Source organism: Sphingobium yanoikuyae (assembly GCF_034424525.1).
Classification (GTDB): domain Bacteria; phylum Pseudomonadota; class Alphaproteobacteria; order Sphingomonadales; family Sphingomonadaceae; genus Sphingobium; species Sphingobium yanoikuyae.
Map to the genome: position 1 here is coordinate 1985301 of NZ_CP139979.1, position 115343 is coordinate 2100643.

The 115343-nt window shown below is 62.4% G+C and carries 92 protein-coding genes, 1 tRNA gene and 5 pseudogenes (2 of these 98 cut by a window edge); 43 read left to right on the top strand and 55 right to left on the bottom strand.

The genetic code is table 11. The features are described 5' to 3' along the window. A protein-coding gene (locus tag U0025_RS09190) for a glycerol-3-phosphate dehydrogenase (protein ID WP_037490106.1) crosses the window boundary here: on the bottom strand, positions 1–164 show its 5' portion. It extends 1366 nt beyond the left edge of the window; the window shows 164 of its 1530 coding nt (coding positions 1–164); it begins with the start codon at positions 162–164; its stop codon lies beyond the left edge, outside the window. A gap of 181 nt (positions 165–345) precedes the next feature. On the opposite strand from U0025_RS09190, the gene U0025_RS09195 reads away from it, so the two are divergent. The 3 genes from U0025_RS09195 (at position 346) to U0025_RS09205 (ending at position 4164) form a co-directional block, all read left to right on the top strand. Then, positions 346–1221, top strand: a complete 876-nt coding sequence (locus tag U0025_RS09195) for an MIP/aquaporin family protein (RefSeq protein ID WP_228221667.1) — start codon at positions 346–348, stop codon at positions 1219–1221. A gap of 31 nt (positions 1222–1252) precedes the next feature. Next, complete coding sequence (gene glpK, locus U0025_RS09200) at positions 1253–2743, top strand: glycerol kinase GlpK (protein WP_004207049.1); 1491 nt, start codon at positions 1253–1255, stop codon at positions 2741–2743. 243 nt (positions 2744–2986) lie between these two features. Further along, positions 2987–4164, top strand: a protein-coding gene (locus U0025_RS09205) for an IS3 family transposase (protein WP_086012816.1) whose coding sequence is annotated in 2 segments (ribosomal slippage) — positions 2987–3251 and positions 3251–4164 — 1179 coding nt in all. Because the reading frame shifts where the segments join, the coding sequence is not laid out codon by codon here. Positions 4165–4195: 31 nt separating this feature from the next. Here U0025_RS09205 and U0025_RS09210 read toward each other — a convergent pair. The 11 genes from U0025_RS09210 to U0025_RS09260 all read right to left on the bottom strand — a co-directional run bounded on the left by U0025_RS09210 (position 4196) and on the right by U0025_RS09260 (position 18331). Next, positions 4196–4537, bottom strand: coding sequence for a PAS domain-containing protein (locus U0025_RS09210; protein WP_004207052.1), 342 nt, complete (start codon positions 4535–4537; stop codon positions 4196–4198). A 281-nt stretch (positions 4538–4818) separates the two neighbouring features. Continuing rightward, the gene (locus U0025_RS09215; protein ID WP_004207053.1) at positions 4819–6225 is read right to left on the bottom strand and encodes an efflux transporter outer membrane subunit; all 1407 of its coding nucleotides are present in this window, start codon (positions 6223–6225) and stop codon (positions 4819–4821) included. A 33-nt stretch (positions 6226–6258) separates the two neighbouring features. Then, positions 6259–7386, bottom strand: coding sequence for an ABC transporter permease (locus U0025_RS09220; RefSeq protein ID WP_004207054.1), 1128 nt, complete (start codon positions 7384–7386; stop codon positions 6259–6261). After that, the gene (gene rbbA, locus U0025_RS09225; RefSeq protein WP_004207055.1) at positions 7383–10172 is read right to left on the bottom strand and encodes a ribosome-associated ATPase/putative transporter RbbA; all 2790 of its coding nucleotides are present in this window, start codon (positions 10170–10172) and stop codon (positions 7383–7385) included. The genes U0025_RS09220 and rbbA overlap by 4 nt, the downstream gene beginning before the upstream one ends. Further along, entirely contained in the window at positions 10169–11146 is a 978-nt protein-coding gene (locus tag U0025_RS09230) for an HlyD family secretion protein (protein WP_004207057.1), read from the bottom strand. The genes rbbA and U0025_RS09230 overlap by 4 nt, the downstream gene beginning before the upstream one ends. 19 nt (positions 11147–11165) lie before the next feature. After that, positions 11166–12401, bottom strand: a complete 1236-nt coding sequence (locus U0025_RS09235) for a phospholipase A (protein ID WP_004207058.1) — start codon at positions 12399–12401, stop codon at positions 11166–11168. Beyond that, positions 12398–13171 carry an enoyl-ACP reductase FabI gene (gene fabI, locus U0025_RS09240; protein WP_004207059.1) on the bottom strand — a complete coding sequence of 258 codons (774 nt, stop codon included), beginning with the start codon at positions 13169–13171 and terminating at the stop codon, positions 12398–12400. Before fabI ends, U0025_RS09235 begins: the two co-directional genes overlap by 4 nt. Continuing rightward, positions 13168–14361, bottom strand: coding sequence for an acetate/propionate family kinase (locus U0025_RS09245; protein ID WP_004207060.1), 1194 nt, complete (start codon positions 14359–14361; stop codon positions 13168–13170). The genes fabI and U0025_RS09245 overlap by 4 nt, the downstream gene beginning before the upstream one ends. Next, positions 14358–15782 carry a bifunctional enoyl-CoA hydratase/phosphate acetyltransferase gene (locus U0025_RS09250; RefSeq protein WP_004207061.1) on the bottom strand — a complete coding sequence of 475 codons (1425 nt, stop codon included), beginning with the start codon at positions 15780–15782 and terminating at the stop codon, positions 14358–14360. Before U0025_RS09250 ends, U0025_RS09245 begins: the two co-directional genes overlap by 4 nt. 3 nt (positions 15783–15785) lie before the next feature. After that, complete coding sequence (locus U0025_RS09255; RefSeq protein ID WP_004207062.1) at positions 15786–17537, bottom strand: PHA/PHB synthase family protein; 1752 nt, start codon at positions 17535–17537, stop codon at positions 15786–15788. A gap of 119 nt (positions 17538–17656) precedes the next feature. Further along, positions 17657–18331: a TetR/AcrR family transcriptional regulator gene (locus U0025_RS09260; RefSeq protein ID WP_004207063.1), complete on the bottom strand. Its 675-nt coding sequence runs from the start codon at positions 18329–18331 to the stop codon at positions 17657–17659. A gap of 531 nt (positions 18332–18862) precedes the next feature. Between U0025_RS09260 and U0025_RS09265 the strand changes: the two genes are divergently transcribed. The 4 genes from U0025_RS09265 to U0025_RS09280 all read left to right on the top strand — a co-directional run bounded on the left by U0025_RS09265 (position 18863) and on the right by U0025_RS09280 (position 22730). Continuing rightward, a complete protein-coding gene (locus U0025_RS09265) occupies positions 18863–19429 on the top strand; it encodes a TetR/AcrR family transcriptional regulator (protein WP_004207065.1) in 567 nt (188 codons plus the stop codon). A 49-nt stretch (positions 19430–19478) separates the two neighbouring features. After that, positions 19479–20447 (top strand): quinone oxidoreductase family protein, encoded by a 969-nt coding sequence (locus U0025_RS09270; protein WP_004207066.1) that lies wholly within the window; start codon positions 19479–19481, stop codon positions 20445–20447. Further along, positions 20444–21166 carry an SDR family oxidoreductase gene (locus U0025_RS09275; RefSeq protein WP_234893157.1) on the top strand — a complete coding sequence of 241 codons (723 nt, stop codon included), beginning with the start codon at positions 20444–20446 and terminating at the stop codon, positions 21164–21166. The genes U0025_RS09270 and U0025_RS09275 overlap by 4 nt, the downstream gene beginning before the upstream one ends. 151 nt (positions 21167–21317) lie before the next feature. Further along, a complete protein-coding gene (locus U0025_RS09280; protein WP_004207069.1) occupies positions 21318–22730 on the top strand; it encodes a diguanylate cyclase in 1413 nt (470 codons plus the stop codon). Between the two features lie 51 nt (positions 22731–22781). Here the strand turns inward: U0025_RS09280 and U0025_RS26180 are convergent, their stop codons facing one another. Further along, positions 22782–22940, bottom strand: coding sequence for a ribosome modulation factor (locus U0025_RS26180; protein WP_419555358.1), 159 nt, complete (start codon positions 22938–22940; stop codon positions 22782–22784). A 426-nt stretch (positions 22941–23366) separates the two neighbouring features. Between U0025_RS26180 and U0025_RS09285 the strand changes: the two genes are divergently transcribed. From U0025_RS09285 to U0025_RS09300, 5 genes and pseudogenes are all read left to right on the top strand, one after another. Further along, positions 23367–24563 (top strand): IS256 family transposase, encoded by a 1197-nt coding sequence (locus tag U0025_RS09285; RefSeq protein WP_004207070.1) that lies wholly within the window; start codon positions 23367–23369, stop codon positions 24561–24563. A 177-nt stretch (positions 24564–24740) separates the two neighbouring features. After that, positions 24741–26111 (top strand): IS1380 family transposase, encoded by a 1371-nt coding sequence (locus U0025_RS09290; protein ID WP_004207071.1) that lies wholly within the window; start codon positions 24741–24743, stop codon positions 26109–26111. A 799-nt stretch (positions 26112–26910) separates the two neighbouring features. After that, positions 26911–27177, top strand: coding sequence for an Arm DNA-binding domain-containing protein (locus U0025_RS09295; protein WP_004207073.1), 267 nt, complete (start codon positions 26911–26913; stop codon positions 27175–27177). After that, positions 27134–27391 (top strand): annotated as a pseudogene (locus U0025_RS26115) (phage integrase central domain-containing protein); the annotation flags it as partial. The gene U0025_RS09295 and the pseudogene U0025_RS26115, both read left to right, overlap by 44 nt. Before the next feature lie 279 nt (positions 27392–27670). After that, positions 27671–28504: pseudogene (locus tag U0025_RS09300) on the top strand (IS3 family transposase); the annotation flags it as partial. A gap of 60 nt (positions 28505–28564) precedes the next feature. Here the strand turns inward: U0025_RS09300 and U0025_RS09305 are convergent. Next, positions 28565–29629 carry a LacI family DNA-binding transcriptional regulator gene (locus U0025_RS09305; protein ID WP_004207075.1) on the bottom strand — a complete coding sequence of 355 codons (1065 nt, stop codon included), beginning with the start codon at positions 29627–29629 and terminating at the stop codon, positions 28565–28567. Positions 29630–29822: 193 nt separating this feature from the next. Between U0025_RS09305 and U0025_RS09310 the strand changes: the two genes are divergently transcribed. Together U0025_RS09310 and U0025_RS09315 are read left to right on the top strand one after the other, a co-directional pair. Beyond that, positions 29823–32921 carry a TonB-dependent receptor domain-containing protein gene (locus U0025_RS09310; RefSeq protein ID WP_004207076.1) on the top strand — a complete coding sequence of 1033 codons (3099 nt, stop codon included), beginning with the start codon at positions 29823–29825 and terminating at the stop codon, positions 32919–32921. A gap of 65 nt (positions 32922–32986) precedes the next feature. After that, complete coding sequence (locus tag U0025_RS09315) at positions 32987–34576, top strand: rhamnogalacturonidase (RefSeq protein WP_004207078.1); 1590 nt, start codon at positions 32987–32989, stop codon at positions 34574–34576. On the opposite strand, the gene U0025_RS09320 is transcribed toward U0025_RS09315, so the two are convergent. Genes U0025_RS09320 through U0025_RS09330 form a run of 3 tightly spaced genes read right to left on the bottom strand, consistent with a single transcriptional unit; the run spans position 34573 to position 38900 of the window. Beyond that, complete coding sequence (locus U0025_RS09320; protein ID WP_004207079.1) at positions 34573–35694, bottom strand: endo-1,4-beta-xylanase; 1122 nt, start codon at positions 35692–35694, stop codon at positions 34573–34575. The two genes, U0025_RS09315 and U0025_RS09320, sit on opposite strands and share 4 nt — an antisense overlap. Beyond that, on the bottom strand, positions 35691–37259 hold the full coding sequence (locus tag U0025_RS09325) for an MGH1-like glycoside hydrolase domain-containing protein (RefSeq protein WP_004207080.1): 1569 nt from the start codon (positions 37257–37259) through the stop codon (positions 35691–35693). Before U0025_RS09325 ends, U0025_RS09320 begins: the two co-directional genes overlap by 4 nt. A gap of 21 nt (positions 37260–37280) precedes the next feature. Continuing rightward, complete coding sequence (locus U0025_RS09330; RefSeq protein WP_004207081.1) at positions 37281–38900, bottom strand: glycoside hydrolase family 43 protein; 1620 nt, start codon at positions 38898–38900, stop codon at positions 37281–37283. 549 nt (positions 38901–39449) lie between these two features. Here U0025_RS09330 and U0025_RS09335 point away from each other — a divergent pair. Both U0025_RS09335 and U0025_RS09340 read left to right on the top strand, forming a co-directional pair. Then, on the top strand, positions 39450–42311 hold the full coding sequence (locus U0025_RS09335; RefSeq protein ID WP_051156867.1) for a TonB-dependent receptor plug domain-containing protein: 2862 nt from the start codon (positions 39450–39452) through the stop codon (positions 42309–42311). A gap of 172 nt (positions 42312–42483) precedes the next feature. Further along, complete coding sequence (locus U0025_RS09340) at positions 42484–44754, top strand: arylsulfatase (protein ID WP_037490109.1); 2271 nt, start codon at positions 42484–42486, stop codon at positions 44752–44754. A gap of 60 nt (positions 44755–44814) precedes the next feature. Here U0025_RS09340 and U0025_RS09345 read toward each other — a convergent pair whose 3' ends face one another. Further along, a complete protein-coding gene (locus U0025_RS09345; RefSeq protein ID WP_004207084.1) occupies positions 44815–45516 on the bottom strand; it encodes a TetR/AcrR family transcriptional regulator in 702 nt (233 codons plus the stop codon). 108 nt (positions 45517–45624) lie between these two features. On the opposite strand from U0025_RS09345, the pseudogene U0025_RS09350 reads away from it, so the two are divergent. Further along, a pseudogene (locus U0025_RS09350) lies at positions 45625–46704 on the top strand (IS30 family transposase). A 245-nt stretch (positions 46705–46949) separates the two neighbouring features. Here the strand turns inward: U0025_RS09350 and U0025_RS09355 are convergent. Beyond that, entirely contained in the window at positions 46950–47906 is a 957-nt protein-coding gene (locus U0025_RS09355) for a LysR family transcriptional regulator (RefSeq protein ID WP_254792294.1), read from the bottom strand. A 135-nt stretch (positions 47907–48041) separates the two neighbouring features. Here U0025_RS09355 and kdgD point away from each other — a divergent pair, with 135 nt between their 5' ends. From kdgD to U0025_RS09385, 6 genes are all read left to right on the top strand, one after another. Continuing rightward, positions 48042–48986, top strand: coding sequence for a 5-dehydro-4-deoxyglucarate dehydratase (kdgD, locus tag U0025_RS09360; RefSeq protein ID WP_004207087.1), 945 nt, complete (start codon positions 48042–48044; stop codon positions 48984–48986). Between the two features lie 22 nt (positions 48987–49008). Then, positions 49009–50571: an aldehyde dehydrogenase (NADP(+)) gene (locus U0025_RS09365; RefSeq protein WP_037491592.1), complete on the top strand. Its 1563-nt coding sequence runs from the start codon at positions 49009–49011 to the stop codon at positions 50569–50571. 46 nt (positions 50572–50617) lie between these two features. Then, positions 50618–51994, top strand: a complete 1377-nt coding sequence (locus tag U0025_RS09370; RefSeq protein ID WP_004207090.1) for an MFS transporter — start codon at positions 50618–50620, stop codon at positions 51992–51994. A 9-nt stretch (positions 51995–52003) separates the two neighbouring features. Then, entirely contained in the window at positions 52004–53362 is a 1359-nt protein-coding gene (gudD, locus tag U0025_RS09375) for a glucarate dehydratase (RefSeq protein WP_004207092.1), read from the top strand. A 108-nt stretch (positions 53363–53470) separates the two neighbouring features. After that, positions 53471–54838 carry a carbohydrate porin gene (locus U0025_RS09380; RefSeq protein ID WP_004207093.1) on the top strand — a complete coding sequence of 456 codons (1368 nt, stop codon included), beginning with the start codon at positions 53471–53473 and terminating at the stop codon, positions 54836–54838. Positions 54839–54854: 16 nt separating this feature from the next. Next, positions 54855–55754, top strand: a complete 900-nt coding sequence (locus tag U0025_RS09385) for a 2-hydroxyacid dehydrogenase (RefSeq protein ID WP_004207094.1) — start codon at positions 54855–54857, stop codon at positions 55752–55754. A 240-nt stretch (positions 55755–55994) separates the two neighbouring features. On the opposite strand, the gene U0025_RS09390 is transcribed toward U0025_RS09385, so the two are convergent. Together U0025_RS09390 and U0025_RS09395 are read right to left on the bottom strand one after the other, a co-directional pair. Continuing rightward, the gene (locus tag U0025_RS09390) at positions 55995–57176 is read right to left on the bottom strand and encodes an L-talarate/galactarate dehydratase (protein WP_004207095.1); all 1182 of its coding nucleotides are present in this window, start codon (positions 57174–57176) and stop codon (positions 55995–55997) included. Between the two features lie 110 nt (positions 57177–57286). Continuing rightward, positions 57287–58156, bottom strand: a complete 870-nt coding sequence (locus U0025_RS09395) for a LysR family transcriptional regulator (protein WP_004207096.1) — start codon at positions 58154–58156, stop codon at positions 57287–57289. Between the two features lie 257 nt (positions 58157–58413). Between U0025_RS09395 and U0025_RS09400 the strand changes: the two genes are divergently transcribed. Continuing rightward, the gene (locus tag U0025_RS09400) at positions 58414–59610 is read left to right on the top strand and encodes an IS256 family transposase (protein WP_004207098.1); all 1197 of its coding nucleotides are present in this window, start codon (positions 58414–58416) and stop codon (positions 59608–59610) included. A 210-nt stretch (positions 59611–59820) separates the two neighbouring features. On the opposite strand, the gene U0025_RS09405 is transcribed toward U0025_RS09400, so the two are convergent. The 7 genes from U0025_RS09405 to U0025_RS09435 all read right to left on the bottom strand — a co-directional run bounded on the left by U0025_RS09405 (position 59821) and on the right by U0025_RS09435 (position 67796). Then, positions 59821–60789 (bottom strand): fumarylacetoacetate hydrolase family protein, encoded by a 969-nt coding sequence (locus U0025_RS09405; RefSeq protein ID WP_004207099.1) that lies wholly within the window; start codon positions 60787–60789, stop codon positions 59821–59823. 2 nt (positions 60790–60791) lie between these two features. Further along, complete coding sequence (locus tag U0025_RS09410) at positions 60792–61583, bottom strand: cyclase family protein (protein WP_004207102.1); 792 nt, start codon at positions 61581–61583, stop codon at positions 60792–60794. Beyond that, entirely contained in the window at positions 61580–62737 is a 1158-nt protein-coding gene (locus U0025_RS09415; RefSeq protein ID WP_004207104.1) for an alpha/beta hydrolase family protein, read from the bottom strand. Before U0025_RS09415 ends, U0025_RS09410 begins: the two co-directional genes overlap by 4 nt. Positions 62738–62754: 17 nt before the next feature. After that, a complete protein-coding gene (locus U0025_RS09420; RefSeq protein WP_004207105.1) occupies positions 62755–63657 on the bottom strand; it encodes a VOC family protein in 903 nt (300 codons plus the stop codon). Next, entirely contained in the window at positions 63654–66038 is a 2385-nt protein-coding gene (locus U0025_RS09425; RefSeq protein WP_004207106.1) for a glycoside hydrolase family 3 protein, read from the bottom strand. Before U0025_RS09425 ends, U0025_RS09420 begins: the two co-directional genes overlap by 4 nt. Then, positions 66026–66622, bottom strand: coding sequence for an NADPH-dependent FMN reductase (locus U0025_RS09430; RefSeq protein ID WP_004207107.1), 597 nt, complete (start codon positions 66620–66622; stop codon positions 66026–66028). Before U0025_RS09430 ends, U0025_RS09425 begins: the two co-directional genes overlap by 13 nt. A 61-nt stretch (positions 66623–66683) precedes the next feature. Then, on the bottom strand, positions 66684–67796 hold the full coding sequence (locus U0025_RS09435; protein WP_004207108.1) for an LLM class flavin-dependent oxidoreductase: 1113 nt from the start codon (positions 67794–67796) through the stop codon (positions 66684–66686). Between the two features lie 184 nt (positions 67797–67980). On the opposite strand from U0025_RS09435, the gene U0025_RS09440 reads away from it, so the two are divergent. Then, complete coding sequence (locus U0025_RS09440) at positions 67981–68598, top strand: TetR/AcrR family transcriptional regulator (RefSeq protein ID WP_004207109.1); 618 nt, start codon at positions 67981–67983, stop codon at positions 68596–68598. A 12-nt stretch (positions 68599–68610) separates the two neighbouring features. On the opposite strand, the gene U0025_RS09445 is transcribed toward U0025_RS09440, so the two are convergent. From U0025_RS09445 to U0025_RS09465, 5 genes are all read right to left on the bottom strand, one after another. Beyond that, positions 68611–69123 carry a hypothetical protein gene (locus U0025_RS09445; RefSeq protein WP_004207110.1) on the bottom strand — a complete coding sequence of 171 codons (513 nt, stop codon included), beginning with the start codon at positions 69121–69123 and terminating at the stop codon, positions 68611–68613. Positions 69124–69192: 69 nt separating this feature from the next. After that, the gene (locus tag U0025_RS09450) at positions 69193–69585 is read right to left on the bottom strand and encodes a C-glycoside deglycosidase beta subunit domain-containing protein (protein ID WP_004207111.1); all 393 of its coding nucleotides are present in this window, start codon (positions 69583–69585) and stop codon (positions 69193–69195) included. A 12-nt stretch (positions 69586–69597) separates the two neighbouring features. After that, a complete protein-coding gene (locus U0025_RS09455) occupies positions 69598–70608 on the bottom strand; it encodes a sugar phosphate isomerase/epimerase family protein (RefSeq protein ID WP_004207112.1) in 1011 nt (336 codons plus the stop codon). A 3-nt stretch (positions 70609–70611) separates the two neighbouring features. Next, positions 70612–71838: an MFS transporter gene (locus tag U0025_RS09460; protein WP_004207113.1), complete on the bottom strand. Its 1227-nt coding sequence runs from the start codon at positions 71836–71838 to the stop codon at positions 70612–70614. A gap of 160 nt (positions 71839–71998) precedes the next feature. Continuing rightward, positions 71999–72946 carry a ThuA domain-containing protein gene (locus tag U0025_RS09465; RefSeq protein ID WP_004207114.1) on the bottom strand — a complete coding sequence of 316 codons (948 nt, stop codon included), beginning with the start codon at positions 72944–72946 and terminating at the stop codon, positions 71999–72001. Positions 72947–73248: 302 nt separating this feature from the next. On the opposite strand from U0025_RS09465, the gene U0025_RS09470 reads away from it, so the two are divergent. The 4 genes from U0025_RS09470 (at position 73249) to U0025_RS09485 (ending at position 78010) form a co-directional block, all read left to right on the top strand. Continuing rightward, positions 73249–74748 (top strand): MFS transporter, encoded by a 1500-nt coding sequence (locus U0025_RS09470; protein WP_004207115.1) that lies wholly within the window; start codon positions 73249–73251, stop codon positions 74746–74748. Between the two features lie 105 nt (positions 74749–74853). Continuing rightward, a complete protein-coding gene (locus tag U0025_RS09475; protein ID WP_004207116.1) occupies positions 74854–75504 on the top strand; it encodes a gluconate 2-dehydrogenase subunit 3 family protein in 651 nt (216 codons plus the stop codon). Continuing rightward, entirely contained in the window at positions 75501–77183 is a 1683-nt protein-coding gene (locus U0025_RS09480; protein ID WP_004207117.1) for a GMC oxidoreductase, read from the top strand. Before U0025_RS09475 ends, U0025_RS09480 begins: the two co-directional genes overlap by 4 nt. Continuing rightward, a complete protein-coding gene (locus tag U0025_RS09485) occupies positions 77180–78010 on the top strand; it encodes a nuclear transport factor 2 family protein (protein WP_004207118.1) in 831 nt (276 codons plus the stop codon). The genes U0025_RS09480 and U0025_RS09485 overlap by 4 nt, the downstream gene beginning before the upstream one ends. 62 nt (positions 78011–78072) lie before the next feature. Here the strand turns inward: U0025_RS09485 and U0025_RS09490 are convergent, their stop codons facing one another. The 15 genes and pseudogenes from U0025_RS09490 to U0025_RS09560 form a co-directional block, all read right to left on the bottom strand. Next, positions 78073–79458 carry an MFS transporter gene (locus U0025_RS09490; RefSeq protein ID WP_004207119.1) on the bottom strand — a complete coding sequence of 462 codons (1386 nt, stop codon included), beginning with the start codon at positions 79456–79458 and terminating at the stop codon, positions 78073–78075. Positions 79459–79522: 64 nt separating this feature from the next. Next, a complete protein-coding gene (locus U0025_RS09495) occupies positions 79523–80290 on the bottom strand; it encodes a hydroxypyruvate isomerase family protein (protein ID WP_004207120.1) in 768 nt (255 codons plus the stop codon). A 118-nt stretch (positions 80291–80408) separates the two neighbouring features. Next, positions 80409–82706: a TonB-dependent receptor gene (locus tag U0025_RS09500; RefSeq protein WP_004207121.1), complete on the bottom strand. Its 2298-nt coding sequence runs from the start codon at positions 82704–82706 to the stop codon at positions 80409–80411. A 271-nt stretch (positions 82707–82977) separates the two neighbouring features. Continuing rightward, a pseudogene (locus tag U0025_RS09505) lies at positions 82978–83631 on the bottom strand (IS3 family transposase); the annotation flags it as partial. A 1-nt stretch (position 83632) separates the two neighbouring features. Continuing rightward, positions 83633–84052: pseudogene (locus U0025_RS09510) on the bottom strand (ISNCY family transposase); the annotation flags it as partial. Positions 84053–84217: 165 nt separating this feature from the next. Then, positions 84218–85522 (bottom strand): MFS transporter, encoded by a 1305-nt coding sequence (locus tag U0025_RS09515; protein ID WP_004207124.1) that lies wholly within the window; start codon positions 85520–85522, stop codon positions 84218–84220. Next, positions 85519–86178 (bottom strand): retropepsin-like aspartic protease family protein, encoded by a 660-nt coding sequence (locus U0025_RS09520; protein WP_004207125.1) that lies wholly within the window; start codon positions 86176–86178, stop codon positions 85519–85521. Before U0025_RS09520 ends, U0025_RS09515 begins: the two co-directional genes overlap by 4 nt. Next, complete coding sequence (locus tag U0025_RS09525) at positions 86178–86966, bottom strand: MBL fold metallo-hydrolase (RefSeq protein ID WP_004207126.1); 789 nt, start codon at positions 86964–86966, stop codon at positions 86178–86180. The genes U0025_RS09520 and U0025_RS09525 overlap by 1 nt, the downstream gene beginning before the upstream one ends. Beyond that, a complete protein-coding gene (locus tag U0025_RS09530) occupies positions 86963–87751 on the bottom strand; it encodes a TatD family hydrolase (protein WP_004207127.1) in 789 nt (262 codons plus the stop codon). The genes U0025_RS09525 and U0025_RS09530 overlap by 4 nt, the downstream gene beginning before the upstream one ends. A gap of 3 nt (positions 87752–87754) precedes the next feature. Next, positions 87755–89323: a methionine--tRNA ligase gene (metG, locus tag U0025_RS09535; RefSeq protein ID WP_004207129.1), complete on the bottom strand. Its 1569-nt coding sequence runs from the start codon at positions 89321–89323 to the stop codon at positions 87755–87757. 43 nt (positions 89324–89366) lie between these two features. Next, complete coding sequence (locus tag U0025_RS09540; RefSeq protein ID WP_004207130.1) at positions 89367–90338, bottom strand: AAA family ATPase; 972 nt, start codon at positions 90336–90338, stop codon at positions 89367–89369. Next, positions 90335–90961 (bottom strand): dTMP kinase, encoded by a 627-nt coding sequence (tmk, locus tag U0025_RS09545; protein ID WP_004207131.1) that lies wholly within the window; start codon positions 90959–90961, stop codon positions 90335–90337. Before tmk ends, U0025_RS09540 begins: the two co-directional genes overlap by 4 nt. After that, a complete protein-coding gene (locus U0025_RS09550; RefSeq protein ID WP_004207133.1) occupies positions 90958–92121 on the bottom strand; it encodes a D-alanyl-D-alanine carboxypeptidase family protein in 1164 nt (387 codons plus the stop codon). Before U0025_RS09550 ends, tmk begins: the two co-directional genes overlap by 4 nt. A 47-nt stretch (positions 92122–92168) precedes the next feature. Then, positions 92169–93140, bottom strand: a complete 972-nt coding sequence (locus tag U0025_RS09555; protein WP_004207134.1) for a septal ring lytic transglycosylase RlpA family protein — start codon at positions 93138–93140, stop codon at positions 92169–92171. Next, complete coding sequence (locus U0025_RS09560; RefSeq protein WP_004207135.1) at positions 93124–94176, bottom strand: lytic murein transglycosylase; 1053 nt, start codon at positions 94174–94176, stop codon at positions 93124–93126. Before U0025_RS09560 ends, U0025_RS09555 begins: the two co-directional genes overlap by 17 nt. 135 nt (positions 94177–94311) lie before the next feature. Here U0025_RS09560 and U0025_RS09565 point away from each other — a divergent pair. Continuing rightward, positions 94312–94401: transfer RNA gene (locus tag U0025_RS09565), tRNA-Ser, on the top strand. Between the two features lie 326 nt (positions 94402–94727). Here the strand turns inward: U0025_RS09565 and U0025_RS09570 are convergent. Beyond that, entirely contained in the window at positions 94728–96113 is a 1386-nt protein-coding gene (locus tag U0025_RS09570) for a sugar transferase (RefSeq protein WP_004207136.1), read from the bottom strand. 316 nt (positions 96114–96429) lie between these two features. Here U0025_RS09570 and U0025_RS09575 point away from each other — a divergent pair, with 316 nt between their 5' ends. Then, on the top strand, positions 96430–96651 hold the full coding sequence (locus U0025_RS09575; protein ID WP_139278778.1) for a hypothetical protein: 222 nt from the start codon (positions 96430–96432) through the stop codon (positions 96649–96651). Between the two features lie 3 nt (positions 96652–96654). On the opposite strand, the gene U0025_RS09580 is transcribed toward U0025_RS09575, so the two are convergent. Together U0025_RS09580 and U0025_RS09585 are read right to left on the bottom strand one after the other, a co-directional pair. Further along, the gene (locus U0025_RS09580; protein WP_072894451.1) at positions 96655–97272 is read right to left on the bottom strand and encodes a response regulator transcription factor; all 618 of its coding nucleotides are present in this window, start codon (positions 97270–97272) and stop codon (positions 96655–96657) included. Then, complete coding sequence (locus tag U0025_RS09585) at positions 97202–98752, bottom strand: PAS domain-containing sensor histidine kinase (protein ID WP_306452554.1); 1551 nt, start codon at positions 98750–98752, stop codon at positions 97202–97204. The genes U0025_RS09580 and U0025_RS09585 overlap by 71 nt, the downstream gene beginning before the upstream one ends. Between U0025_RS09585 and U0025_RS09590 the strand changes: the two genes are divergently transcribed. Further along, positions 98714–99313: a hypothetical protein gene (locus U0025_RS09590; protein WP_257011067.1), complete on the top strand. Its 600-nt coding sequence runs from the start codon at positions 98714–98716 to the stop codon at positions 99311–99313. The two genes, U0025_RS09585 and U0025_RS09590, sit on opposite strands and share 39 nt — an antisense overlap. A 171-nt stretch (positions 99314–99484) precedes the next feature. Here the strand turns inward: U0025_RS09590 and U0025_RS09595 are convergent, their stop codons facing one another. Further along, positions 99485–100954 carry a lipopolysaccharide biosynthesis protein gene (locus tag U0025_RS09595; RefSeq protein WP_004207139.1) on the bottom strand — a complete coding sequence of 490 codons (1470 nt, stop codon included), beginning with the start codon at positions 100952–100954 and terminating at the stop codon, positions 99485–99487. A 12-nt stretch (positions 100955–100966) separates the two neighbouring features. Continuing rightward, positions 100967–101533, bottom strand: coding sequence for an acyltransferase (locus tag U0025_RS09600; RefSeq protein WP_004207140.1), 567 nt, complete (start codon positions 101531–101533; stop codon positions 100967–100969). A gap of 270 nt (positions 101534–101803) precedes the next feature. On the opposite strand from U0025_RS09600, the gene U0025_RS09605 reads away from it, so the two are divergent. After that, complete coding sequence (locus tag U0025_RS09605; RefSeq protein ID WP_037490129.1) at positions 101804–102970, top strand: NAD-dependent epimerase/dehydratase family protein; 1167 nt, start codon at positions 101804–101806, stop codon at positions 102968–102970. 26 nt (positions 102971–102996) lie between these two features. On the opposite strand, the gene U0025_RS09610 is transcribed toward U0025_RS09605, so the two are convergent. Further along, positions 102997–103572 (bottom strand): hypothetical protein, encoded by a 576-nt coding sequence (locus U0025_RS09610; RefSeq protein WP_037490130.1) that lies wholly within the window; start codon positions 103570–103572, stop codon positions 102997–102999. 155 nt (positions 103573–103727) lie between these two features. Between U0025_RS09610 and U0025_RS09615 the strand changes: the two genes are divergently transcribed. From U0025_RS09615 to U0025_RS09655, 9 genes are read left to right on the top strand one after another with little or no spacing between them, the layout of a single operon-like run. Beyond that, the gene (locus U0025_RS09615) at positions 103728–104666 is read left to right on the top strand and encodes a glycoside hydrolase family 5 protein (protein WP_139278777.1); all 939 of its coding nucleotides are present in this window, start codon (positions 103728–103730) and stop codon (positions 104664–104666) included. Then, on the top strand, positions 104663–105862 hold the full coding sequence (locus tag U0025_RS09620; RefSeq protein WP_004207144.1) for an outer membrane beta-barrel protein: 1200 nt from the start codon (positions 104663–104665) through the stop codon (positions 105860–105862). The genes U0025_RS09615 and U0025_RS09620 overlap by 4 nt, the downstream gene beginning before the upstream one ends. Positions 105863–105873: 11 nt before the next feature. Further along, complete coding sequence (locus tag U0025_RS09625) at positions 105874–106668, top strand: polysaccharide biosynthesis/export family protein (RefSeq protein ID WP_004207145.1); 795 nt, start codon at positions 105874–105876, stop codon at positions 106666–106668. A gap of 33 nt (positions 106669–106701) precedes the next feature. Next, positions 106702–108006: an AAA family ATPase gene (locus U0025_RS09630; protein ID WP_004207146.1), complete on the top strand. Its 1305-nt coding sequence runs from the start codon at positions 106702–106704 to the stop codon at positions 108004–108006. Positions 108007–108024: 18 nt separating this feature from the next. Then, positions 108025–109386, top strand: a complete 1362-nt coding sequence (locus tag U0025_RS09635; protein WP_004207147.1) for a hypothetical protein — start codon at positions 108025–108027, stop codon at positions 109384–109386. After that, positions 109383–110093: a P-loop NTPase family protein gene (locus tag U0025_RS09640; RefSeq protein WP_004207148.1), complete on the top strand. Its 711-nt coding sequence runs from the start codon at positions 109383–109385 to the stop codon at positions 110091–110093. The genes U0025_RS09635 and U0025_RS09640 overlap by 4 nt, the downstream gene beginning before the upstream one ends. A 35-nt stretch (positions 110094–110128) precedes the next feature. Next, positions 110129–112024: a WecB/TagA/CpsF family glycosyltransferase gene (locus tag U0025_RS09645; RefSeq protein WP_004207149.1), complete on the top strand. Its 1896-nt coding sequence runs from the start codon at positions 110129–110131 to the stop codon at positions 112022–112024. Beyond that, on the top strand, positions 112014–113069 hold the full coding sequence (locus tag U0025_RS09650) for a glycosyltransferase family A protein (RefSeq protein WP_004207150.1): 1056 nt from the start codon (positions 112014–112016) through the stop codon (positions 113067–113069). Before U0025_RS09645 ends, U0025_RS09650 begins: the two co-directional genes overlap by 11 nt. Then, positions 113066–114082, top strand: coding sequence for a polysaccharide pyruvyl transferase family protein (locus U0025_RS09655; protein WP_004207151.1), 1017 nt, complete (start codon positions 113066–113068; stop codon positions 114080–114082). The genes U0025_RS09650 and U0025_RS09655 overlap by 4 nt, the downstream gene beginning before the upstream one ends. Here the strand turns inward: U0025_RS09655 and U0025_RS09660 are convergent. Then, on the bottom strand, positions 114040–115068 hold the full coding sequence (locus tag U0025_RS09660) for a glycosyltransferase family 2 protein (RefSeq protein ID WP_004207152.1): 1029 nt from the start codon (positions 115066–115068) through the stop codon (positions 114040–114042). The two genes, U0025_RS09655 and U0025_RS09660, sit on opposite strands and share 43 nt — an antisense overlap. 83 nt (positions 115069–115151) lie before the next feature. On the opposite strand from U0025_RS09660, the gene U0025_RS09665 reads away from it, so the two are divergent. Beyond that, positions 115152–115343, top strand: partial view of a glycosyltransferase gene (locus tag U0025_RS09665; RefSeq protein ID WP_004207153.1) — the beginning only. Its footprint extends 960 nt past the window's final position; the window shows 192 of its 1152 coding nt (coding positions 1–192); it begins with the start codon at positions 115152–115154; its stop codon lies beyond the right edge, outside the window.

Sequence of the window (115343 nt, forward strand, 5' to 3'; positions counted from 1 at the left end):
AGCCCGCCGTGGATTAGTTTTGTCGATGATGAGGAGGTATAACTGGCCAGATCGTCCTGCTCTACCAGCAGGACCGAAAGTCCGCGGCCGGCGGCGTCGCGTGCTATCCCGGCGCCATTCACGCCTCCCCCCACGATCAACAAATCATAGGTTTCGACGTGCATACCGGTAGCAGGAGAGGGGGGCGGGCATGCGGTCATTCGATCTTCTCTCGATAGGAAGGCGGCGGAAGTGTCCTGGTTCGATCCGAAGGGCATCTTTCCCAGGCTTCTTTCGATAGAAAATAATATGCCAAAACCGAAAATGCAAACGAAAGAGTTGACGTTAATATGAAAGCGTGTGCAGATGGGGCAGTTTCAGATGAAAATTGTTCCAACGTGGGGAGACTTGAAGGTGGAATATCGCCGCGCCCTGATCGGCGAACTCATCTCCGAGGCCTTGGCGGTCGCGATCATAATCCTGATCGGTGATGGTGCGGCAGCCATGATCACCCTTTATGACCCGAGTCCCTATGCTCAGGCCTATTGGGGCGTTTGCATCGCCTGGGGGCTGGGCGTGACAATCGCGATCTATGTCACGGGTGCCGTTTCCGGAACACACGCCAATCCGGCGGTCACGCTGGCGCTCGCTTTTTTCCGTGGTTTCCCCAAACGCAAGATTTTGCCTTATTGGATAGCGCAGGTGATAGGTGGGTTCATCGGTGCCAGCCTGGTGCTGCAACTTTATCATCCGGTGATTGACGCTTATAATGCAGCCCATGGCTTGACGCGTGCGACAGGTGGCGCCGCAGGGGTATTCTTCACTCATCCCGGCGAACATATCACCCCGATCCACGCATTCTGGGATGAAGTGATCCTGACCGGCCTCCTGTTGCTGGGAATCTTCGCCATCACGGACGAGTTCAACGATGTTGCGCCACGGGCGAATTCGAGCGCTCTCATGATCGGTCTGCTGGTCGCGACCATTGGCGCGTCCGCAGGATATCTGGAAGCCTGGGCACTCAATCCCGCTCGCGATTTTGGGCCACGGCTTCTGGCTTGGCTCGCCGGATACGATCAGGCCGCTTTTCCAAGTCCCGAGAATTACTGGTGGGTCCCGATTGCCGCGCCGTTACTTGGTGGAACGCTCGGCGCTGGTCTCTATCAAATTGCCGTCAAGCCATATTTACCTTCGCGAAGCAAGTCAGGTGCGCCGGGCGATACGGACATGCCTGTCAAGTAAACCTTTGAAGAAAAGCCCGGAGAGCCGCCTAATGCCTCAGCCTGTGCACATTCTGGCCATCGATCAAGGCACGACATCGACGCGCGCCATCGTGTTCGACAGGCACGCGCGTCCCGTTGCAAGCGCGCAATGTGAGTTCGAACAACATTATCCCGACCTGGGGTGGGTGGAGCATGACCCGGAGGACATTTGGCGCGACACCCTCCGTCTTGCCAAAGAAGCTATCGAGAAGAGCGGGGTGGGTACCGGCGGCATTGCCGGCATCGGCATCACCAACCAGCGCGAGACAGTGGTCGTTTGGGAGCGCGGTACTGGGAAGGTGATCCATCGCGCCATCGTGTGGCAGGATCGCCGTACCGCCAGGCTATGCGCCGAACTCAAGGGAGAGGAAGGATTTGAGGCGGAAGTGCGCTCGCGTACCGGCCTTCTCGTCGATCCCTATTTTTCGGGCACCAAGCTCGCCTGGATTCTTGATAATGTCGGCGGCGCCAGAGAGCGCGCTGAAAGGGGTGAGCTTGCGTTTGGCACCATCGATAGTTTCCTGATCTGGCGCCTGACGGGTGGGAAGGTTCATGCCACGGACGTGACCAATGCTGGTCGGACGATGCTCTACAACATCCGCGAGCAACGTTGGGATGAGGAAATGTGTCGTCTGCTGCGTGTGCCGATGCAGGTGCTTCCCGAGGTGCATGATAATGCGCATCATTTCGGCACGACTGACGCTGCGCTTCTGGGCGCAGCAATCCCCATTGCCGGTGTTGCCGGGGATCAGCAGGCCGCGCTGTTCGGTCAGGCTTGCTTTGGCGTGGGAATGGCGAAGTCGACCTATGGCACCGGTTGCTTCATGCTCCTCAACACGGGTACCGAGGCATTGGAATCAAATAACCGCCTCCTCACGACACCAGCCTATCGCCTGAACGGGCAGATGACCTATGCTCTTGAGGGTTCGATTTTCGTTGCTGGCGCGGCGGTGAAATGGTTGCGGGACGGGATCGGCGTCATCACGCATGCTCGTGAAACGAACGATATGGCTACGCGGGTTCCCTCCAGTCATGGTGTCTATATGGTTCCGGCTTTTGTGGGACTTGGCGCGCCTCACTGGGATCCTGATGCGCGTGGTGCGATTTTTGGCCTGACGCTTGACGCGACCCAGGCCCATCTCGCTCGCGCCGCGCTTGAGGCGGTCGCCTACCAGACTATGGATCTTGCAGAAGCGATGGTCTCAGATGGCGGCGCAGCCCCTGCCAAACTGCGCGTCGATGGCGGTATGGCCGCAAATGACTGGCTTTGCCAATTCCTTGCCGACATGCTCGAAACGAAGGTTGAGCGGCCCGTTCATCTTGAGACGACAGCGCTTGGCGCTGCCTTTCATGCGGGCCTTGCGACAGGGCTCTGGGCGGATCTCAACGCTCTGGCCGAAACCTGGACGCAGGGACAGATTTTTGAACCGAAAATGGCGAATTTTGAACGCAAAACGCTCGTCGCCGGATGGCAAGATGCAGTTCGCCGTACGTTGCGTTAGCAACACGATCGGAACCAGCAATGCTTCAAGGGTGGCATACTAATCTGATATCGGACGCGTCGTCGCACTTCGTCGCCATGATTGCGCAGCACCTCCATCAACACGCTGGTCTCGGCCTGCAAACAATGCTGGTTTTGAGCGAGCCCCCTTGAACCCGAAGCAGCGGCAAGGTCAGTGATATGATCTGCCCCCCGCTGAGTGGCCCAGAGACTATGATAGTCTGGACCACGAAAGGGACGATGAATGCCGAGCAAGAAGCACAGGCCGGAAGAGATTATCGGCAAGCTGCGTGAAGCTGAGATTGTGCTGGCGCAGGGAGCCTCGACAGCAGAGGCGTGCCGCCGGATCGCAGTCAGCGAGCAGACATACTATCGCTGGCGCAAGGAATATGGCGGCCTGAAGACCGACCAAGCGCGGCGGATGAAGGATCTGGAGAAAGAGAACCAGCGGCTACGCCGGGCGATTTCGGATCTGACGTTGGACAAGCTGATCTTGCAGGAAGCTGCCAAGGGAAACTTCTAAGCCCCGCGCGGCGGCGGCGCTGCATCGATCAGTTGCGACAAGATTTGCCGATCCGAGTGTCCGAGCGACGGATATGCCGGGTGCTAGGGCAGCATCGATCGACACAGCGCAAGGTGCCGCGTGGGGCGGATGACGAACAGGCGCTCACGGAGGACATCGTCGCGTTGGCGAAGCAATATGGTCGCTATGGCTACCGCCGGGTGACGGCGTTGCTGTGCCATGCGGGGTGGACGGTGAACCACAAACGGGTCGAGCGGATATGGCGACGCGAAGGACTGAAGGTCCCGCTGCGCCAGCCCAAACGGGGACGCCTGTGGCTCAACGACGGATCATGTATCCGCCTACGGCCTGAGTATCCCGGGCATGTGTGGGCCTACGACTTCGTCGAAGGGCGCACGCACGATGGCCGCAAGTTCCGGATCCTGACCATCATCGATGAGGCCAGCAGGGAGTGCCTGGCACTCATCGTTGCCCGGCAGCTCAAACACGAGGATGTGCTGGCGGCGCTGGCCGACCTGTTCATTTCTCGCGGTCCTCCGGTACATATACGGTCCGACAACGGAAGCGAATTTATCGCGACCGCCGTCCAGAAATGGCTGGGGCAGATCGGCGTGACGACGCTCTACATCACGCCGGGATCACCATGGGAGAATGGCTATAACGAAAGCTTCAATGGATCGCTTCGCGACGAACTGCTCAACGGCGAGATCTTCTACAGCCTCGCTGAGGCCAAGGTGCTGATCGAGGCATGGCGGCGGCATTACAACACCGTTCGCCCTCACAGCAGCTTGGGCTACCGACCGCCGGCACCGGAAACGGCGACACCGCCATATCCGGCCTCCGGTTCCGCTTCGCTCCACCTCCGTCCGAATATGGCGGCGATGGGCTTAATCCACTAACAAACCAATCGGTCCACTCGGTGGGGGCAGATCAGGCTGTGCGGATCGTTTTGTCCGCACATAATATCTCGATCTCGCAAGCATCGATTTCCGATATGCCCTCGGCGCGCGCGAGCCATAGATCATTCCAAAGTCGGCGGGTTTCTTTCCTATGATGTTCACGCGGATAGGCACCGTCGATCCAGTCGTCGACAGTTGGGAATGCCCCTTCCGGATAACCGAAGGTTTTCGTGAATGCCCGGTTGAGAAATCTGATCTCTCCCTCGGGCAAGGTAGCCCAGGAAAGGGGGATCGGTAGAGCATCGAGAATGATATGCAAGTCACGAAACGACAATGCACCTGCCTTCGCCGCACGTTCGAGAAACTCCTTCATGGCTCACCTATTCTGTTCGGCGCATGCGCGCTCTCATAGCTCTAAAGCAGGAATAGCACAGTTGACCTTTAGATTTTATTCCACTGTGCCTGGCACCTAATTGATGACTGGAAAATTGATACGAGGCCGCATTTTTCCCAGTCACATCATGAGGTTGATCCTGCAGCGTCACTCAGCGACCTGCATTTTGTCGTGATCGGTCAGCTGAGTTCGTCGATCTGCGTGGCCCTCAAAAGGCGGAAAAGCAGACCTCGACGCTGGCCGAGCGGCCCGGCGCAACCTTACCAGCCGCCCCCCAGCGCACGATAGAGCTGAACGGTTGCCGTTCCTTGTGCGATGCGGGTCTGTTCCATCTTGTCCTCGTCCGAGAGCGCATCCAATCGGGCCTGCAACACATCGCCCAACTGCGTGCGTCCGGCATCGTACAATATCGCCAGCTGGTCGGCGCGTCGGCGGGCCATGTCGGATGTACGGATAAGCCCGGCCAGGCGTTCGTCCAGCCCCGCCCGAAAACCATAAGCGGATTCAACTTCCTCGAGCGCCGACAGCATGGCCTGGTCATAATTGGCGAGAGCAGCCTCAAGTTCGGCATCGCCCGCCTTGACACTGGCCTGCAACCTTCCGGCATTGAAAAGCGGCATCGATGCGGAAAGGCCGACCAGACCTCCGGTTCCGCCATAGCCCGGCAGGCCGCCCAGTTCGATATGCCCGTTCTGCCCCAGAAAATGGATGGCGAAGCGCGGAAGCAGATCGGCCTTCAGGCTCTTGAGGCGCGCCGCACGCGCGTTCACCAGCCATGATCGCGCCGCGACATCAGGCCGGCGATCAAGAATGTCGGAAGGAAGTTGCCCGGTGGGCGCATCTGGCGTCTCAAAAGTGGCGGAGGCGACCATATCCGGCGCCTGTTCGGGGACGTCGCCCGCCAGCACGGCCAGTCGCCGCTTGCGCGCATCGACGAGGGATGTGAGGGCCGGGCGGGAGGCGCGCAGCGCCTCCAGTCCATTGCGGGCGCGGGTGACATCGGCCGCTGTCGCGGCGCCCGTCCGCTGCCGGGCGGCCGCATAATCGACAAGGCGACTGGCCGTAGCCTCGCTGCGATCGAGGACATCGAGGCGCCGCCTCAGCCCCTGCAGCTGCTGATAATTTTCGACGACATCGGCGGCGACCATGAGCCTGACGCCATCGGCCGTTCGTGCGGTGCTTTCGGAAAGCGCGCGCGCCATTTCGGCGTCGGCATGGCGTCCACCGAACAGGTCAGCCTCCCAGGTGGCTCCAAGACCCACCAGATATCCACTGCCGCTGTTTCCGGACAGCGACGGCAGCATGGCCTGCCACTTGTCATCGATCCCGGCATCGCTCTGACTGGCCCACGCTGTGCCATTTGCGGCAACGGTAGGATAAAGCGCCGATTCCGCGACAGTGACTAGCGCACGCGCGGCGGCGACATGGGCCTTTGCAGCGCGGATATCGGCGTTTGCTTCGAGCGATTTCTCGACCAGCGCATCAAGAGCGGGATCGCCCCACGCCGTCCACCAGCGGTCTGTCCCGGTTATTGCCGCGTCGTTCGCCGCCGCCGCATCCAGGCGATTGGGCGGAGTGATGCGTGGCGCGTGCGCGGGCGTGTTCGGGACGCTGGCGCAAGCGGTGAGCAGCAGCGCGAGCGATGGAGGAAGCAATTGGCTATGCATTCTGATTTTCCTGGGTGATGTCATCTATGACCTTTAGCCCTGCCTTGAGAGCATCGAACGGAAGCGGCTGACGGCCATCGCCACGAAGAACACGCCCGAGCCGCAGATGATCGCGAGTTCCGGCAGGATCGTTCGCACGCCCGCGCCGCGATAGAGGATCGCCTGGGAGAGGCTGACGAACTGGGTGGTCGGCAGACATAGCGCAATCGTCCGGATCGCCGAGGGCATGCTCTCGAGCGGCGTTGCCGCTCCCGAGAGCAGATAAGCGATGGCGTAGACGGGCACTGCGAAGAGCCCGAACTGCGGCATGGATGGCGCGAGCGTTGCCATCCACATGCCGAGCGAGGTGACCGAGAAGAGGTAGAGAAACATCGCGGCAGTGAAGAGCAGGAGAGATCCGGTCAGCGGCACGCCCAGAACGCCATGAACGACGAACCAGAGGGACGCGATCGAGGCCAGCAGGATGACGAGGCCGTTGGCAAGGATCTTGGCGAAGGCGATCTCGCTGGCGCGCACGGGCATCACCAGCAGATGCTCGATCGTGCCATGCTCACGCTCACGGATCACCGCCGCGCCGACGAGGATGATCGAGAGCACCGTCACGTTGGTGACGATCTGCATGACCGAGGTATACCAGGCCGACTGGGCGTTGGGATTGAAATGCATCCGGCTTTCGACCTGGACCGGCAGCGCCTCCAGGAGGCCCCGGGCATGGAGGAAGTCGAGCGTTTCCTGCGCGAATATCTGCTGGAAATAGGCAGCGCCCAGACCCGCCTGCGTCATGGCGGTCGCGTCGACGAGAATCTGGACGGAAGGCGACCGGCCCGCGAGCGTATCGGCTTCGAAGCGGGGCGGGATTTCGATGACGAAGATATATTTTCCGCTGTTCATCGCAGGGTCGATCGCGGATCGCTCGATGTCCTCGGGTGGTTTGAAATAGGGCTGCTGGATGGCATCGCGCAGCCGGCGCGACAGTTCGGAATGATCCTCGTCCATGATCGCGACCGAAGCGTTCATGACCTCTGCGCGTACCCCGTTCGCAACAAGCTGGATCGCCACGGTGAAAGCGAAGAGGATAAGCGCCATCAGCGTCACATCCTTCATGACACTGCGCAGTTCCTTGCCGCTCAGAAGCGCAACGTTGAGAATCCAGCGCGTCATTTCTCCTGCTTTCCCAGCATCAGGCGTGCGCCGCCCACGAAGAGGAATGCGAGCGCCATCAGGGCCAGATAGGCCTGGCCGAAACTGGCCATGCCCAGACCCTTGGTGAATGTGCCGAGACTGACGATCTGGAACCAGGAGGAGGGGAAGGTCAGCCCGATGATATGGCTCGGGCCTGTCAGGGTGGAAACGGGGTAAAGGAGCCCGGAGAAGTTCACCGACGGAATAAGACAGATGAGGGATGTCGCGAAGATGGCGGCGACCTGCGAGCGCACAAAGGCCGAGATCATCAGCCCCAGCCCGGTGACAGACAGAATGAAGAGGAACCCGCCGATCAGAAGGGCCGGCAAGGACCCCTTGAGCGGTACTCCCAAAATGAAGACAGTCACCAGGATCAGCGTCACGAAACTGATCATCGCAAGAAGGGCATAGGGCATCTGCTTGCCGACCAGGAATGCGCCCAGGCTCGCCGGCGAAGCGTAGAGATTGGTGATCGAGCCGATTTCCTTTTCGCGCACGACCCCAAGGGCCGTCAGCATCGCGGGAATGAGGATCATGCAGAGCATCAGGACGCCCGGCGCCATGGCGTAGATGCTGCGAAACTCCTGATTGTAGATGAAGCGCGGTTCGATTGTGGACGAGAGATCAGGCACAGCGAAGGGCTGCGCGGACCGCAACTGGTCCATTGCGTAGCGAAGGAGAACAGCCTCGGCATAAGCGCGGGCATTCGACGCGGGGAAAGGACTCGCGCCGTCGATCCGCACGTCGACCGCGGGCCGCCGCCCTGCGGTCAGATCGCGTCCGAAGCCGGGGGGTATGTCCAGCACCATCTTGGTCGATGCCTCGCGCAGCGCCTGATCGGCGGCCGCGTCGCTCGCAAGTTCGGGCTCAACCCGGAAATAGCGTGACCCTTCAAAATAAAGTTGCAGGTCACGGCTGGCGGCACTGCGGTCATGATCGAGAACGGCAAGGCGGATATTCTGGACGTCGAAGGAAATGCTGTAGGCTGCAATGCACAGCAGGATGATCGGGCCGATCAGCGCGAAGGCGAGCCGGATGCGATCGCGCATGAGTTCGGTCGCTTCGCGCCGGGCAAAGGCCCAGGCGAAGCCCGGCCAGCTGCCGGCAGCGGTTGGTAATCGCGGCCGGCCGGGAGCCGTCGATCGCGCACCGGCGGCAGGAGTGGACGAAGCGACCGAAGCATCGACCGGCAGATGGGCGGAAGCAGTCGGCGCTTCGTCATTATCCTTCTCGAGGACAGCGATAAAAGCATCCTCGAGCCGCTGCGCATCATATCGCTGTGTGAGTTCCGTCGGCGCGCCGACCGTCAGAACCCGCCCGCGATGCATCAGCGATATGCGGTCGCACCGTTCCGCCTCGTTCATGAAGTGGGTGGAGACGAAGATCGTTACCCCTTCATCGCGCGAGAGGCGGATCAGATGGCGCCAGAACATGTCGCGCGCCGCCGGATCGACGCCGGACGTGGGCTCGTCCAGGATCAGGATCTCGGGTCGATGGAGGCAGGCGGCGGCGAGTTGCAGGCGTTGCCGTATGCCGAGCGGCAGAGCGGCGGGAACGGCATCGGCATGGGCTTCGAGCTCGAACTGGGCAAGCGCGGCCGAAACCAGTTCGCCTGCCTGCTGGCGTGGCACGCGATAGAGCCGCGCATGAAGGACCAGGTTCTGGCGAACCGAAAGCTCTTCATAGAGCGAGAAGGCCTGCGACATATAGCCCACGCGCATGCGCGTCTCCATGTCTCCGGGGGCGATCGGCCGCCCGAAAAGGCTGGCCGTTCCGTCCGTCGCATCGAGCAGGCCGGTCAGCATCTTCATGGTCGTGGTCTTGCCGCAGCCGTTCGAGCCCAGAAAACCGAATATCTCGCCGCGTCCGATGCGAAAGCTCACATGATCGACCGCTACGAAATCACCAAAGCGCCGCGTCAGATCATGCGCCTCGATTGCCGGCGCTTCGCCCTTGTCCTGCCAGGCCGGCACGACCAGCGCGTCGCCCGATGGCCGCTTGTCTTGCGGAAGCAGGCGAACATAGGCGGCTTCGAGCGTATCCGCGCCCGCGTCACGCATGATCTCGCGCGTATCCCCTTGCGCGATCACCTTGCCATCGTCCATCGCCACGAGGTGGCCAAAGCGCTCTGCCTCTTCCATGTAAGCCGTGGAGACCAGCACGGTCATGTCCGGCCGCTCCGCGCACATCGCATCCACCAGTTCCCAGAACTGCCGTCGTGAAAGAGGGTCTACCCCCGTGGTGGGTTCGTCGAGGATGAGCAGATCCGGATCGTGCACCAGCGAGCAACACAGGCCCAGCTTCTGCTTCATGCCGCCCGAAAGTTTGCCGGCGGGCCGGTCCGGAAAGGGTGCAAGCCCCGTCGCGTCCAGCAAGCGCCGCATATGCGCTTCCCGCTCGACTGCAGACAGTCCGAAGAGGCGACCAAAGAAGTCGATATTCTCGCGGACGGAAAGCGTCGGGTAGAGATTGCGACCAAGCCCCTGGGGCATATAGGCGACGCGGGAAAGGAACTCCTCCCGCTTGCGACGCTCGGTGAGATCGAAGCCGAGAACCGAAAGACGTCCCGTTTGCAGCTTTTTCACGCCGGATATGAGGCCGAGCAGCGTCGACTTGCCTACGCCATCGGGCCCGACCAGCGCGGTGGTCTTCCCCTTGGGCAGGGAGAGCGAAACCTCGTTCAGGGCGATGATACCGCCATATCGATGCGAAAGGCTTTCGATCCGTATCGCCTCTTCGGGGAGGATCTGAGCGGGCGGGATCATTTGTCGATCTTGGTGAGGTCGGGCCAGGGCTGGCGCGTATCGGTGCGCACGAACCCGTCCGCCGTCATGCCGGCTTTCAGCCTTCCGTCCAGGCCACGGGCGAGATCAGGCGCGATCTGCAGCTTCACCCGGTAGGACAGGTTCTCGCGTTCGCTGGCCGTCTCGACGAATTTTGGCGTGAACTGCGCATCGGGCGCCACGAAGCTGACGCGCGCGGGAATGGCGTCGCCAAAACCCTGCGGAAGAATGCGTGCCTCGTCGCCGATCCTGATCTTGCCGGCGACCGAAGCGGGCAGGAAGATGGTGAGCCAGGCATCCTCGGCATTGACCAGCGACACGATCTTGCCGCCCGGTGGCAACATGGTTCCAGGCTCGACGATCCGATATTCGACGCGCCCGGGCGTCGGTGCGATGATCCGCAGGTCGGCAAGGCCGGCTCTGGTTTGCGCGATCAGGGCGTCGGCCTGGGCAATGGCCGAGCGTGCCTCGCCGACACCGCCGCCCGCCGCCTGGGCGCCACCTTGCGCAGCACCCAAGGCCAGGCGACGCTGCTCCAGCTCGACGTTCGAGACCATGTCACGCTCCCGCAGCTTGCCGGTCTCGACCCAGTCGATGCGGGCGAGCTGAGCCTGACTGTCCCGCGCGGCGAGCTCCCCTTGCGCGCGCATGAGGGCGGATACTGCCTGTTCGCGCTTGGCAAGCGCTCCGGCGAGTTGGGTTTTGAGGTCTACATCATCCTGCCGGGCGATGACCTGCCCCGCCCCGACGAGATCACCTTCATGGACGTCAAGCGACATCAGGCGGCCAGGATATTTGGCGGCAATATCGGTGCGCGTCATCTCGAGACGGCCGTTGCCGCGCACGATGGTATCGGGGAGCTTGTCGGTGCGTCCAAACATCCACCACAGCCCGAAAGCCAGGGCGATGAGGACGACGGCCAGAATGGGAATGACGATAGGGCCCCGCAGCTTCACGCTATACCTCCTTGAGCGTTCATCGCACGAGCGCCACGCCGATCCGCAGGCGCGTCACGTGCTTGTTATAGTCGAGCAGATTTTCGCCATAGCCGGTGAAGCCCTGGCCGAAGAGATAGAAGTCCGGGCCTCCGCCCAGGATACGCCGGAACGGGTAGGAGAGCTCGGCGGTCAGAGCTCCCTTGCCGCTACCCAGGTTGAGACGGGTAGAAGCCGAGACGCGCAGCCCATCATCCTCGCTGGCCTCAATGAAAAGCCCGCTATTGCCGCGATATCGGCGAATGTCAGGATTGTCCGAAAGGTTTCCGAGATAGAGCCACAGCCGCGGCGCGATCGTCAGCCTTCGGTCCTCGCCGAGCGAGAAGCCGGCCATCGGGGCCAGATAGAGCATGTTGAGGCTGCGCGAGGCTGCGCCATCGCGTCCATTGGACTCATGGCGAAGGCCGATCTGGCCGCTGATCGTTGCCTTATCTGACACGGGCAGGGCAGGCGAGAGATAGAAGAGCTCGGGTTGATAATCGATATTGCGGAAGGGCGAGGATTTCGCCGCCACGTCCCAGAACATGCGCTGGGTATAGGCGAAATAGAGGCCGTCGATCAGCGAGGGAGAGCGGTCCATCCGCGCTCGATTTCCGAACAGCTGATATTTGAAACTGATCTGGATGCGTGCGTCGGTGTTGGTGCCGGGGCCATAGACCGCATAGATCGGTTCGTAGACCGAGAGATTGGGGATGAAAGCATTGCCCCGGGTTCGGTCTGTCGGCGATGGTGTGACGGAGTCTGGCGATATCTGCGGAGAGGTCGGAGGCGTGAGCGAGGGCGCGGCAGTCAGGGCGACCGGGGCAGAGCGGTCGGCCTCAGGATCGACGCCGATCGTCAGGAGGATTTGCTGCGTTGACCAGGAGGGAATGGACAAGGCCGCGCCGTCCATGACGTCCTGAAAGTCGATCCGGTAGCGCGCCGCCGCAAAGCCATTGGCCCGGATCGTCAGAACCGCAGCCTGTTTTTCGCCTCGTTGCAGCCAGACCTTTCGATACGTGCCGTTGCTGACCAGATCGGCCGCAACCTCGTCGGGAAGGCGAACCTCCTGCGCGGCCGCCCCGGCATTGAGAACGCGCACATCGACAAGGATATGTCCGCTCTGATCGCGGTTGCCTGCGCGCTGGACGACATACTCCAGAGCAGCTTGCGCGTGCGCCTGCGACGCCAGTACGGCGCTGGCTGCGAGGGCAAGAGGGGCAGCCCGAACGATCACGCGAAAAGATGCTGCCCGTTATCGACCGGAATGATCGTGCCGGTGATCCGCTTCGCGGCATCGCTGACGAGGAAGGCGGCCAGCGCGCCGACGTCGCTTACGTCAACCAATTTTCCTGCGGGAACCTGCGCGGCAGCCCGATCGAGCAACTCGTCGAACCGGTCGATTCCGCTTGCGGCGCGGGTGGCAATCGGCCCTGGTGAAATAGCGTGTGCCCGAATGGCTTTGGCGCCCAGTTCCGCGGCGACATAGCGCGTTGCGCTTTCCAGGGCCGCCTTGACGGGACCCATCAGGTTATAGTGTTCGACCACCCGCTCCGAACCATAGAAGGTCACGCAAAGCAGGCATCCGCCCGTTGCCATCAGCGGTTCGGCGAGCTTCGCCATGCGAAGGAAACTGTGGCAGGACACGTCCATCGCCGTCGAGAAGCCTTGCGCACTGCTGTCGACCACCCGACCGTGGAGATCCTCCTTCGGCGCGAAGGCGATCGAGTGCAGCAGGAAATCGAGGCCACCCCAGCGTTCTTGCACCTGGCCGAAAAGCGCCTCGAGTTCGCCGGGGATGCGTACATCGCACGGCGCAGTCCATTCGACGCCGAGCTGGTCGACGACAGGCTGGACCCAGTCCTTTGCCTTTTCGTTGAGATAGGTGGCGGCAAGCCGGGCGCCGCACCGGGCAAATGCCTCCGCGCATCCTGCCGCGATGCTATGTTCGTTTGCGATCCCGATGACGAGGCCGCGCTTGCCGGTCAGATCTACAAGCGGTGTCATTGGGCGGTCTCCTGCAGCAGGCTGAGCGTGTGAATTGCGATCATGCGTTCCTCGTCGGTGGGGATGACGAGGGCCTTGATCCGGCTCTCGGGGGCGCTGATCAGCGTCTCACCTGCAGCATTGGCGCGATCATCGATCTCAAGGCCCAGCCATTGGAGCCGGCGACCAATAAGACTGCGCATGCCCGCGTCATTTTCGCCGATGCCAGCAGTAAAGATGATCCCGTCCACACCCTCCAGCGAAGCGGCAAGGGCGCCGGTGTCACGGGCTACCCGCCAGGCGAAGAGATCAATCGCTTCTTTCGCTTCGGGTGCGTCGCTCGCGGCAAGCGTGCGCATGTCGCTGGAAATGCCCGACACGCCCAGAAGGCCCGATTGCCTGTAAAGCATATCCTCTATCGTCTTGGCGCCCATGCCCATCTGCGTCATGAGATGCAGCACGACACCGGGGTCGAGACTGCCCGAGCGGGAGCCCATCATCAAACCGTCGAGCGCGGTGAACCCCATGGTCGTGTCGACGCTTTGCCCCGCCGCCATGGCGCAAAGGCTCGCGCCATTGCCCAGATGTGCGGCGATGACCTTGCCCGAGGCCAGCGCCGGGTCGATCGCGGCGAGGCGCCGGGCGATATATTCATAGGAAAGGCCGTGAAAACCGTAGCGACGGATGCCCTGGTCGTGAAGCGCACGGGGGATTGCGAAACGAGAGGCGAGGGCTGGCTTGTCATGATGGAAAGCGGTGTCGAAGCAGGCGACCTGAGGCAGGTCGGGATCAAGCTTGGTGATCGCCCGGACGGCAGCCAGGTTATGGGGCTGATGCAGGGGCGCCAGCGGACAAAGTGCTTCCAGCTTGTCGATCAATTCAGAATCGATGCGCCGCGGGACGGAAAATTCTGTGCCGCCATGGACGATGCGGTGTCCGATGGCGGCGATCTCATAGCCTTCAAGTGGATGCTGCATCGCCCAGGAAAAAAGATCGGCCAGCAAGTCGGCGTGGGTAAGGCCTGCGCCATCCGGCCAGGTGCGATCGAGCAGGATCGTACCGTCCGTCCTTCGGGCCTTCAGCGCTGGCACTATCCCGATTTTCTCGATCTTTCCGCCGGCCGCGAGTTGGAGGCTGCCTCCCGGCTCCATGGCGAAGAGAGAGAATTTGATGCTCGACGAGCCGGAATTGAGGCTGACGACCGCCTTCATGCACTCTTGCCCCCGGGCAATCCAGGGGCTGCCGGCGTCACGGCGCGCGCCATCAGCACCGCCACTGCGCAGGACGCGAGACGCGTGCGCAGGCTGTCGGCACGGCTCGTCAGGATGATCGGCACGCGCGCGCCAAGCACGATACCGGCCGCGTCGGCGCCGCCCAGGAATGTGAGCTGCTTGGCCAGCATGTTCCCGGCTTCGAGGTTGGGCACGACCAGAATTTCCGCATGGCCCGCAACTTCGGAAACGATACCCTTTTCCCTGGCCGCGGCCTCGCTGACCGCATTGTCGAAGGCGAGGGGTCCATCGAGAATGCCGCCGCTGATCTGCCCGCGATCCGCCATCTTGCAGAGCGCCGCCGCATCCAGCGTCGAAGGCATTGCCGGGTTGACGGTTTCGACCGCAGCGAGGATCGCGACTTTGGGCGCCTCCATGCCGATCACATGCGCGAGATCGATGGCGTTGCGGATGATGTCGGCCTTTTCCTCGAGGGAGGGGGCGATGTTGATAGCGGCATCGGTAATGATGAGCGGTGTCGGCCGGCCAGGCACGTCCATGACATAGGCATGGCTGATCCGTCGTTCGGTGCGAAGGCCTGTAGCGGAAGAGACTACCGCGCCCATCAGTTCATCCGTGTGCAGTGATCCCTTCATGACGAGCTGCGCTTCGCCCGTGCGCACCAGTTCCACCGCCTTGGCCGCTGCGGCATGACTGTGCGCCACCGGCACGATCCGGAAACCGTCGATCGCGCGCGAGGCCGCAGTGGCTGCGGCCTTGATCTTCGCATCGGGCCCGATGAGGATCGGGGCGATCAATCCGGCTTGCGCCGCATCGAGCGCCGCAGTGATGGCGGCTTCGCTGCAAGGATGCACGATCGCCGTCGGGACCGGATCGCTACCACCGGCAAGCTCCATCAGCCGGCGATATTTGTCATGATCGTTGAGGCGAACGTCCGGCAGCTCCGCGCGCGGGCGCAGCACCTTTTCGCCGGGCGCGATCACCTGGGCCTGGCCAGTGATGACATCCTCGCCATGCTGGTTGGCGCAGCGGCAGTCGAGGATCAGGATTTTCTTCTCCGCACGCTTCTCGACGACGGTGACCGAGGCGGTGATCGTGTCGCCCGGTGCGACGGGGCGGCGGAAGCGCAACGACTGGTCCAGATAGATGGTGCCAGGACCGGGTAGTTGCGTTCCGAGGACGGCGGAGATGAGGCCGCCGCCCCACATGCCGTGGGCAATGACGTGGCGGAACATGTCGGTCGCGGCATATTGCGCGTCGAGGTGAGCCGGATTGACGTCGCCAGACACCAGGGCGAAAAGCTGAATGTCTTCCGGCTCGAGCGTTCGTGTGACCGATGCGGTGTCGCCAACTTCGATTTCATCGAAGGTGCGGTTTTCGATCATCGCTGGACCGGCCATCGCTCAACGCTCCTTCACATAGTGGCCAGGTGCCGGATAGAGCGCGGGATATCCCTTGTCGGGCGATCCCATCGGGGGAGGCGGGACGGGCTCGCTCGAATGGTCGACCAGCCATTCGCCCCAGGCGGTCCACCAGCTTCCCTCATGCGGCTCGGCGCGCGTAAGCCATTCCTCCGCGTCGAGCACGGGGCCGTCTTCCACACGATCGAGCACGCTGTAGCGACGCCCCCTGTGGCCCGGCTCCGATACAATGCCGGCATTGTGACCGCCGCTTGTCAGCACGAAGCGGATGGAGGCCGGGGAGAGCATGTGGATCTTGTGGACCGACTTCCACGGCGCGACATGGTCGCGTTCGGTTCCTACGATGAACATCGGTTTGCGCAGCGCCGACAGGGAAATAGCCCGGCCGTCGACCTTGTATTTGCCTTCGGCCAGATCATCATCGAGAAACAGACGGCGCAGATACTGGCTGTGCATGGCATAAGGCATGCGCGTGCCGTCGGCGTTCCACGCCATGAGATCGTTCATGGGCGCACGCTCGCCCATCAGATATTCGGTGAGGATCCGCGACCAGACGAGATCGTTCGAACGCAGAATCTCGAACGCACCGCCCATCTGGCTGCTGTCGAGATAGCCCCGGCTCCACATCATGTTCTCGAGCAGATTGAGCTGGGACTCATCGATGAAAAGGCCAAGTTCTCCGGGTTCGCTGAACTCGGTCTGGGCCGCGAGCAGGGTGACGCTCGCCAGCCTGTCGTCGCCATCGCGCGCCATTGCGGCTGCGGCGATGGACAGCAATGTGCCCCCGAGACAATAACCCAGCGCGTGGATATGCGCGTCGCCGCAGATCGCGTGGATGGCATCGATCGCTGCCATCGCGCCCAGCCGTCGATAGGCGTCCATGTCGAGGTTGCGGTCGGCGCTGCCCGGATTGTGCCAGGAGATGGCGAAGACCGTGTAACCCTGGCCCACCAGCCAGCGGACCAGCGAATTGTCCGGCGAAAGATCGAGAATATAATATTTCATGATCCAGGCGGGCACGATCAGCACCGGCTCCGGATGGACCATCCCGCTCGTCGGTTCATACTGGATCAGTTCGATCAGTTCGTTGCGATAGACGACCTTTCCTGGCGTCGCGGCAACAGTCTCGCCAACCGGGAACGCCTCAACTCCCGCCGGTGATTCCCCTCGTGCAAGGCGGCTCATGTCCTCGAAAAGATGCTCGATGCCGTCGATGAGGCAGCGCCCGCCTGTTTCGACGATCCGCTTCTGGAGCACGGGATTCGCCGCGATAATGTTCGTCGGCGCGACGATGTCGAGGATTTGGCGGGCCGCGAACGCAACCATGTCTTCATGATGACGGTCCACGCCCTTTATGCCCGTCGTGGCGGCGTGCCACCATTGCTGGGTCAGCAGAAATGCCTGCACGAGAAGATCATAGGGCTGTTCCCGCCAGGCAGGGTCGTCGAAGCGGCGGTCCTGGGGCAGCGGCTCGATTGCGGGAAGGGTGTCGGGATCGCCGGCGCGCCGGGCTGCATAATCAGCCAGTCGCATATATTTGCGACCCAGCTTGGTAGCCAGTTGCAACTGCCTGCCCGGAGAGATGGCGAGATGGAGCGCCCAGTCCGACCATGCCTGAACAAGCGTTGCGGGAGACAGGCCATGCGTTGCCTGAGCCACCATCGCAGCCGCTGCGTGATCGAGCGTCTCGGCGAGGCCGTCGAGGGGGTCGGTTTGGTGTTCATCGATCGACATGCTCAATCTCCTGCGGCGGCAGAGCGGCAACGCCTGCGAGCAGGCGAGTCCCTCTGCTGTGTTTCTTTGCGCAGGCGCTCGGCAGCCTGCAGAAAGGTTAAGTACCTCCCCTTTGAGGTTCACCGCGGCGGAGCGCATGGCTCGCCGTGGAGCAAAGTCTCGACGATGGTCTCTGCGATGAGAATTCGGGCGGCGTCCTCAGGGATCTCGGGAGCAAGCGATCGCAGGACAGTAGGAAAGCTGGCGGGTTGATTGGCAGCGGCGCTCAGCAACGCGAAAAAGAGCGCAGGGTGACTGGCCCTGATTATGCCCTGAGCGATTCCGGCCTCGTAAAGCGTCCGACAACTTTCATAGGCAGGATGGATCAGTTGTTCCGTAACCAATGTCGACCGCTCAGACCTATCCGCTGCGTGCCGAACGACAAAATCCCTCACATAGGGATGGTCCGAATAAAAATAGATTATGCGCGTAATCGCGTCGCAAAGTCGGTCATGAACCGAACGGCTATCGTCTGAGGAAATCTTGGAAATTTCCGCGATTATTCCGGTCGTGCTCTGTGTTATCGCTTCCAGGCAGGCTTTCCAGAGTTGAGCTTTGCTTCCGAAATGCACGCGGATGAGGTTTTGACTGACGCCAGCGGCCGATGCGATTCCTCTCAGATCTGCGCGCTCGAACCCGTCATGCGAAAATGCGCAGATGGCAGCCGCCAGCAATTCCTGTCTGCCACCAACCATATCCTTCTGCCTGCGGCCTCGGGGCGACGGGAGAGGATGAATGGCGACCTCTGTCGGCATGTAGACTCCATGATATGTTCAATTGAACATATATTATGGGTTGCACTTGCACAATGCCTGTTCGGCCGAAAAATCGAACGATCAGCAGAGGATGGGCGAAGCGCCTCTGAAAATACGGCAGTCCCGCTGGTGAGTGATCGCGACGCCTGGCGTCGATCAGACACCTTTACCACGCAGTGCTCGCTCCCATCACAACCGGGCCGCCGGGGCGACGAGTTCATAACCGAACTGCAGCGCCTCGCGGCTCCGCATTGAGCGCGATCTCAAGAATATGGAACAGAGTGGAGAGGCTGCGGAAGCTGAAGCCCGCACGCCCCGAGCTTCGCCTCGCTCGAAGAGGTAACGCAGCGGCCGAGGTCATCGGGCTATCCCTTCATCCTCGCGGCGACCGGGCGAACCCAAGCCCAGCGAAACTAGCCGACTCTCGTCCGTCTCGGGAGGCGCCACGGTCGCTGCTTCCCGCTGAGGATGTCGCACGGAAACCGAGTATCCATACTTGAACGATCGTTCCCGAATCGCTATACATGACCTATGGCAAGACCTCGGGAATTCGACACGGATGCTGCCCTGGACGGTGCGATCACCGTGTTCAGCGAGCATGGATATGAGGGCAGTTCGGCGCAGATGCTCGTGGACGCCATGGGCATTGGGCGGCAGAGCCTCTACGCGGCCTTCGGCGACAAGTGGCAGCTCTATTGCGCGGCGGTGCGGCGCTACGGCATGGGCGAATGCGCGGCGCATTTCGAGGCGCTTCGCAGCGGCGCGCGCGCCATTGACGGGATCGGGGCCATGCTGCGGCGCGTCGTGGAGACAGCAGCCACGCCCTGTCTCGGCGTCGGCTCGACCTGCGAGTTCGGCGCATCGCGGCCGGACCTTGTCGATATCCATGCAGCACTGGGCAGGACATTGCACATGGCCATCGCCTCGCGCATGCGCGACGCGCAGCGTGAGGGCGATGTTGCAGCCAGCCTCGATCCCGAGGCTCTCGCGCAATTCCTGATCGCCAATATCGCCGGGATCCGCGTCGCCGGGCGTGGCGGCGCCGACCGATCAACCCTGGCTGCCCTGCAGGAGATGGTCATGCGCGCGCTGCGCTGACCCCTTTTTTGACCAATTACTGAACGATCATTCAAGATAGGAGAAAGACATGCGAGCAGTGGTGATGACCGCGACCGGTGGCCGCGAGGTGCTGGAGCAGATCGAGCGACCGGAGCCTGTCGCCGGGCCGGGCGAGGCGCTGGTCGAGATCGCGGTTGCCGGGGTCAACTTCATGGATATCGGCGTGCGTCAGGGGATTGCCTGGACTGACATGCCCAATCCCAAGATCCTGGGCGTCGAAGGCGTCGGTCGAGTTCTGGCAGTCGGCGAAGGCGTCGAGGCTGTTCAGCCCGGCCAGCGTGTCGCCTGGGTCTATGCGCCCGGCAGTTATGCTGAGCGGGTCGCGATCCCGGCAACGTCGCTGGTGCCGGTTCCCGATGCGGTCGACGATCGAACGGCGGCCTCGATCATGATGCAGGGGCTGACCGCCAGCCATTTCGCGACCGACTTCTATCCGGTCCTGCCCGGTGATATCGCCTTCGTTCACGCTGCGGCAGGAGGTCTTGGCCTGCTCCTGACCCAGATCATCAAGTTGCGCGGCGGCCAGGTGATCGGTCGGGTCTCATCTGAAGAAAAGGTCGCCACCGCCCGGGAGGCGGGCGCCGACCACGTCATTGTCGATACGGAAGGGCGATTTGCCGAAGAGGCCCTGCGCCTGACCGATGGAGAGGGCGTCCATGTCGTCTATGATGGATCGGGACCGACAACGTTTCAGGGTTCACTCGACGTCCTGCGCCGGTCGGGCACCTTCTGCTGGTATGGCCCGGTGCTGGGTGGGCCAGGGCCACTCGATATCATGAGCCTGCCCAGGAGCATCAAGATCGGCTACGCCGTCTTCTTCGACCATATCCATACCCCGGAACTGCTTCGCAAGCATGCCGCGCAGCTCTTCCAGTGGGTCGCGGACGGCAGGCTCAAGGTCCGGATCGGCGGCGAATATGCCCTTGCGGATGCGGCGAAGGCCCACGCGGATATGGAGAGCCGCAGGACCACCGGAAAGTTGGTGCTGATCCCGTGAGCGCTCGGGTCGCCATGGTGTTCGGGGGATCGCGTGGCATTGGCGCCGCCATCGCAAACCGGCTCGCCGGAGATGGTTTCGATCTGGCGCTGACCTATGTCTCGCAACCTGATCGCGCCGCTGAGGTTGTCCAAGCGATCAACGGCCTGGGACGCAGCGCCATCGCGATTCAGGCTGATAGCGCCGATGCCGATGCTATCACCGCATCAGTGGCGCATGCGGTCGATCGGTTGGGCATGCTCGACGTCGTGGTTGTCAATGCCGGCGTCCTTCGCCGCGCGACAATCGAGGCGTTCACGCTCGAGGATCTCGACCTGATGCTCGACGTCAACGTGCGCGGCGTCTTCCTCGCCATCCAGGCTTCGACCGCGCGGATGCGCGATGGCGGGCGCGTGATCACGATCGGCAGCAACACCGCTATTCGAACTGGCTCGCAGGAAAGCAGCGTCTACGCCATGACCAAGGCCGCCGTCGCGACCATGGTCAAGGGCGTCGCTCTCGACCTCGCGCCCCGGCGTATCACGGTCAACAACATCCAGCCGGGACCGATCGAAACCGATCTGACGGCTGCGATGGTTCCGCGCCTGCGCGACCTCATTCCACTTGGGCGGGTCGGCAAAGCGGAGGAGGTCGCGTCGCTCGTTTCCTATCTGATTAGCCCGGCGGCTGGTTACATGACGGGTGCCAGTCTGACGATCGATGGCGGGTATGTGCTCTAGCGATCGCCACGAAATACTGCAGTTCGGTCGATGACGACGAGAATTGCCGGGCGCCCTTCTCATGATTGACGTTCTGCGCATTCTCTCAATTCTATTGGACGTCGACTGGGTAAGGCATCGCCTTTAAAGGGGCGCGGAAGGGATCACATTGATGTTTACGGACGAAGAGCGGATCAAAGGGTCGGCGAAGCTGCCCGCCCATAGCCGGCACTCCCATGCGCCGCTCAAACTTCTCGCGGAGATGGCTGCCGAACATGGCCGTGAACTCGTCGCTTTGTTCTACGATACGCTGCTTCGTGACCAGGAGGCTGCCCAGTTCCTGAACCACGCTGTGGTGCAGGAGAGGCTCAGCTCTTCCCTCATTGAGTGGCTCACGCAGTTGTTTTCCGGACAGGACATTCGCGACTCCCCCGAAAAGCAGGCCCGCCAGAAGATCATTGGCGAAGTCCACGCTCGCATCAAGATTCCGGTCCATCTCGTAATGACAGGCGCGCTGGTGATCAAGACACGGCTCGCTGAATTGCTGCAGGGTCAGGCAGTCGATCCGTTGGTAGGCATTCGCGCGCTTCAACTTGCTGATGCGCGAATGGACACGGCCGTCATGCTCATCAGCCAGTCCTATGTAAAGGACACCACGGCAAGAGCGAGACTAGATGAAGCCTATCGGCTCTTCTCTCTGGATCAGGACGCTGCAGTCGACAAAGAGACGCAGCGCGCCAGCCTGATGGAGTGGAGCCAGAACACACTGTTCGCGCTTCTGCAAGCTGGCCCTGGTGGCGGGTTGCTCCGCTTGGGCGACTCCGCCTTCGGACTTTGGCTTCGGCATCGGGCACAGTTCATGTTTGAGCAATCGGCGCAGTTCAGCACTGTGGTCCGACTTGTCGAGCGCATCGATGAGATGCTCCTGCCAGAGCTGGTCGCTCCCCGTAAGCGTCAGGATGGCTCATCCGCCTTGGCGGATTTGCGCGCCGCAGTTGACGAAATTTCCTTCCTGGTCGCTGATCTCTTCCAGACATTAAGCACCATGGAAGGAGGACGCGATCCGCTGACCCGTGCCCTTAACCGCCGTTTCCTGCCTGCCATACTTGGCCGCGAGGTCACATTCGCGAAGGAGAACGGGACAGCGCTCAGCGTCATGCTGGTCGATATCGACCACTTCAAGGCGATCAATGATCGGCACGGCCATCAGGTCGGTGATGAAGTCCTCCGGCAGGTGGCACAAGTGATCGTCGGGAATGTCCGGGCGACGGACTTCGTTTTCCGGTACGGGGGCGAGGAGTTCCTGATCGTCCTAGTCGAGACAGGCATCGAGGCTGCGGCCAACATAGCGGAGCGCATTCGGGCAGATATGGAGGGCCATATTTTCGAAACGGGAAGCTCGGGCGGCCTCAGTGTCACCGCGTCGATCGGCATTGCCCTGCATTCCGGCCATCCCGATCAGAAATTCCTGATCAAGGCCGCGGATGAGGCACTCTATCGGGCCAAGGCCGCAGGTCGCAACACGGTGGAACTCGCCCCGATTTATGGAGAAGGCGGGAAGGGGATTTGGCCGCTTGCCACATGACGTTCTTTACACCCAGATGTTTACGGGCATCAGGCTCCAAGTTTCCTGGATTTATCGGTGGCGGTATCGCTCGAGACCGCCACTTGCGTGGCTTGCATAACCAATCTCCCATGCTGCCCGAACATGGGAGGCACGGTAGGGATTGGCGTGACGCGGCAAGCCGGCCTGTGCGGCCTTCAGACCCCATCGATATGCATGGTCGAATTGCACTGATGGGCTCCTTCCCGATCAACCGATTGCCCGGCGACGGCGGCGGAGCATAATCGCGCCGACTGCCAGAACGAACAGGCCAAGCGCTCCTTTGCATTCCAGTTCCGTGTTTTCGCTGAAATCAGGAGACGACATTGCGACGCAAGCTCGTCAATGCGAGTGTGGCGAGCCTCTTTTCGCCTACGCCATTGCCGGAAAACTTGCTCATGGCCAAATCTATGGTGCGGACAAGCGCGTCGTCAGTGCGATCTGCCGCTGTCGATTTGCGCGCGTAGTGCTGCCTTACTCGCCCCAAAACAAGCGAAAGGAGACGGGCATCTTTGGTCGTGTCCCACGGGGTGGTGTAGGAAGGTTTCCCTGAGAGGGTGGCCACCGTCGATCTTCTGGTAGGGTTCGGATGCGAACTCGAACCTGGAGAAGAAGACGATGACCGACGACAGAATGGCCCTTGTTGAGCTGATTGAGCAAGGGGCTGACAGCGATTTGTTGCGCGAGATGCTGGCTTTTGCCGCTGAGCGCATGATGGATATGGAGATCGAGGCGAAGACCGGGGTTCCTGCCGGTGCTCGTAGTGCAGCCCGGCTCAACCACCGTAACGGCTATCGCGAGCGTGGTTGGGACACCCGCGCTGGCCGGATTGATCTGGCAATCCCGAAGCTGCGCAAGGGCAGTTACTTCCCGAGTTTCCTGGAGCCGCGCCGGACCGCCGAGAAGGCTTTGGCAGCGGTAATTCAGGAGGCCTATGTGCACGGGATCTCGACTCGTTCGGTCGATGATCTGGTCAAGGCGATGGGCGCCAGCGGCGTATCGAAGAGCCAGGTCAGTCGTCTGGTTGCCGAGATCGACGAGCGGGTGAATGCCTTTCTGGCGCGGCCGATTGAGGGCGAGTGGCCCTACCTGTGGATCGACGCCACCTACCTCAAAGTCCGGGAAGGCGGGCGGATCGTCTCGACGGCGGCGATAATCGCCGTGGGCGTCAATACCGATGGCCGCCGCGAAGTGCTCGGCGTCGCCACCGGTCCCTCGGAGGCGGAGCCCTTCTGGAAAGCCTTCCTGCGTTCGCTGGCAGATCGGGGCCTTCGCGGGGTGAAGCTGGTCATAGCCGACGATCACAAGGGACTGCGCGCCGCCGCCAGCAAGGTGTTCGCCGCGAGCCAGCAACGCTGCCGGGTGCACTGGATGCGCAACGCGCTGGCCCATGCCGCGCCCAAGCAGCGGCCGGCCGTCATCGCCATGATCAAGACGATCTTCGCGCAGGAAACGGCCGAGGCGGCGCACCAGCAGTGGGAGCAGGTTGCCGATGCCCTGCGCGAGAAGTTTCCAAAGCTGGCCGACATGATGGACGCATCACGCGAGGACGTGCTCGCCTACATGGCCTTCCCCAAAGATCATTGGGCGCAGATCGCGTCCACCAACCCGCTGGAAAGGGTCAACAAGGAGATCAAGCGAAGGTCCGACGTGATCGGTATCTTCCCCAATGATGCCGCTGTGGTTCGTCTCGTCGGAGCGCTTATGCTGGAGCAAAATGATGAGTGGGCCGTATCGCGCCGATACATGACGCTGGAAACGCTCGGCTCGGTGAGCCATAATCCTATTGTCAGCTTGCCAGCACTGGCCGCCTGACCTGAACCCGATCCTGCCGTAGATCGACGGTTCCTACACCACCCCGTGGGACACGACCGGCATCTTTAGCCCGGCTTATTCATCGGGCTCAGTCAGCAGGGTTGGCGGGAGTGGTGTAAGCGATTGCTTGGATGTAGGAAAATGGGTGTCTAGACCAGTCCTGCAGCGAGGCAATTTATGCCACGGGCCACACCCGCCGGGAGCGATGATAGCGCGCCGGGATTTTCGTTTCCAGCGATCGGGCGCCAGAACATCACAGCCGCGTTCGACGGAGGTCGGCTCACCTCGGATGGCGGTGTTCTGCTGCTGGCACAGGCCGAGCGCGCGATGGGGCTTTGCCGGCGGCTTGCGGCTTGCATTGCCGATCCGCGGGACCCTGTGCGGGTGATCCATCGCCTTGATGACATCCTGCGTGCCCGGGTGTTCGCGATCGCCTGCGGCTATGAAGACGCCGATGATCTCGACGCTCTGCGCGACGATCCGGGCTTCCGTCTGGCGCTGGGCAAGCTGCCGGGATCGGGCGCGGGGCTGGCCAGCCAACCGACGATGAGCCGGTGGGAAAATGCGCCGACCACACGCGAACTGGCCAGGATGATGGCCGCGATGATCGACATCTACTGCACCAGCTACCCCGCCGCGCCGGCGGCGGTGACGCTGGATATCGATGACACCTGTGACGTTGTTCATGGCTATCAGCAGCTCTCCTTCTGGAACGGGCATCATGGCGAGCGCTGCTTCCTGCCGATCCATGTCTACGACACTGCCACCGGCCGACCGGTGGCGATGCTGCTGCGCACCGGCAAGACACCGTCGGGCGCCGAAGCTGCCGGCCACATCCGGCGCCTGGTGCGCCATCTGCGCCGGCACTGGCCCGAAACGCACATCACAATCCGCGGCGACGGGCACTATGGCCGGCCCGAGGTCATGGCCTTCTGCGAGGCGGCCGGCGTCGACTACGTGTTCGGCCTGCCGACCAACGCCGCGCTGCGTGCTGATCCCGAAATCGTCGCTGCCGCCGATGCCTGCGCGGTTAAGCGGGCTCAGCGCCAATATCCGGTCCTGCGCAACTATGCCGAGACCCGCTACGGCGCGAAGAGCTGGAAGTGCCAGCGCCGCGTCGTCGCCCGGATCGAGGCCAGCACGCTGGGCATGGACATCCGCTATGTCGTCACCTCGCTGGCCGAAGGTTCGGCTGAGCATATCTACGACACCCTCTACTGCGCGCGCGGCAACGCCGAGAACCTGATCAAGCGCCACAAGACCCAGCTTGCCAGCGATCGTACCTCGTGCCGCTCAGCCAATGCCAACCAGATGCGCCTCATCCTGCACACCGCCGCCTACTGGCTCGTGTGGCGCATCCAGCAGGAAATCCCGAAGGCTGCCGCGCTCGCCACCGCCGAGTTCGCAACGCTGCGCCTGCGGTTGCTCAAGGTCGCCGCCCGCGTCATCGAAACCGCTACGCGCATCCGCGTCGCCTTCGCGTCAGCCTGTCCCGATGCCAGCCTGTTCAGAACCATTGCCACCGGCCTCCGGCCGGCACCCACATAACCAGCGCGGCAGTGCCGCCCAAAGCCCGAGCCCTCGTCCTTCAACCTCGAAAAGCCCATCGATCCTGACGCGGTGAAAAAAACCGCCGGAGGAGCTTGCTCTGATCACCCGACGACCGACAAACCATGCTCGCACGAACCCGGAGCGGAGGCCTCATGAATAGTGCGGGCTAGCAGGGAGGCTGGTAGGCATTACGTAAAGCGAAATTTGGCTAGTAGATGTGGGCTATATCGTCAAGTCCCATTGAGTATTGACAGAAAAACTCAATGAGTGTCGAAAACTCATTGAGTGTCGCCTTAGCCATTATTATTATTCCATAAAATAGCAAAAACTCATTGAGTGGCGGCGTGAGTGTCGCTGAGTGTTACATTTTAATTTTATCTAACACATTGTAATAGAACAATAATCCTGCAACACCGTTGCGTAGGGTTTGCTAGATTAAGGTTTGCTAGATTAAGGTTTGCTAGATTAAGGTTTGCTAGATTAAGGTTTGCTAGATTAAGGTTTGCAGCAAATGTCGGTATCGGTGGTTGCGAGCCCCCGCAACCACCGATACCGACAAACCAGATTTTTCTGGCGTTTGTCGGTCACGGTTGGATCGCCCTCCCGCAACCACATACCGATATCACAAACCGTTTCGGATCATTCCGCGGCGGTTTTTTTATGCCTTTTTTGGCGGATTTGCGCCGTTTCTTGGGGACACAGCGTCTCCCATCGGATCGCGCCTGATGCCAGGACGTCGATTTGCTTTTGGGGGTGTTTTGGAGGGTAATGCCTGTGCCCAGCAGGAGATCCCCCAATGCCGCTCAAGGAACTCGAGGTTCGCTACGCCAGTCGGCGATCAAAGGATTACAAGCTGGGCGATGGCGGTGGTCTCTATCTGCTCGTCCGTCCCACCGGCTCGCGCCTCTGGCGCATGAAATATCGGTTCGACGGCAAGGAGAAGCTGCTCTCGTTCGGGCGCTACCCGGAGGTTACCCTGGCTGAGGCGCGGCTGCGCCGCGCTGAGGCCAAGCTTGCCCTTGCGCGGGGCGAGGATCCTGGTCCCAGGGCCGCCGTGCTTTGAGGCAGCAGCGCGGGCCTGGCATGGCAATCGGGCGAGCGGGCTGGAGCCGGGGCATGCGGCACGCATATTGTCGCGTCTGGAGCGCGACGTGTTCCCGTCGCTCGGGCAGCGCGATCTCAAGGACATCACTGCGGGCGACGTGCTGACGATGTTGCGGGCGGTCGAGGCGCGCGGTGCCCTCGATGTCAGCCGCCGGCTACGTCAGCATGTGAGCCAGGTCTATCTCTTTGCCATCCCGCAGGGCTGGGCCACCCATGATCCGGCTGCCGGGCTTGCGACCCTGCTGCGGCCAAAGCCTCGGGTGCGGCATATGGCCCGGGTTGGGGCAGGGGAGTTGTCGGCGCTTGTACGGGCGATCGACGCCTATGATGGCGATGAGAATCCACGGCGGCGTGCGGTTACGCGCGATGCGCTCTTGTTCACGCTGCTGACCTGGGCGCGGACCAATGAAATCCGCTATGCGACATGGGACGAGTTTGAGGGGCTGGATGGCCCATCCACCTACCATGAGCGTGTCGCGCAGCGGCGGGATTTGGGGCGGCTGTCAGATCGTGCCCGGCGCGATCAGGATCTGAAGCCAGAAGTCATGCGCGTCTTTGCCGAGAATTTCGGCGTTTACGGTGTGCGGAAGGTCTGGCGGCAGATGAACCGCGAGGGCTTTGCTGTGGCCCGATGCACCATCGAGCGGCTGATGCGCGATCTGGGTTTGCAGGGGGTAATCCGTGGCAAGCCTGTACGAACCACGATCAGCAACAAGGCTGCGCCTTGCCCGCTCGATCACGTCAACCGACAGTTCCATGCTCCGGCGCCCAACATGCTCTGGGTGTCGGACTTCACCTATGTCGCAACGTGGGCGGGCTTTGTCTATGTTGCCTTCGTGATCGACGTCTACGCCCGCTATATCGTGGGCTGGCGTGTTAGCAGGACTGCCCATGCCAGCTTCGTGCTGGATGCACTGGAGCAGGCTATCCACGAACGACGCCCTGCCCATCGGGGTGGTCTCATCCATCACAGCGACCGCGGATCGCAATATGTGTCGATCCGATACTCGGAGCGGCTTGCCGAAGCCGGGATCGAGCCATCGGTTGGCAGCGTCGGCGACAGCTATGACAATGCTTTGGCTGAGACGATCAACGGCCTTTATAAGGCCGAGGTGATACATCGGCGAGGGCCATGGCGGTCCTTTGAAGCCGTGGAATATGCCACGCTGGAATGGGTGGACTGGTTTAACAAACGGCGTCTGCTCGAACCCATCGGCAATATCCCGCCGGCTGAAGCTGAGGAACTGTACTACGCCATGCTGGACGACGTCCCCATGGCTGCGTAACTTAAACCAAATAGCCTCCGGCAAACCCGGGGCGGTTCAACCTTTGTGGACGCTCTGCTTCTAATTTGTCATTCCGAACTGCTGACGGTCTCCTATTAGAGCGGCAGTAGTTGACTGAGCGATCACTAATCGGAGTGGGGGCGGTGCTACCTGCGGCAAAGGTAGACCTTCGACAAGATCGATCAGTTGGTGGGTTGCGATCTCGGCCATTTCGCCAAATGGTCGCGCTACGGTGGTCAGGGCGGGGGTTAGCAATTCGGCAACCAGACTGCCGTCAAACCCGACGACGGAAAGCGGGCTTGGTACGGCGATGCGACGTTCCGATGCGACCTTCAGCACGCCCGCTGCCATGATGTCATTGGCGGCGAAAATGGCAGTCGGGAGCGGCGAAAGGGACAGAAGCTGCTCGGCGGCTGCCACGCCGGAGACGAGGCTGTAATCCCCCTCGATTTCATGAAGCAAGGCAACTCTGTTCCGGTCGAGCGCTTCGATGAAACCACGACGTCGTTCGATGGCGGATATCATCGACTGGGGGCCAGTGACCATCGCGATTCGCTGGTGGCCGAGTGCAACCAGATAATCCGCGACCGCACCGGCCGCATCGGCTTCGCGGGACAATATGACGCTGCCATAGCCATCGATCGGTACGGCTGAGAGCGCCACGGCGGCAACCTGTTCGGCTTGCAAGGCCTGGGGTAAGCCAATGATGCCGGATACGGGCGGCAGCACGATCAGGCCATCGATGCGAGACCTGCGGGCAAAGGCAAGCACGTCCTCGATCGCGCCTTCTTCTTCCAGCGGCGTGGAATGGCAGATGACCTCATAGCCGCGCCGTGTTGCTTCTCGTCCGACGCCGCGTTGCACGGTGTCCAGGACCAGAGCGTTGCGATCATTATGGACGATGCCGATCAGGAAGGACCGGCCCTTCGCCAACGCCCGTGCGCGCAGGCTTGGCCTGAAGTTCAGCGCCGCAATAGCCTGTTCAATGCGTTCGCGGGTGTCGTCACTGACTCGTGGCGAATTGTTGAGGACGCGCGAAACCGTGCGGATCGAAACGCCGGCGCGATCCGCCACGTCAGAAATGGTCGGCTCATGGCCATTGTTGAACGAAGCATTGCTATTCATGGTCGGAGGCTATGCTGCCAGATCGCTTCTGTCACGCGCTACCATCATGCCTATCTATTTGACTTGACGCGCGGGTTGGAGAGGCATAATCCACAGCCATCAATGATAGCGCTAACTAAGGCGTGTCGAGCAATTTACGGCGGAGCAGGTCAAGGCTCCAACTGGCCATTGCAAGAAAGAAGGGGAGGATCGAATGAAGCAGATACAATCGTTGCGCGTGCGTTTCCTGACGGGAGCCGCGCTTATTTTTTGCCCGCCCGTGCCAGCGCTGGCACAGGCGCAAAATTCAGCCGAAGCGACGGCTGTCACTGCTGCCGAGCGGCCGCAGGGCGGCTCGGATAGCGCAACCGCAGACATCGTAGTCACCGGATCGCGCATCGCGCGCAATGGCTTCGATGCCTCGACCCCGGTCAGCGTGGTCGGCTCCGAAGACATCAAGCTCTCGGGCAATGTGAACGTCGAAAAGACTCTGGCGCAGTTGCCACAGGTGGTCGGCTCGCAATTGGGTAGCGCGACCTCGAATACCGTTCCCGGCGGCTTTGCCGACGTCAACCTGCGCGGCTTTGGTTCGACCCGCAACCTGGTGCTGGTCAATGGGCGGCGCTATGCCATTTACGGCCCTGAGCAGGTCACCGATCTCAACACGATCCCGTCGAGCCTAATTGCGCGCACGGAAATCGTGACGGGTGGTTCGTCGGCCGTCTACGGCTCCGATGCCATCACCGGCGTCGTCAACTTCATCATGCGCGACGATTTCGAAGGCGTGGAAGCGCGCGCCCAGCTCAACATGGATCGTCCCACCGGGACGCCCGTCTATACCGTCGACCTGACGATGGGCGGCAATTTTGCCGACGGTCGCGGCAATCTGGTCGTGTCGGGCAATTATCTCAAGCGCAACTCGATCACGCGCGGGCAGCGCGGCAGCTTTGCCTATGACTCGCTCAACGACGGATGCATCGTGCCGGGCAGCGGCGGCCATGACCGGGCCGGCACGCCCTTCACGCCGGCCTCTGGCCTGGGCTGCGTCGCGGGTGGCGGTGAGCTTGGCTTCGTTGCCGGTGGCAGCGGTGACATTCCCAATGGACGCTTTTCCGGTATTCCGGCGGCGGGGGGCTCCAATGCGGCGCTCAATGCCGCCTATGCCAATGCCGGCCTGTCGGCGATGACGTCGCGCGGCTTCACCTTCAACGATGAAGGTACGGTTGCCCGGCCACAGATCACGCCGCAGGATGATTTCAATCTAGGGCCCGACAATTATCTGATCCAGCCGCAGAAGCGCTGGATGATCAACAGCTTTGGCCATTATGATTTCACCGATGATATCACCGGCTATATGGAACTTCACTATAGCAGCAATGTGGTGAATGCCCGGCTGGCGCCGACCAATGTCGGGTCGCCCACCTTGTTCGACGTCAATAATCCCTATCTGACGCCGCAGTTGCAGGAAGTGCTCCGCCAGCTCGACCTGGCCGAAACCGGGACGACCACCGTCACCAGCGGTACCGCGACGCGGACGACGACCGCGGGGGACGGCCTCGCGGTTCTGACCGCCGGTCGCCGCTATCGGGAAGTGGGGCCACGATTGGCCAGCGAACGGCGTAATGTCTTCCGTGGCGCCTGGGGCTTCAAGGGCAATCTGGGGAGCGTGTCGGACAATGTCCTGACCGATCTCAAGTTTGACGCCTATTACACCTATGCCCGCAGCGAAGACACGCTGCTGCTGCAGAATGCGATTTCGCGCAGCCGGTTGCAGGCTGCTCTGTTGTCGGTCAATGGCGCTGATCCGGTCTGCAACATCTTTGGTCAGAATATTTCCGAAGCCTGCGCCAGCGCGATCCGTATCAACGCCACCAACTCGACCATCGCCACCCAGCAGGTCGCACAGGCGAGCGTCACCGGTACCCTGTTCCAGCTTCCCGCCGGCCCGGTCGGCTTCTCCAGCGGCTATGAATGGCGCAAGACCAGTGCAACCTTCACGCCGGACTCCTTCCTGGCCTCGGGCGACGTCGCCGGTTTCAATCCCGGACTGCCGACGAAGGGCAGCGTGTCGGTGAACGAGATTTTCGGCGAATTGCGCGTGCCGTTGATCCACGACACGCCGTTCATGGAGAGCCTAGTTGCCAATGGCGGATTCCGCTATTCCGACTATAGCCTGTCCGGCATTGGCGGCCAGTGGACCTATCTGGGCGGGCTCGACTGGCGGGTGAACCGCGATCTGGCCTTCCGCGGCCAGTATCAGCGGGCGATCCGCGCACCCAATGTGAACGAGCTTTACGGTGGCGTGACCCGCGTGGTCGGTGTTGCGACCGATCCTTGTTCCTCGCGCGCTTCGGCGGCGCAGCGGACCGATTCCGTCCGCGCGGTCTGCATCGCGACGGGCGTTCCAGCCGGCGCGGTCTTCACCGACGCGGTCCAGCCCAACAACATCATGCCGGCAGACTTTGGCGGCAACGTCAATCTGGGCGCGGAAAAGTCCGACACGTTCACTGTCGGTGCCGTGTTCACGCCCAGCTTCGCACCGAAACTCTATTTCAGCGTCGATTATTTCAACATCTCGCTGGACGGCGCGATCTCGTCGCTGGGCGGTGGCCTGCAGAACACGCTCAACCTCTGCTATACCGTCATTCAGGACGCCAATAGCGAGTTCTGCCGGGCGATCGTGCGCAATCCCAATACGGGTGAGATCAACGATCCCTATGTGGCGCAAATCCGCAACGCCAATACCGGCAAGCTCAAGACGTCGGGCATCGACTTTGCGATGCGCTATTCCTTCGACGTCGGTTTCGGCTTTCCGGGTCTGGGCAGTAGCAGTTCGTTCGATATCAGCAGCAACCTGACCTATCTGGACGAATTCACGTCCACGCCGGTCGCGGCCCTGCCCGACATCAAGAATGAATGTGCCGGTGCCTATGGACCGACCTGCGGCCAGCCGTTGCCGCGCTGGCGGGCGACGTCGCGCATCACCTGGAATGTCGAGGATCTGAGCCTTAGCCTGCGGCATCGCTATATCGGCAAGGTCACGACCGACCGCTATGTCGTGCCACATCGTCAGGGAGCGGCGAACGCACCCAGCCTCGACAGCTTTGCCTATCCGGTGCTGAACGATCAGAATTATTTCGACCTGTCGTTCAACTACAAGCTGCGCGAGGGGATGGAGATTTTCGGCGGTGCGAACAACATGTTCAACAACAAGCCGCCGGTCACCACCCAGGGACCGAACGCCAATACCTTCTCGGCGACCTATGACGTGTTGGGGACCGAGTTTTTCATCGGCGCATCGCTGAAATTCTGAGACTGAGACAGTAAGGCGGGGGTGGCAAGGTCGCTCCCGCCTTCACGATGACAAGGGGATGGATGATGGGTTTTGACCGGCGAAGCTTCCTGCAAGGCGGCGCATTGGCAGGCATGGCCGGGATCGCGCAACCGGCTTTTGCCGCGTCCGGTGCGGGCCTGGGATCGGCTGCCGGGTCGGTTGGCGGGATCGTCGATGTCCGCCAGTTCGGCGCCAAGGGCGACGGCACGGCGATCGATAGCGGCGCGATCAACAAGGCGATCGATCATGTCGCCGGACTGGGCGGCGGCACCGTCTATTTCCCGGCCGGTTCCTATGCCAGCTATACGATCCGGATGAAAAGCCGGGTCACGCTGTTCCTGGCGGATGGCGCTGTCCTGCTGGCCGCCGCGCCGACCGACACGCAAGGCTATGATCATGCCGAGCCGATCGGGGAATGGGGCGCCTATCAGGATTTCGGGCATAGCCATTGGCGCAACAGCCTGATCTGGGGCGAGGGGCTGAACGACATCGCCATCCTCGGTCCGGGGCTGATTTGGGGCAAGGGACTGGGCCGGGGTGACGGCAAGGATAATTGGCTCAAGGATCCGACCGGTCCCGGTACCGGCAACAAGGCGATCGCGCTCAAAAATTGTCGCAACGTCCTGTTGCGCGACATCAAGATATTGGAAGGCGGCTGGTTCGCACTGCTCGCCACCGGGGTCGATAATCTCACCATCGACAATGTGCTGGTGGACACCAACCGCGACGGCTTCGACATTGACTGCTGCCGCAATGTGCGGATCAGCAATTGCACCGTCAATTCGCCCTGGGACGACGGCATCTGCCCCAAGAGCAGCTATGCGCTGGGCCATCCTCGCATCACCGAAAATCTCACCATTTCCGACTGTTTCGTCACTGGCAATTATGAAGTCGGGTCGGTGCTGGATGGTAGCTGGCGCAAGATGCCGCCATCCTTCGCGCCCAAGATTCACGGCCGGATCAAGTTCGGCACCGAATCCAATGGGGGTTTCCGCAACATCACGATCAGCAACTGCATCTTCGAGGATAGCCGGGGATTGGCGTTCGAGACGGTCGATGGTGCGGTGGTCGAGGATGTGACGGTCAGCAACATCACCATGCGGGGCATCATAGACGCGCCGCTGTTCCTGCGGTTGGGCAAGCGGATGCGCGGGCCTGCGGGCGTGCCGATCGGCACGATGAAGCGCATCCTGATCCAGAATGTGGTGAGTTCGGGCGCCAATATGCTGCCATCGGTGATTGCGGGACTGATCGATCACCCGATCGAGGATGTCTCGATTGCCGACTGCCATTTCCAGCATGTCGGTGGTGCGCCGGCGGCGATGGCCAAGGTGCGTCCGCCCGAGGCCGAACTGGCCTATCCCGAAGCGACGATGTTTGGCGATCTGCCCGCCACCGGTTTCTTCGTTCGCCACGCGCGCAATATCCGTTTCAGCAATGTCGAGGTGGCGGTGGCCGCGCCCGATCCGCGCGCGGCCTTCCGGCTGGAGGATGTGCAGGATGCGGATTTTGTCGGTTTGCGGGCGCCGCGTGGCACGACCTGGTCGCTTGACCGGGTCACCGGCTTCCGCAGTAGCGGTGCGCGCTGGATTGCGGACCGCCGGAGCGACAGCCCGCTATCCGGCGACTTTTAACTTCTGCGGTCTGGTGCGGCGGCGAAAGCCGCCGCGATCGCATCGCGGAAGGGCTTGGGACGGAAGTCGGCATCGAAGGGGCAGGGCCGCTTGGCCATGCCATCGGGCCGCAGCCGCATGCCGCTGAGCCAGCTATAGCGGTCGGACAGGCCCCAGCACATCACTGTCTTCGTCTGGGGATAGGATAGCATCAGGTCGAGATAGGCCTTGGCATGGGCGGCGACCTGCGCGTCGCGCGGACCGATGGCGCCGGGCAGCGGATTATCATGCACGTCCATTTCCGTGACCAGCAGGTCAAGGCCCATGCCGGTGACCTGATCCAGGAAGCGACGGAAGGCGGGCTCATCCAACGATCCCAGGCCCGTCGGCGTGTCGCTGAACTTGCTGCCGAGATGGCTCTGTATGCCGAGGGCATCGACGGGCGTGCCACGCTTGCGCATCTGTTCCAGCAGGCGCAGCACCGCATCCCGGTGCAGCCCCTCGTCGGCGCGCCAGCCCATATAGTCATTATAGACCAGTTGGGCCTTGGGTGCTGCCGCGCGCGCGGTGCGAAAGGCGATATCGATGGTCTCGAACGCGCCGATATGCCGGGACAAAGCGGTGTCGCGCAGCGCCCCGGTTTCGGAATCGATCGCTTCGTTGACGACATCAAAACTGTCGATCCGGTCGGCATAGCGGCCGGCGACCGTGGCGACATGGTCGGTCAGCAGCCGTTCCGCTTCTGCTCTGGGATTGGGCCCATAATCATGCTCCGCCACCCATTGCGGCATCCATCGCTCGCTGTGCCACAACAATGTGTGGCCGCGCACGCCAAGGCCGTTGGCACCCGCCCACTCGACGATCCGGTCGGCGGCGCGAAAGTCGAAATGCTGCGCATCGGGACGCGTGATCGACCATTTCATTTCATTTTCCGGTACGACCAGCGCGCATTGCGCGGCATTGAGCGCGCGATAGCCGGGGTCGGCGAAATTATCCTTCCCGACCGTGCTGCCGAAGCGGATGCCCTTGGCGGCGCCCAGCGTAGCGAGGGAGGTTGCCGATCGTGCTGATGCAGGAAGCGGCAGGGCCAGGGCGGCGGCGCCCGCGATCAGGCTGCGGCGATCAATCACCCGGTTCACAGCGTCACCCGTTCATTGGCGTGCAGGGTCAGTTGGCGGACGGGCTGTCCCGTCAGGCGCAGGCGAACCGTCTGGGCCTGCGGCTCGATGCCGATCAGATGGCGTGGTTTGCCCTGCTTGTCGGTGACGAGGCGCGCGTCCCCGCCCTCGATCCGGCCGATGGGTGCCCCTGCAAGGCTGAGGTCTGCGCCCCCGGCGCGATAGACCATGGTGGCGCTGCGGCCCGCATCGGTCGGCATCGACAGATGGGTGGCCTGCGCGGCCTCATGGCCGGGACGGACATTCCAGTGCAGATCGTCGGCTTCCTCGCAGACGCCGACAAGCCGCCAGCTATAATCGATCATCACCAGCGCGGCGGGGGAGTAGCCGGCGGCCTCGGCATGGGTGAAGGCGCCGGTGCGCGGGTCCATCTGCTGACGGAAGGTCATGTCGCGGATCAGCGCTGCGCACCAGGGATTCATCATCTGGCTGAACTCGGCGGTGCGGCCATAATGGTCGAACCAGCGACCAGCGCGCAATGCCGTCAGCGCCTGGGTGGCGCCGCCCCAGCTATTGGCGGGGATCGATCCGACAAAGGCAGGGTCGTCCATTGCCACCGACGTCAGCGGATAGGGTGCCCAGAAGGCGGCCGGATTATGCAGTTGCCGGGTCCAGAGCGTGTCGAACAGCGCCTGGTCGGGCACATGTTCGCCACAGACGCGCGAGAGAATGTCGGAGCGCACGCGCACGAAATCGCCCTTGGCATCCAGATCGTAGAAGGCCGCATCTTCCGGCACATAGAGTTTGGAGAGGATCAGGCCGCGAATATGCTCGGCCTGCGCGGCCCAGCGGTCGGACTCGTCCGTCTTGCCGAGCGCCTTTGCCATTTCGGCCAAGGCCCTGCGCCCGCCATAGACGGTTGCGGACAGGTCCGGGCACAGACGGGGCAGGGTGGCGATCGGGTGATGGGTGCGGGCGTCCTTGTTCGGGCACTGGTTGGGCATGCCGGCCCAGCGCGGGCTATTGTCATGGCCGGTGTCATAGGTGCAAAATCCTTCGACCAGTCCGGTGCCGCGCGTATTGCGATAGCGCATCAGCCAGCCATCCCAGGCCGAACAGGCGCGGTAGCTGGCCTCCAGCAGCGCGCTGTCGCCAGTCGCCCGCGCCAGTTCCCAGGCGGTGGCAGCGATCGGCACGACCATCTGGATCTGGCCAAAACCGGTTTCGACGATCTTGTTGTTGGCGGGCAACTGGCCGTCCGCCCGTTGCAACTCGAAGAAGGTCATATGGCTGTTACGGGCCACGTCCGGCCGGAACTTGCGATAGACCAGTGCCTCATGCGGTCCGCATTCCTGCCAGATGCCCTGATAGACGGCGCCTTCGATCAGCACCGGCTTGCTGACATAGGGCATGACCTGGACGTTGGCGGCCAATACCGCCAGCGCCTTGTCATAGGCCGCCTGCCAAAGCCGGTTGGCGGTGTTGAAGCGCGGCGCATCGGCAGCCGCTTCGGCATATGCCATTCGACTTGCGCCAGCGCTGGCAAGGCCGCTCGCGGCGGTGAGCAGGAAGGAACGTCGATCCATTTATATCTCCTGAGAGCTGCTTTAAGGCGCGACCGGCGCGGGATGATCGACCCGGACCCAGTCCACGTCGATCGATCCACCCGCGCCGTCGCGGGTGAAGGTGAACAGGCCCGGTCGTGAGCCTTTCCACCAGGAGAAACGGGCAAGGCCAATAGCATCGCCGAACGGCAGGAAGGCGCGGCCGTCGAGACTATAACTGTAGCGGACCGTCTGGTCTGCGCCGACGTCCGCCCGCAAGTCGACGGAGGAGCCGGTGAGGGCAGGGCCGGTGGTTTCCTCCCCGGCCGACGCCAGGGTCAGGTGTGTCTTGCCACTCTGCCGGACGATGCCGATCCAGCTAGGCTTCACGCCGAACAGGGTAAGCCCCGCCCGCTGGCCGTCGGTCATCCGGCCGATCTCGATCCGGGTCGTGATCCGGCTGCTCGGCCCCTGCAATATCTGGGTCAGCGTGTTGCGGGCAGTTACCAGATGGTCGGCGGGCAGGGCGTGGAGACGCAGGAAACCGGGGCGTGCGGTGAGGCTCCAGGCATCATCGTCCGGATTATGGTTCCATTCCCATTGTGGCCCCAGTTTCGCGCTGCCGAAAGCATCCGTGTCCTGGAGCCGATCCTGCGTTGGGGGCGACCCGGTGTCCGGCATGGCATGATGCTCGACCGGCTGGCCGACCTCGGTGCCGGGGCGCAGGTCGCCGATCACCGGCCAGTCATCGACCCATTTGAGCGGCTCCAGATAGGTGATGCGGCCAAAGGCGCCGCTGCTGTTGAAATGGATGAACCAGCCCTGGCCCGACGGCGTTTCGATCCAGCCGCCCTGATGCGGCCCTTGCAGGGCGCTGCTGCCTTGGGCCAGCACGGTTTTCGCTTCATAGGGGCCACGAATGTCGCGCGCGCGGAGCGCGACCTGCGCGCCCTTCTCCACGCCGCCATAGGGCGCCAGAATATAATAATAGCCGTTGCGCTTGTAGAATTTGGGGCCTTCGAGGATCGGCAGCTTCTGCTTGTCCTCGACGATCACCGTTCCGGCATCGAGCACGCTCTTGCCGTCCGCGCTCATGCGATGGAGGATCAGCGGGCCGGCGCTATGGCGGGAATGGACCAGCCAGGCCTGGCCATCATCGTCCCAGAAGGGGCAGGGGTCTTCCAGCATCGGCTGGTCGATCACTTTGACCGGCGCGCTCCAGGGGCCTTCCGCCTTGCTGGCGGTCGCCATGAAGATGCCCTCGTCCGGCGTCGCCCAATAGACGTAGAACAGGCCGGCATGATGGCGGATCGACGGTGCCCAGACTCCGCCAGCATAGCGGGTGCCGCCGATCGGCTTGGAAATCGCGTCGGTCAGGCTGTGGGGGCCGGGCATGTCATATTCGGGCGCGAACGGCAGGCGCGGCAGCACATGGCCAAGGATCGACCAGTGGACCAGGTCGCGGGAATGGAGGATCGGGATGCCCGGCGAGAAATGAAAGCTCGACGCCACCATATAATAATCCTGTCCGACGCGGATGACGTCGGGGTCGGAATAATCGGCGTAGAGGATGGGGTTGCTGTAGGTAGATGCGGATGAAATCGTCTTCGCCGCGGCGCCATACCCGCAGATCAGAGAGGCAGCACACAACAGGCTTGTCAGCATTCCGCTTTGAAGCGGCATCACATATCCCTCCTATCGGCAAAGCCTTATAAAGGCGCGCTTTGCTCGTTGATGGACTGATTGTGCGTGGACGAGTGCGGTAATGCAACAAATTTTAGATAGCGCTACCATTGTTTAGGTGCATTTTCACAACGACCATTGGTTCGATGTTGATATGCTGTCAATTTCAACCCTTACGAAGCGCTCTAACTTCGATTTCCACTTCTCAGGAGTGGACCGTCCGATTTCGTCAGCCTTCCAACAACAGCGTAAGCCACCCTGGAATTAGGCCACGCCGACTAGAAGGCACCTGCGGACCGAAGGCCGCTGCCATGATTGTGGCGAATCATATCGCTCCAACATCCCCTTAGCCTGTGCGGCTGTCAGCATCGTGGCTCTCACAGGTGGCTCTAGAAAATATGACCATCTACGCACATTTACGTTGACTTCAATCAACTGCGTTAATATCAAAATTGCACTATCGGATAAAAATAAACCGAGAGGATGGGGAGAAGTGCAATGCGAGGACGAGCGTCTTCATTATTCCTGACGGGTACCGCCCTGTTCACGATGGCCAGCGCGGCCGCCGCCCAGGAGGCCACGCCGCCGGCGGACGCCCAGAGCGGACAGGCATCAGCCCAGGATATCGTCGTCACCGGAACCCGCATCGTGCGCGACGGCTATACCGCGCCGACGCCGGTGACCGTCGCATCGACCGAAGAGCTGGTGAAGGCGACCCCATCCAACATTCCCGACGCGCTCAACAAGTTGCCGCAGTTCCAGAACTCGTCCAGCCCGTCGCGCAGCTCGATGAATTTCGCCAACACCGCGGCGCACGGCAATGTGCTGAACCTGCGTGGCGTCGGGCCGTTGCGCACGCTGATCCTGTTCGATGGCCAGCGGGTGGCGCCGACCACCTATCTCGGCACGGTCGATGTCAATGTCATTCCAAACCTGCTGATCCAGCGGGTGGACGTGGTAACGGGCGGCGCGTCGGCGGCCTATGGTTCCGATGCGGTGTCGGGCGTGGTCAATTTCGTACTCGACAAGAAATTCACCGGCCTGACCGGCGTTGCCCAGGGCTCGACGTCGCAGCGCGGCGACAATCAGGGCTATCGCTTCGGTATCGCTGGCGGTTTCGACTTCGGCGGCGATCGCGGCCACCTGTTGCTGAGCGCCGAGACTTTCAAGAATAACGGCATGCTGCGCAGCGATCGCAAACTGGGACGTGGCGCCTATAGCTATGTCGGCAGCACGGTCGGCTGCACCAATCCCAATGCTGCGGCCGATCCAACCGCCTGCTCGCCGGGCGGCTCGCTCAATCCCTATATGATCGCCTCCGGCGTGACGCTGAGCGCCGCATCGGAATATGGCAAGATAACGTCGGGGCCGTTCACCAATTACCGGTTCGACGCCAATGGCGCGCTGGTGCCGTTCAGCAACGGCACGGCAACCGGATCGCCGGGCTATTTTGTCGGGGGAGACGGGTATGCGATCTCGCCTGACACGCAGGCGGTCGCCCCGCTGCACACCTATCAGGCCTTTGGCCGGGCGAGCTGGGACTTCACGCCGGACGTGACCGGCTATGTCCAGGGCAGCTTCTCGCGCAGCGACCTGTCCTACACCTCGCTCGCCAACAGCCTGGTGCCGCCGACGGCCGCCACGCTCTACAGCGGCAATCCCTATCTGCCGGCCGAACTTCAGGCCGCCTTCACCCCGACCAGCCAGTCGATCACGCTCGCCCGCTATGGCGCCAATTCACCCCGGCCCCACACGACGGAACGCACCGATTACTGGATGGTCAATGCCGGGTTCGAAGGGACGCTGGCGGACAAATGGAAATGGAATGTCGCCTTCAACCATGGCGACTCCAATTTCTCGGTCGCACAGGAAGGCGTCTGGGATTGGCAGCATTTCTATGCCGCGACCGATGCCGTGCGCAATGGCAGCGGCCAGATAGTCTGCCGGGCCAGCCTGAGCGCCGATCCGACAATCGCGGCCCGCTACGCCAATTGCCAGCCCTTCAATCTGCTGGCCACCGGCGACGCCTATGCCAGTCAGCCTGGCTATGACTATGTCGTGGGTACGTCGCGTTACCGCGCCCGCATCTGGCAGAACGCCATGTCGGCCAGCATCCAGGGCGCCCTGTTCGACCTGCCCGCCGGTCCGGTCGACGTCGCGCTGGGTGCGGAATATCGCCGCCAGAGCCTGCGCCTGACCAGCAATGCCAACCCCGCCGATCTCGACACGACGGCGGAACGCAGCGCCTATTTCGCCGGCCTGCGCGGCGTGCCTTCGTCGGTTTATCATTATTGGCTGACCAATGTCGGCGAGGCGTCGGGCGACCTGAGCGTCAAGGAAGTGTTCGGCGAACTGGCGGTGCCGCTGCTCAAGGACCAGCCCTTTGCGCAGGAACTGAGCCTGAACGCTGCGGGTCGCTACACCGACTACAGTACGTCGGGATCGGTCGAGACCTGGAAGCTGGGCGCCACCTGGAAGCCAATCCGCGACCTGCTGCTGCGCGGGTCGGTCTCGCGCGATATCCGCGCGCCCAATCTGTTCGAGCTGTTTGCCGGCGACCAGAGCGCGATCAGCCTGCTGGTCGATCCGGTCAGCGGCATCACCGCCAATGTGCCGCAGGTGACGGGCGGCAACCCCGATCTGAAACCGGAAAAGGCCGACACGCTGACCTTCGGCGCGGTCATCACGCCGTCCTTCCTGCCGGGGCTCAGCCTGTCGGTCGATTATTACCGGATCAAGATCAAGGATGCGATCGGCACGTTGAGCCTGACCCAGATCGTCAACAATTGCAGCCAGAGCGGCGGCACCGCGCCCGAATGTGCGCTCGTCACCCGCGACACGCCGACATCCTTCCCCAGCCAGATCCGGGTGGCGCCCGCCAATATCGCCTTCCTGGAAACCAGCGGGATAGATTTCGACGCGTCCTACCGGACCGAACTGGCCGGCGGCAATCTGGGCCTGCGCCTCTATGCCAGTTATCTCGACACATATCAGACCCAGCAGTCATCGACCGCGCCGGTGCTGGAATATGCCGGGATCAGCACGATCAGCAGCACACCGGAAGGCCGCCCGCGCTGGCGTGGCACGCTCAGCGTCAATTATGAGGTCGGCCGGGTCGGCGTCTTCCTCAACCAGCAGCTGATCGGCAAGGTGAAGCTGGGCATCCCCGGCGGCCTGGAAAACGGCCTTGGCCAGACGATCGGGGCGGTCGGCTATACCGACATGACGCTCAGCTACCGCTTGCCGGTGGCCAACGGTCATGTCGAATTCTTCGGCACCGTCAACAATCTGTCCGACAAGGATCCGCCGTTGATCCCCGGCACCATTCCGGGCGTCAACATCGCCACCAATTTCGCGCTTTACGACACGGTAGGCCGCGCCTTCACAGGTGGCATCCGCTTCAAGTTCTGAAAGCCGGACGGCGGCCTGGTGCCGCCGTATCTCTCTCCCTGGGCGCCGGCTGCCAATGCAACCGGCGTCTCTTTTTTTGTCCAAGGAGGTCGCCTTGCCCCATGCTTCGCCCCGTCCCGTCCGTCGCCCGTCCAGCGGGGTCTTGAGCGCGATATCCTCCCTCGCGCTGCTCATGGCGCTCTCAGCGCCTGCCGTCGCCCAGACCTCCGATGCTTCGGCCGCAAAAATCTATGGCCGCACGCCGGCGGAATCCTCACCGCCCAGCTGGCCTCAGCCAGTCCGCGCGGCCAAGGGGGCTCCCAATATTCTGATCGTCATGACCGACGATGTCGGCTTTGGCGCCAGCAGCACCTTTGGCGGCCCGATCCCGACGCCGACCTTCGACGCGCTCGCGCAGGCCGGCCTGCGCTACAACCAGTTCAACACCACCGCCATCTGTTCGCCGACCCGCGCCTCGCTGCTGACCGGGCGCGATCCGCAGGCGGTGGGCATGGGCTATGTCGCCAACTGGGCGACCGGCTATGATGGCTATAACAGCGTCATCCCCAAAAGCGCCGGCACCATGGCCCAGATCCTGAAGGAAAATGGCTATAATACGGCGATGATCGGCAAGGGGCATGTCACCCCGGAATGGGAAATGAGCCGCGCCGGACCGTTCGATCGCTGGCCCACGGGCCTGGGCTTCGAATATTTCTACGGCTTCCTGGGGGCCGACAGCAGCATGGCCGAACCCAATCTGGTCGAAAATACCGAGCATGTGCAGGCCCCAGCCGATCCCGCCTATCATCTGGAACATGACCTGGCCGATCATGCTATCCGCTGGATCGACGAGCAGCATGCAGCCGCCCCGGACAAGCCCTTTCTCCTCTATTATGCGACCGGCACCGCCCATGCCCCCAACCAGCCGCCCGCCGACTGGATGGCGCGCTTTCGTGGCAAATTCGATGCCGGCTGGGACGCGATGCGGGCGGAAACGGTCGCCCGGCAAAAGCGGCTGGGCGTGATCCCGCAGGGGACGGACGATGCCCCCCGGCCCGACACATTGCCGCGCTGGGACAGCCTGACCACCGACCAGAAGCGTCTCTATGCCCGCTATATGGAGGCGTATGCCGCGTCGCTCGCTTATGCCGACGCGCAGATCGGCCGCGTCATCCAGCGGCTGCGCGACAATGGCGAGATCGACAACACGCTGGTCATCTATATCCAGGGTGACAATGGTGCGAGCGCGGAAGGCAGTTTCGACGGCAAGCTGTTCGAGCAGTCGGCGCTGAGCGGGGTGAAGGAAAATCCCGATTATGCCCTGGCCCATATCGACGATATCGGCACGCGACATGCCTATAATCTGATCCCCGGCGGATGGGGCTGGGCGCTCAACGCTCCCTTCCCCTGGGCCAAGCGCTATGGCTCTCATTTCGGCGGCACACGCAACGGCATGGTCATGTCCTGGCCGCGCCATATCCAGGATCCGGGCGGGCTGCGCAGCCAGTTCCACCATGTCAGCGACATCATGCCGACCGTGCTGGAGGCCGCCGGGGTCAATGCGCCCGAGATATTGGACGGTATTCCGCAGAAGCCGATCACCGGGATCAGCATGGGCTATAGCTTCACTGCAAAGGACGCGCCCTCGCACCGCACGACCCAGGTGTTCGCGATGGCGCAGAATCTGAGCGTCTACAAGGATGGCTGGGTGGCCGCGACCGCGCCGATGGTGACGCCGTGGGAACGCACGCCGCCGCCGCCCGTGCCGATCGACCAGCGCGTCTGGCAGCTATATGATACCCGTTCGGACTTCAGCGAAGCGCATGACCTGGCCGCAGCCAATCCGCAAAAACTTGCCGCGCTCAAGGATCTGTTCTGGGCCGAAGCGGCGACCGCCGGCATCCTGCCGATCCATGGCAGCGAAGGCGGGCAGAAGGGCCGGCCCGACCATAATGCCGGGCGCGCCCACTTCACCTATCATGGCCCGATCGGTCCTATTCCAGAGAGCGCAGCGCCGGGCCTGGTCGGCCATTCCTTCACCATCCGCGCGCAGGTGAGCGTGCCGGCCGATGGCGGCCAGGGTGTTATCGCCGTGCATGGTGGCCGCTTCGGCGGCTACAGCCTGTTCCTGGACAAGGGGCGACCCAGCTTCACCTATAATCTGACCCCGGCCCATATGAGCCGGATTGCCGGCACCGCGCCCCTGACTGCGGGGCGGCACGATATCGGCCTGCGCTTCGTCATGGACCAGGAAGCACCGACCAGTGGCGCCACCGCCACGCTGCTGGTGGATGGCAAAGAGGTCGCGCGCGGCCGGATCGACCGCGCCTTCGCGCTCGTCGTGTCGCACACCGAGGATTTCGAGGTCGGCCAGGACAGTATCAGCCCGGTCGATCCTGCCTATGATGTGGCCAGCGGCCACTTCACCGGGACGATCGAGCGAGTGGATATCAGCCTGCCCTAGGGTACCTTTGCTTTTCGCATTTTGCGAGCCGTCCGCTGTGCCAGCTGACTTCAAAATGCTCTAGCAATAGCGCGCCAGCCAGGCCTCCACCGACACCGGCAGTTCGGCTTCGCCCGGCGGGGCCAGCAGGCTGGCGCGCGCGCTCATCATCACGTCGCGGACATGCGCCTCCAGCGGCACGGTGCGATCCTCGGACGGCATATGGTCCCAGCGGACCAGCAGGCTCTGCAGCATCATGTTGCATAGCAGGATGCGGTTGCGCGCGACGTCGGGATGCACCCCCTCCATCAGCGCGCGCAGATGGCCGATCACCCGGAAAAGGTTCTGCGCCCTGTCTTCGACTGCTGCGAACAGGCTGGAGGTCAGCGACCAATATTGGGTCGCGAAATGCAGCAGGAAATGGGCATAGGGATGGGCGCCTGATTCGTCCTTCAGGTCGAGCTGCGGCAACAGCAATATGCCCAGCAATGCCATCGGATCGCCCAGATGACCGCTCGCTTCCGCCTGTTCCAGCATCCGGCCGCGCACCGGATCCATCTGCTCCACGCGAGCGCCGAAGACGGCGGCGAGCAGCCCGTCCTTCGATCCGAAATAATAGGTGACGGCATTGGTGTCACCACAGCGGGCGGCCGTGGCAATCTCGCGCATCGACACGGCATCGATGCCGCGCGCCGCGAACAATGTTTCGGCAGCGCGGATAAGCCGCACCATCGGCGGCTCTGCATGGCGCACCCGCTTCCTGGCGGCGCTCAACTCTGGCAAGGCAATCATCTCCCGGCAATTTTCTGAGCAAATTATTGATGGATGAAGCTGGTGGGATCAACGGGTGGCGGCAACACTTTAATCTTTTGAGGAAGATGGAGTGTCGCGATGAAGCAGCGTCGTCGGATCTATTACACGGTCAGCCAGCGAGCGGAGATATGGGATCGCTGGCAGCGCGGGGAAGCGATGAGTTCGATCGGGCGAAGCTTTGATCGAGAGTCATCGTCGGCATTTTCGGTGATTTCGCCGACCGGCGGCATCCGGCCCGCCGATCGCAAGCGTGGCAGTCGTGCGCTGAGCCTTGCCGAGCGGGACGAGATATCGCGGCGCCTGAGCGTCAGTGAACCCTTGCGTGCGATAGCACGGCGACTGGGTCGCTCGCCCTCGACGATCAGTCGCAAAGTCAGGCGTAATGGCGATGTTGCACGGTATCGGGCGACGGCGTCCGATCAGGCGGCATGGGATCGTGCCCTGCTGCCCAAGCCCCGCAAGCTGGCTTGCTCGCCTTCGCTGGCACAGGCAGTAACGGCCAAGCTGCGCCGCAAATGGTCACCGGAACAGATTGGGGGGTGGCTCAGGCGCAGCTTTCCCAAGGAGCCGCACAGGCAGGTGTCGCACGAGGCCATCTACAGAAGCCTGTACATACAGGCACGCGGGGATCTGAAGAAGGAACTGCTGGAGCATCTGCGCGCCCGGCGCACCATCCGCAGGTCGAGGACCGCGCCATTCCCGGCCACTGGGAAGGCGACCTGATCGGAGGCACGAAGAACACTACATCGCCACGCTGGTCGAACGGCATTCGCGCTATGTGATGCTGGTCAAGGTCGCCAACAAGGATACGAGGGCGTCGTGTCGGCGCTGATCAGGCAGACGCAGCGGCTGCCGCGCGAACTCTACAAGTCGCTCACCTGGGACCGCGGCAAATAACTGGCCGATCATCCGCGCCTCTCACTGGCTACCGATGTCGAAGTCTATTTCCGCGACCCGCAATCGCCTTGGCAGCGCGGCTCCAACGAAAACACCAACCGCCTGCTGCGACAATATTTCCCCAGAGGAACCGATCTGTCGCTATACAGCCAGGCCAAGCTGAGTGCCGTTGCACGGCAACTCAACGAACGGCCAAGGAAAACGCTCGAATATCAAACGCCCGCAGAGCGTTTCCAAGCATGTGTTACCGCCACCCGTTGATCCCATCCTAGAAACCAGACGCTTTCTGAATGAAAGGCAGAAGTATTTTCCACTAGCGACCCATTCGGGAGGCTCAACCACAGAACTTCGATTCTCAAGTGCAGCCTGCCTGCTTTTCCATGCTGGACGCATGAGGACAACAGGTTTTCGAGCAAATTTTAAAGAATAAGACCTCCTGCAATGCGGGCGGGCAGATCATTCCTGCTATTTTTCCACATCAGAAAATAAGGAAATACAAATTTCCATCAAAAAATCGGTGGCTTAGCGTCTAGCCGAATTCCATCTATGCTTTCGACAAAGCATGCAAGCGCGGGGTTTTCATTATCGGGTCGCCAGATCAAGTTCAGCTTGGCTGGCCACTCTGTAATCGAAGGCATCGGCCGGAAGACAACGTTCGGAAAACGCAGGCGTGCCGCCACCTCCGGAACCAGAGCCATGCCGAAGCCCGCATCGACAAGGGCCAGCATCGAATGCATCTGGCCAACCTGATGCGCGATGCGCGGCGCAATCTGGGCCTGATCGAAAAGAGCCGTCAGTATGTCGTGGAAATAGCGCGCGGCGTCGGGCGAATACATGATGAAAGGCTGCTCATCGAGGTCGGCCAGCGCAATGTCTGATTTCTCCAGGAGGCGGTGTCCTGCAGGCAGTGCCGCGATCAACGGTTCGGACAGATATTCCCGAAAGGCAAAGCGGCGTGTGTCGACTGGCGGGCGAATGAAGCCGATGTCGAGAATGCCGCTGTTCAGCGCTTCGATCTGCGCAGCCGACACCATTTCTCGCAGAACGATGTCCACGTCAGGCATGAGCGCCTTCAATTTCAGCATGAGGTCGGGTAGCATCCCATAGCCCGAAGCTGCGGTGAAACCAATCCGCAACGTGCCGGCTTCGCCGCGCCAGACCCGTTGCGTCCATCGCATCGCACTCTCGCTGAGACGAAGAATACGCTGCGCTTCGGGCAGGAAAACACGTCCGGCCGGGGTCAACCTGACCGCTCTGCTGTTTCGTTCGAGCAGCGGTACCCCCACCTCGCGCTCCAGCAATTGGATCTGCCGGCTGAGCGGTGGCTGGGTCATGTTCAGATGCTGCGCGGCCTGGCCAAAATGCAGATGTTCGGCGACCGCGACGAAGCACCGAAGCTGGCTCATCTCAAACATCAATTCAAAACCTGTATCGCTGACAACAATTTTTAGCTTAGCCAACATCGATGCCAGGCGCTAGCCCATGTCCCAAGCCAGACACGCAAGTCGGCAGCCGAACGGGACGAGGATCATGCGACATCCGTCTTCTTCGACTGCCGGGACCGACCAGACCTCGACCGAATGAAGAAGGATTTCCCGATGAGCAAAATGACCCCGCAAGAAATGGCCCGGACGATCGGCGCTGGCCTGCTGACTTTCCCGGTAACCCATTTCGATGCCGAGAACCGGGTCGACGAAAAGGCTTTCCGCGATCATTGCGCCTGGATGCTCGACCATGAGGTCGCCGCCCTGTTCGCCGCTGGCGGCACCGGTGAATTCTTCTCGCTGACGCCATCCGAGGTCGATCAGGTCGTGCGTGCGTCCGTGGAAGAAACGGCCGGCAAGGTGCCCGTGATCGCTGGCGCCGGCTATGGCACGCAGACGGCCATCGAGTTGGCCCAGGCTGCCGAACGGGCGGGCGCCGACGGCATCCTGCTTCTGCCCCCCTATCTCACCGAGACGCCGCAGGAAGGCGTGGCTGCCCATATCGAGGCGGTCTGCAAGTCGGTTTCGATCGGCGTCATCCATTATAACCGCGCCAATGCGATCATCCGCGAGGATGCCCTGGCACGGGTTGCGGACCGTTGCCCCAATCTTGTCGGTTTCAAGGATGGCGTCGGCGATCTGGAACTGATGATGAAGGTCTATGCCAAGCTCGGCGATCGGCTCACTTATGTCGGCGGCCTGCCTACGGCCGAAACCTTCGCTATGCCCTATCTGGAAATGGGTGTGACGACCTATTCCTCGGCCATCTACAATTTCATGCCGGAATGGGCGGTGGCCTTCTACAAGGCGGTCCGCGCGAAGGACAATGCGACGGCCGTCCGCATGCTCAATGAATTCGTCTTCCCCTATCTCAATATCCGCGACAAGCAGCGCGGCTATGCCGTCTCGATCGTCAAGGCGGGATTGAAGTCCGTCGGTCGGCCGGCCGGCCCGGTGCGACTGCCGCTGGTCGATCTCAACGAAGCCGAACAGGCCGAACTGGATGCCCTGATCGCAAAGGCCAACGCCCCCTTCGTCGAGGCGCGCCGTGCTGCTTGAAGCGAGACATCCGACCGGTGAGATGATCATCGGCGCCGGCGCCTTCCATGGCACCGGTCCGATGATCCACGCCGTCAACCCGGCGACCGGCGAGAACATGGACCCCGGCTTTGCCGGGGCCACCCCGTCCGATGTCGCGCGTGCCTGCGCCCTCGCGGCAGAGGCGTTCCCCACTTATCGTGAGACGTCGCTGGAAGTGCGGGCGCGCTTCCTAGAGTCGATTGCCGATGAGATCTTGGCGCTCGGCGATGCGCTGATCGAACGGGTTATGGCCGAAAGCGGCCTGCCCCGAGCACGGCTTGAAGGCGAACGCGGCCGGACCTGTGGCCAGTTGCGCCTTTTCGCCCAGGTAGTGCGCGCCGGTGATTTCCTCGATGTCCGCATCGACCCGGCACAGCCCGATCGCCTGCCGATGGCGCGGCCGGACCTGCGCCTGCGCAACATTGCCATCGGCCCGGTGGCCGTGTTTGGCGTCTCCAACTTCCCGCTCGCCTTTTCCGGCGCCGGCGGTGACACGGCATCCGCCCTGGCGGCCGGCTGCCCGGTAGTGGTCAAGGCCCATTCGGCCCATCCGGGCACCTCGGCGCTGGTCGCCTCGGCCATTCGCACTGCCATCGAGGCATCCGGCCTGCCTGAAGGCGTTTTCTCGATGCTGTTCGGCACTGGCGGGGATGTCGGCGCCGCCCTGGTCGCCGATCCACGGATCAAGGCCGTGGGATTTACCGGATCGCGCGGCGGCGGTGTCGCCCTGATGCAGATCGCGGCCGCGCGGAAAGAGCCGATCCCCGTCTATGCCGAAATGTCGAGCATCAATCCCGTCCTGCTTTTCCCCGGAGCGCTCGCTGCGCGGGGCGAGGAAATCGGCAAGAGCTTTGCGGGCGCGCTGCAACTGGGCGCTGGCCAGTTCTGCACCAATCCGGGCTTTGTCATCGCAATCGATACGCCTGATGTCGCGAATTTCGTGAAGGGCGCCTGCGCAGCTATCGATGGTGGGGCCGCACAGACCATGCTGACCCCGTCGATCCACGCCGCCTATGACAGGGGCGTGGAGGCTCTGGCAGGGCATGAGGATGTGACGACGCTGGTTCGCGGGGCGCAGCCGACCGGCCCCAACCAGGCAAGGACCGGGCTGTTCGAGGTCAAGGCCGACAGCATCGGCTCAGAGCCTGGGCTGCTGCACGAGATTTTCGGCGCGACCTCGCTCATGACGCGCGTTCGCGATGTCGATCAGTTGCGCGACCTGCTTGTGGATATTGAAGGCCAACTGACCATTTCCATCCACATGGAGGAAAGCGATCATGATGCGGTCGCAACCCTGCTGCCGGTGATGGAGGAAAAGGCAGGACGCATCCTCGTCAATGGTTTCGGCACCGGTGTCGAAGTGAGCCATGCGATGGTGCATGGCGGCCCCTTCCCGGCGACGTCCGACAGTCGAACCACATCGGTCGGCACGCTGGCGATCCGGCGTTTCCTGCGTCCGGTCTGTTATCAAGACATGCCGCAATCCCTGCTTCCAGAAGCGCTGCGCGCCGACAATCCGCTCGGACTGTGGCGGATGTCGGACGGAATGATGGGCCGGGACTGAACGCCCGCGACAAGGACGGGCGCATAGAGGCATAATGGAGAGGCAAATGGAAAAGAGTTCACGTCCCACACGGCCTGGCAACAGCCATGTCCGCTACTGGATCGTCGCCATGCTGTTTCTGCTGACGACAATCAACTTCGCGGATCGATCGGCCATGTCGATTGCGGGTCCGGCCCTGAAGGGTGAGCTGGGCATCACCTCGACGGAGCTGGGCTATATCTTCTCCGCCTTTGCCTGGAGCTATGTGGTCGCACAAATCCCCGGCGGCGCGCTGCTCGATCGCTTCGGATCTCGCAAAATGTATATATTCGCGATCCTGGGCTGGTCGACCTGCACCTTCGCTTCTGGTTTCGCTTCCTATCTCGCCCCCGGCTCCGCCGTGATCGCGCTCTTCATCCTGCGCCTTGCCCTTGGTGCGGCCGAGGCTCCCTCTTTCCCCGCCAACGCCCGCCTTGTTGCCGCCTGGTTCCCCGACCGCGAGCGCGGCACGGCAAGCGCGATCTTCAACACAGCCCAATATGCAGCCCTGATCTTCTTCGCACCACTAATGGGCTGGATCGTCGACACCTATAGCTGGCACTATGTCTTCTTCGTGATGGGCAGCGTGGGTTTCGTAGGCGCGCTGATCTTTGCAACCGTCGTCCATGCGCCGGCACGCCATCCGCGCATTACCAGGACGGAGTTCGACTTTATCGAAGCCAATGGTGCGCAGGTTCAGCTCGATGCCGCCGCCACGGCGCCCAAACAGCCTTTCAGCTGGAACATCGTCGGCCAGTTGCTGACCAACCGCATGCTCATGGGCATCTATATCGGCCAATATTGCATCACGGCGCTGACCTTCTTCTTCTCGACCTGGTTCCCGGTCTATCTTGTGCAGGGGCGTGGCCTCTCCTACACAGCGGCCGGTTTCGGTGCAGCCATCCCCGCCATTGCCGGCGTTGTCGGCGGCGTGATCGGCGGCGTGCTGTCCGACCGGCTCATCGCCAGCGGCAAGAGCGTGACCTTTGCACGCAAGCTGCCGGTTGTTCTGGGCATGGCCTGCGCCACGTCGATCGTCCTGTGCAACTTCACCGACAACCTGACCCTCGTCATCGGTCTCATGGCCCTGTCCTTCTTCGGCAAGGGCGTCGGCGCACTGGGCTGGGCGATCATGTCGGACGCAGCGCCGCGGGCCGTCACGGGGCTGGCCGCAGGCATCTTCAACATGTTCGGCAATATCGCCGGCATCACCACGCCGATCGTCATCGGTTATATTCTCGACGCCACCGGGTCTTTTGACCTGGCCCTTGTTTTCGTCGCCGCGCATTCGATCATGGCGATCGTGAGCTATCTGTTCATCGTCGGACCGATCAAGCGCTTCACCGTAACCCTGCCGGAACAGAAGGCGAGCGACGCTTCCCTTCCCTCTGCAAAGCACGCCTGAGAGATGACCATGCTTGACACAATTTTCCCCGCTCACACCTTCAGCGGCGCCCCTGTCGTCACCGACATGAAGGTGATCCCCGTCGCCGGGCGCGACAGCATGCTGCTGAACCTTTCCGGCGCCCATGCCCCCTTCTTCACCCGCAACATCGTGATCCTGACCGACAATGCCGGCAATAGCGGCGTTGGCGAAGTTCCGGGCGGCGAGAAAATTCGCCAGACGCTGGAGGATGCCCGCGAACTGATCGTGGGCAAGGGTATCGGCACCTATGCCAATATACTCAACGTCATGCGCACGACCTTTGCCGACCGGGATTCAGGCGGCCGTGGCCTGCAAACCTTTGACCTGCGCACGACCATTCATGCCGTGACCGCCGTCGAAAGCGCGATGCTCGACCTTCTTGGCCAGCATCTGGGCGTCCCGGTTGCCGCCCTGCTCGGCGAAGGGCAACAGCGCGACAAGGTCGAGATGCTGGGCTATCTCTTCTTCGTGGGCGATCGCAACAAGACCGATCTGCCCTATGGCGACGGATCAGGCGCCACTGACGACTGGACGCGACTGCGCCATGAAGAGGCCCTGACCCCCGAGAGCATCCGTCGCTTCGCTGAGGCCGCCTATGAGCGCTATGGCTTCAAGGATTTCAAGCTGAAGGGCGGCGTCCTGTCCGGCGACGAGGAAATCGAAGCAGTGACCGCCATCGCTCGCCGGTTCCCCGATGCCCGGGTGACGCTGGATCCCAACGGCGCCTGGAGCCTGGAAGAGGCAGTCCGCCTTTGCAAGGGACGCGGCGATGTGCTGGCCTATGCGGAAGACCCTTGCGGCGCCGAAAATGGCTATTCGGGTCGCGAAATCATGGCCGAATTCCGCCGCGCAACCGGCCTGCCCACGGCAACCAACATGATCGCGACCGATTGGCGGCAGATGGCGCATGCTCTGGCGCTCCAGTCTGTCGACATTCCACTTGCCGATCCACACTTCTGGACGATGCAGGGCTCGGTCCGGGTCGCACAGACCTGCCGCGACTGGGGCCTGACCTGGGGGTCGCACTCCAACAATCATTTCGACATTTCGCTCGCCATGTTCACCCATGTCGGCGCAGCAGCGCCCGGCAAGGTGACGGCGATCGACACGCACTGGATCTGGCAGGACGGCCAGAACCTGACCCGAGAGCCCCTCAAGATCGAGGGTGGCCTGGTTGCGGTTCCTGAACGACCGGGCCTCGGGATCGAACTCGACATGGATGCGGTCGAGGCAGCCCATCAACTCTACAAAAAATATGGCCTGGGCGCGCGCGACGACGCGATGGCGATGCAATATCTGGTCCCGAACTGGACCTTTGACAACAAGAAGCCCTGCCTGGTCCGCTAAGGCGGGTCCAGCCAGCAGCCTCCACAAGAAAGACAATCCCGCGCCCGGATCCAATGCGATCCGGGTGGACGGGGATGCATGGCCGCAAGAGGCGCGGCGGAGAGGTTTATGAGCATTTCCCTTATCCCCCTGCTCCTGATGGGCGCAGGCGCGGCGGAAGCCGCCACTGAAGCGAAGGATGTCCCGCCGCAACCCGCCGCAACTTCCTCCCCCACATTGCCGGCGCCGCCCGAAAAGCCGCGAGCGGCGAGTGAAGGCGGTGGCGAGGACGGCGGCGGTCGCGGCCGGCTATTGGGCGACTGGGGTGGCCTGCGCAGCACGCTTGTCGATGCCGGCATCATACCGAGCCTGGTCTACACCGCCCACACCGTCACCAATGTCCGCGGCGGCACCCAATCAAAGTTCATGAACGCGGGGCAGTTCGTCGCAGGCCTGCGCTTCGACCTCGACAAGATCGCCGACCTGCCGGGGACATTCCAACTGGGCATCGTCAAGCGCTATGGTGAGAGCTTCAACCAGAAAAGCGGCATCAATGCCCTGGTCAATCCCATGTCGATCCAGGGGCGCGGCGAAACCTTTCGCATCAGCCAGCTCTGGTATCGCACGAAGATCGGCAAGCTCGACGTGAAACTTGGCCGCATGTTCCTCAACGAGGATTTCAATCCGGGCCGCTGCGACTTCATCAGCGGCTATTTCTGCCTTGGCGAGAACACACGTTCCAACTCGACCATCTGGCCCACCAGCCCGGTCAGCATGTGGGCCGCAAGGTTGCAATATGCCGTGCGCAAGGACGTGACGGTCAAGGGCGCGGTCTACCAATATAATCCCAAGAATCTCAATATGGAGCGCAACTTCTATATCGGCTGGAAAGGCGCGACGGGCATCGTTGCGCCGTTCGAGATCAATTATACCCCGCGCTTCGACGGCAAGGCCGGCAACTATGCCATTGGTCTATTCTACTCCAACGCCGACATGAATGACCCTATCCTCAACAGCGATCATCAGCTTCGAGCCGTCTATGGCGGCACGCCGCTGATCCGCCACAATGAATGGGGCGCCTATTTCAATGCCCGACAGACCGTCCGCAAGGCAGCCGCCGACGGATCGGGGCGGCTCGACATCTTCCTCAACGGTTCCTTCCTGTCTGAACAATCCACGCCCAACAACAGCGCGATCGCAATGGGCCTAAGCTATACCGGCCTCATACCCGGCCGCCCGCGTGACGAGCTTGGCCTGGCATTCGGCCGCGGCCGCGTGAACGACCGGATCACCGATGCGGCCCGATATATCAACGATAACGGCCTTGGCCATCAGCCCGTCCGCACCGCCGAATATGTGGCTGAAGCCTATTATGGCATCGGCGTTCTGCCAGGTTTCACGATCCAACCCGACATCCAGTTCATCTTCCAGCCGCGGGGCGATCCGGGTGAACGCAATGCCATATTGCTGGGCGCCAGAACCCAAGTCAGCTTCTGAGAAAGGAATGGCCGCCATGGTCCCTGTCGTCACCAATGGTTCGCTGTCACCCTGGCTGCATGAGGGGCTGTCGGCGCGCCATGCTATCCACAGGCTAGACGAGCTTCCACACGCGATCCGCATGGAAGCCCCCATATTGGTGACCACCGGCGTCGCAGGGGCCGACGCATCGATCATGGATGCATTACCGGCCTTGCGCCTGATTGCCGTCCACGGCGTGGGAGTGGACGCCGTCGACCTCGACCATGCCCGCCGGCGCGGCATAGCTGTCACGAACACGCCAGACGTGCTGACAGACGATGTCGCGGACATGGCGGTCCTGCTGCTGCTGTCGACGGCCCGGCGGGCGATGCTCAATGATGCAACGGTGCGCCGGGGCGGCTGGACCAGCCCATCGGGCCGGCGCGTCAGCGGCATGCGAATAGGTATATTGGGCCTGGGCAGGATCGGTGGCGCAATCGCACGCAGGCTGGAAGGCTTTGGCTGCGATATTTCCTATCACAACCGCCGGTCGCTGCCCGATTGTCCCTATGCCTATCGTGACAGCCCAGCTGATCTGGCCCGAGAATGCGACGCCATGATCATCGCAGCGTCTGGCGGAGGCGAGTGCCTGGTCGACGGCGCGGTGCTGGATGCGCTGGGCCCGGATGGCTTTCTCATCAATATCGGGCGCGGTTCAACCGTCGACGAGACCGCACTGATCGACGCCCTCGAACAGGGCCGGATTGCCGGCGCTGGCCTCGATGTTTTTGCAAGCGAACCTCATGTGCCCACGCGCCTCATCGCCCTCGATACCGTTGTTCTGCAGCCCCATCAGGCCAGCGCGACGATCGAAACACGCGTGGCGATGGCCGATCTGGTCCTGCGCAATATCGCCAATTTTCTCGCAAACGCCCCCCTGGACACGCCCGTCTGAAAAGACATGGTTGCGCCCGCCGCAACCGGCGGAACCTTGTTCGCAGTTGCGAAAGCGGCCACCAGGTCTAGATGCACGCTCCGTGAAGCGGCTTGTCGCCGTCCAAGGAGTTTCATCATGCTTGCCGCCATCATCAAGGCCCTTCAGCTTGTCGCTGCCCCCCTGTGGCTGCCGACGGCCTGATTGAGAAATGCCTGTGTAAAAGGGGCTGGCTTTACACGAAGCCAGCCCCTTTTGCGTTCAGGCGGTGATGGTTTCGCTCGACACCGTCCAGGCATGGGCCTGATCGCTCAGCGAAATGCCGATACCCGGACGCGGCGGCACGACCATGCGCCCATCCTTGAGTTCCAGCCGCTCGTTGAAAAGCGGCTCCAGCCAGTCGAAATGCTCGACCCAGCTATCATGCGGATAGGCCGCCGCAAGGTGGATATGCAGTTCCATGAAGAAATGCGGCGCAAGCTTCATATGCTTCTGCTCAGCCATCGTCATGATCTTGAGGAACTGGGTGATGCCGCCCACGCGGGGCGCGTCGGGCTGGATGAAATCGACCGCATCGAGCTGCACCAGTTCGAGATGCTCCTGCGCTGATGACAGCATCTCCCCGGACGCGATCGGCGTATCCAGGGCTGCGGCAAGCTGGGCATGGCCCTGCGCATCATAGGCGTCGAGCGGCTCTTCAATCCAGACGAGGTTGAACTGTTCCATGATGCGCCCGATGCGCAGCGCAGTCGGGCGGTCCCATTGCTGGTTCGCATCCACCATGAGCGGAAAATCGCCCAGTTGCTCGCGAACCGCGGCAACCCGGCGAAGATCCTCCATCGGGTCGGGCTGGCCGACCTTGAGCTTGATGCCGCCAATGCCGGAAGCAACCGAAGCCTGGCAGTTTTCCAGGACCTCCTCGATCGGTGAGGACAGGAAACCGCCCGATGTGTTGTAGCAGCGGACCGTATCCTTGTGGGCGCCGATCAGCTTGGCCAGCGGCAGTCCGGCGCGCTTCGCCTTCATGTCCCACAGCGCGATGTCGAACGCTGCGATCGCTTGGGTGGCCAGACCGCTACGGCCGACCGACGCCCCGGCCCAGGCCAGTTTTGTCCAAAGCCGGGCGATGTCGCTGGGATCCTCGCCAATCAGATTTCCAGCAATTTCACGCGCATGGGCGTAAAGGCCAGGGCCACCTGCTCGCTTGGAATAGCTGATGCCAAGCCCCGAATATCCGCCTTCGGTTTCGATTTCGGCGAACAGGAACGCAACCTCGGTCAGCGGCTTCTGGCGGCCGGTCAGCACCTTGGCATCGCTGATCGGGCGCTTGAGCGGCAAGAACGCCAGGCTGACCTTTACCGACTTTATCCGGTCCAGCGTGGCTGCATCAGCAGGAAATCCTGCCTGTAGGGGGTTGGCGGGAATGATGCGCTTTTCAAACATGCAAGGCTCTCCTGTGATCGAATGATCCAAGAGCTAAAGCGCACAAAGCAGCCGGTCCAAACGCGAATTTTCATCGGATCGATGCAATAATTGCATCGGATTTCAGGCACTCAGGTCCCCAGAAGTTCGATTAAGGGCTGCGTGAGCGCGTTGGTCGGACGGACATGGCGGCAGGCATGCCATTCCGCCCGCTCATCGAGGGACAAGGACTTGAAGACGATATTGTCAAACGACGCGCTGGCGCTGCCGGCGGGCACGATCGCCACCCCCATTCCGGTACTGACGAGCGCCAGAATGGAATGCGTTCTCTTCATGCTCTGGATGACCCGCGGCACTGCGCCTGCACGATCCAATATCCCGGCGATCAGGTCCCGCAAGTAGAGGCCGGCCTCGGAATATCCGACAAACGCCTCATCGTCCAAATCGGCGATTTTCAATTTGCGCTTGACGGCCAGTCGGTGACCAGCAGGCACGGCAAGGGCCAGCGGTTCGCTGAATATGCATTGATTGACGATGTCCGCTTCGTGCGGGAGCGGCCGCACGAAGCCAATATCCAGTCGGTGGAACGCCACCTCTCGCATTTGCTCCGAAGAACTCAGCTCGACAAATTTGAAGGCTACTCCAGGCCAGTCCCGGATCGTCCGTTGAATGAGGCGCGGAATGAGCGTGTAGGATGCGGCCCCGTCGAAACCCACGGTGATCGTACCTGCCAATGTCCCGGCAGCCTTTTGCGCCGACCGTCTCGCCTCTTCCATGTCGGCCAACAGTAACTGCACCTTGGGAAGAAATGCGATGCCTGCGGCCGTCAGGGTGATCCTCCGGCCTTCGCGGTGGAACAACGGGACGCCGACATCGCTTTCTAACTGTTGGATCCGGCGGGTCAGCGCCGGTTGGGTAATCAGCAATTCGCGCGCCGCTTGCCCGAAATGCCTTAGCTGCCCCAGGATCAGGAATGAACGGAGTTGAGCATGGTCGAACATCGGCAATGCTTATGACATGTGCACCGCTCTCATCAACAAGCTGGGCGCCACTCGGGATCGGCATTGCAAAATCAACGCTGTGGCCGAGCTGAACGAGAACCTATGTATCCGACTTTCGGGGAGGGAGATTCCGACCCTTATGAAACACTCAGCGGTCGTGTCCCACGGGGTGGTGTAGGAAGGTTTCTCTGAGAGGGTGGCCACCGTCGATCTTCTGGTAGGGTTCGGATGCGAACTCGAACCTGGAGAAGAAGACGATGACCGACGACAGAATGGCCCTTGTTGAGCTGATTGAGCAAGGGGCAGACAGCGATTTGGTGCGCGATATGCTGGCATTTGCCGCCGAGCGCATGATGGATCTGGAGATTGAGGCCAGAACGGGTGCGGCTGCGGGCAGTCGCAGCCCGGCGCGGCTCAACCACCGCAACGGCTATCGCGAACGGGGCTGGGACACTCGGGCCGGCCGGATCGAGCTGGCGATCCCCAAGCTCAGGAAGGGCAGTTACTTCCCGAGCTTCCTTGAGCCACGCCGCACGGCTGAGAAGGCGTTGGCGGCGGTGATCCAGGAAGCCTACGTCCACGGTGTCTCGACTCGCTCGGTCGACGATCTGGTCAAGGCGATGGGCGCCAGCGGCGTCTCGAAGAGCCAGGTGAGCCGTCTGGTGGCCGAGATCGACGAACGGGTGAACGCCTTCCTGCAGCGGCCGATCGAGGGCGAGTGGCCCTACCTGTGGATCGACGCCACCTACCTCAAGGTCCGCGAGGGCGGGCGGATCGTCTCGACGGCGGCGATAATCGCCGTCGGCGTCAACACCGATGGTCGGCGCGAGGTTCTGGGCGTTGCCACCGGCCCTTCAGAAGCGGAACCCTTCTGGAAAGCCTTCCTGCGCTCGCTCGCCGACCGGGGACTTCGCGGGGTAAAGCTGGTCATCGCGGACGACCACAAGGGGTTGCGCGCCGCCGCCAGCAAGGTGTTCGCCGCGAGCCAGCAACGCTGCCGGGTCCACTGGATGCGCAATGCGCTGGCACATGCCGCGCCCAAGCAGCGACCGGCAGTCATCGCCATGATCAAGACGATCTTTGCGCAGGAAACGGCTGAAGCGGCTCACCAGCAATGGGAACAGGTCGCCGATGCCCTGCGCGAGAAGTTCCCGAAGCTGGCCGACATGATGGCCGGATCGCGCGAGGACGTGCTTGCCTACATGACCTTCCCGAAGGAGCACTGGGCGCAGATCGCGTCGACCAACCCGCTGGAAAGGGTGAACAAGGAGATCAAGCGAAGGGCCGATGTCATCGGCATCTTTCCGAATGACGCCGCCGTCGTCCGCCTCGTCGGAGCACTCATGCTGGAACAGAATGATGAGTGGGCGGTGTCACGCCGTTACATGACGCTGGAAACCCTCGGCTCGGTAAGCCATAACCCCATTGTCAGCCTGCCAGCTCTGGCTGCCTGACCCGAACCTGATCCTACTGCGGATCGACGGTTCCTACACCACCCCGTGGGACACGACCCACTCAGCCGTCAACTTTCGTTGACCAGTTCCGGACGTTCCGGTTCAACAGCTCTCGACCAACGTTGGCCATTCAAGTCATCTCCCGTCAACGCCCGATCCTGACAAAATTGGTTCGATCAAAGAAACCCGGATCGCATGAAAATTGGGGAATCAGAAATTGGCGGCGACGATCTGTTGGCTGATGCTGCCGAAAGGGGATTTCTTGTTTCCAGATGCGACAAGCGAAACGCGATCGCCGAATCTGAGGAAAGATGTTTGGGGTTTACCTTGCTCGATCATCTCGATCGCGCGGCGTTCGGAGATGCAGCAGGAGCCGAGCGTTGCATAATCGGCATTGGACACGGTGCCCGACCCGATGATGGTGCCTGCAACCAGATCGCGCGTGCGGGCGGCATGGGCGACAAGCTCGTGAAAGCCGAATGCCATTTCGCCGCCATGGGGATTTCCGAACCAGGCGCCGTTGACATGAACCTCCAGCGGAAGGTGGACGCGGCCGTCCTGCCAGGCCTCGCCCAGTTCATCGGGCGTGACCGCAAAGGGCGCCACTGAACAAGCCGGCTTGGCCTGAACCCAGCCGAACCCGGTCTTCATCTCGATCGGCGCGATCGCGCGCAGCGACCAGTCGTTGATGAGCAGGACCAGCTTGATATGCGATAGCGCGTCCTGTGCGCTGGTGCCCATCGGCACGGCATCGGTAATGACGCCGAACTCGCCCTCGAAATCGATCCCGTCAGCTTCGCTGGGAAGTCGCACATCCTGCGTTCCGGACAGGAAGCGATCGGACAGGCCCTGATACATGAGCGGCCGGTCGGTCTCGATCGGCGGCAGGTTGAACGCCTTCTGCATCAGCTCGCCATGCTGCGGGAAAGCGGAACCGTCGAGCCATTGCCAGGCGCGGGGCAGGGGGGCGAGCAGCCGGCTTTCGTCCAGCACATCGCCTTCCCCCTGTTCCAGCCGGTCGGCCAGCCGGCGCAGCGCCGGTTCGACGCTGTCCCATCGCTCGATCGCCTGCTGCAGCGTGTCAGCAATGCCGTCCGCAGGCAGGCAGCGACGCGCATCGCGGGAGACGACGATCAGGCAGCCGTCCGGCTGGCCGTTGCTGAGGGTGGCAAGGCTCATCTCTATTCCTCGAAGATTGCGACCGCGCGGGTCCAGCCGGCCGACGCGCCCTTGATCTTGTGCGGGAAGCAACTGACCATGAAGCCATGGCCGGGCAGGCTTTCCAGATTGTGCAGCTTTTCCAGGTGGCAATAGCCGATGTCGCGGCCGGCCTTGTGCCCTTCCCAGATCAGCGAGGTGTCGCCGGTTTCCTTCACCTTCTGCGCGGTATAGCTGAACGGCGCATCCCAGGACCAGGCATCGGTGCCGGTGACGCGCACGCCCCGCTCGGTCAGGTAGATGGTCGCCTCGTATCCCATGCCGCAGCCGCGATTGACATAATCGGGCTGGCCCAGCGCCGTGCCGGCCGCGGTGTTGACCAGCACGATGTCGAGCGGCTGGAGGCTGTGGCCGATGCGGCCCAGTTCCGCTTCGACATCGGTGGCGGTGACGACATAGCCATCGGGGAAATGGCGGAAGTCGAGCTTCACGCCGGGCTGGAAACACCATTCCAGCGGCACCTCGTCGATCGTGATCGATCGCTGCGGTTCGCCGTCGCGGCCGTCCATGGTCGGATGGAAATGATAGGGCGCGTCTAGATGCGTGCCGCTATGGGTGGTCAGCTTCACCCATTCGGATGCCGCGAAACCGGCGCCGTCGGGCGTGTCCTGCGCCGTGACGCCGGGGAAGAACATCGCCAGCTCATGCGCGGTGTCGGCATGGGTCTGATAGGTGATTTCGGGCTTCAGAAACGGCGGGTCGCTGACCACATCGTTGCACAGCATGATCGACAGATCGACGAAGCGGCGGGTCATGCGGTCTCGCCTCCCAGCGTTTCGGCGAACCAGTCGGCGATGCAGTCGCGGCCATAGGCCATATTGTCCGCGCCGACATGTTCGACACCGCCTTCGCGCGGCGTGAAGATCCTCTTTTCGCGGCGGGGGGAATTGATGAGCTGATCATAGAGATCGTCGGCATAATCGACACTGATCTGGCGATCCTGCGCGCCATGGGTGACCAGGAAGGGCACCTTGATGCGATCCATATGGCCATTGAGGTTCATCGCTTCGGATTTGGCCAGGAAGTCCGCCTGATCCTTCGCCCCGAACGCCCAATGGACATGCGCCCAATAATGGGGGACGGGGTTTTCGCCCTCGCGCGCCATGCGCTTGTCCTGCACTTCGCGCCAATTATGGTTGGCGCCCCAGACCGCGCCGCTGGCAAAGCGCGGTTCATAGGCGACGGCGCGCGGCGCGAAATGTCCGCCCAGCGAAATGCCGGTCAGGCCGATCGCCCGGCCATCGACATCGGGTTGCTGTTCCAGCCAGTCGACCGCCTTGCTGGCCCAGCTTTCGCTGTGCGGATCGACGGGCAGATTCTGGAGCCGCAATGCTTCGCCTGAGCCGGGCTGGTCGACGCAGAGCGTGGAAATGCCACGCCGCGCCAGTTCCTGCGGCAGGCGCGTCCAGTAGAGCAGTTCCTTGCAGCTATCGAGCCCGTTGCAGAAGACCACGACCGGCTTTCTTCCCTCGCCCTGCGCGCGGGTTAAGAGGGCGGGCATTGTTCCCGTCGCCAGCGGTATCTCGACCCGCTCGCGATTGATCCGGCCCAATACCGTCGACCGGTCAAAGGCTGCGCGTGCCTTGGCATAAGTCGCCTCCCGGCCCGGCGCGCCATGGCCCTGCATCCGCTCGGCGGTGATCAGATAGAGCGCGGCGCGTTCCATCTTGTTGGAGGCGGAGAAGAGCCGGCCCTGCGCCTCATCCTGCGCCGCCAGTTCCAGCAGCTTGTCGCCCATCGCAGCCCAGGCCTTCATGAACATGGGCGTGCCCGCATCGGCGCCGCTGTCGGCGGCGTCGCGGATCGGCTTGCACATGTCGATGATCTCGCCGAGCTGCGCGCCCGATTCCATCGCGATCGCGACCGACAGGTTCCAGATATAGTTGGGGAAATATTCGAACAGTGCCACGGCTTATGCCTCCCCCCTCAAACTTCTGCAGCCTGGAACAGGCCCTTGTCGGGCTCGGGATGGGGCATGGTCTGGGGGCCGCCGACGCCGATGCCCCACTGGTCCATCACCTTGGGGCCGGGCACATGGACCTTGGGTTCATGGCGCTCGAAATCCACATATTCCAGCTCGGACGTATATTCGACCGCAAAGCCTGCCGGCGTGGTGAAGTAGCTGAACGTATTGTTCCCGGCCGTGTGGCGCCCCGGTCCCCAGCGAATGTCGGTGCCCTTCTGCCGCAGCCGGTTGATGCCGACCATCATGTCATCGACGCTCGGCATGTCATAGGCGACATGGTTGAGGCAGGGCGGTCCGGGCAGGATGGCGAGGCGGTGGTGCGCGCCGTTGCAGCGCAGGAAGCACATGAAATCGCCCAGCCAGTCCGACACCTTGAAGCCCAGCACGTCGCAGAACCACTGCACCAGAGCCTGATGGTTCGGCGAGTGCAGCACGATATGGCTGATCCGCTGCGGCACGCCTTCCCATTGCGCGATGGCGCGGGGCGCGCGCCGGGCGACATCGCTCGAAATCTCGAACGGCAGGCCGTCGGGCGAGAAGAAGCGGAAGCCATAGCCGCCGCCCAGCGTGTCGAGATCGTGCGGGGCGGATATGATCCGCGCGCCCGATGCCGCGATCCGATCATGCAGGGCGTCGACATCGGCCCGGCTGTCGGCCGCCAGCGCGATCACGTCGATGCGCTTGTCGGCCGCGGCACGCAGCCGCACGACATAGGCTTCCTCGCCGCCATCGGCTGCGAAATGGACCATGCCATCCTTTTCGCCTGCCGCGACCAGCTTCCACTGGTCGGCATAAAAGGCGCGTTCGGCCTCCAGATCGGGCACGGCATAGCCGACATAGCGGATTTCGGTGACGCGGCTCATTCTGTCTGCTCCGGAACGGGTAGGGAAAGGTCAAAGGCGACGTCCGCGGCCGATCGGCCGGCGAACAGGCGGGGGGCGGCGATGTCGCGCCAGCCATCGCACCAATATTGCAGGCGGCGGCGCAGGATCGGGATGGCCAGTTGTCGCCGCTCGCCCGGTTCCAGATGGACCTTGGCAAAGGCGACCAGCGCCAGTTCGGGCTCGCGCCGATAGATCTGGATGACATCGCTGCCGGCGCGATCGGACTGGTTGTGCATCTGGGCACGGACGATGAGGCCACCGTCATGGCCGGCGACGATATCGACATCGTCCAGCGCGATGTCCGCATAGCCGAAACCGGCGCCCAGCGTGTGGCGCGGATCGGCCATGCCGCGATAGCCGATCCGCCGGCCCTCGTCATAGCGCAGGTCGCCCTTCTCGTCGGGCGTCAGGGCCAGGGCGGGATAGTCGGCATCGGTGCGTGCGATCGAGACCGGCATGCGCCCGCCCGGCTCCCGGTCGCCGGCCAGAACCTGCGCGATCGCGGTGCCGAACGCCTCGCCGGGATACCAGGCGATCAGCAGCGCTGCCGCTTTCTCCTCCCAACTCGTGTCGAAGGCATGGCCGACATTGGCGACGATGATGGTGCGCGGATTGGCGGCGGTCACGGCATCGATCAGCGCCAGTTGATTGTCCGGCAGGCTGGTGTGGCTGCGGTCCTTGCTCTCGACGCTCGCGTCGGACGTTTCGCCGACCATCAGGATGACGGCATCGGCCTGCTGCGCCAGTGCGACGGCACGGTCCAGCATCGCCTCGGGCGTGTCGGGGCGGCGTATGCCATACCATAGGCCGTGGACGCGGGCGGGCTGGTAGAGGAACTCGACCTCGATCGCATAGCTCTGCGCGGCCTTGAGGGATGCGCGGGCATCACGGGCATCGCCGCTCTTGAGCTTACCCATCACGTCCGACGAGGGAATGGCCTCGTCCAGCACCAGCAGGTCGACGCCATCGATACGCATCCGCACCGGCCCGGTGGCGCCCAGATGGAAGCTGTGATCGCCATCATGCTCGGCCCGGAACAGCCCGCGCGCGACGATCCGGGCAGGGCGGTCGAGTGCGGCGATGTCGTCATGCACGCCGGCGAACCAGACCAGCGAGTTGGTGTCGCGCGTCTCGCTGTGGATCAGGCGGGCGTCGTCCGCCGGACCATCATAATAGTCGATCGTCATGCCATGGGCATAACCGTCGCCCAGATCGCGGGCAGGCGTGACCGGCATTGACGGCAGGCGCGGCTGAGGATCGACACCGGGTTCATAATCGACCCGCGCCTTGCCGGCATAGCGCGCCTGGATCGCCTCCAGCGGGCGCGCCGCATCCGGCGTCACGGCGATCTTGGCGAAGGTGCCACCCTGGTAACAGGGGGCGGCCGCATTGGGGCCGATGATGGCGATATGGCGGTCCCGACCGGGCTCAAGCGGCAGGATCGCCTGTTCGTTGCGCAGCATCACGAAGCCAGCGGCTGCGGCCTCCACCAGCAGCGCCTGGGCATCTGCGCCCTGGATCGGAACATGCTTGTCACCCTTGAAGCGGCGGGCGGCGGTGGCGACCCGCGATGCGGCGTCCGTCACCCGCTGCCCGCTGATCAGCCCGTCGGCCAGCGCGGCGGCCGCCTTCGCGCCCAGGAAGCGGGCCGGCCCCGGCATTTCCAGATCCAGGCCGGCGGTCAGCGTTGCAACGGTCGAATGGGTGCCGAACCAGTCGCTCATCATCACGCCGGGAAAGCGCCACTCGCTTTTGACGATGGTCGTGATGACATGATGATGCTCGGCGCACCATTGGCCGTTCAGCCGGTTATAGGCGGTCAGCATGCCGCCGACGCCGGCCTCGGCGCACAGTTCGAAGGGAAGGAGATAGATTTCGCGCAGCGTGCGTTCGCTCACCACCGCGTTCATCCGATCGCGATCGGTCTCGCTGTCGTTGCAGACCAGATGTTTGGCGACCGATGCGGTGCCGGTGCTTTGCAGGCCGCTGGCCCAGGCGGCACCCAACAGGCCGGCGAGCAGCGGCTCCTCCGAATAATATTCGAACGCCCGGCCGGCGAGCGGGCTGCGCGCCAGATTGACATTGGGGGCAAGGACCATGTCGACGCCCATGCGGATCGCCTCGCCACCGACCAGCGTGCCGACGCGCATGTTGAGGTCGATGTCCCAGCTGGCGCCCAGCGCGGTCGGGCAGGGGGTGAGCAGGGCAATGTCACGTTCGTCCACGCGTCCGCTGGCAATGCCCATCGGCCCGTCTGCCATCGCCAGCGACGGGATGCCCGCTTCAGCATAGCCGACCGTGGTCCACATGGTGGCGCCGGCACTCATCGCCAGTTGCTGGTCGATCGTCAGGCCGGACATGCGGCACCCTCCATGGCGAAGTGCATGATCTGCCGCGCCTGTGCGCGGACCGCATTGGCGACGCCTTCATCGCACAGCGTGCCGTCGGCATCGAAGGGGCGCTGCTCGACCGAGTTGACCGCGACCCCAACCGGCGTCGGCCAGCCGCGCATGGCATGGATGACATCGCGCAGCGCCGACAGGGTGGTGCCGCAGGCCTGCCAGCCGGCCGCCGTGACGATCAGGCCGACCGGACGACCGTCGAAATAGACCCGGCTGTCGCCGCGCAGATCTTCCAGCAGGTCGATCGCATTCTTCACCAGCCCGGAATAGCCGCCATGATAGCCCGGACTGCCGATGACGATGCCATCGGCGGAACGGATGGCATGGACCAGCGCGCGTTCCTCGGCCGTGCGGTCGGGATGCTCGGGATTGAAATGAGGCAGGCGGGCGAGGGCCGGGCCGTCGAACATCGTCGTCTCGGCGCCCAGATGCTCGCATTCCTTCAGGACCGCACGCACGATCCGTTCGCTGGAAGATGCCTGGCGGAACGTGCCGCCTAGGCCGACGATCCGCTTCGGGCGGGCGCCAAGATGACCGGACATGTCCATACTCCTCGAAATGGCGCGGCCTTCTTGCGGGCCGCGCTCATCAGTGCATTGGGGTTCAGGCGTCGACCTTCGCCTTGAAGGCAGGCATGACCTTGTCTGACAGCAGGCGCAGCGTCTGGTTGCCCAGGCGCAGCCGCTCCTCGGTCAGCGGACCGGTGGTGGTGCCGCACAGGATGTTGCCGATGCCCAGTTCCTCATAGGGTTTGAGATGCTCGATGACGGTCTCGGGCGAGCCATGGAGGCACCATGTGCCGATCCAGTCCTCGGTCAGTGCATTGGGGGTGCGATCGGTCTTCTTGTTGGCCGAATCCGATTCCGCGCGGGCGTTGAAAGCGGCCTCGCGCTCGATCGCGTCCTGATAGGAGCGCAGGATAATTTCCAGTTCCTCGCGCGCCTGCTCGTCGGTTTCGGCGACATGCACGACCTGATAGGTGTGGGTGGTCCAATCCAGCGCCCGGGCGATGGCTTCCTGCGAATGGCCGGCCTCGTCCAGCATCTGGCGATAGACGCCGAAATATTTGGCGACATGCTTCATCGGTTCGGTGCCGCCGATCTGCGGCGGGGTGAAGGCGGGAATGAAGGCGGGCCAGGCATTTTCGGCTGCCCGGCGGGCGCTCGTTTCCTTCATCGCGACCGGCATCAGCCGGGCGTGGCCGGACGAATATTGCGCCGGCGCGATCCGCTGCAGCACGCGGCCCTTGTGCGGACCATTGTCGATCTCGACCGCCGGGTCTTCCATCTGCTTGGCCCAGAGCTGCTCGGCGATGGCGAGGTTCGCCTCGGAGATGGCGCCGGCTTCCTTGTAGTTGACGCCGAAGCCGATCATTTCCTCGGGCGTGGTGCCGCTGCCCACGCCGACCAGCAGCTTGCCGTCGGTCAGCTGGTCCAGGATATTGATGCGCTCGACAAAGCGGACCGGGTGATGGAGCGGGACCGAAACGACGGAAAAGCCGAAATGCATCTGCGGCAGCTTCGCCGCCAGATAGGAGGCGAACATGAAGCTGTCGGACGCGACCGGCATGTAACCGTTGAAATGATGGTCGGGCAGGAAGATCGCATCGAAGCCCAGATCGGCCGCCTGGGTTGCGTGCGCGGTCAGGTCGTGGATCAGTTTGCGATCCTCGTCGGGCGCCATCGAACGAGCGTTCAGAAACACAGAAAAGCGCATTTTTCCCCTCCATGGCTGCCCTTTGGGCGCGCATATGACGACTTGTTTACATTGGCGGCCAAAGCCGTCAGAATGAATCTCAATTAGAACCAATGTTCTTATTATCGATAGGGTCTTTATGTCTTCAGTGTCAACCGAGAAATCGAAGGATGATTCTATTTCTGGTTCGGGGGAGGCCAGTCGCGTGCCTCAGCAGGGCCGCAGCCGGGCCTCTTACGAGCGCATGCTGGCGGCCGCCGAGAAGCTGATGGTGAAGCGCGGCAATGACGATTTCACGCTCACCGAAGTGGCCAAGGCCGGCAAGGTGTCGATCGGCTCCATCTATCTGCGCTTCGACAGCAAGGATGACCTGATCCGCGCGGTCCATGGCCGCGTCCTCGGCCGGATCGGCGAGGAACAGGATAACATGATGCAGGCGATCGGCGACAAGGCGACCAGCCTCGACGATTTTGCGCGTCTGTTCGTGGAGGCCTATGCCGAACTGCTCAAGAGCTACAGCCCGGTGCTGCGCCCGATCATGTTCCGCGCCATCTATGACGAGACGATCTCGTCGCTCGGACGGACCTCGGCGGAAAAGCTGACGCAGGAGGCGGAGGCGCAGATGATGCGCTATGCATCCGAGTTCGGCCGGCCCGATCATGCCCGGCTGGTCGGCAATGCCTTTCGCATGATCTATTATACGCTCGCCCGTTTCCTTGGCCTCGGCTCCTCGCCGGAAGCGGCCAATCAGGGCAATTGGGAGGAACTGAAGGAAGATCTCGCGATCATGTGCGCGGCCTTCCTGCGCGCGACGGGCAAATAGGCGCCCGCCACCTCAGGCGTCGGGGTTGGCGAGCCGCAGCCCCGCGCCATAGAAGCGGACGATGCCGGGGCCATCCGCCTGCACGCACAGCTGGAAACCGAAGCGGGTGGTGATCGCCGGACTGATCGGCAGGTCGGTGCGCAGTCGGTTGCACGCCGGATAATAATGCCGCCATAGCTCGGGCGGATCGAACGGCTCGGGTGTGCCGACGAGTGGCTGGTTGGGCGCGCACAGATGCTGGCGCTCCATCCCGCCATGATGGACGCAGACCCAACTGAGGATCGCGCCTTCTTCGGCCTCCCACAGCAGCGACACCTGATCGATCAGGCTGCCGGCAGGAAGCTGGAAGGGGAAATGGAACCAGATCTTGCGGTCCGGTCGGATGCGGAAGCTCGACGAGAAGCCGCGATGGGAGCCGCGCCCCTGCGACCAGGGCTGGTCATCCACGACATCGATCCAGTCGGCGCCGCTTTCCTGCAATTGCACGGCGGCCGGGGCCAGCCATAGTTCCTGGGGCAAGCTCATGCCGCTTCCTTTTCAGGGATGGGGGTGTTCCGGCATGGCGGCGTGGTTCGCCGCCATGCCGGTCCCCCGTCAGGCTGCGAGTTGCAGCTCGCGCCCGGTCTTCGTTGTGGGAACGAAGGGCAGATAGGATACGCGCATGCGCACAGCGATATCGACCTTGTGCGCGCCGGGCGTCAGCCCGCCCGGACGCAGCACCGTCACGGTCGCCTTCTCGCCGAAATTCCAGCGATCGTCATAGACCGTCTCCATCTCGTCCAGCGTCCAGCTGCGGCCGCGGACGGAGAAGCGGACATCCTCGCGCGCCACTGGCTCCCCGTCGATGGTCAGGCCAATGTCCTCGATCATCGAGAGGCCAAGGCCCCGATAATAGGGCAGGCGGGCGAGCAGCGAGAAGCCGATCGTCTCGCCATTGTCGACGACGTTCGCAAAGCCTTCGTCGCACAGCATCATCTTGTCGAACATGGGTGCGGCTCCTTAGGCGGCGAGGGCAGAGGGGGTGGGTTCGCCGATCAGCGACTTGAGCATTTCCTGCTGGCGGCGAACCTGCTCGACGGAATCGACCTCATGGGCATCCTCGATCCAGCGATTGCCCTCATATTCCGAGCAGATATAGCCCTTGTAGCCGCCCTGCTTGAGCACCCTGACGATCTCGTCATAGGGGATGGAAGGCTCGACCAGATTTTCGTCCATCTGGTAGAATTTGCCATGGACGTTGTGGATGCGGTGCATGAAGTCGAGCATCCGCTTGGGTTCATAGGCGGCATTGTGGCGCAGCGTTTCCGCCATGCCCAGCGCCGGCCCTTCGCCGCCCATCTCGCGCACGTTCAGGATCACATATTCGGACAGGACACGGTCCTCATAGGCGGTCTCGATATAATCGGCGATCTTCTGCGGCACGCCGTTGCGGATGAAGCGCTCCTTCCAGACCGGCGGGAACTTGAACAGGAACATGCCCATGTCGGGCAGGAAGCCCAGCGCGTCCGACCCCGATTTCTCGAAGGCTTCGGCATGGCGGATGATCCAGGGATGGTCGAAATGCAGCGGGGCATGCACTTCGATCAGGATCTTGATGTTCTTTTCCTCGGCATAGGGCGCTGCGGCAACCAGCACTTCGGGGGCGATCGAAACGAGCGCGCGGATATATTTCATGCCCAGCCGCGCGCCGAAGTCGATATCCTTCTTCACGCTGGCGACCTGCTCCTCGAAGGGCATCATGCGACCCTTGTAGCGCTTGTAATCGAGCATGAAGTCGTGGCTGACGGCGGTGGCGTCATATTTTTTGATGAGCGCATGCCACTCGTCGATCTTTGCCTCATCGACGCTGGCTTCGGGCCAGCCCCAGAAGGTCTGCTCGCCGATGATCTCGATGCCCAGTGCGCCCATGTTGGCACAGGTCTTGAAGCAATCCTCCAGGCTCATCTTCCCTTGGAAGGTCTCGTGCTGGAAACTGTAGAGGCTCACGCCCCGCTTGATGTCGCTTGTCATATATTACTCCGCAGGAGCGATGGTGGGGGTCGGGGTGCGCGGCGCGCGGACCAGACCGATCACGATGGCGGCGATGACGCCTACCAGACCCGCTGCAAGGAACGCGCCCTGCATGGTTCCGACGAGGTTTTCGGCCTGATGCACTGCCCAGGGGCTGGAGAATTGGCCGAAGAAGAAACAGGCGGTCCACACGCCCATGCCGCGGCCGCGATGCTCGAACGGCAGCTTGCTCTGCGCCCAGGAAATGATGGTGGGCACCGCCATGCCGGCACCGGTCTGCTGGACGATCAGCGCTGCGACCAGCCAGCGCCAGTCGGGCGCCAGACCGATGCCGGCGAGGCCGATGCCGAGCAGGCCGAAGAAGGTGGCGAGCTGCACGGTCTGCGGGCGATTGCCCATCAGGCGGAAGATCAGCGCCCCCAGCATCACGAACAGGCTGGGAATGGCGGTCAACTGGCCGATCCGCGCCGGGTCCATCACCCCAACCTCGCGCCAGGCGAGCGAGCCGCTGATGATGAAGACATAATAGAGGGCCGACGCGACCAGCGTCACGCCACCGATCAGCGCGACCGATGCGGTCGGGAAGGGCGTGCGCGGGGCCTTCTCGCCCTGGGCGATGTCGGCGATGGTGGCGCCGTCGGCGCGGCGTGGCTCGAATAGCCAGAGCAGCATCGCGATGAAGATCGGGAAGGCGACGGCATAGACCATGAAGATGCCGTTCCAGCGCACCGACGAGGCTGCGCCCGACAGCAGGATCACGCCCGATGCGAAGAAGGGGCCGCAAATGCCCTGCAGGAACAGCCAGTCCTTGCGCCCGCGATCGTCCCAATAGTCGGCGATCAGCGTGTTGACGATGGTCAGGATGGCCGCTTCCGCCACCCCCAGCAACAGCCGGCAGGCGATCAGCGCGTTCAGGCTGTCGAGAAAGAAGGGGGCGGTGCCAACGATGCCATAGAGCAGGGTGGCGCCGATCAGCAGGGGGCGGCGACCGAAACGGTCGACGAAGAAACCGGCGAAGGGCGCGATCAGCGCGATCGTCAGGCCCGGCGCCGACACCATCATCGGCACTTTCCAGCGCGCGTCGGGATCGGTGGCAAAATGATCGATGATCGCCGGGATGGCCGGGAACATCGACACGATCGCGAAGATCGGCAGAAATCCGGCGACGACGATGGTGATGCCCTGGGGGACCAGCGACAGGCGCCGGAAAAAATCTAAGACGGAACGCACCGACCTCAGGCTCCTCTGATCGGGCGACTCATGGCCGCCTCTAATTAGAACTAGTATTCGTCTATTGGTTGTGGCGGGGCCTGTCAATCCGCCGTCGGGCGCCCGGCAATACGCAATGCTCCGTAGCCCGGCGACCGCTGAAGCCGCCGGGCATAAGGCTTCATTGCTGCATATATTCCTTGGCTTCGTCGAGCACTGGCAGGGTCACCTTGCCGGTCGCGGCCCATTCGCTGCCGCGCAGGATCAGGGTCTGCAGCCCTGCGAAATGGAGCGATACCTCGTCATGGCCGAGCGTCATGGAAAAGACTCGGCCCTTGCCATAGTCGGCGGTCCAGACCTGTGGATGATCGGCATCCATGCCCTTCATCGCCTTGAGCTTTTCGGGCGTGTAGGCTGCGGCAGGATATTTGTGGCCGGCGAGCTTCGCGTCATAGCTCGCCGCACTGTCATGCGCGGTTGCCAGCACCCTTATCCTGGCATCCGGGTCCATCCGCATGTTGGTGTACATGTCGTCATTATAGGTCCAGACATATTCGCGCATGCCCGCCGTGATCGGATGGGTGCGATCGACGATATGGACCGGGAAGGCGCCCGGCGGCGAGCGGCGGCTCGATCCCGGCTCCATCACCGCGCCGATCAGGCGCTGATACTCCGGCCAGTTCGCGCCGAAGGTGAAGGAGGAATGATAGGCGACCAGCCCGCCGCCCTGGCGGACATAGTCGAACAATGCCTGTTCCGCCGTTTTCGACCAGCGATGCTCGGTCGGGTCGGCATAGTTCCAGCGGCTCGAATAGTTGAGCAGGACGACATCGTAATTCTTCAGTGTCGCCAGGTCGCCATGGTCGAAATCCTCGGTGACGCGCACGTCGAACCGGCCGCTATCCTGCATCATGGTGCGCAACATGTTGTTCACGCCGGTCCAGTCATGTTCATAGCTGTTCTGGCCGCTGATGATCAGCAATCTGATCCGTTTTTCGGTCGGATCGACCGGGATGCCCACCCGCTGCACCGTCTCGGGCGGGCGGTATTTGACGTTGACGATGACCTGCGCGGCGGCCGGGGCGGCAAGCAGGGCAATGCTGGCGATCGCAAGGTTGAGACGCTTCATGGACAGGATCCCTCTCTTCGCTTTCTGATTTTGGCCGGACCGGGGCACGTCGGTCGACAGCCGTCGCGCGCGCGCAGGCGCAGGACGCGGCACGCGATGGCACGCTCGTGGCAATGTCTGGAAATATCAGTCCGGTGATTCGCACGGCATAACAAAGCCGGCGACGGAATTATTAGAATAAAAATTCTGGTTGTCGAGCGGATTATGCGCAAGGGAGGAAATGCGGCTGTCAGGCACCTTGACGAATCCGCGATCTTCGATATCTATTACTAGAATAATAATTCTATAAATGTGAGCGGGCGATGCTGGCAGTCGAAGGGGAAGGGGTGAAGGCTGGAGCAAAGCCCAATGCGGTGCGCAGCGCGATCGATCATGCGCTGGCGCTCAGCAAGCGGCAACGGACGGTGGCACTGGCCATCGTCGCGACCGCGATGGTGCTCGACCTGGTCGACATGACGATCATCAATGTCGCGGTGCCCACGCTCCAGGCACAACTGGGGGCGAGCGACGCCGAAGTGCAATGGATGGTCGCGGGCTATTCGACCATCTTCGCCCTGCTGCTCATCACCGGCGGGCGGCTGGGCGATATTCTCGGCTACAGGCGCGCCTTCCTGATCGGCGTGGCCGGCTTTACCCTGACCTCCTTGCTGTGCGGAATGGCGCAGACACCCGGCCAGCTGGTCGCCGCGCGCCTGCTTCAGGGCGGGGCGGCCGCGATCATGCTGCCGCAGGTCATGTCGCTGACGCAGATCATGTATCCGCCGCATGAGCGCATGGCCGCGCTCGGCCTGTTCGGCATATTGGGCGGTCTGGCGGCGGTGCTGGGGCCGGTGATCGGCGGGCTGCTGCTCAGCGCCAACCTGATGGGTCTTGGCTGGCGTTCGATCTTCCTCGTCAATCTGCCGATCGGTCTGGTCGCGCTGATATTGGCGGCGCTCATCCTGCCCGGCGGGCGATCGGCGCACAGCCCTCGGCTCGACATGACCGGCACCCTGCTCGTCATGCTGCTCCTTTTCCTGCTGATCTTTCCGCTGATCCAGGGGCGGGACTATGGCTGGCCGCTCTGGGGCTTCGGCCTGATGGCGGCCAGCCTGCCGATCGGACTGCTGTTGGTCCGGCACAGCCGCGCCCGCATGGCGCGGGACGGGTCGGCGCTGATCGTGCCGGAGCTGTTTTACGCACGCGGCTTTTCCTTCGGCCTGCTGACGACGCTCGCCTTCCAGGTCGCGACCGGCGGCCTGCTCTTCACCCTGACGCTGGCGCTCCAGCGCGGGCTGCATTTCACCGCAGCACAGGTCGGCATCGCTCATGTCCCCTATGCCTTCGGCGCCTCCTTCGCGATCGGCATGTTGTCGCGCAAGGCGTTGCCGCGCTTCGGGCCGATCATCATCAGCTGGGGCGCGCTGCTGATGATCGCCGGGCTGATCGCGCTGACCCTGCTGCTCAATGCGGCTGATCTGATCGCGGCGCGCCCGCTGCTGATCGCGCCGCCTTTGCTTGCCATGGGGCTGGGCATGGGGCTGGTCGGCGGCCCGCTGCCGCCCTGCACCTTGTCGGAAGTCGATGTCGGCCATGCCGGTTCGGCCTCGGGCCTGCTCAAGGCGACCCAGCAACTGGGCGCCGCGATCGGCGCGGCGGCGATCGGCACGCTGTTCTTCCTGATCCAGCCGGACGAGCGCATGGGCAGGGCGGAGGCGATTGCGGCCTTCACCCTGTCTGCCTCCGTCGTGTGCGCAATGCTGGTGGTGGTGGCGCTGCTCGCGCTCGCCATTCCGCGCCAGCTGCGTATCCGTGGGCAATGATTATATCGCAGCACAAACTGGCGCTTGCCGATCGCGTGATGGCTCGATAGAAACTAGAATTATAATTCATTTATGGGGTCACAAAGACCCATGGAGAGGCAGAATATGGGACGTGACAGCCCCCCACAGATACCGCCAACCGAAAGCTGGCTGCCCGGCAAGGCGGAGCGCCGCCAGGTGCTCGGCGGGGCGCTGCTGCTCGGCGCCTTGGTCGGCGTCCCGCTGCGCGCCTGGCATCAGCAGGTCGAGGGCCAGGCCGGCGGCGCCAGCGATTCGGAAAGGCTGCTGCTCGCCCGTCTGTCTGACCTGGTGATCCCGGATAGCGATACGCCCGGTGCCGTTGCCGTCGGCGTTCCCGCCTTTGTCGAACGCGCGCTGCTGCACGGACTGGACGATACCGCGCCCGAACCGGCCGGAAAGGTGCGGATGGGCGATGATCGCGGCGGCCTGCCCGTGCTGGATCAGGTCATGCGGGATCTCAACGGTCGTGCCGCCATGCCCTTCCTCGGGCTCAAGCCGGACCGGCAACGCGGCGTTCTGGAAGCCTATGATGCCGATGCCTTTGGCGGCGAGCAGGGCGATCATCCCTGGAAGAAGATCAAGGCGCTGATCCTGACCGGCTATTACACGTCGGAAGTCGGGGCGAGCCGCGAACTGCAATATGAACTGGTGCCCGGCCGCTGGGATCCGAACCTCCCTCTGCCGGCCCATAATCGATCCTGGTCGAGCGACTGGACAGCGGTGGATTTCGGATGAGCATGGATTTTGACGCGATCGTCGTGGGGTCGGGCATCACCGGCGGGTGGGCCGCAAAGGAACTCACGCAAAAAGGTCTAAAGGTGCTGATGATCGAGCGGGGACGCATGATCGAGCATGGCACCGATTATGTGACCGAGACCAAGGCGCCGTGGGAAATGGAGTTTCGCGGCGAGGGCGATGCAAAGCTCTATGCCGAGGAATATGCGGTGCAGCGCCTCAACCGGCACTTCACCGAATTTACCCAGAATCATTTCGTCAACGACAAGGACAATCCTTACGCCGTTGCCGAAGGGACCAAGTTCAACTGGTGGCGCAGCTATCAGATGGGTGGCCGATCGCTGACCTGGGGACGGCAAAGCTATCGCTGGTCCGACTATGATTTCGGCGCCAACAAGGCTGATGGCCATGGCACTGATTGGCCGATCCGCTATGCCGACCTTGCCCCTTGGTATGATTATGTCGAGGATTTCATCGGCGTGTCCGGCGCGGCGGAGGGGCTTGCCTCGCTGCCCGATGGCAAGTTCCTGCCACCCATGGCGCTCAATGTGGTCGAACAGCATGTGCGCGAGGCGATCGCCGAGCGCTGGCCCGACCGCTGCCTGACCGTCGGTCGCACCGCCAATCTGACAGCGCCCAAGGAAGGGCGGGCGCCCTGCCAGTTCCGTTCCATCTGTGCGCGCGGCTGCTCCTATGGCGCCTATTTCAGCACGCAAAGCTCCACCCTGCCGGCGGCACAGGCGACCGGACGGCTGACGGTCGTGACCGATGCGCTGGTGGAAGCGGTCGATTATGATCCCGCCACGAAGAAGGCGACCGGCGTGCGCGTCCTTGACGTCAAGACCGGCGCGCGGACGCGCCATACCGCGCGGCTGGTCTTCCTCAACGCCAGCGCCTTCAACAGCGTCCACATCCTGCTCCGTTCCCGGTCGGAGGCGCATCCCAATGGCCTTGCCAACAGCAGCGGCGTGCTTGGCACCCATGTGATGGACCATGCTTCGACCCTGTCGACCATGGCGATCATGCCGGGCTTCGACGGTCGCACGACCTTCGGCAATCGGCCGACCGGCGTCGTCATCCCTCGATTCCGCAATCTCGACCGGCAGGAAGGTGATTTCGTGCGCGGCTATAGTTTCCAGGGTGGGGCGCTGCAGAGCGGCTGGACTGCGGCCAAGCGGGCGGCCGGCATCGGCGCCGATTACAAGGCAAAGACCCGCGAAGTCGGTCCCTGGCGCATGGTGTTCGTCGGCTTTGCCGAAAGCCTGCCGCGCGTCACCAACCGGTTGACGCTCGATCCGGTCAAGCTCGACCCGCAGGGCCTGCCGATGCTCAACATCCATTTCGAGCATGGCGACAATGAACGCCGCGCGCTGGCGGACGCCAAGAAGGAAGCTGCCGCGATGATGGAGGCTGCCGGCGGCCATGTCATCATGGGCTTTGACGAGCCCGGCGCGGGCGGTTCGGCGATCCATGAAATGGGCGGCGCCCGCATGGGTCATGACCCGGCCAGTTCGGTCCTCAACCGCTGGAGCCAGGCGCATGACGTGTCCAACCTGTTCGTGACGGATGGTGCGCAGATGAGTTCGTCTGCCTGCCAGAACCCGTCGCTCACCTATATGGCGCTGACGGCGCGGGCCTGTGACCATGCGGTATCGCTGATGAAGGAGGGCGCACTGTGAGGCATCTCGCGCCCATCCTTGGTCTTGCGCTGGTGGCGCTGGCGCCCATGGCCGTCGCAAAGTCGGCTGACAATCGCACGATCGTCGATGATTTCGTCGATCGCTTCTATCGGCAGCGTGACGTTGCGGGCGCCTTCGCGGCCCATGTCGCGCCCGGTTATGTCCAGCATAATCCCGGCCTGCCCGATGGCCCGGACGCGGCTGTGGCGGCGCTGGCGCCGATGTTCGCCCGGCCCGATGCCCGGTTCGAGGTGAAGCATCTGCTGGTCGACGGCGATCTCGCGCTCGTCCATCTCTTCGGACAGGGCAAGCCGGGCACGGCCGGGGCGGCGGTCGCCGATCTCTATCGGCTGAAGGACGGCAAGGTGGTCGAGCATTGGGATGTGCTGCAACCGATCGCGGAGGGCAGCAACCCGCTGGCGATGGCGGATGCGCCGCCCAGTGATCGCAGCCACACCGCCACCAATCGCCGGGCCTTCTCCCAGTTCATCGACCTGCTGTTCGCCAGGGGCGATGTGGAACAGGCCTATCGGCGCTTCGCCGCGCCGGATCTGATCCAGCATAACAGCCGCATGGGGCAGGGTCGCGATCAGGCGATCGCGGCAATCCGGGCGCTTCATGCGATGCCGGGCGCCAGCTTCACCGTGCAGCGCATCCTGGTCGATGGCGATTTCGCCGCCGTCCATTATCGCGGCAAGCTGGCAGCGGATGACAAGGGCGCGGCGGTCGTCGAGATATTCCGCTTCGACAAGGGACGGATCGTCGAACATTGGGACATGCTGCAGGGCGTGCCGGAAACGTCGCGCAACGCCCATCCGATGTTCTGACAGCACCAACCGGTCAGGCAACAAAAAGGGCCGCTACAGTCGCTGTAGCGGCCCTTTTTGTGTCAGCCGTTGCGGGCGGCGATGTCCCGCCGGATCGCTTCATGGCGACCGTCCATTGGCCAGAAGGCAATGATGATGATCTGGACGATCATGATCGCGATCGGCCAGCCATAATAGGACCAGCGTATCGCCGCGCGGGCGCCGTCGCTGACCGCCTTGGGATCATAGCCGGCGCCGGCCAGCACATAGGCGATGATCGCCGTGCCGATCGCCATCCCGACCTTGGTTGACAGGCTGATGCCCGACGACAGCAACCCCTCGTTGCGGGTGCCAAAGCGCCATTCATGATAGTCCACCGCATCGGCGGCCATGGTGAAGATCGCCGTCATGGTCAGGCTGATCAGAATCGCGGCGAAGAGGAACAGGCTTAGGAAAAGTCCATGCTGTGCCTCGATGAAGGGCAGCAGCATATGCACGCCGATCGCGACCAGCAGCGCCGCGATGCAGCCCCTGCGGATGCCGGTCCGCTTGAAGAGGAAAGGCGCGATAAAGGCGCTCAGCAGCAGGGTGCCCGATACCGCCGGCAGCAGGATACCGATCATCCAGGGCGCTTTCATCACCTCGATCGCGAAGAAGGCGGTGACGGAGATCACGCAGCCGAAGCGCAGGAAATTGAGCGTGCAGAAGAGGAAGGTGACCAGCCAGGCCCGGTTGCGCACCATCGCGCCGACATGCGGCCAGATCGCGCCGCCGGCCGGCGCCTCGTCATGATGCCGCTCCCTGCAACTGACGAACAGGTTGAACAGCGCCGCCAATGTCAGCACCGCAAAGAGCAGTGCGACCAGCGCAAAGCCAAGCCGTTCATTGCCGCCCCCCAGCACGCCCACCAGCGGCATGGTCGCGGCCGTCGCCAGAATGACGGAGACCGACGTGCCGATCGCGCGCGCGCTCCCCAATTGCATGCGGCTGCCATGGTCGCTGGTCATCATCGGCATCAGCGCGGAAAAGGGCACGGCCAGGAAGCTGTAGAGAATGCCCAGCAGCGAGAAGGTGACATAGGCATAGGCCAGCTTCGCCCCGGTCGATCCGTCGATGGTGGTGAAGGTCAGCACCAGCAGGATCGAGAAGGGCAGGGCGGTGAACAGGAAATAGGGCCGGGTCCGCCCCCACCGCGTCCGCGTCCGGTCGACCAGGATGCCCACGCCCAGGTCGATGCCCGCATCGAACAGCCGTGACAGCAGGAACAGCGTGCCGACCGCCGCCGCCGGCAATAGCGCCACATTGGTGTAGAAATAGAGCAGGAAGGCGCCGACCGCATTCCAGCTGAGGCCGCAGGCGAAATCGCCCAGCCCATAGCTGATCTTTTCCCAGGGGCGCAGATGGCTGTCATCTTCGCTGTCAACGATCCGGGGGCTGCGCATCGGCTGTTGTGCAACGGCTGTCGTCATCGGACTGTCCTCGCCAATATCTTTGGGCGGGGCGATCGGTCGACCGCCCCGCCTTCGTCATCTGTCAGAGGCCCGTGGCCGCGCGTGCCTGCGCGATCGATTGATCGGAGGGAAGGGTAGGTTGATATTCCAGCCCGATCCCGCCGTCATAGCCGAGCGCGCGGAGCTGCGCGACCACGGCCGGCCAGTCGATCGTGCCGGTGCCCGGCTCGTTGCGGCCGGGATTGTCGGCAAACTGGACATGCTGGACCAGATGGATACGGCCCTTGAGCACCGCTTCCATATCCTCGCCCATCACGTTGGAGTGGAAGACGTCATAGAGCAGGCGCAGATGGTCGCTGCCCACTTCCTCGATGATGTCGAGCGCCAGCGTGGTGCTCGACAGGAACATGCCGGGATGGGAGACGATGGTGTTGAGCGGTTCCAGCACCAGCACGACGCCGGCTTCTTCCGCCAGGGCGGCGGCCTGCTTCAGCGCCTTGACCGCCTCGGCCCTCTGCTCCTCCAGGCTCACCCCTTCCCGGGTGAAGCCCGATGCCACCACCAGCGGGGGGCGGCCCAGTGTCTTGGCGGTTTCCAGCGTTGCGGCGACGGCTTCCAGAAATTCGCCATGCTGGGCGGGGTCGACCAGGCTGCGGCGCGGACCGATGCAGAAGCTGGTGAGTTTGACGCCCGTCTCGTCGAGCGCAGCCCTGATCAAATCGATCGGCTTGTCGTCCCACAGGTGAAATTCCACGGCCGAAAGCCCGGCATTCTTCGCCGCGTGGATGCGGTCGGCGAAATCGGGCGCGCTGTCCTTGAAAAGCCATTCGATACAGGCGGACAGATACATTCCTCTTCTCCTTGGTCGCCCCCTTGTTGTCGGGGACTGGGTCCGGTCGAAGAAGAAGAGGCGGCCCCGCCGGCCTAGCCGGGGCCGCCTCATTTTCACGAAGCTTAGAGGCGTCCGATCAGAAGCGATAGGTGCCCCGGACGCCATAGGTGCGCGGCGTGCCGTATATATAGTTGATCAGCATGGTCCCGCCGGCATCGACATAGTTGACGAAGCTGTAGGGCCGGTAATTCTCCAGGTTGCGGACATAGGCCTGCACGCTCAGCTTGTTGCCCGGCGCGCTATATTCGAGGCTCAGGTCCGTCTGGGTGAACGCCTCCTGCAATTCGGCGCGATTGTTGAACGGCTGCAGATAATAATCCGACTTGAAGCGGCTGAAGACGCTCGCGGTGATCTTGTGATCGCCAATGTGGAAATCATGGTCATAGCCAAGCGCGATCGTCCATTTGGGTGACTGCACCGGGCGATTGCCGCTGAGGTCGAAGGGCTGGTTGCCGGGCGTCGACGGATCGCTGTCGTTGATCGAACCGGTCAGGCCCAGCAGCGATGTCTGGAACGCCGTCAGTTCGGCGTTCAGATAGTTGACGGTCGCCGTGAAGCGATCGTTGCGCGACAGCAGGACCGTGGTGTCGGTCTCGATGCCCCAGACCCGCGACTTGCCGGCATTGACCACCTGGCTGCCGACATTGGTGTCCAGGAACACCGGGATCTGCTGGTCGCGATAGTCATAATAGAAGGCCGAGGCGTTGAACTGGATCGTGCGGTCGGCAAAGCTGTTCTTCGATCCGATTTCATAGGCGGTCAGCTTTTCCGAACCGAAGGAGCCGACATTGTCGAAGCCGCCGGCCTTGTAGCCGGTGCTGACCTTGCCGTAGATCAGATGGTCGCGCGACGGATTATAGTCGATGCCCAGCGTCCAGGTAGGCTGGCTTTCCTTGAAGCGCGGATGCAGTTCGGTCCGGGCGATGCTGGTGTCGTCGATTGCCGGCGGATTGGGGCCGCGCCCGAATTGCGGGCCGTAATTATAATAGAGGCCCTTCTTCTTGTCGTGGGTGTAGCGGATGCCGCCGGTGACGCTCAGCTTGTCGACGACGATTGGCACCGTCGCCTGGGCAAAGCCGGCGATCGAGTCATTCTTCACATAGGGGCGATAGAAATAGTTGAGATAGCTGCCGCCCGCCGCCAGCGGCAGGAACAGGCCCTGCGCCATATACTGGTTCTCATGGAAGTAGAAGGCGCCGACCTGATAGATGATGCCGCCATTCTCGCCGCCTGACAGGCGCAGTTCATGGCTTTGCGTCTTCGAATTCTTCTCGTAATTCTGGATGAAGATGGTCGGCACATAGCCGTTGAGCGGCTGGCTGATATCCGACTTCACGTCGCGATAGCCGCCAATATAGCTCAGCGTGCCGATCGAGCCGACGTCGATGTCGAGCCGACCACGGATCGCATATTGCCTGATCTTGGTCGAACCCAGATCGCCCAGCGGGAAGGATTTGCGCGGCGGATTGAAGTCGAGATTTTGCGGCACGCCGCCATTTTCAAATTCCGGTGTCGAGGGGATGACGTCAACGATGCCGGAGGCATAGCCAGGGTTGGCAAGGACGCCATTTGTCGCGATCACCTGGCCATATTGCGCCACGCCCGTGGTGTTCACGTCGACAAATTCGCCGGCGACATAGGCGCGGATGCCCTCGGCCGGTTCGGCATAGAAGGACAGGCGCGCGGCATCGGTATTGCCGGCACTGCCACGGCCTGCCGGGCCATTGTTGAAATAGCCGTCATGCTCGTTGTGCATGCCGCTGGCGCGAATGGCGAATTTCTCGCCCAGCGGAATATTGACCGCGACTTCGCCGGTGATCGTGTCGTAATTGCCGTAGCTGCCGGTGGCATAGCCGGAAAATTCCCCGAGGCGCGGCTTGGCCGCCACGATGTTCAGGGCGCCGGCGGTCGCATTGCGGCCATAGAGCGTTCCTTGCGGGCCACGCAGGATCTCGATCCGCTCCAGATCGAAGAAGCTGGCATTCAGCGCGATCGGCCGGTTGATATATTCGCCGTCGATATTGATCGTCAGCGCCGGATCGGCCGTCTCGCTATGATCCTGGCTGGAAATGCCGCGCACGGTGATCTTGGTATATTGGGTGTCGTTGGTGATGCCCAGGTCCGGCGCAAGTTGCGCGAGGCCATTCACGTCGGTGATGCCGGCCTTCAGCACCGCATCATTGTCGAACGCGCGCATCGCGATCGGCGTGTCCTGGATATTGGTGGCGCGCTTCTGCGCGGTGACGACGATGTCGGCGATCCCGACCGTGTCGGCCGCGGCCGGGCTGGCGACGTCCTGCGCCATGGCCGGCGCGGTAAGAGCTGCGATGGCCGCGCCAAGCATGAGCGCGGACAGGCTACGGAACTGTTGCATCATTCCTCCCCTTCGATTCCCTTTTTCTAGGGAAATTTACGAATTGCAATGATGGTTTTAATAACGGCCGGGCGATGCGTCAAGCCATAACAGAATGCATATTTTAATTCTGTAATTTTTGATGGTTTTGGTGATTTAGCGGGTGTGCTTTTCCTGCAACGCGATCAAGGATGGCTGTACGACTGTCATCACTAGCGCGTGGACTCATTACGCACTGCACCAGATGCGCACGCAGATGAGCTTGATGGCTGCGAGGAAGTTGGCAGGGTCTTACCGCCATGTGCAGCGCCTGCAGCACCGCATCGGTGGTCTGCCTGCTCTGCATCGACCAACCCACCACGCGGCGGGAATAGAGAACGATCACGACGGCCAGATAGGCAAAGCCCTCCAGGGTTCGGATGTAGGTGATGTCTGTCACCCAAGCCTTGTCGGGCGCGGCCACGTCGAACTGGCGACCCAGAGTGTTGTCGACCGCCAGGGACGGCTTGCCGCCATAGCTCTCCGGTCGGCGCTTGTAACCGACCTGCGCCTTGATACCCGCCAGCCTGGTCAATCGGGCAACGCGGTTCAGGCAGCAGGTCTCACCCTGATCCAGCAGGTCGTCGTGCAGCTTGCGGTAGCCATAGACCTTACCACTGTCGTTCCAAGCTTGCCGGATCAGCTCTGTCTGCCGAGCATCTTCCTAGGCCCTCATGCTCAGTGGGCTCTTCTGCCAAGCATAGAAACCGTTGGGCTGGATGCGCAGGCACCGACACATCGATCGAACCCTGAACTGGTCACGATGCTCGGCAACAAACACGTATCTCACTTTGCAACCCTGGCGGAACGAAGCGACCGCAGGTCAACTACGCGGTGGCTTTTTTAGGATGTCGCGCTCCTCCGTCATCCGGGCCAGATCGCACTTCAATTGCCGTGTCTCGGCATCCTTGGAAGACACTATGCTGATCAGAGTAGAAGGGGCCCGGCTTGCCGTGCCGGTCGATATACTCGCGCGTCGCCTTCATATAGGCGAAGGTGCTCTCGCTCTCGACCATCTTAAGGTGCATTAGTTCGCTCGTCGCGTCGCCGATATAGACGAGCAGGGTGCATTGCGGCCCGCGATCCTCGAACCATCAGTGCTTCGATCCGTCGATCTGGACCAGCTCACCCCGACAGTCTCGGCGATAGCGCGGCTGATATGGGCGAGGGCGGCGGGCTTCTCGATCCTTCCACAAACCCGCTTCCATCATCCGCTTGCGCAGCGTCTCGCAGCCGGCCCTGATGCCATGGCGTTCGGCCAGATACTCACGCGCCAACGTCGGCCCGAAATCCGCATAATGCGCGCGGACCAGCGCAACGACCTGATCGCGAAAACATCGCTATGTCGTCGGTTGCTCGGCCGACCGCGCGTGTCATCTCTATCTAGCGGAGGGGTGTCATTTCTATCCGGGCTCTATAAAAATAAAGTCTGATAATATATATTATGTTAAATAACGGATTGGATCGATGGGAGATATTCCTCCTCATTCATCTCAGTCCTCCCGGATGCGGCTATGGGCTTTGGTGTCGCGCATGCGGATATAGACCGTCAGAGAAATCGCGATCATGACGCTGACATAAATATAGAAAGCGGATTCCATCCCCGACTGCTTGAACCAGAGCGCGACGAACTCGGCCGTGCCGCCGAACAAGGTATTGGCGAGCGCATAAGGCAGCGCCACGCCCAATGCACGGATATGCGCAGGAAACAGTTCGGCCTTCACCACGGCGTTGATCGAGGTATAGCCGGTGACGATCACCAGGCCCGCCATCACCAGCAGCCCGGCGACCAGCGGATCGCGTGTCACGGCCAGGGTCGCGAAGATCGGATAGGTGAAGAGCACGCCCATGACGCCGAAGCCGATCATCAGCGGCTTGCGCCCGATTCGGTCGGACAAGGCACCCGCCAAAGGCTGCAACAACATGAAAATGAACAATGTTATCCCATTGATTTCCGACGCTATTTCGCGACCGAAGCCGGCTGTGTTGACGAGGAATTTCTGCATGTAGATAGAATAGGCATAGAAGGCGATCGTGCCGCCGGCGGTCAGCAGCATCACCGTCAGCGTCTCGCGCGGATGGTTGGTGATGAGTTCGATGAAGCCGGACTTGGGCGCGCCTTGGGCCTTGGCCACTTCAAAGCTTTGGGTTTCGGCAAGGCCGCGCCGCAGCCAGAAGACGATCACCGCCAGCGCGCCGCCGATGGCGAAGGGAATGCGCCAGCCCCAGGCGTCAAGCTGCGCCTCGGTTAGGATCGACTGGAGCAGCAGCAGCACGCAGATGGCTACCAGCTGCCCGGCGATCAGCGTCACATATTGGAAGCTGGAGTAAAAGCCGCGCCGGTCCTTGCCGGCCATTTCGGTGAGATAGGTCGCGCTGGCGCCATATTCGCCGCCGATCGACAGGCCCTGCATCAGCCGGGCCAGCACGAGCAGCAATGGCGCACCGACGCCGATCACCTCATAGCCCGGCGTCACCGCGATCAGCAGCGACCCGGCGCACATCAGCGACACCGACAAGGTAAGCCCGCTCTTGCGGCCGTGACGGTCGGCATAGGCGCCCATCAGCCAGGCGCCGATCGGTCGCATCAGGAAGCCCACGGCAAAGATGCCGGCCGCGCTCAGCAACTGGGCGGTGCGATCCTCGCTCGGGAAGAAATGCGGGGCGAAATAGAGGGTGAAGGCGGCATAGGCATACCAGTCATACCATTCGACCAGATTGCCGGTGGAACCGCCGATGATCGCCTTGAGCCGGGCGCGTTTGTCGGGTGCCGCACCCTGCCCCTCATGTGACGTCATGGCGTCAGCACCATTTCACCATTTTCAACGCTCCAGCTTTTGAGACGGGACAGCATGTTCATGCCGATGACATTGACGTCGCCCAGTGCCGGGGAAACGACGACCTCGACATCATTGGCCCGCAGCGGCCCCACCGTCAGCGTCGAGATGCTGGCGCGGCGCGCGTCGATCTTGCCATTGGCGGTGTTGAGCGGGATCGCTGGCGCATTCATGTCGATATTGAGGCCGGTGGCGCGGGCGGTATTTTCCGAAAGGGCGGTGATGGTCGCGCCGCTGTCGATCAGGAAGCGCGCGGACATGCCATTGACCATGCCCTCCACCCAATAATGGCCGTCCGGCGCGACCGGAATGCGCACCACCTGCCCATCGGACTGGATCGGCGGAGGCGCCGGCGGCGGCGCGGGCTGTGGCGTTGGCGCGGCACTGTTCTGCGGCTGGAGCAAGGCCCCCTCCTCCGCTGCGAACCGTGCCGGCATCAGTCCCGCCTTCTGGGCGAAGGTGAAGAGGCCGAGCAGGGCGCCGAAGATCAGCACCCAGAGCAGCGCCATCCGCACGAAGCTGCCCAGCGCGATGCGGCGGCCGATCAAGGCGGAGCCGACCAGGACCAGGGCGAGCAGATACCAGATGCTGGACATCGCCTGATCCGTGCCGTCCATCAGTGGGGTGCTCCGTCGTTAAGGTCGATGACCAACCCGTCATAGCCCGGCTCGACGCCTTTGGGGAGCGTGGCGCACAGGGTGGCATAATCCATGCTCTGGTCCATATGCGTGAGGATCGCGCGATCGGGCTGGGTTGCCATGATCCCCGCCAATGTCATCTCCAGATGGGCATGGGTGGGATGCGGCCGCGCGCGCAGCGCATCGACCACCCAGATGTCGAGATCGTCGAACAGCGCCAGCATATCCGGGGTTATTTCATGAAAATCCGTGGCATATCCGACATGACTATCATCATGACTGAAGCGAAATCCAGTCGAATAAATGTCGCCATGGGGCATGTCGGTGCAGGCAATGTCGATATCGCCGATCCGCAGGCCGTCGGGGAGATCATGCGGGATGATGATCGGGGGATAGCCCCCCCTCCCCGCAAAGGCATAGGCAAAGCGGGCCTGGAGCAGACGCATCGTCTGGGTGCGGGCATAGCCCGGGATCGGGCTGCTACGGTGATGGAACAACTGGCGCACATCGTCGATGCCATGGCTGTGATCGGCATGATCATGCGTCCACAGAATCGCGTCGATGTCGATCACGTCGGCCGCCAGCAACTGCGCTCGCAGGTCCGGGGATGTGTCGACCAATATCCGGGTCGTCGCGCTTTCCACCAGGATCGAGACGCGGGTGCGGCGGTTCCTGGGTTCCTTGGGGTCGCAGGCGCCCCAATCATTGCCGATCCGGGGAACGCCGGAGGATGTGCCGCTGCCAAGGATGGTCAGCTTGAGGCTCATGCCTGCGGCCGGCCCTCAATCTTGGCGAATAGACGCAGGAAATTGGCCGATGTGGCCGCCGCCAGATCCTCGATGCTCTCACCGCGCAGATCGGCAAGGAAGCGGGCCGTGTCGGAAACGAAGGCCGGTTCGCACGGCTTGCCGCGATGGGGCACCGGGGCGAGGAAGGGCGAGTCCGTTTCCACCAGCAGCCGGTCGAGCGGCAGGCGCGCGGCGGTTTCCTGCAGATCCTTCGCGCTCTTGAAGGTCACGATGCCCGAAATGCTGATATAGAAACCCAATTCCATCGCCGCATCGGCGAAGGCGCCGCTGGCGGTGAAACAGTGGATGACGCCGCTATAGGCCCCCTTCCCCATCTCGTCCCGCATGATCGCCAGCGTATCCTCTTCCGCTTCGCGCGTATGGACGATCAGCGGCAAGCCGGTCTCGCGGCAGGCGGCGATATGGCTGCGGAAGCTTTTCTGCTGCCGCTCGCGATCGCTATGGTCGTAATAATAATCGAGGCCCGTTTCGCCGATGCCGACGACGCGCGGATGGGCCGCGCGCTCGACCAGCTTGGCGGTGTCGACATGGGGATGCTCGTCCGCCTCATGCGGATGGATGCCGACGGTCGCCCACACGTCCGCCTCGCGCACCGCCGTGCCCAGCACATCGTCCCACTCGCTTTCGCGGGTGGCGATGTTGAGCATCAGGTCGACGCCGCGCGCACGGGCACGTTCCAACACATTAGGCTGATCTTCGATCAACCCCTTGTAATTGAGGTGACAATGGCTGTCGATCAACATCCGTCAGGCGTCCGCTTCGGTCAGTTCCAGGCGCGGGAAGAGCGGCTTGGGCGCGGCCAGCCCGAAATCGCTTTCGGCCAGATCGCTATACCAATGATCGCCGATCGCGCCATAGCTGCGCTTGTCGGCCGGCACGCCCATATGGTCGAGCAGCGCGGTGGCGCTCGCCGGGATCACCGGCTGGATTGCGACCGCCAGCTGGGCGATGGCGATATAGAGCGTCGCCAGCACTGTCTCCATCCGCTGGGGATCGGTCTTGCGCAGCGACCAGGGCGCCTGCGCGTCGATATATTGGTTGCAGGCAAAGGCTGCGCGCAGCCAAGCATCGATCGCCACCGACGGCGCGAGATCGGCCATGGCGCCGGGCATATCGCTGCGCACGACCTTGTCGATCAGCGCGAACAGCTCCGTATCGGCGGCGTCATGGCCATTGATGGCCGGCAGGCGGCCTTCCAGATTTTTCGCGATGAAGCTCAGCGTGCGCTGGGCCAGATTGCCGAACGCATTTCCAAGGTCGCTGTTCGAGCGCTGGACAATCGCTTCGGCGCTATAGCTGCCGTCATTGCCGAAGGTCACTTCGGACAGCAGGAAATAGCGCAGCTGGTCGACGCCGAAGCGTTCGGCCAATTCCATCGGATCGGCGACATTGCCGACCGACTTCGACATCTTCTCGCCGCGGTTCAGCAGGAAGCCATGGCCGAACACCTGCTTGGGCAGCGGCAGCTTCGCGCTCATCAGGAAAGCCGGCCAGTACACCGTATGAAAACGCACGATATCCTTGCCGATGATATGGGTGATATCGCCACCCTCCGCCCAATAGCGCGCCATGCGCTCGGCATCGTCAGGATAGCCGCAGCCGGTGATATAATTGGTCAGCGCATCGACCCAGACATACATGACATGGCCGTCGGCGCCGGGCACCTTGACGCCCCAGTCGAAGCTGGTGCGCGAAATGCTGAGATCGGACAGGCCGCCTTCGACAAAGCGCAGGATTTCGTTGCGACGGCTTTCCGGGCGGATGAAGTCGGGCTGGCTGTTATAGAGGTTCAGCAGCTTGTCCTGATATTTGGACAGGCGGAAGAACCAGCTTTCCTCGACGGTCCATTCGACCGGCGTTCCCTGCGGCGACAGCTTTACGCCGCCCTCGCCGTCGGTGATTTCCTTCTCGTCATAGAAGGCTTCGTCGCGGACCGAATACCAGCCTTCGTAGCGGCCCAGATACAGGTCGCCATTGGCCTCCATCGCCCGCCAGATCGCCTGGCTGGCACGGTGGTGATCGGGTTCGCTGGTGCGGATGAAGCGATCATAGCTGATATTCAGGCTATCGTTCATCTGCTTGAAATAGGACGACATTTCATCGGCCAGTTCGCGCGGCTCGATGCCCCGGTTGCGCGCCGTCTGAGCCATTTTCAGCCCATGTTCGTCGGTCCCGGTCTGGAAGAAGACATCGCGGCCCATCATCCGCTGGAACCGGGCGATCGCGTCGGTGGCGATCACCTCATAGGCATGGCCGATATGCGGACGGCCGTTGGGATAGGAGATGGCGGTGGTGATGGTGTAAGGCTGCGACATGCAGCCTCCCTAGCGGCTGTTCGCGTCGCCGCAAAGCCGCTTTTCAGGTCGCCGCCTCAGCCAGTGCCGCGACATGGCCGCCCAGCTCGAAAACGACCGAGGCCGGGTCGAGCGACAGGATCACCGCGCCGCCCGCCAGATGCCGGGCTGCTTCCCAATGATCGAGCGCACTGCCCAGTGCCGGGCCATGACGGGTCCGGGCGGCCTGGGCAATGAAGGCGGGCGCGCGCTCCAGAAAGGCTTCGTAACGCGGCTTGGCCGCCTTGCCGGCCAGCGCCTTTGCCAGGCGCAAGCGCTCGCGATTGCCGGGATCACCGTCGGCCGCGATCGCCAGCAGCGATTTTTCGAGGCCAGCAAGGTCGAGCCCCGCATAGCGCAGCGCGCGACCAGGTGAGCCCTCCCCCGCGCGCAGCAGCGCATCGAGTTCCGGCCCGGACAGGCTTTCATCCTCGCGCCGGAGTACCGTCGCCATGGCGCTGTCCGACAGCGGATCGAAGCGCATCGTGCGGCAGCGCGAGCGAATGGTGGGCAACAGCCGACCCGGCGCATGGCTGACCAGCAGGAAGATCATGTCCGCGGGCGGCTCTTCCAACGTCTTGAGCAGGGCATTGGCGGCGCCGCGCTCCAGATCATCGGCGCTGTCGATCACGACGATGCGACGGGAGGAGAGCGACGGCGCCGACTGGATCAGCCGCTGCAGGCCGCGCACCTGGTCGACGCTGATGTTGCGTGCGGTAACGCCATCCTTCTCCAGCGGCGCCAGTTCGGCATAATCGGGATGCGCGCTCGCCTCGATCAGGCGCCGGATCGGATGGCTTTCGGGAACGTCGAGCCCCTCACCCTCGATCTTCGGACCGGCCGCATCGGCCAGCAGACGCATCGCCATGGCGCGGGCGAAGCTGGCCTTGCCGATGCCGCGTGGGCCACTCAATATCCAGCCATGATGCATGCGGCCGCTGCTTGCCGCCGCCAGCAGGGTCTGCGCCTGGGCATCATGCCCGACCAATGACGTCATGACAGCAGGTCGTCCAGTGCCGCGAGCAGTCGGGCGGTGACATCCTCAGCCGCGCCCGACGCATCGATTGCGCGGACCCGTTCCGGCTCATCTGCGGCAAAGCGGACGAACGCTTCGGCCACGGCCCGATGAAAGGCGCGGTCGCGACCGCCGATCCGGTCCGACACGTCGCCGTCACGGGCATGGGCGCGAGCTTCCGCCTCCGCTTCCGGCAGGGTCAGGAACAAGGTGCGATCGGGCAAGAAGCCGGCGCTGCCGATCTGGTGCAGCGCCAATATGTCGGCATCGCTGAGGTCACCCTGCCCCTGATAGGCGCGGCTGCTGTCGAGGAAGCGATCGGACAGCACCCAGGCGCCACGGGCCAGCGCCGGGCGGATCGTCTTTTCGATATGGTCGGCCCGCGCGGCAGCGAACAGCAACGCTTCGGCGCGGGCATTCCAGCGGTCCGCACCACCGGTCAGCAGCATGGCGCGGATCGCTTCCGCCCCTTCGCTGCCGCCCGGCTCGCGGGTCTCGACAACCTCAAGCCCGCGCGCGCGCAGAGCCGCCGCCAGCGCACGAAGCTGGGTCGACTTGCCGGCGCCCTCGCCGCCTTCGAGCGTGATGAAACGGCCTGTGATCACCCGAAGAAGGACTTCAGACCATTCCAGAGACGACCGAAAATGCCCGCTTCCGCGACATCTTCACCAGCGACCAGCGGCAGCACCTGTGGCGGCGTATCCGGGGTCTGGACGATGAGCTGGGCGATCTGCTGGCCCTTGGCGATCGGCGCCTTGATCGGGCCGGTATAGACGACCTTCACCTTCACATTGGCCGACGCGGTGCGCGGCATGGTGACGGCCATATTCTGCGGCGCGACCAGCGACACGGTCGACGCGCTGCCCAACTGGACGGCGGCGGTCTCGACCGTCTGCCCCTTCTTGAACAGCGGCTGTGCCTTCCAGGCGCGGAAGCCCCAATCCATGAAGCGGACGGATTCGGTGATCCGGCCGTTGAAGCTGGTCAGGCCGGCGACCACCATCACCAGGCGGCGGCCATCCTGTTCGGCCGAACCGGTGAAGCCGAAACCGGCTTCTTCGGTATGGCCGGTCTTGAGGCCGTCGGCGCCCGCGATCTTGCCCAGGATCGGATTGCGATTGGCCTGCGCAATGTCGGAGCCGCCCATGGTCTTGCCCCAGGTGAAGGAGCGGGTGGCGTAGAATTTCTTGTAGAGATCCGGCGTCTCTACGATCGTGGCTTCAGCGAGCTTGGCCAGATCTTCGGCGGTGACATAGGTCACGCCCTCGTCAGGCCAGCCATTGCTGGTGCCGAAATGGCTGTTCTTGAGGCCCATGCGCTTGGCCTCCTCGTTCATCAGCGCAACGAACGCCTGCTCGGTGCCGGCAATGCCCTCGGCCAGCACGACGCAGGCGTCATTGCCCGACAGGGTGACGATGCCGTGCAGCAGATTTTCAACCGACACCTGCTCGCCCACCGACAGGAACATGGTCGATCCGGCCTTGGGGCCGTGCCATTGCTGCCAGGTTTCCGGACGGACCGTGAATTTGGTGTCGAGCTTCAACTCGCCCTTCTGGATCAGGCGGAAGGCGACATGCGCCGTCATCATCTTGGCCATCGAAGCCGGCGGCATCCGGGTCTCGCCGCCCTTGTCATAGAGGACAGCGCCTGAGGAAAGATCCTTGAGATAGGCGATCGGCGCCTCGCTCGTATAGGGCGGGGCCGCGGCAACCAGCGGCTGGGCCAGCAGACCGACGAAGAGAGTGGCGGCAACGGTTTTCTTCATGAACTCAAGCCTTCGACTGGATAGATTCGCTGGACGTATCGCTATGATTAGCGCGCGTCATTAGCCATGACACGGACATTCGCAAAGCCCTTCGCTGCCGCCGTCTTCACGCCGGCCTGCGCCGCCGCCTGCGAGGGATAGGGACCATAGCGCACACGCCAGACCGGACCGGCCGCAACAGCATGCGCGCCGATCTGCCTGGCCAGCGCCTCAGCCCGGCTCTGCGAGGAAAGAGCAGCAACCTGAACGACATAGCCGCCAGATACCGGTTTTGTCGGCGTTGCGGTCTTCGGGACCGGCTTGGGAGTGGGGGGCGCGGGCGTATCGAAGGACGCGCCGCGACGGCTGGAACTGCTCGCGACCGGGATCGCCTGAACGACGGGGCGTGCGGTCTGAACCTGCGCTGGCGGGCTTACCGGCACTTGCGCCAGACGCCCGCGCAGCACCTTCAGCAAAGGCGGCGGCGTCTCGATCCGCTCGGGCGCACGGTGATGAGCGCGCAGCAGCGCCTTTTCCTGCTCGGGCGGATTGACCCGGCGAACGCGAACGGCCGCAGCGCCGTCGCCGGTAATGCCCAGTTGTTCGGCCGCGCCGCGCGACAGGTCGATGATCTTGTCGTCGCTGAACGGACCACGATCGTTGAGCCGGACGAGGATGGTCCGTCCACTGCCCAGCGCCGTCACCTCGACATAGCTTGGCAGGGGCAAGGTCTTGTGGGCGCCGCTGATCGCCGACGGCACGAAATCCTCGCCATTGGCCGTCGGCTTGCCGATCGCCTCCTCGCCATACCAGCTGGCATAGCCAACCTCGTCATAATTGACCGGATCGGCCGGGACATAGGTCTTGCCGCCCACGCTATAGGGTTCGCCGATCTTGACCGGTTCGTCCACAACCGCTGGCGCCGTTACAGGTGGCGCGGGGCGTGGCGCCGGCGGCGCCGCGGCCTGCTCGCTGCCGCAGGAGGCGAGCAGAGACGCCGCGGCGCCCAGCGTGATCCAGTTCCTATTGCTTGACCGCATCGGCCAGCAACCCCACGGAAAGAGCGTAGAAATTGGAGCAATTATAGTCGAGGATCGCGCGATAATTGCTGGTCAGCAGATAGGCGGTCTTGCCCGGCCCATCCGGCTCCAGCAAGGTTGCCATGACAGTGTCCGCCGGCCAGATGCCGCTGGCCGGGAACAGGCCCAGCTTGCGCCACTCGGCCATGGTCAGCCAGCGGCTGTGGCGGTTGAACACCCGCGGGCAGCGCGGCGCCGTCGTGCGCGCCGCCACCGAGGCGCGGTTGAAGCTGGTCGGCACGCTGACAGCCACGCCCCAGGGCTGGCCCCGCCGCCATCCCGCCGCGACAAAATAATTGGCGATCGACGCCAGCGCATCCGCCTGGCTGGTCCAGATATCCGCCCGGCCATCGCCGTCGCCATCCTTGGCGAGCTTGAGATAGACCGAGGGCAGGAATTGCGGATAGCCGGTCGCCCCGGCCCAACTGCCGACCAGCCGGCTGCGCGGCACGCCATCGTTCAGCATCTTGAGTGTCGCCAGCAATTCCGGCTCGAACAAGGTGCGGCGGCGCCCTTCATGCGCGAGCGTCGCCAGCGACCGGATCAGGTCGAAATCGCCGGTATAGGAGCCATAATTGGTTTCGTGGCCGAAAATGGCGACCATGATTTCCTCGGGCACCCCGGTTTCCGCCTCGATCCGGGCCAGCCGCGCGCGATTGGCGGCATAGACTGCCCGCCCACGGCTGATCCGCGCGGCATCGACATGCTTGACCCGATAGGGCTCGAAATTGGGAATGGGCGAATAGGTGCCCCCGCCCGGCTGGCTCTGGTCGAGCGCCACGACGCGCGGGTTGATCGTCAGGGTCGGGAAGACGGCGTCCAGCGTCGCGTCGCGAATGCCCATGGCCCGCGCCTTGGGCCGCAGCGATTCCAGATAAGCGCGAAAGTCCCCATCATCCTGCGCAACCGCGACCTGCGGCGCGGCCAATCCCGCCACAACCGTCGAAAAACCCATCATCAGCGCAATGGCCAGCGAATTGAACCGAGAATCTGCCATGACCTTTTGTGGCACAGCCAGGGCGACCGGCGAAACCCCTATCCGATACGAAGTCGCGAATGGACGACCATTAGCCTCAATATTGTCATTTTTGCCCTTGGCTTGTTCGCCGGCTTCGCTAGGAAGCGTCGCAACGGAAGTGTGGCCGAGTGGTTTAAGGCAGCGGTCTTGAAAACCGCCGTGGGTGCAAGCTCACCGTGGGTTCGAATCCCACCGCTTCCGCCATCGCTATTTTGTGTTCGGGCGCGGTGCGGTTTGGCGGGCGTCGATCAGTCTTCCTGGGGAGCGATACCCATTAAGCGCCTGGCTTTGGTCCGCAACTGCTCACTAACCAGGTCTGCCAGAGCGATGCTCAAATAGTCGGTAGCGCCCCTTCAGCCTTGCGCTGCTCGCTATTCCGATCGAGCAAGATTTCGACGAAGAGTGGAAATGCGCTCAATCCTGGCGCCAAAGGAACCGAAAAGCTTCTTGAACGAGGATAGCTCGACTTCTCCGCCCGTTTGGAGGGAGTAAGCCGAATTTCACAAGCCTCCCCCCGCGCCTGCGCCTACTCAGAACGCCTTGTGATGAACGAGCACGTTGAAGGTCCGCAGCAGGATGCCGATATCCCGCGCGAGGCTCCAGCCGTGCAGATATTCCAGATCCGCCTCGATCCGCCGCAAGATGTCGCCGCGTGTTTCCGTCGCGCCACGGAAACCCCTGATTTGGGCCAGTCCCGTGATGCCGGGCTTGAGCGCGTGGCGATGCCAATATTGCCGATCGACCTGCCAGAAATAGGCGTTGTCAGCGGTCGAGCCCAAGGCGTGCGGCCGCGGCCCGACGAGGCTCATTTCGCCGAGCAGAACATTGAATAGCTGGGGCAGTTCGTCGATGCTCGTACTGCGAATGAAGCGCCCGATGCGGGTCACACGGTCATCACTTCGACCGGTGGAACGGCTACCCAACGCGTCGCCGCAATCGGTCCGCATGCTGCGGAACTTATAGATCCGGAACAAGCGGTTGCCGCGACCGATGCGTTGTTGGCGAAAGAAGACCGGCCCTGTGCTGTCGATCTTGATGGCGATCGCCACCAGAAGCAGCAACGGCAGCAGCGCAATGACCAGGGGCACGGTCAAGGCAATGTCGAGCAAGCGCTTGCGCGCGCGGTCAGCAAGGTTGAGCGGGCCGCGCGAGACCACCAGGGTCGACGTGTCCAGCCAAGTCCCTACCGCAAGCGGTGCAGTCTCCCCGACCTCAGGCACGACGACTTCGCCCTGGACATTGCTGCCCTTCAATATCTCGGCCCAACTCGCCCGTCGGGCAGCCGGGCAAAGGATGATCGCTCTGTCATAATCACGCAGCAGCACACCCAATTGGTGCAGCTTGTGCGGATCATCCTCTTCGGGGCGCAGCCCGATCTGGCGCGCATCGATCACGGCTGCCGCACCGCAATCATTGGGGCGCGCGATACCATCAAGGATCAATATCTCCGCGAACAGCTGATTTCCGAAGCAACGCCGGACCGCATAGGCCATCAGTGAGCGCTGCACGACCAGCAGCCCCAGGCTGCCAAAGACGCCGAACAATATGCCTGAGCGCAGGAAGGTCCCCACCGCCTTCGATGCGAAAATTACAAGGAAGAACAGCAGCATGGTGGCACCAAATGCCAATGTCGCAGCGCGACAGCTGATCGTCGCGCTAGTCAGACAGGACACACTGTAAGCCTGGCTGTGAAAGGCGATGATCGCAAAGACGAGAATGCCTGCGGATAATGATCCGATCATGTCCGACGAGGATGCCGGCGAGAGGCGTGCGCCTACGCCAAAGCCAATCAGCAGCGCCAAGCAATCAGCTGATAGCAACAGCAGGCACAACCACAGGCGTGCATTGCGCCTGGCGATTAACGCCCCCGTTCCGCTCGCGCTGTGGAAACGCGCCGCCAAATCCGGATTTGCCATGGCCTGTCCTTTTCCCGTCGATTGTCGACCACTGGCACAGCAATGGCCGGACGCTCCCAGTTCCGCAGCACGCAGAGGAGCGAAATCAATTCAACCGACAAGAGCACGGGCGCCTCAAAAACATCAATCCGTGACAACACCTAATTAATATTAACCAATCAATTATCAGAAATTCAATTTTATATCAGAACGAATGCAACTTAATCTGCAATTTTATTAACAGCGTAATTTCACTTATATTAATCTAATCTTTTTTTGTTAAATCAGGTAAACCAGATCATCGCCCTTCATCCAAAAATGGGAGGTCCAGGAGAATATGACCATTGCACTCTGTGCCAGTGCGACAATCATATTGGCCGTTTGGGCGATCGGCCTTTATTATCTCTGGCAACGTCAAAATGCGTCGCTCGTCGAAATCAAGCCAGCATGGCCGGATCGCCTTTTTGCAATTTTCTGGCTCCCGATCGCACTATTGGCGCTCATCGCGACAATCCCCTCTTTAGGGCGACAAAAAGCACCACGGCCGCAGAAATATTGACGCTCATCCGTCCAGCCTCCGGCCTATTCCCGCCGCAAATGCAACTCTCAGGGCATCCGAAAGATTGCGCGTCTTGAGCTTTGCCATCAGGTTTGCGCGATGAATTTCGATCGTGCGCGGGCTGATGCCCAATTGCAGGGCGATGTGCTTGTTCGGCAGCCCCATTGTCAGGCCTGCCAGCACATCCCGCTCGCGCGGCGTCAACTTTTCCACCAGCGATTGCGCCTGCGCGACCCTTTGCCGGCGCGCACCATTATCATATAGCACCGACCAGGCGTTCTCGACCGCCTGCAGCAGGCTCTGCCGCTCGAACGGCTTCACCAGGAAATCCACGGCACCCATCTTCATTGCCGCGACCGTCACGGCAATGTCGCCATGCCCTGTCAGCATGATGACCGGAAAATTGAGATCCGCTTCATTGAGCCGGCGCTGCACCTCCAGCCCATCCATGTCGGGCATGCGCAGGTCCAGGATCACACAGCCCGGCGGCTCGGTCGGCGCGGCGGCGAGGAAATGAGCGCCCCTCTGCCAAGTGCGGACCGAATATCCTTCAAGCTCCAACAAGAATGCCGTTGCCGCTCTGACGGAATATTCGTCGTCCACGATGTGAATCGTCTTCATTTCCTCCACAAAGAATCCCCTTCTTACGCTTCAATGTGAAACAAAAGCAGCTGCCGGCAGGCGCGGGCTCAACCCAGATCCGCCCGCCATGGGCCTCCACAATTGTTCGACAAATGGACAATCCGACCCCAGTTCCCTCTTCCTTGGTCGTGACAAAGGCGTCGAACAGCCGCTCGCGGATTTCCGCGGCAATGCCCGAGCCGGTGTCGGTAATCATGACTTGGGTGGTAAGCTCATCGACGCGGGACGCCTGGATCGTCAGTATCCGCTCATCCATGTTGCGCATCGCATCTATGGCATTGCGACAAAGATTGCCGATCACCTGCTGGATCTGGACCGGATCGGCGAATACCGGCCCCGCGTCCGGCGCAACCCGAAGCACGACGCGGACTTGCGCACGGGCAGCTGCGGGGCGGACGAGCGCAATGCTGCTGCGCACCATTTCGCCGATATCCTGCACCTCCAGTTGCGCTTCGCCACTACTGGTGAAATCGCGCAAATGGCGCATGATCGCCCCCGCCCGCACCGCTTCGCTCGACGCGAGATGGAAAATTTCGTCCAGCTTCGCTCGGCTCCCGCCGTTGAGATTGTTGAGCAGGATGCTGCCCCCCTCCATATAGGCTGCAAGCGCTGTCAATGGCTGGGTCAACTCGTGCGACAGCATCGACGCCATCGCGCCCATTGCGCTATAGCGGGTGCCATCCAGCATTTCCGCCTGCAGGGTTTCCAGCCGAGCCTTCGTCGCCTCCTGTTCGGAAAGGTCGCGCACAAAGGCCGTAAACCTTGTGCCGCCGTTCGCTTCCATCCGCACGAAGGTCATCTCGGTTGGAAAATTCGAGCCATTATGATGCCGGCCGATCAACTGCCGCTCGATCTTTTCCGAAACATCGACGATCCGGAATGGATATTCGTCAGGCACTTCGTCTTCAGAAGGACAGACCAGCAGCAGGCTCTCGAAATTCTGGCCTTTGAGGTCCACAAGATCATAGCCGAACATGCGGGAGGCCGCTTCGTTGATATATTCGATGCAGCCGTCGGCATCGAATACGAAGACGGCGTCCGGCGCGGTCTCCAATATCAGCCGCAACTCATGCTCCCGCTCCTGCAGCGCAAGCTCATGCGCGCGCTCCAGCGTGACGTCGCGGATCAGGTTGGCAAAGCCCTGCAACGCTCCGTCATTGTCGTACAATGCCGTGACAACGCAATTCTGCAGATAGATAGTGCCATCGCTGCGGCAGCATTCATGATCGAATTCCCAGCTGCCATGCTGCCGGGCGAAGGCGAAGGCCTGCGCCATGCGCGCCTTGATCTCCGCCCGCCCTGGGTAGAGCAGCGCGACATGGCGATGCATCACCTCGCCGGTCAACCAGCCGGTAAAGCGCTCGGCACCGCGATTCCAATGCAGGATGAACCCTGAAACATCGGTCATGTAGAGGGCATAATGCGCCGCGCCGTCGGTCAGCAGCTTCATCTGCGTCATCAGCCGGCCGACATGGGCAGCCTGATATTCCGCTCTGGCGCGCCAGAATGTCGCGCGAAGCGCAACGACGTTGGCGGCAACCAGCGCCATGAGGAAGGCGCCCGCCGCAAGCAGCCCGCCATGAAAGCCTTCAAGCAGATAAGTGACCGCCAAGGCGGCGATACCAGCCAGAAAGCCCGGTCCGGCGCCGAACAGCATCGTCGTAAACAATGCAACGAATGTGAATATCACATAAAATTCGCTGGAGAAGGACGGATATTCATCGGCCTGAAAAGCGGCGAGCGCGATCGCGACCATGGCCAACCCGACCAGATAGCGACTGACCCCGCTCCACGAGACGTGTCGTCTGAGGCATCGCAGCCTGACCAGCGAAAAGCTGGCGCGGACTTGGCCCGCCTTGGAGATCGGCATGATGTTAAATCGTCTGACGGCTGCGAACATAACTCAAACCCCGCGCTTAACGCCCAGAATTATTTCATATGCTGCGACCGTCACCCTGAAAGGGATGGCAGAAACCGGCTCACGTCTTCAATCGGACGTCTGCCCCATGCTCACCCCTGACCGATTATTGATCCAGTTGGAGGTTTACATAATTCTCTGCTGCAATGCGCAATTTTTAACATCGGCATTAGGGGAAGTATAGTAGGTAGTTTTACACATTTTGAGAAATTTCGTTCCGCAGCTGCAAAATGTCATTGCCGGAGGATTTCCAAAAATGTCCACTTCGGAAATTTAACTGGTGGAGGACACGCGTTTGCCCCCTGCCCGTGCGAAATGGAACATGTCGATGACAATGGTCCGTCCGACCAGTCCGAGGACGACCATATAGACCGCTGCCCCAGCGATGACCGTCGACAACAGCATCGGAATCGGCGCTTGGCCGGCCAATGCGAACCGGAACCCCCATAGAAAAACAGCCATGACCAGCGATGCGACGACACTGGGCCGCAGCGCCTTCCAATAATCCCGCCATCCCAGCGGCAGCAGAACCACAACTGGCCAGACGGACAGGGGATAGAGGATATAGGCGCGCGCCGTGAACGCGGCAGCGACCGCAGCCATCCCATATTCAACGGCAAAGAAGAAGGTGACAATATTGACCAGCGCATAAATGCCCGCCAGCCAAGTCTGCCATTGCGGCTTCCCCATGGCGAGCATCAGCGACTGATTGTAAATGCCGATCGCCTGGAGCGCGCCGAACAGGCTGAGGTAGCGCATAACATCCGCTGCCGCCGCCCAACGCGGACCGAACAACAGGAAAATGAACTCGTCCGATACGATCGCCAGGCCGACAAAGGCCGGGGTCGTTATGGACGATGTCGCCGACACTATTCTGAGGAAAGCCTTTGCAAGGCGGGGCGGATCCCCCTTGAGTTGCGAGAAGACCGGAAGTGCCACACGGGACAGCGCACGTGCCAGCATCAGATTGGCGGCCAGCAAAGCCCGCTTGCCGACGGTATAAATGCCTGTCGCTGCGCCGCCGAGCGCCAGGCCGATGACCATGATGTCAGCATTGGCGTTGAAGAAATTCGCAGCGCCCGTCACGCCGACATGACGGCCATAGAAAAGCACGTCCCTTGCCTTTTCCCGTGAAAAACGCAGTCGGGGTCGCATCGGGCAGGCGGCCCACAGGATTATCGTTCCGATGACGGCTACGGCCAGATTCTGTGCCACCAGCGCCATCACGCCATAACCGGCCACCGCCAGTGCTATTCCGACGATGCCGCCGACCAGGGTCGAGATTGTCGAGCGCGTGGCCAATGGCCGCATCAGCAAGGCCCGCGTCAGCCAAGCCTGTGGCACGACGTTCAGCGCACCAAGGAAATTCGCGACACTGAGCCATCGCAAAACCATGCCCAAGCCCTGATGGGCGGCGGTCCGCTCGACCCAGTCGGCTAGCAAGAAGGTTGCAATCAGCAGCAGAGCGCCGGCCGCAGCAGAAATCCAGAAGGCCGTGTCATCCAAGTCGGCATCGGCAGCGCCGCCCTTGCTCACAAGCGATGCACTGATCCCCGACAATATGATCATCTGGAACCATTGCCCTACCAGCAGGGCCATGGCGACGATGCCCAGCATCGTCGCATCGACATAGCGCGCAATCACGAGGAAGGTCAGGAACTGCAACAGTTGCACACCCCAACTTTCCAGGATGGACCAGGCCATGCCTGAACGGACTGCGCGCCCCAACGCCGGACCTGACATATCGCCCTCCCCCTAGCTACGTCGAAAATCGTCGGTTGCCCGGACATGCTTCACGAATGCCGCGGGGTTGCCCCGCCACACTTGCCGGGCGGGAATATCATCAAAGACCACCGATCCGGCTGCCACGACGGAATGATCGCCAATCGACACGCCGGGCAAGATGATGGCGTTGCGGCCAATCCAGACATTGCGACCGATCGTGATCGGACGGGGCCTTACGGAGCGCCCTTCATGAACGGGATGGAAGCTCGTGTCGAACATCGCGACATTGTCACCGATACGCGAACCGCCGCCGACATCGATCCGCGCAGCGCTGAAGATATGAACTCCCGTGTTCAACGAAACCTCGTCGCCAAGAATGATGGCCCCCTGCGGAACCGTAGCCAGGCGAATCCGGGTCGGTTCATTTCGCAGGCGGACATTGTTGCCGATGACCAGGGATCCGGGGTTCCGGAGATAAGGCACGCCACCTCGCACGCGCAGGCCCCGACCCGGCTGGCAGCCTTGCGCGCGGAGTCGCATCACGGTCAGTCGCGCGTAAAGATGATCCAGTTGTGCAGACAGAAATTGCAATGCCAAACCCGTTCTCCGACTGGCGCTCACGCGGCAAGCATGAGCCGAAAGCCTGAATAGCGGCGCGCCTCCACGATCGAATGGGCGCCAAGAACCAAACGCACCATGCAGATCCACTCATGAAAACGCGTCCGCGTCGGACAAGATGGCACGTGCATCGAGTGCTCGCGTCACTCACCCGAACAAACACCAAGTTCACACATAACAAAATCATGTTCCATTATGTATTTGCACCTAATTGATAGGTGTTACCCCTGATGTTGACTAATACCGCAGTTGCGTAAGAATTTCCGCAAGCAAGATCGAGGCAATATTATCGCGATCGGGCAACGGAATGATCGTTTCTTCAATGGAGACGCAATTGCTTTCGCCGATCAATGCGCCTGGAGGCAAGATAGCGATGATGAATGCATCGCCTCTCGTCGTCGACTGGAAGCTATTTACATGAACGAAATCGGTTATCAGCCCATCATAGCAGTGACCGGCGCGACTGGCTTCGTTGGCGGCGCGCTCGCCCGTCAACTCCTGCAAATGGGCTACCGCGTCCGCTCGATGTGCCGCAGGCCCCTGACCGAAGCGGAGCGCGAGAGCGGTATAGAGTGGATCGAGGGCTCGCTGACCGACACTGATCGTTTCGACGCGCTGCTTCGGGACGCACGCTATTGTTTTCACATCGCCGCGATGTTCCGTACCGAAGGACCGCGCAAGGCGTTCATGCAGGTCAATCGGGATGCTACTCGGGCCCTGCTCGAAGCGAGCCGACGGGCCGGAGTCGAGCGCTTCATCTATTGCTCGTCGATTGGCGTCCACGGCAATGTGGCCGACGCCCCCGCAGACGAAAATGCGCCATTCGACCCCCGCGATCCCTATCAGGAAAGCAAGTTGCGAGCCGAAGATCTCTGCCGTGACGAAATGGGCCGGCCGGGCATGAGCGTCGTCATCGTTCGCCCCTGCTCCACCTATGGGCCAGGCGACACCCGGATGCTAAAGCTGTTCCGCCTGGTCCAGCGTCGCCGGTTTCTGTTTGTGGGCCGGCAAACACCCAATTTCCATCCGGTCTATATTGATGATCTGGTCGCCGGCTACATATTGACGATGGTTCATCCCGATGCGCCATCGGGTACCTTCATTCTGGGTGATCGCGCCTTCCTGCCGCTGCGCGACTATGTAAGGGCCGTCGCGACCGCCTTGGATGTGCCACCGCCCAAGGCGGCCATCCCCTACAGCCTCGCGCTAATGGCCGCACGCCTGTGCGAAGCACTTTATGCGCCGCTGGGATTACAACCCCCTCTACCTCGTCGCCGGCTGACCATCTTCAGGCACAACCGCGCGTTCAGCATCGCACGCGCGCAGACCGTTCTGGGCTATCAGCCGCTGATCAATCTGGAGGAAGGCTTTCGTCGCACCATCACCTGGTATCGACAGCAGGGGATGCTCGCATGACCATGTCCATTGGAACTCTTGCCGACCTAACGGGCAAGCCAGCGGTCGATTCTCGTCCGATCTCGGCGATCGCGGCGATGCAAGCTCCAGGCACCGGCAAAGGAAAATACCGCTGTGGTCAGCGCGAGAGGAGCCGCGATGCCGCAAACCGCCAGCATTGCCAGAGCCGATCCGGCCCCTGTGCCCCAACGAACGAACCGGCGTGTGGCACGAGTATAATCGTCGACGATCACGTTGACATCATCGAGCATTATCCATTCCCGTCGGCTCTTCGCCCGCGCCATGATCGGCCGCACCGCCCCGTCGGGCAGCGTCAGCGCACGGATCATGATCATATCTCCGATATCGACATCGATGCGCGCGGGCAGTTCGACGCAATATTTTCCATCAACCTGCCGGCGATAATGGATCACGCGCGTTTCCGCATCGCCCGACTGCCCAACGTCGGTCACAACGCCCCGCATCAACAACAATCCGACGCTGCCGAAATGAGTCAGCAACGCGGCATGTCGTTCACGTCCGGCGACGGCCCGCGCTGCTTGTCGCGATGCGGGCGCGATAGCGACATCCACGCTCGCCTGCCTGTTCCCGATCGGTGCCATGCCCTACAATCTATCCCTTTGCGGCGCTCTGCTAGCACAGGCGGGCAGCGCTGACCATGAGCGCCCCTCAGCGCCCGAGACGGACGGTCCTTGCGATCCGATGTGCTGCCCTCCTCTCGACGGCATGCCCTTGGATGGCCTGCGCGGCGCCACCGTTGTCGGGAATCAACCTCGCGGGCGGTGAGTTCAACTCGGGCAGGAAGCCGGGTATTTTCGGGAAGGATTATATCTACCCCGATACCCGCACCGCGGCGCCCTTCGTCGCGATGGGCATGAAGATCGTCCGGGTTCCGATATTGTGGGAGCGGATCCAACCCGTCCCGCTCCAGCCCCTCTCGACCGCCGAGCAGGCCCGCCTCGACAAGGTCGTGGCGACCCTGGCGCCGTTCCGGGTCATCATCCTCGACATCCACAATTATGGCGCAAACGGGGGGCAGCGACTGGATCAATCGCCAGATGGCAGCGCGAAACTCGCCGATCTCTGGCGCCGATTGGCCGAGCATTATCGCGGGAACAGGCAGGTGGCCTTCGGCCTGATGAATGAACCGAACGGCATGGCACCGACACGCTGGCGATCGATGGTGGACGAAAGCGTCGTCGCCATTCGAAAGACAGGCGCGCGCAACATGCTGTTCGTGCCAGGCTCCAACTGGACCGGCGCGCATAGCTGGACCGCCGGCGGCCGCACCTCCAACGCTGCCGCCTTCCAGAATTTCCACGATCCAGCCGGCAATTATGCGATCGAGATGCACCAATATCTGGACTCGGACAGTTCCGGGATGAAGGCGCAATGCGAAGCGCCGCCGGTCATCCAACACCGCATGGAAGCGGCGACGAAATGGCTTCGGGACAACCGCCACAAGGGCTTCCTTGGCGAGTTCGGCGCCCCTGCAAATGCCGCCTGCCTCGACAGCCTGGACGCTCTGCTCAAGCATCTCGATGCCAATGCCGATGTCTGGATGGGTTGGGCCTATTGGGCCGGCGGCCCATGGTGGGGCGCAAGCTATCCCATGAGCCTGCAACCCGTGCAAGGCAAAGCCCGGCCACAGGCAGCCATTGTTGCAAAATACAGCCAGACGGGAGCCGCAAGATGACCCGCCTGCATTATGCGCGCCTTCCCCTTGCCTGCTCGATCGTCTTGGGCTGCCCAGCCTTTGCGCAGGTCGAAGTGCCGCCTGACGGCCTGACCGTGGCACCCACGGTGCGGATGCTCTACGACGACAATGTCCTGCGCCAGAGCGATGATCTCGTCTCCGGTGACAAGGACGATCTACGTGTCACCCCGGCGCTCGATGCCACCTTCAGGAAAAATCTCGGTGTCCACCAGGTCACGGTCGTGGGATCGTTGGGCTATGACTTCCATCAGCGCTACAGCAATCTCGATCGGGAGCGCGTTACGCTCACCGCCAAGGGCGATGTAAAGGTCAGCGCACTCTGCTATCTGCGTCCAAGCGCACGCCTGAATTTCGCACAGGCCGATCTGGCCGACCAAGGCATGATCGTCGGCAACAGTGAGCGCACCCAGGACTATGCGGTCACGGCCGAGTGCGACAAGCCCTATGGTTACTATCCCGTCATCAAACTCGGCTATCTGCAAACGAACAATAGCGTCGATTCACGCCGGCCGTTCGACATCCGCACCCGCAGCGCGGGCATTGGTATCGCCTATAGCAAGGCAAGCCTTGGCGACATTCGACTGATGTTCAACGTCGAAGCTTTCCGCCGCCCCCACTGGTCAGACGAAACGTCCGAACTGCGCATGAGCCGCGGTGCCGACAATTATCGGGTTGGGATCGAGTTCAAACGCGCTGTCGCGCCGCGTCTCAGTTGGAGTGCCGGAATTGGCTATATTCATACCAAAGCGCGTGATGAACGGGTCGATGACTATTCGGGCCTGGGCTATCACGCAGGTGCCGTCTACCGGCCATCGCCGCGCACCTCCCTGACATTCGACGGCAGCCGCAGCACCAGCAACCAGAGCAACACCGGTGCGACCTATATCGTCCTGACCAATTTTTCGCTGCGCGGCAATGCGACCCTCAGTTCACGATCTTCGATCCAGGCTGGCGCGAGCTATGCCAGGCGCCAGTTCAAGGGCGAGCTGTTGATCGACACCGACATGATGCGCGGTACCGACGAAACGACCGCACTCAACGCCGGATATCGATTTGCACTGCGCAGCCGCCTGACGGCCGGCGTCGACGTTCGCCACGAATGGCGAGAAAGCGCAGTCGAGCGCTACCGATATAAATCGACATCGATGATGCTGTCCCTTGGCCTTACATTGTGAGGAGCATGGCCATGTTCTTACCCCGTGCGATGCGAAACCTGTGCAGTTCCCTTCTTCTGGCCACGCTCGCCAATCCCGTATTGGCCGGCGTCGACAACAAGGAAGCTGTCGCTGCCTATGTCCTGGGTGCCAATGACGAGATTCGCGTCTCGATATTCGGCGCCTATCCGATCGAAGTCAAAACGCGGATCAAGGAAGATGGGCGCATCACCCTGCCGAGCATCGGCGACGTGGTCGCGGAGGGATCCACGACCAACGCCCTTGCAAACAATATCCGCCGGCAATTGCAGACGGGCGGATATTTCGTCGATCCGATCGTCAATGTCGAAGTCGTGAGCTTCGTCAGTCGATCGGTCACGATGTTCGGCAACCTCCAGAACCCTGGGCTCTACCCCCTGGATCGACCTCAGACGATCGCGATGATGCTGGCGCGCACCGGCGGCGCCCGCGCGGACGCGGCGGACTATGCGATCCTGCAACGAACGGGAGAAGCGGATCGGCGGATTGCCCTCAGCGATCTCGACCCGCAAAGCGGGACCGGTCAGTTCCTGCGCGCAGGCGATTCCATCTTCGTGCCGAAGGCCGAGGAGGTATTCATCTACGGCCAGGTGAACAAGCCCGGCCGCGTCGCCTTCGAAACCGGCATGACCCTGCGCCAGATGCTGGCCCAGGCCGGCGGGCCGACTTTGGGCGGATCGGAAAAGAAGATCACGCTGCACCGCGGCACGGAGATCATCAAGAAGGCCAGCCTCGATATGCTGGTCAAGCCTGGTGACGTCTACACCGTCAACGAGCGGACCTTCTGAGATGCGATCCGGTATCCTGACAGGAGGCATTGCGTGAATATCTTCACCAGAATTGCCCGTTGGCTCCGACGAACGCCCGAGCCCGAGCGGCGCCGAGAAGCGCCTGGCCGGCGTTCCCGAGCAACGGGCAGCGTGCCTGAAAATGCGCAATCGGCCGGCGCTGCATCCGTCACGCCGTCTACCAATGCAGCCATGTCCGCTGACGCTGTCCGATCAGCGATACGCAAGGGGTTCAATGCCACCCAGCCCGTCACGGCCGCCCGCCATCTTCATGGCCGGCAGCAGGAGATGGACCTGCTGGTGGAGGGGGTGCTTGATCGCGGCAATCATGCGATGATCTTTGGCGGCCGAGGCACAGGCAAGACCTCGCTGGCGCGCGTGTTCGCCAATGTTGCCGACAATCGCGGCTATCTGGTCTTCTACATGGCCTGCGAGCCCGGGCAGGATTTTACCAGCTTGATCTCACCGTTCCTCGATGCCGCCCGCGGAAACCTGCCGCGCTCACCCACGACAGATACGCCGATCGTCGTTGGACCGCGCGATGTCGTGGAAGCACTCGCCGAACATGGGCAGCGAAAATTCATCTTCATCCTCGACGAGTTCGACCGCATCACCGATCCGGCTGTTCTCGGCGAATTGTCGCGCACCATGAAGCTGCTCTCCGACGCGGCCCTGCCGGTTCATATTCTGGCGGTCGGCATCGCGTCCGGATTGAGCCAGCTCATCGAAGGCCATGAATCCCTGCGGCGGCACATGACCGCCGTTCCCATCGTGCGGATCGACACGGCCGCCGTGTTCGACCTGATCGACCGCGGCGCCGCCCAGGCCGGCCTCAACTTCAGCGATGCCGCGCGCGAGACAATTGCCCATGTCGCATGCGGCTCCCCCTATCATGTCCGCCTGTTCTGCGCGCTGGCCTGCCTGGAAACCCTCAGGCAGCGCAAGACGATCGTCGAAATGCCGGCAACGCTCGCGGGAATGATGCGCGCGGTCGACGACTGGACGATCACCAATCCGACAGATGCTGCGCTGTTCCATGAAGCCATCGATCTGGGCGCCGGCCATTGGCCAATGATTGAACAGGTCGTCCGCGCCGCGATCGTTCCTCCCGGCCTCGCGCCGGAACAGCAGGCGCCGCATATCGACCGCTACGCTCCGGTCCTGGATATCCTGCGCCGCGCCATGCACGCCCGGCCGGGCAGCACTGCCCTCATGTTCCGGGACAGCCTCGCCCCCCAGTTCCTGCTCGGCATGTTGTCTGCCAGCCGCCACGGCGACCACCTGACCCGGCGTGTCGTCAGCCTTGTAGAAGGGCAGCGCCAAAGCGCTGCATCGTAAGGGACCGATAGGATGTACATGTTCGACATAACGCGAGCCATCCTGCAGCGCTGGAGAATGGCAGCCGCCATCTTCTGCTGCGTCATGGCGCTGACGGTCCTGTGGATTGCGATCACGCCGCGCGAATATCGCGCGACCGCCACTTTGCTGTTTGACAACCGCGCACCGGACCCGACCGGCGGCAAATCGAACGAGGCGACCGGCGAATCCATGCTCGCGACGGAGTCCAGAATCCTGCAGAGCGAGGTGATCGCCCGCAAGGTGGCCGAGCGGCTTGGCCTGTTCAGGAATCCGGCCATGCGCGCCCGCTGGCAGGAGCAGACGAACGGCAACCAGAGTTTCGAAGGCTGGATCAGCCGCAGCGTCCAGTCGGGTTTGCAGGTTTCGCCCAGCGCCACCGGCAATACGATCGACGTCTCCTACCGCAGCCTGGATCCACAGCGTTCGGCGTTGATGGCCAACAGCTTCGCCCAGGCCTTCAATGATGCGCGCCTGGGCATCAGCAACGAATTCGCCCAGCGCTTTGCGGCCTGGTACAAGAAACAGATCGCCGCGTCCGAACAGCGCATGGAAGAGGCGCAGGCACGGCTCGCCGATTTCCAGCGCGCGCACGGTATTGTCGCCACTGGCGCCATCGATGCCGAAAGCACGCGCCTCAGCGAATTGTCGTCGAAACTGTCGTCGGCCGAAGCCGTTGCTGCGGAGGCCCGGTCGCGCGCGGCGGGGGGCGCCAATATGCCCGACATTCAATCGAGCGGGGTGATCCAGGGGCTAAGGGCTCAGATCGCGGCCAAATCGGCGGAAATCAGCCAGATGGCTGCCGAACTCGGCCCCAATCATGCGACGATGCGTGCCGCCCAGCAGCAGTTGCGCCAGATGCAGGACAGTCTGGCCCAGGAAACCGGCAAGATGTCGGGCACGCTGGCGGCGGCCAGTTCGGCGGCATCGGCCAATCAGGGCACGATGCAGGCCCTGCTCGACCAGCATCGCGGACGCATGCTGTCGCTCGCGGCCGATCGCGGAAAGCTCGCCGTGCTGGAAAGCAATGTGGAATCGGCGCGCAAGGAATATGAGGCGCAGACCGAACAATTCTCGCAGTTGCATGCCACCAGCACGGCCCCGTCACTCAATATCGTGCGGCTCGACATCGCAGAACCGCCGATGATCCCCAACGCGCCCAATATCGGCGTGCGGTTCCTGATGATGACGATGGTGGCCCTCATGCTCGCAATCGGCTCGGTCATCCTCGCCGAATGGCTCAGCCCGCGCGTCCGCAGTCGTAACACCGTCACCTATCTTACCGGCGTGCCGTTGCTTGGTCAGGCAGACCTGCGCGTCAACGGCAAGCAACTCCGTATCGAAGGAGGCAATTGGTCATGAGGCTTCGCTCGACTGAACCGGTAGAGGATGTCTATCCCGGCCTGCCGCCGACTTACGATGGCGATCCGGGCGAGGAGACGGCGGCGGTCCACGCCAATGTCGATCCCGCAATCGCGGTGATCCACGCCCCCAGCGCAATGCTGGCGGAACAAGCGCGGGACATCCAGTCGACCCTGTCTGCAATGCGCCATCCCGACGGTCGCGCGCCCGGCTCTATCGCGGTCATCGCAATCGAGGCGAGCGAGCAGGCGGCAATATTGACCGCGAATATCGCGGTCTCGGCAGCCCTGAGCGGTCTGCGCACCTTGATCGTCGACATGGAGCATTCCGGCTTCGTTCAACATCGCCTGCTTGGCATGAATGCACGAACCGGCTCGCCGGACGACATGGATGAGCCATTTCAGCTGGTCCAGCCGAGCAGTATCCGTTCATTGTTCGTCATGGCCGCTCCCCAGCAGGATGGCTGCGCCATCGACGGCAGTCCGCTTGCGCCACTGTCGCAACGCCTGTCGTCGCTGACGGCTCACTTCGATCTGTGCCTGGTCGACGCCAGCCATATCGACGATCTCGCTCATGCGGCAGGCAGCGCCGATTGCGCGATCGTTGCGGTCCAGCGCGATCAGACATCGACCAGCGAGCTCAAGGCCGTGATCAACAAGATGACCATGCTGAACACGGTGCTGATCGGCACCATCATGCTGATCTAGCGGTCAGCGATCGGTCGGCACCAAGGGGGTATGATATGAAAATCGCCCATATTTCCCGACAATATCATCCCGGACTCGGCGGGCTGGAAAGCTTCACCCGAAATCTGTGCCGCGAACAGGCTCGCGCCGGGCACCAGGTCAGGATGATCACCCTGGACCGCATCTTCGACGGCGACGACGCACCCTTGCCGCGATCCGAAATCATCGACGATGTCGAGGTTGTCCGGATACCCTACCGGGGTGGACGTCGCTATCCGCTCGCACCATCCGTGCTGCACCATCTGGACGATTGCGACATCGTCCATGTCCACGCCGTCGATTTCTTCGCCGACTATCTGGCGCTGACCCGGCTGCTGCATCGCAAACCGCTGGTCCTGTCCACGCATGGCGGCTTCTTTCATACCGGCTATGCCCGTCGATTGAAGCAATTCTATTTTCACAGCATGACCCGTCTCTCACTGGCTGGATATCGGGCGATCATTGCCTGCAGCGAAGCGGACTATGAGACGTTCGCCAAGGTCAATCGTCGCGCACTCACGCTGGTCGAAAATGGCGTGGACACGGTCAAGTTCGCCGGTCTTGCGCAATCGCCTTCCACCGAGCATCGCTTCATCTATTTCGGCCGGATCGCGCCGAACAAGCGGATCGACCTGTTGATCCGCTGGTTTGCGCATCTGCACCGGCTGGACCGGAAGGCCAGGCTGATCATCGCGGGAAAGCCGATGGGTGTCACCTTCGCCGATCTGCAACAGATCGTCGAACAGCTCGGTTTGGGCGATCTGGTGGAATTTCATGACAGCCCCAGCGACGAGGCGCTGCAGGCGCTGATTGCCCGTAGTACCATCTTCGCATCGCCGAGCGCCTATGAAGGTTTCGGTATTTCCCTGATCGAGGGGGTGTCCGCCGGGCTTTATCCAGTCGTCAGCGACATCCCGGCGCATCGCCGCTCCTGCGTCAAACTCGATACCGGCAGCCTGATCGATTTCGCCGATCCGCTGTCCGCTGCGCGCACCCTGCAGGACATTCGCAAGGCGCAGCAACGCTCACCCTCCCCCACCACTGCCGCAGGTCTGCTCGCTTATGGTTGGCCGGGCGTGAGCGCCAGGATCTCGGCCATCTACGAACATATTCTGGGACGTCAGACCCGCCAGATCGGGCCGCTTCGCCTTGCCGTTCTTTCGGAGAGCGACGCGCTGAAAGCCGTTTCCGATCTGATCAGGGACCAGTCGCCGCGCGTGGTCGCATTCGGCAATGCCCATCTGATCAACCAGGCACGGCGGGTCGAGGGCGTCGCTGCCGCACTGAACGACGCGCTGGTCCTTAATGACGGCGTCGGCGTCGATATCGCAAGCCGCCTCCGCTACGGGGACTCCTTCCCGCACAATCTGAACGGCACGGACTTCATTCCCCAGTTGCTGAAGAGCTACCCGGACCGCCTCCGGCTATTTCTGGTAGGCGCAGCCCCCGGCATCGCGGAACGTGCAGCCGCCATTCTGGAAGAGCGTCATCCCCATATTCGCATAGTCGGCACCCTCCATGGCTTCTTCGACCCGCAAGAGGAGGAGCATCTGAGCCGCCATATTCGGGAAAGCGGCGCGGATCTGGTAATCGCAGCCATGGGGAACCCCCGCCAGGAATTGTGGGCGGCCAAATGGGCATCCCATATCGGCCGCCCCATATTGTGCGCGGGCGCCCTGCTCGATTTCACCGCCGGCCATGTCCCGCGCGCGCCTGGCTGGCTGCGCCGCATGCGCATGGAATGGATATTCCGGCTCATGAACGAACCGACCCGACTGGCAGACCGCTATTTGCGCGGCAATGTCACCTTCCTCATGAATGCCATCCGTGACGCCAGGGGTGGCTACTCGGACGGGCCGATCCCGCCGCCATCGCCCCACTCCCACACTGTCCGCAACGCCGATGCCGCCTGATCTCGTGCCGCCGAACCCAAGAGAGCTGCGCCGGATCGCGGTCATCATCCCCTATTTCCAGCGTGAACGGGGTATCCTGCAACAGGCCCTCCGCTCGATCGTTGCGCAAACATTCACCGCGCCCACCGAGGTGGAGCTCCTCATAATCGACGACAGTTCGCCCATCCCTGTGCTGGACGAACTGGCAGACATGGAATTGCCACCCTGGCTGAATCTCCGGACCATGCTGCAATCGAACGCCGGCCCCGCTGCTGCGCGCAATCACGGCCTTGATCAGATCGGACCCGACATCGACTATGTCGCCTTCCTGGACTCCGATGACAGTTGGGCGCCAGATCATCTGCAACAAGGCGTGGACGCGCTCGAACTGGGGCATGATTTCTATTTCTGCGACAGCGCTATGCCGCCCTCCAGCCTGTTCGCCTCGCTGACACTCTTTGCGCAGGGCGCCAATGAGGATGCGTTCGAACCCCTGCCTCTGGGCGGGCAGATCTATCGCCTGCAGCCCGACCGCGCGGGGCAATTCATGGTGCAGGAATATCTCTGCCAGACATCTGCCGTAATCCTGCGCCGCAGGGCGATGCGCGATCTCCGGTTCGAGGAACGGCTTCGCTATGCCGGCGAGGACTGGCTGATGTGGGTGCGGCTGGCGCACAGCGTTGAGGGGATCTGCTTCTCCAGGCTGGCCAAGGCCCAGCGTGGAGAAGGTATCAATCTCTATCGCGATGCGCATGAGCGGCTTGGTGCCAAAAATCTGCGCCGCCTCATGTCGATGGTGCTCGCCAATCGCTTGATGAGGGTCACGCCGGGCATCAGCGCTGCTGCCGCGCGCCTGACCGATCAGCGCATCGAAATCTTGCGCCTAGAGATGGCGGCGATCCTGCTTCACCCACGTGTCTATCAGGGCCTGAAAAATGGTGAGCAGCGTCGCATCATCCTGGATGCCTATCGGCTCATGAACGTCTCGCTGCTGCCATTATGGCGCGGCATCATCATTCGAAAGATGCGCTGGCACAGCCCCCGTCTGGACGAGGCCATGACATGAAACTCTTCTACTATCGCGCCAAGGAAGGGAATTTTGGCGACGACCTCAACGGCTGGCTGTGGGAGGAGCTTGCTCCAGGCCGTTGGTCCGACGAAGCCGATACGCTGTTCTGCGGCATCGGCACGATCATCGGCAATCATATGCCGCCCGCATCGCGAATCAGAATTTTCTCGAGCGGCCTGGGCTATAGGCCGGTGCCCGAGGATTTCTCGACTGACCGCTGGGATGTGGTGGCATTACGCGGCCCGCTCACGGCGCGCGTCCTCAACCGCCCGGAACGGGCGATTGCCGATGGCGCGCTGCTGCTTTCCACGCTGGATCGGCTCAGGCCCCTACCCGAAGCGGAGCGCGGCCGGCCCATCTTCATTCCCCACTACGAAGCGATGGATGAAGGCGACTGGGCTGCCGCCTGCGCTACCGCCGACGTCAAGCTGGTGGACCCGCGGCAATGCGCACATCAGGTCATCGACGAAATCCGCCGGTCACGGCTGGTCATCGCCGATTCGATGCACGCCGCGATCATCGCCGATACGCTGCGCGTACCCTGGGTTCCGGTCTCCAGTTCGGGAAGGATCAACAGCTTCAAATGGCTCGACTGGTCGCTTTCCCTCAACTTGCCCTATGAACCGCGAATATTGCCTACCGCGACGTTGGACACTGCCTATCGCGACGGCGTCCGGCGCCTGGTCGGTGAACATTATCGACTTGCGCATCCTGATGCAGAAGGCGCACTTGCGCACCAAAGGCAGATGACCCGTCGTGAACAGCGGCCCTGGTGGATGTCCGTGCGGCCAAAACTGAAATATCATCTGCTCGCCCTGCCGCGGCGTCTGCCACAACCACCCGCGGTCGCGCGGCGTATCGCTACATGGAACCGACGGCAACACAGCCGCATCGCCTCTGCACTTGAACAATTGAAGAGTGAGGCGGGATTTCTGAGCGACGATCGGATCTTTGCCAACCGTGTCGATCAGCTCAGCGTCGAATTCGACAAGCTGGTGCGTTCGGGCTGAACTATCCGCGCCATCTGCGCGCGATGGTGCCAGCGGCGGATCAGATGGCGTCCCAGCATGGGCCAGTTGCTCCAGTCCGTCATCATAGCCTCCAGCAATGCCATCGGCTTGCGTGCGCGAAGATGCGGATAGACGCGGTTCCAGCTATGCTGCTGCCTAATCGCGCTGGCGCGACGGGCCAACAACCGAGACAGAACACGATCATCCCGAACGCGGGGCAGATCCAGCATGGCAAGACTATGGGCGCGCATTGCATCCAGGTTCAGTAATGTCCGGGATTGCCCCGATCCCTGATCCGAAATGGAGCCCTGCCGCTGAGTGAACAGATAATGCGGCTCTGCACTCAGAATGAAACGACCGTCTGCCAGCAGGCAATCGATGATGAAGGCGAAATCTTCGCCGTGCCGCAACTGGGGCGGGTAGCGCAGGCAACGGGTCGTCAGGAAGCGGCGACGAAAGATCGGCTTGAGCTGGCCGAAATCGAACGGCGAGCGCCCTGTGATCGCGTTGCGGACGAATTCGGCCGGTCGGATATGCCGGATCGGCTCCGCTGTCCGCGACAATGCCGTGCCAACCACTGCTCCGGCGTGCCAATCATAGAAAAACAGATTGTCCGCGACCAGATCGGCGTCATGCCGATCGCCGAGCGCGGTCAGATGAACCAGCCTGCCCGGTGCGAAGGCATCATCGGCGTCCAGTATCGCGATCCATTCGCCCCGCGCGGCCCCAATCCCCAGATTCCGCGCGACCGAAGGCCCACCATTGGCCTCGCTTAGCACCAGTCGCACCCGTGGGTCCTGCTCCATCAACCGTTCGGCGATTGCCACGGTTTTGTCGCCGGACGCGTCATCGACGATGATCACCTCCACCGGAAGTTTCTGCGCAAGCGCAGATTGCACCGCGCGATCCAGGCTGTCCTCGGCGTTGAACGCCGCAATCACGACACTGACAAGGGGGAGCACAGGAGCAATCGCGGGATTTTGCATAGGTGTTATGCCTTACTCGAAAGCGATAATAAGCTTCGATATACCAATCGATGAAACCGCAACGAATTGAGGAATTTCACCTAGTGGAATTATCTGACACACCCAACGTTGCAATATACAGAAGAGGCTTCCTTCCTCTTTCTGAAACCTTCATATCAGACCACATACAGGGCCTTAATAGATATAATCCGATCATAATAACTGAAAATATACTGAACGGATACTCTATTAACGGCCACACTCCCCATCTGTTGCATCGTGCTCAGGCGGGTAAA

Bases quoted from the DNA above. Each gene is read 5' to 3' on its own strand.
- U0025_RS09570 (WP_004207136.1), bottom strand. From the start codon at position 96,113: ATGGCAAATCCGGATTTGGCGGCGCGTTTCCACAGCGCGAGCGGAACG.
- U0025_RS09550 (WP_004207133.1), bottom strand. From the start codon at position 92,121: ATGAAGAAAACCGTTGCCGCCACTCTCTTCGTCGGTCTGCTGGCCCAG.
- U0025_RS09445 (WP_004207110.1), bottom strand. From the start codon at position 69,123: ATGAGCTTGCCCCAGGAACTATGGCTGGCCCCGGCCGCCGTGCAATTG.
- gudD (WP_004207092.1), top strand. From the start codon at position 52,004: ATGCTTGACACAATTTTCCCCGCTCACACCTTCAGCGGCGCCCCTGTC.
- U0025_RS09245 (WP_004207060.1), bottom strand. From the start codon at position 14,361: ATGAAGGCGGTCGTCAGCCTCAATTCCGGCTCGTCGAGCATCAAATTC.
- U0025_RS09305 (WP_004207075.1), bottom strand. From the start codon at position 29,629: ATGAATAGCAATGCTTCGTTCAACAATGGCCATGAGCCGACCATTTCT.
- U0025_RS09420 (WP_004207105.1), bottom strand. From the start codon at position 63,657: ATGAGCCGCGTCACCGAAATCCGCTATGTCGGCTATGCCGTGCCCGAT.
- U0025_RS09465 (WP_004207114.1), bottom strand. From the start codon at position 72,946: ATGAAGCGTCTCAACCTTGCGATCGCCAGCATTGCCCTGCTTGCCGCC.
- kdgD (WP_004207087.1), top strand. From the start codon at position 48,042: ATGAGCAAAATGACCCCGCAAGAAATGGCCCGGACGATCGGCGCTGGC.
- U0025_RS09355 (WP_254792294.1), bottom strand. From the start codon at position 47,906: ATGTTGGCTAAGCTAAAAATTGTTGTCAGCGATACAGGTTTTGAATTG.
- U0025_RS09400 (WP_004207098.1), top strand. From the start codon at position 58,414: ATGACCGACGACAGAATGGCCCTTGTTGAGCTGATTGAGCAAGGGGCA.
- U0025_RS09520 (WP_004207125.1), bottom strand. From the start codon at position 86,178: ATGGACGGCACGGATCAGGCGATGTCCAGCATCTGGTATCTGCTCGCC.
- U0025_RS09525 (WP_004207126.1), bottom strand. From the start codon at position 86,966: ATGAGCCTCAAGCTGACCATCCTTGGCAGCGGCACATCCTCCGGCGTT.
- U0025_RS09425 (WP_004207106.1), bottom strand. From the start codon at position 66,038: ATGTCCGGCCTGACGATCGACCAGCAACTGGCGATGAGTGCCGGCGCC.
- U0025_RS09585 (WP_306452554.1), bottom strand. From the start codon at position 98,752: ATGACGCAGATGAAGCTGCTGACCGACGGCGCGGCGCATTATGCCCTC.
- U0025_RS09405 (WP_004207099.1), bottom strand. From the start codon at position 60,789: ATGAGCCTTGCCACCCTCAGCAACGGCCAGCCGGACGGCTGCCTGATC.
- U0025_RS09640 (WP_004207148.1), top strand. From the start codon at position 109,383: ATGAGGCTTCGCTCGACTGAACCGGTAGAGGATGTCTATCCCGGCCTG.
- U0025_RS09625 (WP_004207145.1), top strand. From the start codon at position 105,874: ATGTTCTTACCCCGTGCGATGCGAAACCTGTGCAGTTCCCTTCTTCTG.
- U0025_RS09390 (WP_004207095.1), bottom strand. From the start codon at position 57,176: ATGTTTGAAAAGCGCATCATTCCCGCCAACCCCCTACAGGCAGGATTT.
- U0025_RS09325 (WP_004207080.1), bottom strand. From the start codon at position 37,259: ATGGATCGACGTTCCTTCCTGCTCACCGCCGCGAGCGGCCTTGCCAGC.
- U0025_RS09655 (WP_004207151.1), top strand. From the start codon at position 113,066: ATGAAACTCTTCTACTATCGCGCCAAGGAAGGGAATTTTGGCGACGAC.
- U0025_RS09500 (WP_004207121.1), bottom strand. From the start codon at position 82,706: ATGCAACAGTTCCGTAGCCTGTCCGCGCTCATGCTTGGCGCGGCCATC.
- U0025_RS09590 (WP_257011067.1), top strand. From the start codon at position 98,714: ATGCGCCGCGCCGTCGGTCAGCAGCTTCATCTGCGTCATCAGCCGGCC.
- U0025_RS09250 (WP_004207061.1), bottom strand. From the start codon at position 15,782: ATGGCCGGTCCAGCGATGATCGAAAACCGCACCTTCGATGAAATCGAA.
- U0025_RS09430 (WP_004207107.1), bottom strand. From the start codon at position 66,622: ATGTCCGGTCATCTTGGCGCCCGCCCGAAGCGGATCGTCGGCCTAGGC.
- rbbA (WP_004207055.1), bottom strand. From the start codon at position 10,172: ATGATCCCGCCCGCTCAGATCCTCCCCGAAGAGGCGATACGGATCGAA.
- U0025_RS09455 (WP_004207112.1), bottom strand. From the start codon at position 70,608: ATGACAAGCGACATCAAGCGGGGCGTGAGCCTCTACAGTTTCCAGCAC.
- U0025_RS09370 (WP_004207090.1), top strand. From the start codon at position 50,618: ATGGAAAAGAGTTCACGTCCCACACGGCCTGGCAACAGCCATGTCCGC.
- U0025_RS09380 (WP_004207093.1), top strand. From the start codon at position 53,471: ATGAGCATTTCCCTTATCCCCCTGCTCCTGATGGGCGCAGGCGCGGCG.
- U0025_RS09595 (WP_004207139.1), bottom strand. From the start codon at position 100,954: ATGTCAGGTCCGGCGTTGGGGCGCGCAGTCCGTTCAGGCATGGCCTGG.
- U0025_RS09620 (WP_004207144.1), top strand. From the start codon at position 104,663: ATGACCCGCCTGCATTATGCGCGCCTTCCCCTTGCCTGCTCGATCGTC.
- U0025_RS09285 (WP_004207070.1), top strand. From the start codon at position 23,367: ATGACCGACGACAGAATGGCCCTTGTTGAGCTGATTGAGCAAGGGGCT.
- U0025_RS09660 (WP_004207152.1), bottom strand. From the start codon at position 115,068: ATGCAAAATCCCGCGATTGCTCCTGTGCTCCCCCTTGTCAGTGTCGTG.
- U0025_RS09330 (WP_004207081.1), bottom strand. From the start codon at position 38,900: ATGCCGCTTCAAAGCGGAATGCTGACAAGCCTGTTGTGTGCTGCCTCT.
- U0025_RS09530 (WP_004207127.1), bottom strand. From the start codon at position 87,751: ATGTTGATCGACAGCCATTGTCACCTCAATTACAAGGGGTTGATCGAA.
- U0025_RS09610 (WP_037490130.1), bottom strand. From the start codon at position 103,572: ATGGCACCGATCGGGAACAGGCAGGCGAGCGTGGATGTCGCTATCGCG.
- U0025_RS09260 (WP_004207063.1), bottom strand. From the start codon at position 18,331: ATGCCGACAGAGGTCGCCATTCATCCTCTCCCGTCGCCCCGAGGCCGC.
- U0025_RS09310 (WP_004207076.1), top strand. From the start codon at position 29,823: ATGAAGCAGATACAATCGTTGCGCGTGCGTTTCCTGACGGGAGCCGCG.
- U0025_RS09645 (WP_004207149.1), top strand. From the start codon at position 110,129: ATGAAAATCGCCCATATTTCCCGACAATATCATCCCGGACTCGGCGGG.
- U0025_RS09480 (WP_004207117.1), top strand. From the start codon at position 75,501: ATGAGCATGGATTTTGACGCGATCGTCGTGGGGTCGGGCATCACCGGC.
- U0025_RS09290 (WP_004207071.1), top strand. From the start codon at position 24,741: ATGCCACGGGCCACACCCGCCGGGAGCGATGATAGCGCGCCGGGATTT.
- U0025_RS09515 (WP_004207124.1), bottom strand. From the start codon at position 85,522: ATGACGTCACATGAGGGGCAGGGTGCGGCACCCGACAAACGCGCCCGG.
- U0025_RS09470 (WP_004207115.1), top strand. From the start codon at position 73,249: ATGCTGGCAGTCGAAGGGGAAGGGGTGAAGGCTGGAGCAAAGCCCAAT.
- U0025_RS09335 (WP_051156867.1), top strand. From the start codon at position 39,450: ATGGCCAGCGCGGCCGCCGCCCAGGAGGCCACGCCGCCGGCGGACGCC.
- U0025_RS09215 (WP_004207053.1), bottom strand. From the start codon at position 6,225: ATGCATAGCCAATTGCTTCCTCCATCGCTCGCGCTGCTGCTCACCGCT.
- glpK (WP_004207049.1), top strand. From the start codon at position 1,253: ATGCCTCAGCCTGTGCACATTCTGGCCATCGATCAAGGCACGACATCG.
- U0025_RS09265 (WP_004207065.1), top strand. From the start codon at position 18,863: ATGGCAAGACCTCGGGAATTCGACACGGATGCTGCCCTGGACGGTGCG.
- U0025_RS09490 (WP_004207119.1), bottom strand. From the start codon at position 79,458: ATGACGACAGCCGTTGCACAACAGCCGATGCGCAGCCCCCGGATCGTT.
- U0025_RS09295 (WP_004207073.1), top strand. From the start codon at position 26,911: ATGCCGCTCAAGGAACTCGAGGTTCGCTACGCCAGTCGGCGATCAAAG.
- U0025_RS09555 (WP_004207134.1), bottom strand. From the start codon at position 93,140: ATGCGGTCAAGCAATAGGAACTGGATCACGCTGGGCGCCGCGGCGTCT.
- U0025_RS09635 (WP_004207147.1), top strand. From the start codon at position 108,025: ATGTTCGACATAACGCGAGCCATCCTGCAGCGCTGGAGAATGGCAGCC.
- U0025_RS09365 (WP_037491592.1), top strand. From the start codon at position 49,009: ATGATCATCGGCGCCGGCGCCTTCCATGGCACCGGTCCGATGATCCAC.
- U0025_RS09315 (WP_004207078.1), top strand. From the start codon at position 32,987: ATGGGTTTTGACCGGCGAAGCTTCCTGCAAGGCGGCGCATTGGCAGGC.
- U0025_RS09575 (WP_139278778.1), top strand. From the start codon at position 96,430: ATGACCATTGCACTCTGTGCCAGTGCGACAATCATATTGGCCGTTTGG.
- U0025_RS09385 (WP_004207094.1), top strand. From the start codon at position 54,855: ATGGTCCCTGTCGTCACCAATGGTTCGCTGTCACCCTGGCTGCATGAG.
- U0025_RS09280 (WP_004207069.1), top strand. From the start codon at position 21,318: ATGTTTACGGACGAAGAGCGGATCAAAGGGTCGGCGAAGCTGCCCGCC.
- U0025_RS09195 (WP_228221667.1), top strand. From the start codon at position 346: ATGGGGCAGTTTCAGATGAAAATTGTTCCAACGTGGGGAGACTTGAAG.
- U0025_RS09270 (WP_004207066.1), top strand. From the start codon at position 19,479: ATGCGAGCAGTGGTGATGACCGCGACCGGTGGCCGCGAGGTGCTGGAG.
- fabI (WP_004207059.1), bottom strand. From the start codon at position 13,171: ATGACACCGCTTGTAGATCTGACCGGCAAGCGCGGCCTCGTCATCGGG.
- U0025_RS09435 (WP_004207108.1), bottom strand. From the start codon at position 67,796: ATGCGCTTTTCTGTGTTTCTGAACGCTCGTTCGATGGCGCCCGACGAG.
- U0025_RS09410 (WP_004207102.1), bottom strand. From the start codon at position 61,583: ATGACCCGCCGCTTCGTCGATCTGTCGATCATGCTGTGCAACGATGTG.
- U0025_RS09255 (WP_004207062.1), bottom strand. From the start codon at position 17,537: ATGTCGATCGATGAACACCAAACCGACCCCCTCGACGGCCTCGCCGAG.
- U0025_RS09210 (WP_004207052.1), bottom strand. From the start codon at position 4,537: ATGAAGGAGTTTCTCGAACGTGCGGCGAAGGCAGGTGCATTGTCGTTT.
- U0025_RS09475 (WP_004207116.1), top strand. From the start codon at position 74,854: ATGGGACGTGACAGCCCCCCACAGATACCGCCAACCGAAAGCTGGCTG.
- U0025_RS09395 (WP_004207096.1), bottom strand. From the start codon at position 58,156: ATGTTCGACCATGCTCAACTCCGTTCATTCCTGATCCTGGGGCAGCTA.
- U0025_RS09580 (WP_072894451.1), bottom strand. From the start codon at position 97,272: ATGAAGACGATTCACATCGTGGACGACGAATATTCCGTCAGAGCGGCA.
- metG (WP_004207129.1), bottom strand. From the start codon at position 89,323: ATGTCGCAGCCTTACACCATCACCACCGCCATCTCCTATCCCAACGGC.
- U0025_RS09450 (WP_004207111.1), bottom strand. From the start codon at position 69,585: ATGTTCGACAAGATGATGCTGTGCGACGAAGGCTTTGCGAACGTCGTC.
- U0025_RS09340 (WP_037490109.1), top strand. From the start codon at position 42,484: ATGGCGCTCTCAGCGCCTGCCGTCGCCCAGACCTCCGATGCTTCGGCC.
- U0025_RS09220 (WP_004207054.1), bottom strand. From the start codon at position 7,386: ATGACGCGCTGGATTCTCAACGTTGCGCTTCTGAGCGGCAAGGAACTG.
- U0025_RS09495 (WP_004207120.1), bottom strand. From the start codon at position 80,290: ATGTATCTGTCCGCCTGTATCGAATGGCTTTTCAAGGACAGCGCGCCC.
- U0025_RS09650 (WP_004207150.1), top strand. From the start codon at position 112,014: ATGCCGCCTGATCTCGTGCCGCCGAACCCAAGAGAGCTGCGCCGGATC.
- U0025_RS09540 (WP_004207130.1), bottom strand. From the start codon at position 90,338: ATGACGTCATTGGTCGGGCATGATGCCCAGGCGCAGACCCTGCTGGCG.
- U0025_RS09560 (WP_004207135.1), bottom strand. From the start codon at position 94,176: ATGGCAGATTCTCGGTTCAATTCGCTGGCCATTGCGCTGATGATGGGT.